Raw genomic sequence first — 115343 nt, 5'->3', positions numbered from 1 at the left:
AGCTCGAGCATCGCGATGAAGTTGACGACGACGACGGGCACGCCGCGCGACGTGTCGAACAAATCGGCGAACTCCATGAAGCGCGCGTTCTGCAGCTTGCGCAGGATGAGGCTCATGTGCTCGCGCACCGACAGCTCCTCGCGCGAGATCTTGTGATGCTGGACGAGCTTCGCGCGCTTGAGCACGTCGGCCCACGCGGCGCGCAGGTCGTCCGAGTTCACGTCGGGGAAGCGCGGCGTGATGCTCTGCTCGATGTACACCTCGGCGCGCAGGAAGTCGCGGCCGAGCTGCGGCAGCCGGTCGAGACGCTGCGCGGCGAGCTTCATCTGCTCGTATTCGAGCAGGCGCCGCACGAGCTCGGCGCGCGGGTCCTCCGCGTCCTCGCCCGTGTCCACCTTCTTCACGGGCAGCAGCATCCGCGACTTGATCTCGATCAGCATCGCCGCCATCAGCAGGTACTCGGCCGCGAGCTCCAGATTCGATTCGCGGATCTGGTCGACGTAGCCGAGATACTGCGCGGTGACTTCCGCCATCGGAATGTCGAGCACGTTGAAGTTCTGCTTGCGGATCAGGTACAGCAGCAGATCGAGCGGGCCTTCGAACGTTTCGAGAAAGACTTCGAGCGCGTCCGGCGGAATGTACAGATCCTGCGGCAGCTTGAAGAGCGGCTCGCCGTACAGGCGCGCGAACGCCGCGACGCCGTCGACCGTGTCGGGCGTCGAATCGGCGCCGGCGGGCGCGGCGATCGCGTCTTCGGGCTGCGCGCTGGCGCTGGCCTCGTCGGCGGCGCTCACGGCGTCAGAAGTTCTGATAGTAGACGTACGAAGTCTGGCGCACGCGCGATTGCCGCTGCGCGTCGCGCTCCTCGAGGTCGATCGGCTGCTTGTCCCACAGCAGCGAACGGCCCTTGCGCTGTTCTTCTTCGAGCGTCGGCTTCTGCTGCTTCAACTGATTCAGGAATTGCGTGATGTCGGACTGGTACGGCATGGCTTGGCTTTCCGTTCTGAGCCGGGCGCGGCGCGCCCGCGGGTTCGATCGACGAGATTTTACCGCAACGCCGGGAACAGCCGGCGGTAAAGCGGCGTCGAATGCGCGGGCGCCATGCGTCGGCGTGGTCGAACGCGCGTTCTGCGCGCATCGCACTGTGTTCAAATGACGGCTTTGGTCCGACGAAATTCTTACAGCGGAGGTCTTGTTTGGCAGGGCGGGCACCACGACAGCATGCATCCACGCGCGCCGCGCGCGGCGCGCCGAGCCGCTCGCCCGGATGGCGCGCATTTGCGCGGCGCGGCCTGCGCGCGTTGCTCGCCGGCTGCGCGGCCGCGCTTGCCGCGCCTGCGTTCGCGAAGTACGCGGTCGAGATCGACGCGCCGCGCGCGGTCAGGAGCCTCCTCAAGCAGCATCTCGACATCGCCCGCTTCGCGAAGCGCGAAGACCTGAGCGAGGACCAGTTCGACTTCCTCGTGACAGCGACGCCGCAGCAGGTGCGCGAGCTCGCCGCGACGGCCGGCTACTTCTCGCCCGTCGTGCGTACCGACGTGCGCACGACGGGCGGCGAGCGCCGCGTGACGGTGTCGGTCGATCCGGGCGCGCAGACGGTGGTGTCAGCGGTCGATCTGAAATTCGACGGCCCGGTCGAGAGCGAGGACCCGAAGCAGGAGACCGCGACGCGCCTCGCGTTCTCGCTGAAGCCGGGCGACGCGTTCACGCAGTCCGGCTGGGACGACGCGAAGAACGCGGCGCTCAGGCAACTGCAGTCGCGCCGTTATCTCGGCGCGAAGATCACCGCGTCGGAGGCGCGTATCGATCCGCGCACGCGCGAGGCGACGCTCGCGGTGACGTTCGCCAGCGGGCCGACGTTTACGATCGGCGAGCTTAACGTGTCCGGCACGCGCCGCTATCCGGAGAAGATCGTGCGCAACGTGAATCCGCTGTCGCCGGGCGAGATCTACGACGCGAAGCGCATCGCCGAGCTGCAGCGCCAGTTGCAGAACACGCCGTATTACGCGAGCGTCGCGATCGACGTGTCCGACGACGCCGCGCGCCCGCTCGACACGCCCGTGCACGTGAAGGTCAGCGAATACCAGTACAACAGCGTGCGCGGCGGGATCGGCTACGCGACCGACACGGGGCCGCACATCCAGGGCTCGTACACGTATCTCGACACGTTCGGCGCCGCGTGGCCGCTGTCGGTGTCGGGGCGGGTCGACCAGATCCAGCAGTACGGGCAGGTGCAGCTGTCGATGCCGCCCGGCTCGCGCGCGTGGACCAACAGCATCCTCGCGTCGTACACGAACACGAACGTGTCGGACACGCGGATCTACAGCGCGCGCGTGGGCGCGCAGCGCACGCGCAACGCCCAGTTCATCGATTATTCGTATTCGCTGATGCTCTATCAGGACCGGCTCGACCAGAACGGCGCCGGCCCGACCACGAGCCGCGCGCTCGTGCCGCAATGGGCGTGGACGCGCCGCAACGTCGACGATCCGCTGTTCCCGCGCTCGGGCAACCTGATCCACGCGGAAGCCAGCTTCGCGGTGAAGGGCGTGCTGACCGACCAGACGTTCATCCGCGGCTACGCGCGCGGCCAGCAGTACGTGCCGATCGGCAAGCGCGACCTGTTCGTGTTTCGCGCGGAGCTGGGCGGCGTGTTCACGAGCGGCAGCTCCTCGGGCGTGCCGGCGTCGCTGCTGTTCCGCGCGGGCGGCTCGAACTCGGTGCGCGGCTACGGCTATCAGAGCATCGGCAACTCGGTCGACGGCTCGGTGCTGCCGACCAAATACCTCGTGTCGGGCACGGCCGAATACCAGCACTGGTTCAATCGCGACTGGGGCGCGGCGACCTTCTTCGACATCGGCACCGCGACCGACGCGTGGGGCGAGAAGGTGTTCTATCCGGGCGCTGGGCTCGGCGTGCGCTGGCGCAGCCCGGTCGGCCCGGTCAATTTCGATCTCGCTTACGGCTTGAAGAACAAGAGCGTGCGTCCGTATCTGACGCTCGGCATCGCATTCTGATTTTTTTCATTTGGCATGACGAAGGACGTATCCGAACCGACTCCTCCCAACGCACCGGACGGCGGCGCGCCCGGCGGCGGGCGCGCGCCCGAGCCGAAGCGGCGGCGCTCGCCCGGCCGGCGCGCGCTCGCCGCGCTCGGATGGGCGGCGCTCGTCGCCGTCGTGCTCGTCGTCGCGACGGCGGGCGCGCTCTTCGCCGCCGCGACGACCGAGCGCGGCACGCAGCTCGCGTGGCAAGCGGCGGTCAAGCTGCTCGGCGGGCGGCTCGCGGGCACGCTCGAAGGCGGCACGCTCGCGGCCGGCGTGCGGCTCGAACAACTCGCGTGGACGAGCCCCGACGGCTCGGGCACCGAAGTAAGGATCGATCGCGTCGCCGGACGCTGGGCGCTCGCGCGCGCGCCGTGGCGCTTCACGATCGCGTCGCTGCGCGCGGGCACGATCGACGTGCGCGTCGCGCCGTCGCCGCCTTCGCCGACGGTGATGCCGAAGGATCTGCAACTGCCGCTGCAACTCGCGATCGACGATCTGCGCTTCGACAAGCTGCTGATCCGCGAAGCCGGCTCCACGACCGAGCTCGACAGCCTCATCTTCCGCGGCGCGAGCGACGGCCGACATCACGACGCGACGCTCGAGCGGCTCGACACGCCGTTCGGCTCGCTCACCGCGAACGCGCGGCTCGACGGCGTGCGGCCGTTCGCGATCGAAGGCGGCGCGACCTATGCGGGCAAGTTCTCGGGCGAGCCGGTCGACGCGCGCGCGCGCGTGTCGGGTTCGCTCGAGGCGCTCGTCGCGGATCTCGACGCATCGGGGATGAAGCTCGCGGGCCGCGCGCACGTCGAGGCCGCGCCGTTTTCGGACGTGCCGCTCACGCGCGCGTCGATCGTGTTCGATCACGTGAATCCGCGCGCGCTGTCGCCGGGCGCGCCCGTCGCGGATCTCGCGGTGCGCGCGCAGCTCGAGCCCGCGACGCCCGATGCGAACACGCCGAAGGCGTTCGTCGTCGCGGGCCCGGTGTCGATCGTCAACGCGAAGCCCGGCGCGCTCGCCGACGAGTTGCTGCCGCTCGTCGACGCGCACGCGAATGTGCGGCTCGACGCGCACGCACAGCGCATCGACGCGCTCGCCGTGCGCACGATCCGCGACGGCAGCGTGACGGGCGGCGGCGCGCTCGCGAACGGCCGCGGCAAGTTCGACCTGAAGGTCGCGAATCTCGATCTGAACGCGTTCGTCGCCGCGCTGCGGCCGACGCGGCTCGCGGGCCCCGTCGGCGTCGCGCTCGAGCCGGGCGTGCAGACGATCGACTTCGACCTCGCCGACGCGAAGCTCGCGCTCGGCGCGAAGGCGAAGATCAAGCTCGATGCGAAGCAGACGACGATCGCCGACGCGCGCGTGACGGCGGGCAAGGGGCGCGTCGAGCTCGCGGGCGTGCTCGAGCACGACGCGCGCTCGACGTACGACCTGAAGGCGAGGCTCGTCGATTTCGATCCGCTCGCGCTGGCGGCGGCCGGCGCGAAGGCGGGCGGCGGCAAAGGCGCGCAGACCGCAAAGGGCGCGCAAGCCGCGAAGGGCGGCGGCGCGAAGATCGCGCAGGCCGCGGGCCCGCGTGCGGGCACGGCGCGCGTGAACGGCACGCTCGCCGCGACGGGCGCGCTCGCGCCCGGCTTCTCGACGAAGGCGCAGTTCAAGCTCGGCGACAGCGTCTACGACGGCCTGCCGATGACGGGCGAGGGCACCGTGCAGATGGCGGGCGCGCGGATACTGCCGAGCAACGCGAATCTTTCGATCGCGGGCAACCAGGTCGATTTGCGCGGCAGCTTCGGCGCGCCCGGCGACCGATTGCGCTTCAACGTCGACGCGCCGCAGCTCGAGCGCCTCGGCTTCGGCCTCGCGGGCCTCGTGCGCGCGAACGGCGAGCTGACGGGCTCGTTCGCGCATCCGAATGTCGTCGCCGACTACACGGCGACGGGCGTCGTGTTCGGCGCGAACCGGATCGGTTCCGCGCAAGGCCGCGCGGACATTCGCGACGGCGCGAAAGGCGCGCTCGTGTTCACCGCCGACGCGAACGACATCGCGCTCGGCTCGATCAGCCTGAAGACGCTGTCCGCGCATCTGAACGGCACGCGCGCGAAGCATGCGTTCGACGCGACCGCGGTCGGTATCGCCGAAGGCCGCGTGATCAATCTCGCCGTCGCGGCGAACGGCGGCGTCGTCGAAACGCGCGACGGGATGCGCTGGGACGGCACCGTCACGCGGCTGTCGAATCGCGGCACGCCGTCGATCTCGCTCGATTCGCCGCTCGCGATCTCGGCGGGCGCGCAGCGCTTGACGCTGAGCGCGGCGAAGCTGTCCGTCGAAGGCGCGACGCTCGATCTGAAATCGTTCGCGCTCGAGCGCGGCCGGCTGCGCACGGCGGGCGCGATCACGAACCTGTCGGTGGCACGCGCGCTCGAGATTCGCGCGGAGCTCACGGGCAAGCGTTCGCCGCTGCGTACCGACCTGATCCTCGATGGCGACTGGGACGTGACGCTCGGCGACACCGCCGCGGGCTACGCGCAGATCCGGCGCCGAAGCGGCGACGTGACGATCGAGACTGGGCGCGGCGTCGCGTCGCTCGGCATCGGCGATCTGTCGGCGCGCGCGACGTTCGTGCCGGGCAACCGGCTGAGCGCCACCGCTCACGCGAAGGCGAGCCGCATCGGCACGCTCGACGCGAACGTCACAGTGCCGTTCGCGTTGCGCGACGGCGTGTTCGGCATTGCCGAGGACGGACCGCTCACGGGCCGCGTCGACGCGGACGTGCCGGCGCTGCAATCGACGGGCGGCCTGTTCGGCCCGAGCTATCTGCTCGACGGCCGCGCCGCGCTGAAGCTGACCGTCGCGGGCACGCCCGCGAAGCCGAAGCTCTCGGGCGCGCTGACGGGCGACAACCTGTCGGCGACGCTCGTCGACCAGGGCGTGCAGTTGAAGGGCGGAATCGTGCGCGTGAAGCTGACCGAGAACCTCGTCGAGTTCCAGCAGGTCGAGTTCCACGGCGGCGACGGCACGCTGCGCGCGATCGGCCGCGTGCGGCTCGACGGCAGCGAGCCGGACCTGACGGCGAGCATCGTCGCCGACAGGCTCGAGATTTTCGCCGCGCCGGACCGTAAGCTGTCGCTGTCGGGCAAGGCGGTCGTCGAGAACGACGCGCCGCGCGGCGGCATCGCGATCAACGGCAAGTTCGCCGTCGATCGCGCGCTGTTCGATTTGCCGGAAGAGGCGGCGCCGCATCTGTCGGACGACGTCGTGATCGTGCGCCCGGGCAGCCTCGAGCGCGGCGAGACGAAGACGGGCACCGCGATCGCGAAGCCCGCGCCCGCGACCGAGAAGCCCGCGCCGTCGCTCGCGCCGCGCGCGAACATCGACATCGGGCTCGGCCGCGACTTCCGCTTCAAGGGCCACGGCGCGGATTTGCGGCTCGCCGGCACGGTGACGGTGATGAGCGCGCCCGGCGTGCCGCTGCGCGCGGTCGGCAACGTGCGCGTGACGGAAGGCTCGACCTACACGTCGTTCGGCCGCAGGCTCGCGATCGAGAACGGCTTCTTCACGTTCAACGGGCCGGTGTCGAATCCGGGCATCAACATTCTCGCGATGCGCCGCAATCAGGAAGTCGAGGCGGGCGTGCAGGTGACAGGCACCGTGCAGTCGCCGAGCGTGAGGCTCGTGTCCGAGCCGAACGTGAACGACAACGAGAAGCTGTCGTGGCTCCTGTTCGGCCACGGCACCGATCAGGGCAACAACCTCGGCCAGCAGAACGCGATGACGACGGCGCTCGCGCTTCTCGGCAGCGCGACCGGCAAGCGCGTCGCGCAGACGGTCGGGCTCGACGAAGTGTCGGTCGGCCGCAGCGACGTGGGCTTGACCGATCCGCAGGTCGTGCTCGTGTCGAAGGCGATCAACGAGCGCTTCGTGCTCGGCTACGAGCAGGGGCTGCAGTCGGCGAGCAACGCGTTCAAGGCGACGATCAACCTGACGCGGTTCTGGGCGATATCCGCGTATGGCGGCACGTTCCAGGGCGTCGACCTCAACTACACGCGGCGCTTCGATCGCTGGTGGTGACGCGTGCGGCGCGGCGTTCGTCGCGCCGCCGGCGGCGTGCGATGCCGCCCCGTTGCACGACGGGCGCGATGCGTGCGCCGCTTCATGCATCGCTTGCGCGGCGCGCGCCGCCGCGTAAGCGCCCGCTTGACATTCATCGAGGAAATTAATCTTCGCATCGTTGTGTCGGCGCGTGAGGCACGCGCGACTGCGCGCGCTCGATTCGAATGCGGCGCTGGCGCAGCGTGCCGCACGGGATGTTCTATCGCGACGACAAGAGCGGGCCGCTCGCCGCCGCCGCGTACAGCCGGATGGTGATCGGCTGGACCCAGGGCGAGCAGTACACGTCGCGCGAGTTGTCGGCGATGCTGGCGGACGCGGGCTTCACGTCGATCGAGACGATTCCGGGCTTCGGATATTTGAGCTTCGTCACGAGCGTGAAGGCGAGGCACGGCAGGGGATGCCCGACGTGTGAGGCGTGACGCATGAAGCGTGAAGCGCGGCGCGCGACGTAGCCGGTGAGGCGTGAGGTGTGAGGCGTTCGGCGCTCAGCGCCGCACATGGACGTGGCGCGAAACGCGAGCGTCGAACCGCGAACGTCGAACCGCAAAACGCAAAACGCAAAACGCAAAACGCAAAACGCAAAACGCAAAACGCAAAACGCGATGCGCGATGCGCGATGCGCGATGCGCGATGCGCGATGCGCGATGCGCGATGCGCGATGCGCGATGCGCGATGCGCGATGCGCGATGCGCGATGCGCGATGCGCGATGCGCGATGCGCGATGCGCGATGCATGCGACTGCGCCATGCCGCGTACGTTCCCGCAGAAACGCGGAGGGCCGCGAAAGCGGCCCTCCGGATCTATCGCGTCGATGCGCTCGCTTACCTCACGCGCATGCCGGGCTTCGCGCCGCTATGCGGCTCGAGAATGTAGAGGCCCGGTTCGGCCTTCTCGTCGGCCGCCGACGCGGCGAGCACCATTCCCTCCGACACGCCGAACTTCATCTTGCGCGGCGCGAGGTTCGCGACCATCACCGTCAGCTTGCCGACGAGCTGCTCCGGCTGGTACGCGGATTTGATGCCGGAGAACACGTTGCGGGTCTTCTCCTCGCCGACGTCGAGCGTGAGCTGCAGCAGCTTGTCCGAGCCTTCGACGGCCTGGCACGCGACGATCTTCGCGATGCGCAGATCGATCTTCGCGAAATCGTCGATCGCGATGATCGGCGATGCATCGTCGTCGGCGGGCGCCGCCGCGTTCGTCGCGTTCGCGGCCTTCGCGCTTTTCGCATTCTTCGCGACGTTGCCGCCGCCGTTCGCCGCGCCCGCGTCGGCCGCGGCGGTGCCTTGCAGCGAGCCGCGGTTCGCGGCGAGAAGCGCGTCGATCTGCTTTGGATCGACGCGAGTCATCAGGTGCTGATACGCGCGGATCGGCTGCTCGGACGACAGCGGCCGGTTCGCGTCGGCCCACACGAGCGGCGCGATGCCGAAGAACGCTTCGACGCCTTGCGCGACGCGCGGCAGCACGGGCTTGAGCGCAAGCGACAGCAGGCGGAACGCCTCGAGGCTCACGCTGCACGTTTCGTGCAGCGCGACCGCGTTCGCCGGGTCCTTCGCGAGTTCCCACGGCTTCGCGGTGTCGACGTAGCCGTTGACCGCATCCGCGAGTTCCATCGTCTGGCGCAGCGCGCGGCCGTACTCGCGCGCCTCGTAGTGCGCGGCGATCTGCGGCACGGCGTCGCGCAGCGTCGCGAGAAGCGGATGGTTCATCGCGCTGTCCTGCACGCGGCCGTCGAAGCGCTTGAGCAGGAAGCCCGCCGCGCGGCTCGCGATGTTCACGTACTTGCCGACGAGGTCGCTGTTCACGCGCGCCTGGAAGTCCTCGAGGTTCAGGTCGAGGTCTTCCATCGTCGCGTTCAGCTTCGCGGCGAAGTAGTAGCGCAGCCATTCGGGGTTCAGGCCCGTGTCGATGTAGCTTTGCGCGGTGATGAACGTGCCGCGCGATTTCGACATCTTCGCGCCGTCCACGGTCAGGAAGCCGTGCGCGAACACGTTGGTCGGCGTGCGGTGGCCCGAGAACTCGAGCATCGCGGGCCAGAACAGCGTGTGGAAGTACAGGATGTCCTTGCCGATGAAGTGATACTGCTCGGTCGTCGAATCCTTCTTGATCCACGCGTCGAAATCGATGCCGCGCTGCTCGCACAGGTTCTTGAAGCTCGCGTAGTAGCCGACGGGCGCGTCGAGCCACACGTAGAAATACTTGCCGGGCGCGCCGGGGATCTCGAAGCCGAAGTACGGCGCGTCGCGCGAGATGTCCCAATCGGCGAGCTTCGCTTCGCCCGCGTCGCCGAGCCATTCGCGCATCTTGTTGGTCGCCTCGGGCTGCGCGAGGCCGCTCACCCATTCGCGCAGGAAAGCCTCGCAGCGCGGATCGGACAGGCGGAAGAAGTAGTGCGTCGACGTCTTGCGCACGGGCGTCGCGCCGGACACGACCGAGTACGGATTGACGAGATCCGTCGGCTGGTAGGTCGTGCCGCACACCTCGCAGCTGTCGCCGTACTGGTCCTTCGCGTGGCACTTCGGGCACTCGCCCTTGATGAAGCGGTCCGGCAGGAACATTTCCTTGACGGGGTCGTATGCCTGCTCGATCTCGCGCTCGGCGATGAAGCCCGCCTCCTTCAGCGCGAGATAGATCTTCTCGCTCAGCACGCGGTTCTCGTCCGAATCGGTCGTGTAGAAGTTGTCGAACGACACCCCGAAGCTGTCGAAGTCGCGCTTGTGCTCGCGCCACACGCGCTCGATCAGCTGCTTCGGCGTCACGCCCTCCTGCTCGGCGCGCAGCATGACGGGCGTGCCGTGCGTGTCGTCCGCGCCGATGTAGTAGATCTCGTGGCCGTGCATTCGCATCGTCCGCACCCAGATGTCGGTCTGGATGTACTCGACCAGGTGGCCGATGTGAATCTGCCCGTTCGCATAGGGCAGCGCGGACGTGGCGAGGATCTGGCGCCGGCTTTGCGGCGCGCCTGCCTGCACGGAGTTGAGGTCGGATGCGGACATAGGGTCTCTGAAGGGACTGCTTGGGGAAAATCGTAGGGAAGCTGCGATTCTAGCAGGGCGGCCGCTTGGCCGAAGTGCGGGCCGGCCGCGCGCAGCTGCGCACTTCCGGCCGGGTCGCGGCGCGGCGCTCGCCGGCGCGTTCGTCACGCGTCACGAATCGTAATATTCGGCGAATTGAAAGCCGCGCGTAAAGCGGCTATGTTTGCGTCGGCTGGCAACGCGGCGGGGCGGTCGGATGTTGCGGCGCAGCGCGGTTGCGTGCGGGCAAAAAAAACCGGGGCGGACTTTGCCCCGGAGCAACAACGACAAGAGGAGAATGGTGACGCGCCGGCAGCACCAGTCACGTACCGTAAAGACAGACTACGCAGCTCGGAAGAAGTTCGAAAAATTTTTCGAGTTGTTACGAGCTGCCTCGAAAGCCTTGTCCGGCGGGGCTCGGCGCGCCATTCTCCGGCGGTCGAAATTACTGCGCCGCTTGCGGAGCGCGCAGGTAGATCTCGACGCGGCGGTTCTGCGCGCGGCCGGCTTCCGTCGCGTTGTCGGCGATCGGGTTCGACGCGCCCATGCCTTGCGCCGACAGGCGGCCGCCCGCGACGCCGCGCTGCGACAGCGCGTTCACGACGCTTTGCGCGCGATTCTGCGACAGTGTCTGGTTGTGCGCGGCCGACCCCGTGCTGTCGGTGTAGCCGACGACCGACGCGGTGATCTGCGGGTTCTGGTTCAGCGTCGACGAGAGGTCGTTCAGGAGCGGCGTGAACGCCGGCGTGATCGCATACTGGTCGGTCGCGAACGTGACCGAGCTCGGCACGTTCAGCTTGAGCGAGCCGTCCGGCTGTTCGGTGACCTGCGTGCCCGTCTGTTGCGCGGACGGCGCGAGCTTGTTCTTGATCGCTTGCCAGTTGTAGCCCGTCACGCCGCCGACGAGCGCGCCGACGCCGGCGCCGATCGCGGCGCCCTTGCCGCCGCCCGCCAGCGCGCCGATGCCCGCGCCGAGCGCGGCGCCGGTACCGGTGCCGACAGCCGTGTTGGTGCCTTGCGGGGTTGCACAACCCGCCAGCAGGGCGCCGGCGAGAGCGAAAACGGACAAGCGCGTCGCGATTTTGGTATTCATCTTGGTTTCCTCTCTTGAGTGACTCGACAAGAACAAAAAAGAACCGCTCTTTCGGCGGGGGTTGCCCGCGCGCCGGCTGTGCGGGCGCGAGCGCATCGATCAGTCCTGCTCCGGGCGGCCGGGCCTGCCGCGATTGCGGACAAGCCCCGTTCGCCAGGATGGCTGTTAGGACCAAGCGCGCCCCAGCCTCTACAATATAGGCGGTGTGGCCCCGATGTGGCCCCGAAGCGCGCCGCCCGCGAAGATTGCTCCGCAAGTCGGCTTTCCGCAATGGCGTGCAATAAATTCTTTCACTTTTCTCGCTTTTCGCCCTGATATTTGAAGGTAGTTGACGTTTTAGGCGATTTTGAGCGACGTTCCCACGGAGTTTCGATGAGTATCGACAGGGCGCTCGTCGACGCCGCACTCGCGGCAGTCGTCGACCCGAACACCGGCCGCCCGTACGCGGCGCACCGCGGCATCCGCAACGTGACGATCGACGGCGACACCGTTTCGGCCGACGTCGTGCTCGGCTATCCGGCCAAGAGCCAGTTCGACGACGCGCGCGCGCGGGTCGCCGCGGCGTTGTCCGCCGTGGCGGGCGTGCGCGACGCGCGCGTCGCCGTGTCGCAGGAAATCGCCGCGCATGCGGTGCAGCGCGGCGTGCAACTGTTGCCGAACGTGAAGAACATCGTCGCGGTGGCGTCCGGCAAGGGCGGCGTCGGCAAGAGCACGACGGCCGTGAACCTTGCGCTCGCGCTCGCGGCGGAAGGCGCGTCGGTCGGCATCCTCGACGCCGACATCTACGGTCCGTCGCTGCCGACGATGCTCGGCATTCACGAGCGGCCGGAGTCGCCCGACAACAAATCGATGAATCCGCTCGTCGGCCACGGGCTGCAGGCGAACTCGATCGGCTTTCTGGTCGGCGAGGACAATCCGATGGTGTGGCGCGGCCCGATGGCGACGTCGGCGCTCGAGCAACTGCTGCGCCAGACCAACTGGCGCGATCTCGACTATCTGATCGTCGACATGCCGCCCGGCACGGGCGACATCCAGCTCACGCTCGCGCAGCGCGTGCCGGTGACGGGCGCCGTGATCGTCACGACGCCGCAGGACATCGCGCTCCTCGACGCGAAGAAGGGCCTCAAGATGTTCGAGAAGGTGAACATCCCGATCCTCGGCATCGTCGAGAACATGAGCATCCACGTGTGCTCGAACTGCGGGCACGAGGAGCACGTGTTCGGCGCGGGCGGCGCCGAGCGGATGGCGCGGGAGTACGGCGTGACCGTGCTCGGCAGCCTGCCGCTCGACATCCGCATCCGCGAGCAGGCGGACAGCGGCGCGCCGACCGTCGTCGCGGACCCGCAAGGCAAGCTCGCCGAGCGCTACCGCGCGATCGCGCGGGGCGTCGCGATCGCGATCGCCGAGCGCGCGCGGGACATGTCGTCGAAGTTTCCGACGATCGTTGTACAAAATACGTAAAATCCCGGCAGGGCCGCGTCCGACGGTGTCGGCGGCGTGGCGAGTCACGGTATCATGACGACTTTCCCGAAGGTCCCCTTTACCGGCCCGGCGGGCGCTCGTCCGAGCGTTCCGCCCGGCATGAGGATCGCATGAAACGACGACTCGACGGCGTGCCAGGGTGGCTCGCGCTCAATGCGCCGCTTGTCCTGGCCGCCATCGGCCTTTTGGCCGGCTGCACCACTTTTGCATCGCAACACGAAAAGCGCGCCGACGCGCTGCTCCAGCCGACGGTCGGCAGCCAGGCGCGCGGCACCGTGACGCTCGCCGAGCGGCCCGACGGCGTGCAGGTCACGTACAACTTCGCGGGCTTGCCGCCCAACACCGATCACGCGCTGCAAATCCACGAGCGCGGCGACTGCAACGCCGCCGACGGCTCGAGCGCGGGCGCCGTGTTCGCGCCCGCGGCGGACCGCCTGCGCGCGGGCGCGCGCGTCGGCGGCGATCTCGGCAACATCCACGCGGATGCGAACGGCGTCGCGGCGGGCTTCATCGTCGCGCCGGACGTCGCGCTCGACGGCGTGCGCTCGGTGCTCGGCCGCTCGGTGCTCGTCCACCGCGATCCGGGCGACCCGGCGTTCCCGCAGCACGGCGCGGGGCCCGCGCTCGCGTGCGGCGTCGTGCGGCAATGACGCGAGTCGGTCCGTTCGCGATCGCGTAAAATGTGCGCCTTTCACGGCCGCCGGAACGTCCGGCGGCATTCATCCAGACACGCAGCGTTTTCCGGCGCCTTTTTATGAGCATCAAGTCCGACAAGTGGATTCGGCGCATGGCCGAAGAGCACAAGATGATCGAGCCGTTCGTGCCCGATCAGGTTCGCGCCGCCGAGGACGGCCGCAGGATCGTCAGCTACGGCACGTCGAGCTACGGCTATGACATCCGCTGCGCGGACGAATTCAAGATCTTCACGAACATCAATTCGACGATCGTCGATCCGAAGAACTTCGACGAAGGCTCGTTCGTCGATTTCAAGGGCGACGTGTGCATCATTCCGCCGAACTCGTTCGCGCTCGCGCGCACCGTCGAGTACTTCCGCATTCCGCGCACCGTGCTGACCGTCTGCCTCGGCAAGTCGACGTACGCGCGCTGCGGGATCATCGTCAACGTGACGCCGTTCGAGCCCGAATGGGAAGGCTACGTGACGCTCGAATTCTCGAACACGACGCCGCTGCCCGCGAAGATCTACGCGAACGAGGGCGTCGCGCAGGTGCTCTTCTTCGAGAGCGACGAAGTCTGCGACGTGTCGTACGCCGACCGCGGCGGCAAGTATCAGGGACAGCGCGGTGTCACGCTGCCGAAAACCTGATCTGCTTGCATATCGATCTGACCTATCGCCAGTCCGGGTGACCGCTGCGCCAGGGCCTGTTCATGCCCGCGCGCCGCGGTCGTTCTTTTTGGAGAATCGCCCATGAAGTTTCGTTTTCCCGTCGTCATCATCGACGAAGATTTTCGCTCCGAGAACATCTCGGGCTCCGGCATCCGGGCGCTGGCGGAGGCGATCGAGAAAGAAGGCGTCGAAGTGCTCGGCCTCACGAGCTACGGTGACCTGACGTCGTTCGCTCAGCAGTCGAGCCGCGCGTCGTGCTTCATCCTGTCGATCGACGACGACGAGCTGATGCTCGGTGAAATCGGCGCGGACGGCGAGCTGCCCGAGCTCGCGACGGCGATCATCGAGCTGCGCGCGTTCGTGACCGAGGTGCGCCGCCGCAACGCGGACATCCCGATCTTCCTGTACGGCGAGACGCGCACGTCGCGCCATTTGCCGAACGACATCCTGCGCGAGCTGCACGGCTTCATCCACATGTTCGAGGACACGCCGGAGTTCGTCGCGCGCCACATCATCCGCGAGGCGAAGGTCTATCTCGATTCGCTCTCGCCGCCGTTCTTCAAGGAGCTCGTCAAGTACGCCGACGAGGGCTCGTACTCGTGGCACTGCCCCGGCCACTCGGGCGGCGTCGCGTTCCTGAAGAACCCGCTCGGCCAGATGTTCCACCAGTTCTTCGGCGAAAACATGCTGCGCGCGGACGTCTGCAACGCGGTCGACGAGCTCGGCCAGCTGCTCGACCACACGGGCCCCGTGGCCGCGTCCGAGCGCAACGCCGCGCGGATCTTCAGCGCCGATCACCTGTTCTTCGTGACGAACGGCACGTCGACGTCGAACAAGATCGTCTGGCACGCGACCGTCGCTCCAGGCGACATCGTGCTCGTCGACCGCAACTGCCACAAGTCGATCCTGCACGCGATCACGATGACGCATGCGATCCCCGTGTTCCTCACGCCGACGCGCAATCACTTCGGCATCATCGGGCCGATTCCGCGCGACGAGTTCAAGCCGGAGAACATCCGCAAGAAGATCGAGGCGAACCCGTTCGCGCGCGAGGCGCTCGCGAAGAACCCGAACGCGAAGCCCCGAATCCTGACGATCACGCAGAGCACGTACGACGGCGTGGTCTACAACGTCGAGCAGATCAAGGATCTGCTCGGCGACCTCGTCGACACGCTGCACTTCGACGAGGCGTGGCTGCCGCACGCGGAGTTCCACCCGTTCTACCAGGACATGCATGCGATCGGCGCGGGCCGGCCGCGCACGGGCGCGCTCGTGTTCGCGACGCACTCGACGCACAAGCTGCTCGCGGGCATTTCGCAGGCGTCGCAGATCGTCGTGCAGGATTCGGAGAACCGCACGTTCGACAAGCACCGCTTCAACGAGGCGTACCTGATGCACACGTCGACGAGCCCGCAGTACGCGATCATCGCGTCGTGCGACGTCGCGGCCGCGATGATGGAGCCGCCGGGCGGCACCGCGCTCGTCGAGGAATCGATCGCCGAGGCGATCGACTTCCGCCGCGCGATGCGCAAGGTCGACGCCGAGTACGGCGCCGACTGGTTCTTCAGCGTGTGGGGCCCGGACAACCTGTCGGACGAGGGGATCGGCTCGCGCGCCGACTGGCTGCTGAAGCCGAACGATCGCTGGCACGGCTTCGGCCCGCTCGCGGAAGGCTTCAACATGCTCGATCCGATCAAGGCGACGATCATCACGCCGGGGCTCGACGTCGACGGCGAATTCGGCGAGACGGGCATTCCGGCCGCGATCGTCACGAAGTATCTGGCCGAGCACGGGATCATCGTCGAGAAGACGGGCCTGTACTCGTTCTTCATCATGTTCACGATCGGCATCACGAAGGGCCGCTGGAACTCGATGGTGACCGAGCTGCAGCAGTTCAAGGACGATTACGACAACAACCAGCCGCTCTGGCGCGTGCTGCCCGAGTTCGTCGCGCAGTATCCGCTTTACGAGCGCGTCGGCCTGCGCGATCTCTGCACGCAGATTCACGACGTGTACCGCGCGAACGACATCGCGCGCCTCACGACCGAGATGTACCTGTCGGACATGGAGCCGGCGATGAAGCCGTCCGACGCGTTCGCGAAGCTCGCGCACCGCGAGATCGACCGCGTGCCGCTCGACGAGCTCGAAGGGCGCGTGACGAGCATCCTGCTGACGCCGTATCCGCCGGGCATTCCGCTGTTGATTCCGGGCGAGCGCTTCAACAAGACGATCGTCAACTACCTGCGGTTCGCGCGCGATTTCAACGAGCGCTTCCCGGGCTTTCACACCGACATCCACGGTCTCGTCGCGGAAGAGATGAACGGGCGCATCGAGTACTACGTCGACTGCGTGCGCGATTGACGATGACGGCAGTCCGCAAGACGCTCGCGCGCCTGGCCGCCGCCGCGCTCGCCGGATGGCTCGCGGCGGGCGCGGCGCACGCGGAAGTCGCGGCGGCCGATCCGATCGACGTCGCGATGCGGCAGTGTCTCGCGCGGCGCGACCGCTCGTCGACGGCGGGCCAGATCCAGTGCATGGACGAGGCGCGTCAGCGGTGGCTCGGCGAAGTCGACGCCGCGTACCAGCGGCTGCAGAAGGCGGCGCCCGCCGACGCGCGGCGCGGCTGGCAGGAGAGCCAGCGCCGCTGGCTCGCGTGGCGCAAGGACGAGGCGCATCTGGTGCGCGCGGTCTACGAGACGACGCAGGGGACGATGTACGCGATGGCGAGCGCCGACATGCGGCTGCAGCCGGTGCGCGACCGCGCGCTCGCGCTGCGCGGCGCCGCCGACCGCTACGCGCAGCCGGGCGGCGACAAGGGCGCCGTGCACCGCGTGCGGCCTTGCATGCGCGATGCGGCTTGCGAGCATGCGCTCTTCGACATGAACCGCTATTACGCGAAATTGCAGGCGCGGATGCCTGCGGCCTCGCTGCCGACGCTCGTCGCCGCGCAGCGCGAGTGGGCCGCGTTTCGCGACGCGACGACGCCGCTTATCAGCGAGGACGGGCGCGTGGATCTGATCGGCGCGCGCGTCGCGACGCTCAAGCGGTTCTCGGAGACGGTCAACAATCGCTGAGCGCTCAGCGCACCGCGGCCGGGGTTCGTCTCCCGTTTCTTTGGCGCGCGCCGGTGAGGCCGCCCGCCGCCATCCTCGTGTCGATCTTGCGTGTCCGCTGCGCGGCGGCGCCGCGTCCGCTCACGCGTGCGCGGCGCGCGGCCCGAACCACGCGGGCACGAGCGCGACCGCGTCGTCGAGCGAATCGAGCACGCGCAGGCTCAGCGCGACGATCTCGGGCGTCGGCGCCTTCAGGTCCGGCACGGTGACGACAGACGCGCCCGCGCGCGTTGCGGCGAGCGCGCCGAAATCGCTGTCCTCGAACGCGACGCACGCGTGCGCGGGCAGGTTCAGCCGTTCGGCCGCGAGCCGGTAGACGGCCGGATCGGGCTTGCCGCGCTCCACTTCGTCGCCGCCCGCGATCGCGGCGAAGCGCTCCAGCACGCCGACCGCGTGAAGCCGCGTGCGAATCACGTCGCGCGTGGACGACGACGCGACCGCGCACGGCACGCCGGCGTCGGCGAGCGTCGTCAGGAGCGCGTGCGCGCCCGCCTTCAGCGGAAACTTCGGATGAGGCTGCGGTGCGGCGAGCTGCGTGCGCACCTGCGCGGACACCGAGCGGAACGCGTCGTCGCCGAGCAGGCCGGCGAGGATCGTCTGGCCTTCGCGGAACGAGCGGCCGACGATCTGCAGATAGTCGGCGGACGACAGCGCGACGCCGTGCGCGCGCGAGACGTCGATCCACGTACTCATGATGGTCCGCTCGGAATCGACGAGCAGGCCGTCCATATCGAAGATTGCCGCTGAGAACATGGGTTGTCGTCCGTGTATCGAGGCGTGGGCCGCGGGCTGCGCACCGTCGCGCGTTCGGGCGGCGTCGCCAGCGTGGTCGCCGAGCGCGCGGGCAGCCGAAAGCGGTGCGCGCCGTCGCGGCGATCGCCGCGTGTCGCTTGCCGCGCCCGGTTTCGCGTTAGCCGTGTGCCCGTCGATCGCGACGAGCCGCCGGCGCATATCGGCGCGGCCGGGCGCGCATCGCTTTGTGGGCTGCCCGGCGTTTCGCCCGGCAAATAAAAAAGACGGACACCATTCGGTGTCCGCCACGTGCATGCGAGCTTACTTGCCGAGCGCCGCGCGCGCCGCCTTCGCCGCCGCGCGCACCTGGTCCGGCGCGGTGCCGCCCGGATGGTTGCGGCTCGCGACCGAGCCTTCGAGCGTCAGATAGTCGAACACGTCGTCGCCGATCAGGTGCGCGACGTTCGGCAGCTCCTGCTTCATTTCGTCGAGCGAGAGGTCCGCGAGATCGATGCCGCGCGCGTCGCAGACCTTCACCGCATGCGCGACCGCCTCGTGCGCGTCGCGGAACGGCAGCCCGCGCTTGACCAGATAGTCGGCGAGATCCGTCGCGGTCGAGAAGCCCTGCAGCGCCGCCGAGCGCATCGCGTCCGGCTTCACCGTGATGCCCGCCGCCATCTCCGCGAAGATCCGCAGCGTGTCGGCCACCGTGTCGACCGTGTCGAAGAGGGGCTCTTTGTCTTCCTGGTTGTCCTTGTTGTACGCGAGCGGCTGGCCTTTCATCAGCGTGAGCAGCGCCATCAGGTGGCCGTTCACGCGGCCCGTCTTGCCGCGCGCGAGTTCGGGCACGTCCGGGTTCTTCTTCTGCGGCATGATCGAGCTGCCCGTGCAGAAGCGATCGGCGATGTCGATGAAGCCGACGCGCGGGCTCATCCACAGCACCAGCTCCTCGGAGAAGCGCGACACGTGCGTCATCACGAGCGCCGCCGCCGCCGTGAATTCGATCGCGAAGTCGCGATCGGATACGGCGTCGAGCGAGTTCGCGCAGATGCCGTCGAAGCCGAGCGACTTGGCCACCGCGTGACGGTCGATCGGATAGCTCGTGCCCGCGAGCGCGGCCGCGCCGAGCGGCAGGCGGTTCACGCGCGCGCGGCAGTCGCGCATGCGCTCCGCGTCGCGCGAGAACATCTCGACGTACGCGAGCAGGTGATGGCCGAACGTGACGGGCTGCGCAACCTGCAGGTGCGTGAAGCCCGGCAGGATCGTGTCGGCGTTCTTTTCGGCGAGGTCGATGAGCGCGCCGCGCAGGTCGTTCAGCAAGCCGCCGATGCGGTCGATCTCGCCGCGCAGCCACAGGCGGATGTCGGTCGCGACCTGGTCGTTGCGCGAGCGGCCCGTGTGCAGGCGCTTGCCGGCGTCGCCGATGAGGGCGGTCAGGCGCGCCTCGATGTTCAGGTGGACGTCCTCGAGATCGAGCTGCCATTCGAATTCGCCGCGCTCGATCTCGCCCTTGATCTGCGCCATCCCGCGCTCGATCGCGGCGAGATCGTCGGCGCTGATGATCTTCTGCGCGGCGAGCATGTTCGCGTGCGCGAGCGAGCCGGCGATGTCGACGAGCGCGAGGCGCTTGTCGAAGAAAACCGACGACGTATAGCGCTTGACGAGCTCGGACATCGGTTCCGAAAAGCGGGCCGACCAGGCCTCGCCCTTTTTGTGCAGTTGGGACGTCATGGCGATTCTTGAAAGGGGAGTGGAGCGGCGCGCGCCGCGAACGGACAACGCGGATTCTAGCATTCGCGCGGTGGGCGGCCGGTGGGGCGCGGTCGGGGCGGCGCGAGGGGGCGGAGCGCGTGCGCCGGCGGTTTCGGCGCGCGTGCGGGCGGGCTGCACGGCGGCGGGCGATACGGCGGGCCGGCGCGGGGGCGCTTGCGCGGCGGGCGCGATGGGGGCGCGATGGGTGCGCCGCTCGCGGCGGTCGCGAGCGGCGGCCGCTGTCATGGACGCGGCGTCGCCTGATAGATACGGCGGCGCAATCGGGGCGAACGGTGTGAACGTGCGAGCGACGCAAACGGCGCAAACGGCGCAAACGACGCAAACGACGCAAACGACGCAAACGACGCAAACGACGCAAACGACGCAAACGACGCAAACGACGCAAACGATGCGACCGAACGCCGGCGCCCGGCCGAGTCGGCCGACGCGCCATCGCGGATCGCGCGACGCGCCCGCGTGCGCATCGCGTCACTTCAAATCGCAGGTGAGCGGCCCGATCGTCGGCGGCGTGCCGTCGGCGGGGCGCGTGTAATCGAACGCGACCGCGCAGCGCTTGCCGCGGCCCGTTATCTCCAGATGATTGACGGCCGCGAGGCCGGTGACGAACGTGAGCCCGTCGTAGCCGACGATCGTGCTCGCGCCGCTTTCGCGATGCGTGACCGCAAGCCCGGGCGGCAGCGGCGCGCCGGACGCATCCTCGAGCACGATCGACGCCGATGGCTCGCGCGCGATCGAGAAATGCGCGAGCACGCCCGAGCGTGACTGCGGGACGACGTTGCGGATCGTGTCGGATATGCGCGCGTCGAGCGGCAGCTTCAGCGTGTCGATGCCGATCCGGTTGTTCTGATACGCGTTCAGGTCGGGGATCAGCAGATGTCCGCCGCGGTCGGTCGTGCCGATCACGCGATTCTCGTGCGTCACCGGCACGCCCGCCGATCCGTCCGTCGACACGAGCGCGAAGCCGTCGTCGATGCGCCGGGCGAGGTGCGCGTTGCCGTCCATCAGCACGACGGCGCCCGTCACGTCGAGCGCCGCGTTTTGCCGCCCCGCGATCGTCTGTGCGAGCGCCGTCACTTCGCCCGCGCGGCCGAGGTATTGCGCTTGCGCCTGGCCGTAGCGCGTGCCGCCCGCGTCGCCCGCCTGCGCACTCCAGCCGAAGCCGCCGCCGTAGTCGGGCGCGCGCATCGCGTTCACGTTGTAGACCGTCTTGCCGTTCTGCCGGCCGGCGTTCGTGTTGACGGACGTCCGGTCGCCGAGCGCGACGTTCAGGCTCAGGAACACGCCGCGCGAGTCGCGCTGATGGAAGTCCTGGAACGCGCTGATGTTGATCGACGCGAGGCTGCCGACGTTTGCCGAGTACGACACCGAGCCGATCCGCGACGCCTGCAGGCCGGGGTACTTGAGACCGATGTAGCTGATCGCGAACGTCTGCGACCGGATGAACGGCAGCGACAGCGTCACGCGATCGGTCGCGCTCGGCACCGGCGTGCCGTCGCGCGCGGCGAGGTCGCCGTAGTTGCCGAACGCGCGCAGCGTCTCGGCGTCGATCGAGAAGCGCGGGCGCACGAGCTGATAGCCGATGCCGACCTGCGTGCCGGTGAGGCGCCCGAGGCTCTGCGCGACCGACGCGCTCGCGACGCCCGCGCCGCCGAGCCGCACGAGCGTGCCGGCGCCCGCGTTGTAGAGGCCGGGCGTCGCTTCCGCATGCGCTTCGACGGTCAGGCTGTCGGTCGCGCCGTAGCGCGCGGTCGCGCTCGCGGCCGGACGGCGCGCGTAGTCGAACGAGCGCAGGCCCCACGCGCGCCGCAAAAAGCCCGCCTCGACCGAGTAGCTCGCGAGGCCCGGCGCGAGCATTCGCGTGTCGATGTAGAGCGGCAGCGACGTCGCGATCGTGCGCCCGAGCGCGTCGCGCGTGATGACGGTGGCGTTGCCCCCGCCCGTGATGCCCGGCACGCTGTTGATGACGAACGGGCCGCTCGGCACGTCGCTGCTGAACTGGCGCACGCCGTTCACGTACAGATCGACCGTCGACGGCACGACGGCCGTGCCCGCGAGCGAGGGTACCGGGAACGTCACGAGATCGGGGCGCAGCGCGAAGTTGCTGCGCCATTGCAGGCCGCCGAGGCGCAGCGAGCGCGTCCATGCGAGCGACGACGAGATCGTGTCGCCGAACTGCGTCGTCGTGAGCGAGTTCGGATCGGACCTGCTCCACGACGTGTCGTAGCGCGTGTAGCGCTGGCCGCCGTGCTGGAAATACGCGACGCCCGTGCTGCTGAACACGCCCGCCGGATCGAAGTAGCGCGCTTCGTGCCAGAGCGCGGCGCCCGCGCGGTCGGTCGTCTGCGCGTACAGGTCGTAGTTCAGCACGACGCCGCGGCCGGCGCTCGCGGGGACCGTCGGCGCGAGCGCGCGCGTGTCGAACGTGTGCGGGATGCGCAGCGAGTCGGGCGCGTCGAGGTCGATGGTTTGGCGCGCCGCGTCGTAGCGGTAGCGCAGCGAGTCGAGCGCATCGAGCGCGACGAGCGCGTTCGCCGGCTGCCGCAGCCGGGACGTCGCGATGCCGATGTCGTTCAGGTCGTCCTGGCTCGCGTAGAAGCGGCCGTCGGCGACGACGAAGTGCACGATCAGGTGCGTCGGCTGGCCGTTCAGCGAGACGGCGAGATACAGGTCGTTCGCGGTCACGGTTGCGTCCGCGCCGGGCACGGGCAGGCTCGTCGTCGGGTTGGGCGGTGCGGACAGCGCGGGGGGCGCGGCGGCCACGGCGAGCGGGGTTCGGGCGTTGGCCGAAGCGGGGGAGGCGCGCGATGCGGCCGGTGCGGGCGACGTCGCCGGAGAGGGCGATGCCGGCGATGTGGGCGACGCGAACGGCAACGGCGATCCGGCCGGCGAAGGCGACGTGGACGGCGACGGCAATGCCGATGGCGAGGATTGCAAAAACGGCAACGACGGGTGCGACGAGGACGGCGAGGATGACACAGACGACAAAGACGACACGGACGACACGGACGACACGGACGACACGGACGACACGGACGACACGGACGACACGGACGACACGGACGACACGGACGATACGGACGATACGGACGACACGGACGACGCAACCGACTCGCTCCCATTCGCCACCGCCGCGAACCCGCCCGTCGACGTCACCGCGTCAACCGTTGCGGGCGCAACGACCGCGCCGGCCGCCGCCGATGCGCCGCCCGATCCCGCGCGCACGGCGGCGCCGCTGAGCACGCGATCGACGGACGCCCCCGCGGATGTCCTCACGGAGCCCGACGCGAGCACGGCCGGACTCGCCGGCGCGGCGCGCGTTGCCGCATCCTCGGCGCCGGTTTCACCCGAAGCCGATGAGCTTTGCGCGTGCGCGCCCCGGCTCGCCGCGGCAGCGGCGAATGTCGCGGCGGCGAGTGCGATCGTCAGTCCGACGAACCGTCGATGCCGCCCAGGGTCCGTCGAGCGATGCGCGATGCGGACAGTCGGCACGTTCGAGCGAGTGGTTTGGAGGAACGGTCGAAGTGTGTCGTCAAGGCGGGCTCACGTCCGCCTCGACAGGTTGGGTGTTGATCGTCGCGCGCACCTTGCGGATGCGCGGCACGATCCGCGTCGCGTCGAGATGCAGCGGCCACTGCCGCATGCTGCCGGCGAGCGCGTAGCCGAGAAGGCCGGGGGCGATCTCGTAAGTCTTGCCGGCGTCGTCGACGAGCCGCACCGATGCGACCTGCGCATGCCGCCCGCCGTCGTTCGCCACGCGCAACAGCCAGCCCGACGCGCCGCGCACGATACGCCATGTGAGCTTCGGCGGGCCGAGCGCGGTGTCGGGCGCGACGAACACCGGAATCGAGTAGCGCAGCCGGATCGCGATGCCGTTGACGACGGGCGCGTCGCGCGTCGGCAACTCGTCGATCAGCACGCGATAGCTTTCCTCTGCGCGCGGCTTGTCGTGCGCGACGCGCACGAGCCGCACGAGCTGCTCGCTCTGCCCGCCGATCTGCAGCAGCGGCGGACTCGCGACGAGCCCCGGCGCGGGCACGAGCACGTCGTCGCCCTGCTCCTGGCTCCAGCGGAAGGTGCGCACCTGCCCGTAGATCGCCCGCGCGTCGGGGTTGCGCAGCATGACGCCCGCCGCCGGATTGTCGGCCGCCATCTCGACCGTGACGGGCGAGATCTGCAGCGTCGCGGCGCGGGCGGCCGGGACGGTGGCGGCAGCGACGGCGAGAACGGCGAGAACGGCGAGCCACCGGCGGACGAGCGACGTCACGGGCGGCTCAGAACGTGATGGTCGCGGTGATGGTCGTCTGGTAGGTGTCGGGTTGCGGCGTCGTCTGTGCGGGCACCTGGCCGTACACGGTCAGCGTCTGCGCGGTGCCGTTGCCGGTGCCGCTCACGGTGTCGGTGCCGACCGTGTTGCCCCACGGCGTCGAGTGTCCCGCGTTCTGATAGAGCTGGAAGCCGACCGTCGTGCTGGTGTTGCCGGACGCCGTGCCGGCGAGCAGGCGGCTCGAGACGCTCGAGCCGGACACGCTGCCCGGGTCGAGGCCGACGTTGTACGTCGTCGTGTTCGTGCAGGTGACGGACAGCGTCGTCTGCTGATTGACCGCCGACGCCAGCACGCCGGTCGTGCCGAACGACAGCGGGTTGGCGGAGATCGTGCAGTTGGCCTGGATCGTCAGCGAGACGTTGAAGGTGGCGGTGGCAGTCGCGGCCGATGCCGGACGAAACGACGGCGTGGCGACGAGGACAGCGGCGGCGAGGGCCGACAACAGAGGGCGTTGAAGGACATGCATCGCAATCGCTCCGTAGCTATGGTTATTTTCCCGTCACTATTCCGCCGCAGGCATCGAAATGTCAGGTGCGCCGCTCAATGAGCGCGCGATAAGCCGAAGACATGATTTTTTTGCGTTCCTAACAAGCCTAGTCGACGATTTCATTCCCGGCAACGGGAAAATGCCGGTGAATGATCAGGAGAAAAGCCTACGTAACCGGTGCAATACACTTTCAGGCAATGACGGCAAAATTCGTGAAAGCCGCATGGCCGCCGACGGCCGCCGGGTGGCGTTTTTCGGCCGGCGTGCAGTCGGCCGGATTCGGATGAACGAATCCGGATGAATTCGGAATTTCCTCGCCGCGTGTCGGCGACGGTCGAGCCACTTTATGCCGTTCGCCGAAAATCGAATGGCGCGTGCCGATGGTTATACTGAAGCCGGTCCGAATGCTTGAGATACGTCAAAAAATGGCGATGACAAAATTCAGGCAGCGCGATTTGAAACAATGGCTGCTCGCGATGCTCGTTGCGTTGCTGATGGCGGGCCCGTGGAGCGCCGCACGCGCCGAGACGTGCTCGGTCACGACGCCCGCGCCGGATTTCGGCTCGGTCGACCCGATCACGCTCGCGGCCGTCACGACCACCGCGACGATGACCGTCACCTGCACGTGGTCGGCCGCCACGCTGACGCCCAGCGTGCTCGTTTGCCTGAATCTCGGCGGCACGCCGCCGCGCTATCTGACGAACGGATCGAACCAGATGCAGTACGACCTGTATCAGGATTCGGGCCACACGCAGAGCTGGGGCTCGACGTATTACGGCACGACGCCGATCTCGCTCACGCTCGTGAAGCCTGCGCTCAGCACGACCGCGAGCTCGAACGTCACGATCTACGGGCAGATCGCGGCGAACCAGCCGACCGTGCCGACGGTCGGCAACGCGAGCACCACCTATTCGCAGACGTTCGGCGGCACGCTGACGTCGCTCAACTACAGCTTCTACACGCTGACGCCGACGCCTTGTGCGTCGCAGGCGTCGGCGGGTACGTTTGCATTCACGGTGAACGCGACCGTCGTCAACGATTGTTTCATCAACGCGACCAACGTCGCGTTCGGCTCGACGGGCGTGATCCAGAGCGCGCTGAGCGCGACGGGCACGATCAGCGCGCAATGCACGAACGGCGACGCGTTCCGGATCGCGCTGAACGGCGGCGGCAGCGGCGACGTGTCGTCGCGGGCGATGCAGCGCACGGGCGGGGGCGGCGCCGTCAACTATCAGCTGTATCTCGACGCCGCGCATTCGACGATTTGGGGCGACGGCACGTCCGGCACGTCGACGGCGACGGGAACGGGGAGCGGCCTGTCGCAGTCGCTCACCGTGTACGGCCAGGTGCCCGTGCAGACGACGCCCGCGCCCGGCACCTACAACGACACGATCACCGCGACGATCACGTTCTGACGAACCTTCGCCCGGCGTCGCGCGACGCGGCTCGCGTTCGCATGCGCGCGCGGGCCCGGGTTCCCGCCGTCACGCGTGTTCCCGAACCAGCACGACGAGCTTCAGGTCTTCGCGATGCGCGGGCTTGAGCGTCATCTGCTGATAGACGACGCGGCCTTCGCGCGGATGGTCGAACGCGCGTTCGCCGCCTTCGCGCTCGCCGACGTCCTGCGACGCCCAGTAATGCGCGAACGCGTCGCTTTCGGCGAGCAGCGAATCGATCAGCGCACGGGTGGGCGCGTCGCTCAGATGGCGAATCGTGTCGGCGCGGAATTCTCCGACGAGCCGCCGCGCGCGCGTTTCCCAATCGACGATCAGCGCGCGCGCCGCGGGCGACGTGAACGTGAAGCGCAGCAGGTTGCGCTCGCCGCGCTCGCCGTCGAGCCAGCCGGTGAAGAGCGCGGCGGCCGCGTCGTTCCACGCGAGCGCGTTCCATTGGCGGTCGAGCACGTACGCGGGCGTCGCGATGAGCTTCACGGCGGCGACGAGCGTTTCCGGCACGTCGGTCGCCGCGAACTCGGGCTCGGCCGGGTCGCGCTGCGCGGCGAGCTCGAACAGATACGCGCGCTCGGCGCGCGACAGCCGCAGCGCAACCGCGATGCGCGCGAGCGCGTCGGCCGACGCCGACACTTCGCGGCCCTGCTCGATCCACGTGTACCAGGTGGGACTCACGCCGCAGAGCTGCGCGACCTCCTCGCGGCGCAATCCCGGCGTCCTGCGCCGCGGGCCGGGCGGCAGGCCGAGCGCCTGCGGAGACAGCCGCTCGCGGTGCGCGCGGATGAATTCGCCGAGCGCGCGGGCGGGCGTTGAGTCGAGGGACGGTGGGGCGGACGGGCGGCTCATCTGGGTCGGGCGATGCGTGAGGGCGAACGGAAATACGGCGCTCCGATCGCCAGGCTGGTGGAGCGGATACCAGGATAATCGATTGTCTTGTACCGGTACAAATCGGATTCTATTGTAGCGGCTCACGGCGGCCGATGCAGTCGGCCGGCCGTCTGCGATCCCCACGCGACAAGGAGTCAGCGCATGAAGCATCACGATCAGGTCGCCGACGCGTTCGGCACGACCGCATCCGCCTATTTGACGAGCGCCGTCCATGCGACGGGCGCCGATCTCGACACGCTCGCCGCCGAGATCGCCGGGACGCCCGGCGCGCGCGTGCTGGATCTCGGCTGCGGCGCGGGCCACGCGAGCTTCGCCGCCGCGCGCGGCGGCGCGAAGGAGGTGGTCGCGTACGATCTCGCGCCGCAGATGCTCGCGACGGTCGAAGCCGCGGCGCGCGAGCGCGGCCTCTCGAACGTGCGGGTCGAGCAGGGCGCGGCGGAGCGGCTGCCGTTCGCCGACGCGTCGTTCGACTGGATCGTGAGCCGGATGAGTGCGCATCACTGGCACGACGTGCCGCGCGCGCTCGCCGACGCGCGCCGTGTGCTGAAGCCGGGCGGCCGCGTGCTGTTCGTCGACATCGCGGGCGCCGATCATCCGCTCGTCGACACGCATCTCCAGGCGGTCGAGGTGCTGCGCGACGCGTCGCACGTGCGCGATTACCGCGTCGACGAGTGGCTCGCGTCGTTCGCGCAGGCGGGTTTCGCGGCGCGGGTGCGGGCGCGCTGGCGCCTGCCGATCGCGTTCGACGGCTGGATCGCGCGGATGAGGACGCCCGACGTGCGCGCGAACGCGATCCGCGCGCTGTGGGCGGGCGCGCCCGATGAGGTGCGCGCGTACTTCGACGTGCGGCCGGACGGCTCGTTCGAGCTCGATGCGGTGATGATCGACGCGCGCTGACGCGGCGGGGCGGGGGATGGGCGGGGCGCTGGGAGATCGGGGAAGCCGGGACGGCGAGGCGTCGAAGTGTCGAAGTGTCGGAATGTCGAGGCGCCGGGCACCCTGCGCGGCGCGCGTCGATTGCTGGGAACGCGGTGCCGGGCGTTGAGATCTGAGCGTTGATAACCGATAACCGATAACCGATAACCGATAAGCGATAGGCGATAAGCGATAAGCGATAAGCGATAAGCGATAAGCGAGTGCTGGGAGCTGGCAGCCCAGACCGAGCACCGAGCGCCCAGCCCAGCCGAGCCGAGTCGAACCGAACCGGACCGAACCGGACCGAACCGAACCGAACCGAACCGAACCGAACCGAACCGAACCGAACCAAGCGTGCAACGCGATACGCAGATCGCGATACGCCGAATCCTCGGCGCGCGGAGCCGCGCGACGTCAAGCCCGAGCACGCGAGAAAGCCGCGCGGCGCGCCCCTCGCGCGGCGCCGTTCCTTCCCGGCACGTGACCGAACAGCGCCGGCCCCACACGCCGATTGCAGGGCGCCAGCCGCGCGAAAGCCGTCCGGCGAACCAACCGCCCCGAGCAAAAAAACGGCCGCGCACGTGCGCGGCCGTCACCGTTTCGACGTCGGCAAGCGAGCCTCGCGCACGACACGGCGACGCCCGCGCGCAAGGCCGCGCAGCGCTCAGCCGGTATTGCGCAGCCCGGCCGCGATCCCGTTGATCGTCAAGTGAATTCCGCGCCGCAGGCGCGCGTTCGTGTCGCCCGCGCGGTGCCGCTTGATCAGCTCGACCTGCAAGTGGTTCAGCGGATCGAGATACGGGAAGCGGTTCTTGATCGAGCGCGCGAGGAGCGGATTCGCGGCGAGCCGGGCGCCGCTGCCCGTGATCTCGGCGAGCGCGTCCGACGTGCGGTGCCATTCGGCGACGATCCGCTCGAACACGTGCTTGCGCAGCTTCTTGTCGGCGACGAGCTGCGCATAACGCGACGCGACCGCGAGATCGGTCTTCGCGAGCACCATGTCCATGTTCGACATCAGATGCGCGAAGAACGGCCAGGTCTTGTTCATCTTCTTGAGCAGCGCGACGCGCTTCGCGCGCTCGCCGGCGTCCTTCGCGCCGTCGAGATAGGCGGCCACCGCGCTGCCGAAGCCGTACCAGCCCGTCAGCAGCAGCCGGCACTGGCCCCACGAGAAGCCCCACGGAATCGCGCGCAGATCCTCGATCTTGCGGTTCTTCGGGTCCTGCAGCTTGCGCGACGCGGGCCGGCTGCCGATGTTCAGCTCGGCGATCTCGGTGATCGGCGTCGACGAGAAGAAGTAGTCGGTGAAGCCGGGCGTCTCGTAGACGAGCGCGCGGTAAGCGGCCATCGCGGCGTCCGACAGCGTCTGCATCGCCGCCTCGAACGCGGGCAACTGCTTCGGCGCGTTGCTGTGCGGCAGGAGCGTCGCCTCGAGCGTCGCGGCGACGACCGTCTCGAGATTGCGCCGGCCGATCTCCGGGTTCGCGAACTTGCTCGCGATCACTTCGCCCTGTTCGGTCAGGCGGATCTGGCCGTTCACCGTGCCGGTCGGCTGCGACAGGATCGCCTGGTAGGTCGGGCCGCCGCCCCGGCCGACCGTGCCGCCGCGCCCGTGGAAGAGGCGCAGCTTGATGCCGCGCTCGCTGAACAGATCGACGAGCGCGAGCTCCGCGCGATAGAGCTCCCAGTTCGACGTGAGGAAGCCGCCGTCCTTGTTGCTGTCCGAATAGCCGAGCATCACTTCCTGCTCGTGGCCCTGGTGCGCGAGCAGCTCGCCCAGGCCCGGCAGCGCGAAGAACTCGCGCATGATGTCGGGCGCGTTGCGCAGGTCGGCGATCGTCTCGAAGAGCGGGATCGCCATCAGGCCGTTGCGCGCGTTCGCATGCGGCGTGCCGAGCGTGCCTTCGAACAGGCCCGTCTCCTTCTGCAGCAGCAGCACTTCGACGAGGTCGCTCACCGTCTCGGTGTGCGAAATGATGTAGTTGCGCACCGCGCGCGGGCCGAACTGCGCGCGGATCGCATGCGCGCGCTCGAGCACGCCGAGCTCGCTCATCGCGAGGTCCGAATAGTCGAGATACGGCGAGCGCAGCGGCCGAGGGTCCGCCAGCGCCGCGAGCAGCACGCGCAGCTTGTCCGCTTCGGGCAGCGCCGCGTAGTCGGGCTCGACGCCGCCGCGCGCGAGCAGCTCGGCGATCACCGCTTCGTGGATGTCCGAGCTCTGCCGCAAGTCGATGCTCGCGAGATGGAAGCCGAACGCCTCGGCCGCGCGCATGAGCGGCGCGAGGCGCGGTGCCGCGAGCGATTCGCCGTGATGCACGGCGAGCGAATCGGTCAGCACGCGCAGGTCGGCGACGAATTCCTCGGCGTCCGCGTACGGCGTCGCGCGCACGGGCGCGGCGCCGCGGCCCGCGCTCCTCACGGGCACCGCGCCTTCGCCGAGCCGCACGCGCGCGCTCGCCGCGAGCCGCGTGTAGACGCCGATCAGCGCGCGGCGATACGGCTCGTCGACGCGGTGCGGCGACTGGTCGGGCGACGCGGCCGCGAGCGCCTTCAGCGCGTCGCTCGCGCCGACGAGCAGGTTCGACACGGAGAGCTCCGCGCCGAGCTTGTGCACCTGCTCGAGGTAATGCTCGAAGATCACCGCGGCCTGGCGGTTGATCGCTTCGTCGAGCGTCGCGGCGGTGACGTTCGGGTTGCCGTCGCGGTCGCCGCCGATCCAGCTGCCCATCTGGAAGAACGCCGGCACGCGCGCGGGCAGGCCGTGCTCGGCGAGCGCCTCCTCGATGTCCGCGTAGAGCGCGGGCAGCTCGTCGAGGAAGGTCGCGCGGTAGTACGACAGCGCGTTCTCGATCTCGTCGGCCACGGTCAGGCGCGCGTCGCGCAGCATCCGGGTCTGCCAGAGCGTCGTCACGCGCGCGCGCAGGAGCGCCTCGTTGTGCGCGAGCTCGCGCGTGGTGAGCGGCTGGTCGCGCTCGGCGAGCAGCCGCGCGATGTCGTGCTGCGCGTCGAGAATACTCTTGCGCTGCACTTCGGTCGGGTGCGCGGTCAGCACGGGCACGATGAGCGCGCCTTCGAAGAACCGCCGGATCGTCTTCGGCGACGCGTCGCCCGCTTGCCTGAGCTTGTCGAGCGCGTAGGCGACGGTGCCCGCCTGCGGCGCGGAGCCCGCGAGCGCGTGAATTCGGCGGCGGCGATTGTGATGGCGGTCCTCGGCGATGTTCGCGAGATGCGAGAAATAGCTGAACGCGCGCACGACGCTCACCGTCTGCTCGGGCGTGAGCTTGCGCAGCATCTTCTCGAGCGTCTGCGCGGCGGCCTTGTCGTCCTCGCGGCGGAACTTGACGGCGGTTTGGCGGATCGTTTCGACCACGTCGAACACGGCGTCGCCTTCTTGTTCGCGGACGACGTCGCCGAGCAGCCGGCCGAGATAGCGGATGTCCTCGAAGAGCGGGCGGTCCTTGTCTTCGCGCGTGCGGCCTTGCGGTTTCGCGTGCGCGGCGTTCGCCGGCGCGAGCGCTTGCGCGGCGGCGCCGTTCGGCTTGCGCGCTGTTTTCGCGGCGCGGCGGGCGGGGGTGTCGGCGGTCGCCGGGGCGTAGGAGGACGAGACAGCATTGCGGCGCGTCGCGCGCGCCGATCCGGAAGACTTCACGATTGATTTCCTTGGGAAAGCACGAGTGAACGGGAACTGCGGTCCAGCAACAGCGAGCGCGATCAAGCGGCGCGGCGCCGCGCGCTGCACGGTGCGTGACGCGCGTCGCGCGCGGCCTCGTCGGACGACGAAACCGGGCGACGCGGCGAGCGACGCGACGACTGCGGCGCCGGGCCCGCGTGCGGACGCCGGATTCCGCCTCGAACCGAACGATCGTTCGGGATCTTGACGCAGACCGTGCGGGCCGTGCGCACCGGCCGTCCGGCGGGCGGAGGCGCAAGGCGCGCGTGCTACCATAGTCCGTTCCTAATCCCGTCCTTCGATGTCCCTGCAATGAACTCCGAGACTCTTTCGGCCGAGCTGCCTGCGACGCTGACGATCGCGTCGCGCGAGAGCCGCCTCGCCATGTGGCAAGCCGAGCATGTGCGTGATGCGCTGCGCAAATTATATCCAGCTTGCGACGTGAAAATCCTCGGGATGACGACGCGCGGCGATCAAATTCTCGATCGCGCGCTCTCGAAGGTCGGCGGCAAGGGCCTCTTCGTGAAGGAACTCGAGAACGCGCTCGCCGATGGCCGCGCGGATCTCGCCGTGCATTCGCTGAAGGACGTGCCGATGGAGTTGCCCGAAGGCTTCGCGCTCGCGGCCGTGATGAGCCGCGAGGACCCGCGCGACGCGTTCGTGTCGAACGACTACGCGTCGCTTGCCGAACTGCCCGCGGGCGCCGTCGTCGGCACGTCGAGCCTGCGCCGCGAGGCGATGCTGCGCGCGCGCCATCCGCACCTCGACGTGCGGCCGCTGCGCGGCAATCTCGACACGCGGCTCGCGAAGCTCGACCGCGGCGACTACGCGGCGATCATTCTCGCCGCCGCGGGCCTGAAGCGCCTCGGCCTCGCCGCGCGCATCCGCGCATTGCTCGACGCCGAAGACAGCCTGCCCGCCGCGGGCCAGGGCGCGCTCGGCATCGAGATCGCCGCGCGCCGCGCGGACGTCGCCGCCTGGCTCGCGCCGCTGCACGACGCCGCGACCGCGCTCGCCGTCGAGGCCGAGCGCGCTGTGTCGCGCGCGCTCGGCGGCAGCTGCGAGGTGCCGCTCGCCGCGCATGCGGTGTGGCAGGGCGACGAACTGCGCCTGACGGGCAGCGTGTCGACGACGGACGGCGCCCGCGTGCTCGTCGCGCGCGCGCAGGCCCGCGCCGCGACGCCCGCCGACGCGCTCGCGCTCGGCCGCGCCGTGTCCGACGATCTCGAGCGCCAGGGCGCGCGCGCGATCGTCGACGCGCTCGTCGCGGCGAGCGCGCAAAAGGGCGGCGCGTGATGGCGGGCGCGCCGCGCGCGTTCACGGCGGTGCTCACGCGCCCCGACGGACAATCGGCGGAGCTTGCCGCGCAGCTTGCCGCGGCGGGCCTCGACGTGCTCGACTTTCCGCTCATCGACATCGCGCCGCTCGCCGACGACGCGCCGCTCGCCGACGCGTTCGCGCGGCTCGATGCATACGCGCTCGTCGTGTTCGTGTCGCCGAACGCGATCGATCACGCGCTCGCGCGGCTCGGCGCGATCTGGCCGCATCCGCTGCCGATCGGCGTGGTCGGGCCGGGCAGCGTCGCCGCGCTCGCGCGGCATGGAATCGCGGCGGGCGCGCATCGCGTGATCGCGCCGCGCGAGCCGGGCGACGGCGGCGAGCCGCACTACGATTCCGAAAGCCTCTTCGCCGAGATCGTCCGCGCGTTCGACGGCGAGGCGAAGCTCGCCGGCAAACGCGTGCTGATCGTGCGCGGCGACGGCGGCCGCGAATGGCTCGCCGAGCGGCTGCGCGAAGCGGGCGCCGAGGTCGAGCTCGTCGCCGCGTATCGGCGCGTGAGCCCGGAGCCTTCGATCGGCGCGTGGGAGCGCGTGCATGCGCTGCTGTCGGGCGCGCCGCACGCGTGGCTCGTGACGAGCTCGGAAGGCGTACGCAATTTGCGCGAGCTCGCGCACGAGCATTTGAACGAGACCGAGATCGACGCGCTGACGCACGCGCAGTTCGTCGCGCCGCATCCGCGGATCGTCGAGACCGCGCGCGCACTCGGTTTTGATAGGATTACGCTGTCCGGCGCAGGCGATGAGCGCATCGTCCGCGCGTTTCGTACGTTGGCCGATCAGGCCGATCAACCGGCGACTGCCGCTCCGATGCCTTCTCGCATGACAGACACCAACGATACCAAAGACGTCTCTTCCAAACCGGCCGCGGCCCCCGTTGCGCCGCCGAATCAACCGTTTACGCCGTTTGAAACGAAAGAGCGGCGCAGCGGCTCGAGCGCGGCGCTGTGGTTCGTGGTCGCCGTGATCGCGGCCGCGGCGGGCGTCGGCGGCTATGCGCTGAACCGTAAGGTCGATCGCCTCGACCAGCACGCGGTCGAGCGGCAGAAGGCGCTCGACGCGCAGACGGCCGAGATCCGCACGAAGACCGATCAGGCGCTCGCGAGCGTGCATCAGGCCGATTCGCAGCTGTCGCAGCTCGAAGGCAAGCTCGCCGATGCGCAGACCGCGCAGACCGCGCTGCAGCAGCAGTATCAGGACCTGTCGCGCAATCGCGACGCGTGGATGATCGAGGAAGTCGGCCAGATGCTGTCGAGCGCGAGCCAGCAGCTCCTGCTGACGGGCAACACGCAGCTCGCGCTGATCGCGCTGCAGAACGCCGATTCGCGGCTCGCGTCGTCGCAGAGCGCGCAGGCCGTCGTCGTGCGCAAGGCGATCGCGCAGGACATCGAACGGTTGAAGGCCGCGCCGTCGGCGGATCTCACCGGGCTCGCGATCAAGCTCGACGACGCGATCGGGAAGGTCGACGCGCTGCCGCTCGCGGGCGAAGCGATCGCGCCGCACGCGCAAACGACGCCAGACGTCGCCGCGAACGCCGAGCAGGCGGCCGCGGCGGCGGGCGAGCCGCGCTGGAAGGCGTGGTGGCGCGGCTTCTCGGCGGGCATCGGCGCGCAGCTGAAGTCGCTCGTCGAAGTGCGCCGCATCGACCACGCGGACGCGATGCTCGCGTCGCCCGAGGAAGGCTACTTCGTGCGCGAGAACGTGAAGCTGCGCCTGCTGAGCGCGCGGCTGTCGCTCCTCGCGCGCAACGACGGCGCGATGAAGTCCGATCTGCATGCCGCGCAGGCGGCCGTCGCGCGCTACTTCGACGGCGCGTCGAAGGACACCCGGATCGTTCAGGATCTGCTCAAGCAGGTCGACGCCGCGTCGCTGACGGTCGCGGTGCCGAACCTCAACACGAGCCTGAACGCGGTTCAACAGTTCAAGAGCCGGGGTTGACGACATGACGCTGCGTGGAATCATTTGGCTCGCCGTGCTGTTCGCGATCGCCGCGGCGCTCGCGACGGTCGGCCGCTTCGACACCGGCCAGGTGCTGATCGTCTATCCGCCGTATCGCGTCGACGTGTCGCTCAACTTCTTCGTGCTCGCGATCATCGTCGCCTTCATCGTGCTGTATGCGCTGATGCGGATCGTGCGCAACGTGTGGCGGATGCCGCAGCGCGTCGCCGCGTATCGCGCGCGGATGCGCAACGAGCGCGCGCAGGCCTCGTTGCGCGACGCGCTCGCGAACCTGTACGCGGGCCGCTTCTCGCGTGCGGAAAAGGCCGCGCGCGATGCGCTCGCGGTCGACGCGAACCAGGGCGCGGCGAGCCTCATCGCCGCCGCGGCGACGCACCGGATGCACGAGTATGCGCGTCGCGACGAATGGCTCGCGAAGGTGAGCGGGCAGGAATGGCAGGACGCGCGCCTGCTCGCGACGGCCGACATGCGTGCGGACGGCCGCGACGCCGAGGGCGCGCTCGCCGCGCTCGCCGAGATGCAGGCGTCGGGCGGCAAGCGCATCCATGCGCAGCAGATCGCGCTGCGCGCGCAGCAGCAACTGAAGAACTGGGGCGAGGTGCTGAAGATCGCGAAGGCGCTCGAAAAGCGCGAGGCGCTGCATCCGGCCGCCGCCGTGCGTCTGCGCCAGCAGGCGGCCGAGCATCTGCTGCGCGATCGCCGGCACGACGCCGACGCGCTCCTCGAAGTGTGGCAGTCGCTGTCGGCCGCCGAGCGGCAGTCGCCGCGCCTCGCGGATCTCGCGGCCGAATTGCTGATCGCGCTCGAGCGCCGCCAGGAAGCGCGGCGAATCGTCGAGGACGCGCTCGCGCACAACTGGAACGCGCGGCTGCTGCGCCGCTATCCGGACACGGCGGGCTCCGACGCGCTGCCGCTGATCCAGAAGGCGGAGGGTTGGCGCCGGGAACGCCCGGAAGACGCGGACCTGCTGTTCGCGCTCGGCCGGCTGTGCCAGCAGCAGCAACTGTGGGGCAAGGCGCAGTCGTTCCTCGAATCGGCGCTGAAGCTCGCCGACGACGAGCCGCTCAAGATCCGCACGCATCGCGCGCTTGCGCGCCTGTTCGAGCATCTCGGCGAGACCGACAAGGCCGCGCAGCATTATCGCGAAAGCGCGCTCTCGATCACGGTCGTTTGAGCGTTCGCGCCGGGGCGTCGCCCGGCGCGCGGGCGGGACGCAAAGAAGACGGCGGCCTTGGTGGCCGCCGTTTTCGTTTTTGCCGGCACGGGCGCGCCGCGCGTCGAATCAGATGTCGACGAGCGCCTTCGGCACCGACAGCGCGAGCAGGCCGCCCAGCAAGAGGAACCCGGCGAGCATGTACATCCCGGCGTCGTTCGACGTGGTCGCCTGCTTGAGCCAGCCGACGAGGTACGGGCTCAGGAAGCCGGCCAGATTGCCGACCGAATTGATGATCGCGATGCCCGCGGCCGCGGCCGTGCCGCCGAGAAACGCGGTCGGCAGGCTCCAGAAGAGGGGCAGCGTCGTCAGGATGCCCATCGTCGAGATCGTGAGGCCGAGCATCGCGAGCATCGTGTCGTGCGCCCAGACGACCGACAGCACGAGCCCGAGCGCGCCCGCCGCCGCGGGGATCGCGAGATGCCAGCGCCGCTCGCGGCGGCGGTCCGCGCTGTGCGCGATCGCGAGCATCGCGACGACGGCCGCCGCATACGGCACGGCGGACAGCAGGCCGATCGAGAACGTGTCGGTCACGCCCGTCGACTTGATCAGCGTCGGCAGCCAGAAGCCGACGCCGTAGAGCCCCATCACGAACGAGAAATAGATGAGGCCCATCAGCCACACGCGCGGGCTCGCGAACACGACGGCGAGCGGCAGGTCTTCTTTGCGCGCGTCCTCGAGCGCGATGTTGCGCGTGAGGAGGGCCTTTTCATCGTCGTCGAGCCATGCCGCCTTCGCGATCCGGTCGTCGAGCGCGAACAGCAGCAGGATGCCGACGAGCACCGACGGCACGCCCTCGAGCAGGAACAGCCACTGCCAGCCGTGCCAGCCGTTCGCGCCGTCGAACGTCTTCAGGATGTAGCCGGAGATCGGGCCGCCGACGACGCCCGACAGCGCGACGGCCGTCATGAAGAGCGTGGTCATCCTGCCGCGGCGGTGCGCCGGATACCAGTAGGTCAGATAGAGGATCACGCCGGGGAAGAAGCCTGCTTCCGCGACGCCGAGCAGGAAGCGCATCGTGTAGAACATCGCGGGCGTCGACACGAACATCGTCAGCGCGGAGATGATGCCCCACGTGACCATGATCCGCGCGATCCACACCCGCGCGCCGACCCGGTGCAGGATCACGTTGCTCGGGACCTCGAACAGAAAGTAGCCGACGAAGAAGATGCCCGCGCCGAGGCCGTAGACCGCGTCGGACAGATGCAGGTCGGACGCCATCTGCAGTTTCGCGAAGCCGACGTTCACGCGATCGAGATACGCGACCACGTAGCAGAGCAGCAGCAGCGGCGCGAGCCGCCACGAGACCTTGCGGTAGGTTGCCGCCTCGAAGGCGGACGGCGGAGTCGGCGTGAACGCCGGCGCGGTGCTGGCCATGATGTCTCCTCTGGCACGTTTGAATGGCGGCAGGCGGGGTGGAGCGCGGGCGGGCGGCGCGGCGCGTTCAGACGCAGCGGCCGCCGTCGACTTCGACGCACACGCCGGTGACGAACGCCGCGTCGTCGGATGCGAGATAGAGCGCCGCGTTCGCGATGTCCTGCGGCGTCGACAGGCGGCCGAGCGGGATCGTCGCGATGAAGCGCGCGCGGTTCTCCGGCGTGTCCGGCACGCCCATGAACTCGGCCGTGAGGCCGGTCTCGCCGAGCACCGGGTTCACGCAGTTCACGCGAATCCGGTCGGCTCCGAGCTCGACGGCGAGAGTCTTGCTCGCGGTGATCATCGCGCCCTTCGTGCTGTTGTACCAGACGAGGCCCGGGCGCGGCCGCACGCCAGCGGTCGACGCGATGTTGACGAACGCGCCGCCGCCGGCTTGGCGGAAGTACGGCACGAACGTCTGCACGCTCCAGAAGAGGCTCTTCATGTTGACCGCATACACGCGATCGAACTCGGCTTCGGTGACGTCGAGCACCGGCTTGTTGCGATGCGTGGTGCCCGCGTTGTTGACGACGACGTGCACGCCGCCGAACGCGTCGAGCGCGGCGTCGAGCAGCGCGCGCCAGTCGTCGCCGCGCGACACGTCGCCCGCGACGGCGAGCGCACGGCCGCCCGCGAGCGCGATTTCGCTCGCGACGCGCTCGGCCGCCGCCGCGTTCAGATCGTTGACGACGACGCACGCGCCCTCGCGCGCGAACGTTTTCGCGATGCCTTCGCCGAAGCCCGAGCCTGCGCCCGTGACGACGGCCGTCTTGCCGCTCAACCGCATCGATTGTCTCCTGGATCTTGTCGTGAACGTTGCGAACGTTGCGAACGCGAACGCCGCCATGACGACGGCGGGCGGTGACGCGCGCTCGCGCGCTGTGCCGTGCGGCATTGCGCGCCCGCTCAGTCGTGCTTGAGCGCGATCGTCTTCAGCACGGTGAAGCCGTACAGCGCCTCGAAGCCTTTCTCGCGGCCGTAGCCCGAGCGCCCGGTGCCGCCGAACGGCAGCTCGACGCCGCCGCCCGCGCCGTAGTTGTTGACGAACACTTGCCCCGCGCGCAGCCGGCGCGCGAGCCGCATCTGGCGCGCGCCGTCGCGTGTCCACACGCCCGCGACGAGCCCGTACGGCGTGCCGTTCGCAAGCGCGAGCGCTTCGTCCTCGTCGGCGAACTTCATCGCCGCGAGCACCGGGCCGAACACTTCCTCCTGCGCGAGCCGGTGCGTGTGCGGGACATCGCGCAGCAGCGCGGGCGCCTGGTAGAAGCCCGTTTCGGGCGCGTCCGGCACGACTTCGCCGTGCGCGGCCATCACGATGCCGTCGTGCTGCGCGTCGGACAGGAAATCCCACACGCGCTGCTGCTGTTTCGCGCTGATGAGCGGCCCGCAGTCGAGATCGGCGCGGCCGGGGCCGACCTTCAGCCCGTTGAACGCGGTGGCGAGACGCTCGACGAGCGGCTCGTAGACCGCCCTGTCGATCAGCACGCGGCTGCCGGCCGAGCAGGTCTGGCCGGCGTTCTGCACGATCGCCGATACGAGCACGGGCAGCGCGGCGTCGAGATCCGCGTCGGCGAACACGATCTGCGGCGACTTGCCGCCCAACTCGAGCGTGACGCTCGCGTGGTGCTCGGCCGCCATCTGCGCGACGAGGCGGCCCGTGTCCGGCGAGCCGGTGAACGAGATGTGATCGACGCCCGGATGGCGCGCGAGCGCCGCGCCCGCTTCGTGGCCGTAGCCCGTCACGACGTTGAGCGCACCCGCGGGAAGCCCGGCTTCGGCCGCGAGCGCCGCGACGCGCAGCACCGACAGGCACGCGTCCTCCGACGGCTTGACGACGCATGCGTTGCCCGCGGCGAGCGCCGCGCCGACGCTGCGCCCGAGGATCTGCATCGGGTAGTTCCACGGCACGATGTGGCCCGTCACGCCGTGCGGCTCACGCAGCGTGAGCACCGTGTAGCCGTCGCGGTAGGGGAGCGTCTCGCCGTGCAGCTTGTCCGCCGCGCCCGCGTAGAACTCGAAATAGCGGGCGAGCGCGTCGGCGTCCGCGCGCGCCTGCGTGAGCGGCTTGCCGGTGTCGCGCGACTCGATGAGCGCGAGCTCCTCGCGGCACGCGGCGACGAGCATCGACAGCCGGTGGAGCATGCGTCCGCGCTCGGCCGCGCTCGCCGCGCCCCACGGGCCGCCGAACGCGGCGCGGGCCGCGTGGACGGCCGCGTCGACGTCGGGCGCCGTGCCGCGCGCGAGCCGCGCGAACGGCTCGCCGTCGGACGGATCGATCACGGCGATCGTCTCGCCGCCCGCGGGCGCCGCCCATGCGCCCGCGATGAAATGCTTCGCCTCTTCCATGCTCGCTCCCGGCTGCTCGGGCCGTGTCTGATCGTTGGCCGATTATCGGCCGAACGCGACGCAAGCGCCATCGGGCGATTGGCTATAATGCGCTTTCCATCGGAGGCGCCCGCGAGGCCGCCATCCGTCCCGATTCCCATCCGAACTTCAGAGAACGCTCATGAGCTTCAGCAACGTCCCGGCCGGCAAGGATCTGCCGCAAGACTTCAACGTGATCATCGAGATCCCGGCGCAAAGCGAGCCGGTCAAGTACGAAGCCGACAAGGAACTCGGCCTCCTCGTCGTCGACCGCTTCATCGGCACCGGCATGCGCTATCCGGTGAACTACGGCTTCATTCCGCAGACGCTGTCGGGCGACGGCGATCCCGTCGACGTGCTCGTCATCACGCCGTTTCCGCTGCTCGCGGGCTCGGTCGTCCGCGCGCGCGCGCTCGGCATGCTGAAGATGACCGACGAATCGGGCGTCGACGCGAAGCTCGTCGCGGTGCCACACGACAAGGTCTGCCCGATGACGGCGAACCTGAAGTCGATCGACGACGTGCCCGCGTACCTGAAGGATCAGATCAAGCACTTCTTCGAGCAGTACAAGGCGCTCGAGAAGGGCAAGTGGGTGAAGGTCGAGGGCTGGGACGGCATCGACGCGGCGCACAAGGAAATCACCGAAGGCGTCGCGAACTTCAAGAAGTAAGCGGCGCGACGGCGCTCGCCGCGGCGCCGTCCGGTTGCGCGAAACCGCGCGTGTCTCGTCAAGAGGCCGCGCGGTTTTGTTTGGTGCGCGTCCGCTGCGGGGCCGCCGCGCGGGCGGAACGCGCGCGCGCAGGCTCCGCTCTCCTTCCCGAAGTCGTCGGGGCCCCGGAAGACCCGGTCGCCGTCTGTTTCGATATTTTCGCCGCGTTTGGGGCCTTCTTCGGCTTCTTCGGCTTCGCGGCGCGATCCGCGGTAGCCGTGCCGCCCGTCGTCATCGCCGCGCCGATTGCGGTTGCGGCTTCGGCCGTCGCCGTTTCGGCGATGCCGGCTGCCGGCGCGGGTGTCGCGCAATCGCCGTCCGCGCGGCGTGTCGCGCCGGCGTCAGGGGCCTGCAGCACCGACGCGAGCGAGAGCGAGCCTCCCGCTAGCGCGCGCTTTTGCGTCGGCGTCAGCCGTTTGACCCAATATTCGGCGCGCGACGCGCTCGAGCGATCGGCGAGCTCGAACGACGCGAGCACGGCCCTCGGCTTGCGCGCGCGCGTGTAGCGTGCGCCCTTGCCTTGCGCGTGCTGCGAGAAACGTGCGGCGACGTCGGTCGTGATGCCGGTGTAGACGCTGCCGTCAGCGCATTCGATCAGATACAGATACCAGGACATGAAGGGCGGCGTGATGCGAAGCCGCCAGTGTCGCAGAAATTGCGCGGCGCGAGCGCGCGATTCGCCCGTCGGTTCATCCGGCGGCCGCCCCCGGTCGCGCGGCTAGCGGTGCGCGACCGCGTGGCCGGGCCGCGTGCGCGTCGCGGGCGCTTCCTGGATGCGCCGGAAGATCGCCGCGGACACGAGCGTCACCACGCCGACGCAAACGAAGCTCAGCTTGAAGCCGAGCAGCGACGAGCCGGTCTGCTCGCCGAACAGGCTCGTGAGCCCGCTGCCCACCGACGCGCCGAGCCCCATCGACAGCATCTGCACCATCGAATACAGGCTGTTGCCGCTCGCCGCGTCGCGGTGCGGCAGGCCTTTCAGCGTCACGCTGTTCATTGCCGCGATCTGAATCGAGTTGATCGCGCCGAAGATCGCAATCAGCGCCATTTCGGCGACGAGCGGCGTGTCGGGGCCGATCGCCGCGAACAGCGCGATCACGGCGCCGACGATCAGCGTGTTGACGAACAGAAACGTGCGATAGCCGTAGCGGCGAACGAGCGGCGCGATCCACGGCTTCGCGATCACGCCCGCGATGGCGGCCGGCACGAGCATGAGCCCCGAGCGCAACGGAGAATAGCCGAATTCGAGCTGCATCATCAGCGGCAGCAGGAAGGGCGTCGCGCCGATGCCGATCCGCGAGACCAGGTTGCCGGCGAGGCCGACAGCGAAGTTCGGTTCGCGAAAGAGTTCGAGCCGGAAGAGCGGATTCGCGCGCCGGCGCGCATGGGCGACGTACATGATCGCCGCGGCCGCGGCGATCGTGGTCACGCCGAGGGTCCAGTCCGTGTAGCCGCCGTCGGACAACGCGTCGATCGCGAGCGAGCCGGCGATCATCGCGCTCGACAGCAGCGTGTAGCCCGTGTAATCGAACGGCGGAGGATCGATCGGCTCGTCGCGCGGCATGTAGCGGTGGACGGCGACGAGGCCGACCGCGCAGATCGGCAGGTTGACGAGGAACACCCAGTACCACGACATCGACTGCGTGAGCCAGCCGCCGAGCGTTGGGCCGAGGATCGGCCCGATCTGGCCGAAGATCGACACGAACGCGAGCGCGGCCACGTATTCGTCGCCGGGCACACCGCGCAGTACCGCGAGCCGGCCGATCGGCAGCAGCATCGAGCCGCCGATGCCTTGCAGCACGCGGGCGACGACGAGCTGCGTCGCGCTCGTCGCGGCCGCGCAGCAGAGCGAGCCGAGCGCGAACACGACAATCGCGACGAAGAACACGCGACGCGTGCCAAAGCGATCCGCGAGCCAGCCGGACGCGGGCGTGAGGGTGGCCATCGTCAGTGTGTAGGCGGTGACGACGCCGTGCATCGAGAGCGCGTCCTGGCCGAGCGCGTGGGCGATCGACGGCAGCGCCGTGTTGACGATGGTCGTGTCGACGGACTGCATGAAGAACGCGGTGGCGACGATCCATAGCAGCGTCGTTCGGGAAGAGGTGTTGGGCATGAGCGCGGACCGATGAGTTGGGTGCGTCGCGCCTGGCGCGCGCGACGCAAGCCCCGCCGCCTCGGGCGGCGCGCAGCGCTTGCCCGAGATCGTCGGGGGCGTTGGTTAGTGGGCGCGCGTGTCGAGGCGCGTGGCGGGCGGCAGGCCGGCGGCCGGAGCGGCGCCCGCCGCGCGGGCCGCTCGGCGAGCGCCGAGGGGCGGGAAGCCCGATGGCTTGCGCCGCCGCGCTGGTTTCGCAGACGCCATTTCAAACGGCGTTTCGGGACTGATATAGGGCGATAAGAATGGCCGGCGCGTGCCGTTTAGAATCGGCAGATGGAATGACATCATTTAATACTCCTAATTGATAATCCGCATGAAGATTCTCAACCAAAAGATCAAAATGTCTCCCCATCCTCTCCGACCGCGTCAGGCGGTGCGCCGAAGGGTGAAGCTAGCGGGTGGCCTTGGAATATGAGTGTTTTTATCGATTTTCAGAATATCGAATCCGAAAATCAGAAACAGGGACGAAAGCGAATGAAATCCGCCTCTCTCTATTTCGGTGCGCATTAAGCGCACCGAAAGTCTAGGGGTTTTTGTGTGAATAGTGCAACCGAATAATCTTTCAATTTCCGATTTGGAACGAATGATAATCAAATATCTCGCATAACCTGTTGAGGGAAATGAATGGCGATGCCGTTTGGGAGGCCGGCGCGCCGCGCTCGCGCGACTGCCGGCCGCGGGACGAGGCGCACGCCGCGGGCATCGCGTCGTGGTCAGCGTTCGCCGTCCCTGAACGGATTGTGCTCGCGCAACTCGTCGACGTAGGCGTGAATCTGGTTCGCCTCCTGCGAGAGGAAGCGGCCCACCGCGTCGGCGAACGCCGGATGCGCGAGCCAGTGCGCGGAGCGCGTGACGGTCGGCATGAAGCCGCGCGCGAGCTTGTGCTCGCCTTGCGCGCCGCCTTCGAACGTGTCGAGCCGCTCGTCGATGCAGAATTCGAGCAACTGGTAGTACGCGGTTTCGAAATGCAGGCACGGCACGTGTTCGAGCGCGCCCCAGTAGCGGCCGTACAGCGTGCCGCCGCCCGACGCGTCGCGCTGGTACACGGCGAGCGCGCTCGCGATCGGCCGGCCGTCGCGCTCGGCGATCACGAGCAGCAGGTTCTCCGGCATCGTCGCGCCGATCTCGCGGAAGAAATCGAGAGTCAGATACGGGCTCGAGAAGTGCTCGCGGTACGTCTGGCGGTAGCAGCGCGCGAAGAAACGCCAATCCGCGTCGGTCGCGTCCTCGCCGCGCACGCGCCGGAACGTGACGCCCGCTTGCGCGACCTTGCGGCGTTCCGCGCGGATGTTCTTGCGCTTCTTCTGCTCGAGCGTGCCGAGGAACGCGTCGAAATCGCGGTAGCCGTCGTTGAGCCAATGGAACTGCACGCCTTCGCGCAGCATCATCCCCATGTCGGCGAGCGTGCGCGCCTCGTCTTCGGTCGGAAACAGCACGTGCAGCGAAGACACCTCGCTCTGCTCGGCGAGCGCGACGAGCGTCGCGGCGAGCCGACGGCGCGCGTCGTCGTCGACGGCGAGGAGCCGGCTGCCCTGCACGGGCGTGAACGGCACCGCGCACAGCAGCTTCGGGTAATACGGCAGCTCGTTGCGCTGGTATGCGTCGGCCCACGCCCAGTCGAACACGTATTCGCCATACGAATGGCGCTTCGCGTAGACGGGCGCGGCCGCGACGAGCGCGCCCGTCGCGGCGTCCGCGAGCGTGACGAAGCGCGGCGTCCAGCCGGTGTCGTCGACCGCGCAGCCCGCGCGGTGCAGCGCGCTCAGGAAGGCGTGTTTCAGAAAGGGCGTCGGGCGCGGCGCGCGCGCGACGAGCGCGTCCCACTCCGCGGCGCTTGCGTCGAGCGGAGACGACAGGATGCCCATGCGATAATCGCAGCGTTCGTGTTTCAACGATCCGAATCCGTTTCTTTAGTGGCCGGTTGTACCTGTCAGTACCCGTTCGTACCCGTTTGCACCGTCGGCCAGGCGCGCTGTCGCGCCGGCCGGCCGTGCGTTTGATCAAAGCTGTTCGCGCCGCGGCCCGAGGAGGCCGCGCTGATCCCGTGATGAAGACGACCCGTATCGCACTTGCCCAACTCAACGTCACCGTCGGCGATTTCGCCGGCAACGTCGCCAAGATCGTCGCCGCCGCACGCGCCGCGCACGACGCCGGCGCGCAGCTTCTGATCGCGCCGGAACTCGCGCTGTCGGGCTATCCGCCCGAGGATCTGCTGCTGCGTCCCGCGTTTTACGCGGCGTCCGACGCGGCGCTCGCCGCGCTCGCCGCGCAACTCGCGCCGCTCACGGGGCTCGCGGTGCTCGTCGGCCATCCGCTGCGCGGGACCGGCGCGGGCGCGCCAAGCGCCGATGGTAATGCAAACCGCGCGATCGAGCGCGGCGTCGCGCCCGTCGACACGTACAACGCGGCGTCGCTCATCGTCGGCGGCGAGGTCGTCGGCACGTACCGGAAGCAGGATCTGCCGAACACCGAGGTATTCGACGAGAAGCGCTACTTCGCGACCGACGCCGCGCCGTACGTGTTCGAGCTGAACGGTGTGAAGTTCGGCGTCGTGATCTGCGAGGACGTGTGGCACGCGTCGGCCGCGCAGCTCGCCAAGGCCGCGGGCGCGCAGGTGCTGATCGTGCCGAACGGCTCGCCGTATCACATGAACAAGGAGGCGGTGCGCATCGACATCCTGCGCGCGCGGATTCGCGAGACGGGCCTGCCGATGGTCTACGTGAACCTCGTCGGCGGCCAGGACGAGCTCGTGTTCGACGGCGGCTCGTTCGTGCTCGACGGCGCGGGCGAGCTCGTCGCGAAGATGCCGCAGTTCGAGGAAGGCCACGCGATCGTCGAATTCGACGGCGCCCGGCCGCTGCCCGCGCGCATCGCGCCGGCGCTCTCGGTCGAGGCGCAGGTGTATCGCGCGCTCGTGCTCGGCGTGCGCGACTACATCGGCAAGAACGGTTTTCCGGGCGCGATCATCGGGCTGTCGGGCGGCGTCGATTCGGCGCTCGTGCTCGCGGTCGCGGTCGACGCGCTCGGCGCCGGGCGCGTGCGCGCGGTGATGATGCCGTCGCGCTACACGGCCGACATCTCGACGACCGACGCGGCGGACATGGCCAGGCGCGTCGGCGTGCGCTACGACGAGATCGCCATCGCGCCGATGTTCGACGCGTTCCGCGCGTCGCTCGCCGCCGAATTCGCGGGCCGCGCGGAAGATGCGACCGAGGAGAACATCCAGGCGCGCATTCGCGGCACGCTGCTGATGGCGCTGTCGAACAAGTTCGGCTCGATCGTGCTGACGACGGGCAACAAGAGCGAGATGGCGGTCGGCTACTGCACGCTGTACGGCGACATGGCGGGCGGCTTCGCGGTGATCAAGGACATCGCGAAGACGCTCGTCTACCGGCTCTGCCACTACCGCAACGCGGCGGCCGAGTACGGCAAGCCCGACATCATTCCCGAGCGGATCTTGACGCGCGCGCCGTCCGCGGAGCTGCGCGAGAATCAGACCGACCAGGACAGCCTGCCGCCGTACGACGTGCTCGACGCGATCATGCGGATGTACATGGAAGAGGACCGGCCGCTCGCGGACATCGTCGCGGCGGGCTATTCGGAGGCGGACGTGAAGCGCGTCACGCGGCTCATCAAGATCAACGAGTACAAGCGCCGCCAGGCGCCTGTCGGCATTCGCGTCACGCATCGCGCGTTCGGGCGCGACTGGCGCTATCCGATCACGTCGCGCTTCACCGAGAGCATCGACTGACGCGGCGCGCGGCGTAGAATCGGCGGACGACTTTCATTCATTCGACGCAAGGGGCACATCATGAAACGCATCACCGCCATCATCAAGCCGTTCAAGCTGGACGAAGTGCGCGAGGCGCTCGCCGAAGTCGGCCTGACCGGGCTCACCGTGACGGAAGTGAAGGGCTTCGGCCGCCAGAAGGGGCACACGGAGCTCTATCGCGGCGCCGAGTACGTGGTCGACTTCCTGCCGAAGATGAAGATCGAAGTGGTCGTCGCGAACAATCTCGTCGATCAGGTGATCGACGCGGTGATCGGCGCGGCGCGCACCGGCAAGATCGGCGACGGCAAGATCTTCGTGTCGGACGTCGAGCGCGTGATCCGGATTCGCACGGGCGAGGAGAACGAAGCGGCCGTTTGACGCCCCGGATGCGCGCGGCCGCCGGTGCGGCGGGGCCGGGCGGCTTCGGCCGCGCGAGGTCGCCGCCGAGGAGTTCGCCCGCGCATCGCCCGCAGCGCCCACAGCGCCCATAACGCTTGCAACGCGCGCACGGTGTTCGACGCCGCGCCGCGCGGATATCGGCCGGCGCGCCGATCGCGCAACATACGCCGCGCAGCGCGCCATGCGCTTTCATGCGTATCCGCGCACGCGACACAAATAAAAAAAACGGTGCGACACCCCAAGGTATCGCACCGGTACGCGCCTCTCGCAGCAGCGTGAAAAGACTATCGGTTCGAATGATCCAGCGCGTGTGCTTAGAACAGGTGCTGGATGCCGGCGTACACGCCCGTCTGGTTGCCGCCGAACTTCGGGTTGCCCGTGGAGATGTCGGTGCCGGCCGGGTTCGCGTTCAGGCCGAAGTTCGCGGTCTTGCTGTTGCGCACCGTCGCGACCTGCACGTCGAGCAGCGTGCGCTTGGACAGGTTGTACGAGCCGCCGACCGTGTAGATGTTCGCGTTGCCGCCGCCGTGGTTCGCGTTCACGTGATAGACGGCCGCGATCAGCGCGGCGGCGGGCGTTGCCTGCCACGTCACGCCGCCCCAGACTTGCTGCGTCGTCGTGATGCCGTTGTTCACGGCCGGGCCGCCGTCCGCGTGCGATGCCTGGTACGCCGCCTGCAGCTTGAACTGGCCGAGGAACACGTTCACGCCGGCGAAGTATTCGCGCGAGTAGTTGAACACGTCGTCGAGCTTGCCGTTGGCCGGATCGCGCGCTTCGTCATAGAGGCCGCGGATCTGGAAGAGCGACGTCGTGTAGGTCAGTTGCAGGCCCGCGCTGCGGCCCTGGCTCGTCGAGCCGTTGCCGTTCCAGTTCGTCGCGTTCGACAACGCGTATTGGCCGTAGACGTCGAAGCCGTAGAGCTTCGGCGATTGATACGAAATGTTGTTGCTGGTCTTGTTCCAGTTGCGGCCGCGCACGAGCGACGCCGTCGACCACGACGACTGCCCGAACGGGTCGAAGTCCCACACGCCGTTCGCGATCGCGAGCTCGCGGCCGAGCAGCAGGGTACCGTATGCGTCGTTGGAGATGCCGATCGTCGCCCAGCGATTCCAGAGGCTGCCGCCGCCCGGGCCGTTGCCGTTCATCGTGTCGAAGCTGCCTTCGAGCTGGAACACGATCTTGTTGCCGCCGCCGATGTCCTCGGAGCCCTTCAAGCCCCACAGGCTCGTGCCCCAGTCGCCGCTTTCCGCGCGCCAGCGGCTCGTGCTGCCGCCGTTCGCGCTCGGCAGGCCGTTCATGTATTCGATGCCGGCGTCCAGACGGCCGTACAGCGTCACGCTGCTTTGAGCGTGAGCCGCCACTCCGGCAGTCGCCAGTACTGCCGCGAGCATAGCTTTCTTCATCATCTCCTCCATACCCTGTCAAAAAGTCAACCCAGAACTGCGCAACCTGTCCGGCTTTGCGTGCCGGACAAAATGGGGTAACCAGAGAGACCGCGTGCAGGCCGGGTGGGCGACGCACTTGAGCGAAGCGAACGGGAGTGCCGTTTTGCGGGCCCGTGCGGCCGATTGGCCTTGCCGGGGTCTCCTGTCGTCATGAAGTCAAACTACATTTCATGACTTTCGTTTTGCTACTTTGGTTACTAATTTAGCAAAAATACACTTTTGTGGCGACGAAAATCGTTGTTTGACTAGCACGTGTCGCCAAATCGCCATATATGTGTGCGCGGCCCCGCCGGACGACTTTCGTCAACGCGGCCGAATCCCTTGCCCGTCAAGGCACGCACGGAATCCGGGGGCATGGGTCAAGGATTGCCACTATTGACGCTGGAAATTCGTGCGGTTAAAAGCGCCGGCGCCGATTGCGTCAGGAATCCGTAATGAAAACGCGGCTGGCGGACCGGGCGCGCGGCCGCCGTTTCGCCGTTTCGCCGTTTGCGACGCGGCGCACGGCGGAGCCGGCGTCAGCGTGCGCGAGCGGTCGATGCGCCCGCGATCCGTTTCTACGAGGGAATCGGCGCGAGCGCGCAGAGCGAGTGGGTGCGTTACCGGCTCGCGGGCGACGCGCTGCGCGCGTTCGCGAGCGAAGCGCCCGCGGATGCCGCGAAAGAGTTCGAGCCGGATGCGGCGTGACGAGACGGTGGCGCGGGCGGGGCGTGCGCCGCACGGCGCGCCTGCTCGGCGGCTTACTTGAGGCTGCCCGACAGGAACTGCCTCAGGCGCTCGCTCTTCGTGTTGCCGAACACGTCGGCGGGCGCGCCTTCTTCCTCGACCCGCCCCTGGTGCAGGAACATCACGTGGTTCGACACGTTGCGCGCGAAGCCCATCTCGTGCGTGACGACGATCATCGTGCGCCCTTCCTCCGCGAGCTTTTGCATCACCTTGAGCACTTCGCCGACGAGCTCCGGGTCGAGCGCCGACGTCGGCTCATCGAACAGCATCACGTCCGGATGCATCGCGAGCGCGCGCGCAATTGCGACGCGCTGCTGCTGACCGCCCGACAGATGTGACGGATACTGCTTTTCCACGCGCGGCGCGAGGCCCACTTTCTCCAGATATTCGCGCGCGCGCTCCTCGGCCTCGCGCTTCGGAATGCCGAGCACGTGCACCGGCGCCTCCATCACGTTCTCGAGCACGTTCATGTGCGCCCACAGGTTGAAGTGCTGGAACACCATCGCGAGCTTCGTGCGCACGCGCTGCAGTTGCTTCGAATCGGCCGCCTTGAGCGCGCCCGTCTTGTCCTGCGCGGTGCGCACCTCCTCGCCGTCGACGAAGATGCGGCCGGCATTGGGCTGCTCGAGGAAGTTGATGCAGCGAAGCATCGTGCTCTTGCCCGAACCGGACGAACCGATCACGCTGATCACGTCGCCCGCGTTCGCGCGCAGCGAGACGCCCTTCAAAACTTCGTTGTTGCCGTAGCGCTTGTGGAGATCGTCGACGAAGAGCTTGTGCATCTGGGTGTTTATCTGAGGCATGTCCGGGCGAAACTCATTTGCCTTGCGGGCGCAGGTATGCGAGCCAGCGACGCTCGGCGCGGCGGAACAGCCACACGAGCGTAAACGAGATCGCGAGGTAGAGAAGGGCGGCGATGCCGAATGCGTGGAACGACATGTAGGTCGCCGAATTGACGTCGCGCGCGATCTTCAGGATGTCGGGCACGGTCGCCGTGAACGCGACCGTCGTCGCGTGCAGCATCAGGATCACTTCGTTGCTGTAGAGCGGCAGCGCGCGGCGCAGCGCCGACGGCAGCACGATCCGCCGATACAGCGTGAACGTCGACATCCCGTACGCGCGCGCCGCCTCGATCTCGCCGTACGAGGTCGACTTGATCGCGCCCGCGAAGATCTCGGTCGTGTACGCGCAGGTGTTCAGCGTGAATGCGAGCAGCGTGCAGTTCATGCCGTCGCGGAAGAACGCGTCGAGCATCGGCGTGCCGCGCACGGCCTGCAGGCTGTAGAGGCCCGTGTAGCAGAGCAGCAGCTGCACGTAGAGCGGCGTGCCGCGAAACACGTACGTATAGAGCCACACGGCGCCGGAAAGCCACTTCTTCCTCGACACGCGCGCGACCGCGAGCGGCACGGACAGGCAGAAGCCGATTCCGATCGACACGACGAGCAGCCACAGCGTGATCGCAAGGCCGGTGAAGCGATACCCGTCGGTATACAGGTAATTGCGCCAGTATTCTTGGATCAGTTCGATCATAGGTCAGCCTTGCGTACGCCCGTCGAATAGTGCTTCTCGAGCCACATCAGCACGAAGTTCGAGATCGTCGTGATCGCGAGGTAGATCGCGCCCGCGAGCAACGTGAAGAAGAAGAAACGCAGCGTGCCCTTGCCCGCGTCCTGCGACGCCTTCACGACGTCGGCGAGGCCGATGATCGACACGAGCGCCGTCGACTTCACGAGCACCTGCCAGTTGTTGCCGATGCCGGGCAGCGCGAAGCGCATCATCTGCGGGAACATGATTCGCGTGAACACCTGCCAGTTCGTCATTCCGTACGCGCTGCCCGCCTCGAGCTGGCCGCGCGGCACCGCGAGGAACGCGCCGCGGAACGTCTCGGTGAAGTACGCGCCGTAGATGAAGCCGAGCACGAGCACGCCGGCCGCGAACGGATCGATGTCGATTTGATCCCAGTTCATCAGATCGGTGAACTGATTCAGCCAGATCTGCAGGCTGTAGAAGAGCAGCAGCATCAGCACGAGGTCCGGCACGCCGCGGATGAGCGTCGTGTAGAGCGTGCCGATTCCGCTCGACAGGCGGTTCTTCGACAGTTTCGCCGCCGCGCCGACGAGGCCGAGCAGGAACGACAGCGCGAGCGACAGCACCGCGAGCTTGACGGTTTGCCAGGTGCCGGAGAGGATCAGCGGGCCGTAGCCTTGAAGAAACATATGAAGTCCTTGACGGTGCGTCGTGCGCGCCGCGAAAGACGCGGCTCGCGTGTTGCGCGAGACGCCCCGTGCGTGTCATCGCCGTTCCGCTTTCGCGGATCGCGCCGTCGCGCCCGCGATCGGCGGGGCGGCGGCGCTTCACGGCGCGTGGTGTCGACCGCTGGTGCTGCGCGGGCCGCGCGCCGGTCGCTCGGCGCGGCCCGCTCGGCGCTCATTTCGCCGAATAGATGCTGTACGGGAAGTACTTGTGCGACAGCTTGTCGTACGTGCCGTCCTTGTGCATCGACGCGAGCGCGCGGTTGATCGCGTCCTTCAGGTCCGCATCCTCCTTGCGCAGGCCCATCGCGGTGCCGTCGCCGAGCGTCTTCGGGTCCTTCGCGGCCGCGCCCGCCCACGCGAAGCCCTTGCCGCGCGGCGTGCGCAGGAAGCCGTAGTCGGCCTGCAGCTCGTCTTGCAGCGTCGCGTCGAGGCGGCCGGAGCCGAGATCGGCGTACACCTGATCCTGGTTCTGGTACGACACGATGGTCACGCCCTTCGGCTCCCAGTGCGTCTTGGCGAACGTCTCCTCGGTCGAGCCCTGCTCGACGCCGACGCGCTTGCCCTTCAGCGATTCGACGCTCGGCTGAAGCGGCGAGCCCGCCTTCGCGATCATTCGCGCGGGCGCGTCGTACAGCTTGTCGGAGAAATCGATCTGTTCGCGGCGCTTGTCGGTGACGGTCAGCGACGACACGATCACGTCGAACTTCTTCGCCTTCAGCGCGGGGATGATTCCGTCGAGATCCTGCGGCGTCCACACGCACTTCGCATTGATCCGCTTGCAGACTTCCTTCGCGAGATCGACGTCGAATCCGACGATCTCGCCGCTCGGCGCGGTCGATTCGAACGGCGGATAGCTGGCGTCGACGCCGATCCGCACGGTCTTCCATTCCTTCGCGAAGGCGCCGCCCGCCGCGAGGGCGAGGGCCGCGCACAAGGCGAGCTTCTTCATGTCGTTCCTCTTCCTGACTTCCCCGGCCGCGCGGCCGGACGCGTCCGGGCATGCGCGCGCCGGGCGTATTCTAAGGCGGCCAAAATTCGCGTTCGTCGACCTCGGCGCGCCTCGAAAGGGGGCGCAGCGCCGTCGACGGCGGCCAAAAGCGCGGTATTTTACCCGAACGCCGGCCGCGGCCTAGAACAAACGATGCGCGCGTTTCGCCGGGCGCGCGTTTCGCCCGGCCGCACGCGAGCGCGAAGGGCGGCGCGCCGTTTTTCGCGCGCGGACACCGGTTCGCCCTCGTGCGCGGCGGCGCGCCGGGAATCGCTCGGACGATTGCATGGATCGCCGCAACGATCCGGTGCAACCGTGCAGGATTGTTGCATGCGCGTGCGACCCCTACATTCGAGGCTGTCGACATTTCTCAATGGGAGGCGTCATGTTTCAGATCCGCCGCGCGGGCGATCGCGGCCACGCCAATCATGGCTGGCTCGATAGCCATCACAGCTTTTCGTTCGCCGACTATCGCGATCCCGAGCACGTGCACTTCGGCGCGCTGCGCGTGCTGAACGACGACCGCATCGCGCCGACGCGCGGCTTCGGCATGCATCCGCATCGTGACATGGAGATCGTCACGTACGTGCTCGACGGCGCGCTCGCGCACCGCGACAGCATGGGCAACGGCTCGATCATCCGCGCGGGCGACGTGCAGCGGATGAGCGCGGGCACGGGGATCGTGCACAGCGAATACAACGCGTCGCGGGAGGCGCCGCTGCATCTGCTGCAGATCTGGCTGCTGCCGACCGAGCGGGGCGGCCGGCCCGGCTATCAGGAGGTGCGCTTCGCCGACGCGGACAAGCGCGGCCGGCTGCGGCTCGTCGCGTCGCCGGACGGGCGCGACGGATCGGTGTCGATGCGCGCGGACGCGTCGATCTATGCGGGCCTGATCGACGGCGACGAGCGCGCCGAGTTCGCGGTGCCGGGCGGGCGGCGCGTGTATGTGCACGTCGCGCGCGGCGGCGTGACGGTGAACGGCAACGCGCTCGAGGCGGGCGACGGTGCGCGCATCGCCGACGTCGAGGCCGTCGTGTTCGAGCGCGGCGAGCGCGCGGAGGTGCTGCTGTTCGATCTCGCGTGATGCGGCCGGCGGCGGACGATGCGCCTGCCGGATGCGGGCGGGGCGGCGGATGTCGAAGGTCGAAAGTCGAAAGTCGAAAGTCGAAAGTCGGACACTGACACGGACACGAAGCCGAAAAGGTCGAGGAGCGAAGTCGCTCGGCATGGAAAGGCGCGACGCGCTGGAGGCCGAAGTGCGAAGCGGTTGACGCGCCTTGCGCCGAAGCGCGAGGAAGCCGGAACGCGGCGAGGGTGGCGCGGCAAGAGGGCGGGCCGCGCCGATGTGAAAACGCCGCGAGCGGGCGAGAGCCGGTCGCGGCGTTCGTATCGGCGGCGGCCCGCGGCGAGGGCAATTCGGCCGGGCTGATGCGGCCGACGACACGAGACCGCGCGACGAGACCGTGCGCAGGACGCGCGCCGAACGACGGGACAACGGGCGAAGTCGATCGGGCGCGCAGCGGTTTCGCGAAGCCGGGGCCGCACCCAGGGGCGGCGGATCATGCGGGGCTGACTTGGCGGATCGGGCGCGCCGGACGCGACGTTGCGGCGCATCGCATGCGCCGATCGACCTCCGGCTCGGCTCGGGCGGCGGGCGCGGCCCGAGACGAGAAGTGACGCAATGTCGCGCACCGCTCCGCGCCATACCGCTCCGCGACGCACCGCACCGCACCGCATCGCACCGCCGCACCGCATGACGCGCCTCCGCGCGACGGCGGCTACCCGATCGCGTCGCCGGACGCGTCCGCGCCGCCCGTCTTCACTGCTGCGGCTGCTGCGGCGCGGGCGCCGATGCGCCCTTCGCCGCGCGGCGCTGCTCCCAGCGCTCCTTCATCTTCGCGCGCCGCTCGTCCATCTTCGCGAAATGCTGCTTGATCGCCGTGCTGACGGTCGCCTTCTGCTGGTCGTTCAGGCCGTTGTAGAACGCGAGCCACGCGGACGCCGTTTGCTCGCGCAACTGCGCGTTCTGCTGCTCGGCCTGCTGGCGCGCCGCGTGCAGCGCGTTCAGGTCGAGGATCGGCTGGCTCTGCTGGGCCTGGAACTGCTGGCGCAGCGCGTCGTGGCTCTTGCGCATCGCCTCGCGGTTCTGTTTCGCCGTGTTGACGGCGGCCTGCCATTGCTGCTCCTGCGCGGCGCTCAGGTTCAGCTTGTCGTGGATGCGCTTCATCATCATGAACGGGCCGCCGTCCATGTGATGATGCTCGCCCGGACCGCCCGGCGGCGGCATGTCGGGCGGCGCGGCGTGCGAGACGGCGCTGAACGACAGGGCGAGCACGGCGGCGGCGATGGCCAGGCGGGAAGTCTTCTTATACATTGAGCAACTCCTGTATTGAAAAGTCCGGTGCTGCGGCCGGCTCGGCGGTGGGGCGGTCGCGCCTCGCCGTCTGTCGGCGTATCCGGTAAGGCGCAGCGTATCCAAGCGCCGCCGCCGCCGTGTTACGTGCGCCGCGGCCGCGATTACCGCGCATTACACTTTGCTTGCGCGGTAATCCGCAGTAACCCTTTCAGGGATTTGTTTCGCTCAGCCCCGACAACCCGCACGGTAAACTTCACGCCATGACTACTCAGATCCTCATCGTCGACGACGACCAAGAATTGCGCGACCTGCTGCGCGACTACCTCGTGCGGCAAGGCATCGAGGTGTCGGTGCTGCACGACGCCGCTTCGCTCGAAAAGCGCCTCGAACGCGAGCGCCCCGATCTCATCGTGCTCGACCTGATGATGCCGGGCGTCGACGGCCTGACCGCGCTGCGCCAGCTGCGCGCGGCGGGCGACGACATTCCCGTGATCATGCTGACCGCGCGCGCGGACGACGTCGACCGCATCGTCGGCCTCGAGCTCGGCGCGGACGATTACCTCGGCAAGCCGTTCAACCCGCGCGAGCTGCTCGCGCGCGCACAGGCGGTGCTGCGCCGCCGCCGCGCGACGCCGTCGGCGGCCGCGCCCGAGCAGCGCGAGCCGTACGCGTTCGGCCGCTTCGTGCTCGATTTCCAGGCGCGCACGCTGTCGGTGGACGGCAAGCCGGCGACGTTGTCGAGCAGCGAATTCGCGCTGCTGAAGATTTTCGTCAATCATGCGCTGCGCACGCTCACCCGCGAGCGCCTGCTCGAGCTGCTGCACGGCCCCGAATACGACGGCACCGACCGCGGGATCGACGTGCAGGTGTGGCGTCTGCGCCGGATTCTCGAAACGGACCCGTCGACGCCGCGTTTCATCCAGACGGTGCGCGGACGCGGCTACGTGTTCGTGCCGAACGGCGAGGCTCATGCGCAAACCCATTGATTCGCTGTTCGGGCGGCTTGCGCTCCTCGTCGTCTGCGTGCTGCTGCTGTCGCATTTCGCGTGGTATTTCGCGATCCGGCTCGAGCGCAATCAGTTTCAGACGCGCTACGCGGTCGAGGAGGCGGCGTTCCTCGTCGACGCGGTGCGCCAGCACGCGGAGCGCTCGCCCGACCAGCCGCTGCCGTCGCGCGTGCGGCTCGTCGCGCCGGGCAGCGGCGACGTGCCGGACGCGAAGCAGGATCTGCCGCCGCCGCTCAGGCGCTTCGCCGACGATCTGCGCGACCGCTTGCCGTCCGGCACGCAGGTGCGCATCGGCAAGCCGGGCCATCCGCCCGTGCTGTGGGTGAAGCAGCCGACCGACCGCGACTGGATCGTCGTGCCGGTGCAACCGCTGCGGCCGTCGCGCTCGCTCGACCGGATGGTGATCTGGCTCGTGATGATCTTCTCGGCCGCGGTGATGGCGGCGCTCTTCGCCGCGTGGCAGCTGCAGCAGCCGCTCAGCTCGCTCGCGCGCGCGGTCGCGCGCTTCGGCCGCGGGATGGCGGTGCCGCCGCTGCCCGAGCGGGGGCCTCGCGAGTTGCGCCAGCTCACGCACGGCTTCAACCAGATGGTTCAGCAGGTGTCGCGCGCGGAGAACGATCGCGCGGTGATGCTCGCCGGCGTCGCGCACGATCTGCGCACGCCGCTCGCGCGGATGCGGCTGCGCGCCGAGATGATGGACGACGCGCGGCTGCGCGACGGCGTCGTGCGCGACGTCGACTCGATGACGCACATCGTCGATCAGTTCCTCGTGTTCGCGCACGGCGACGCCGACCGCAGCGAGCCCGTGTCGGTCGATCAGGCGTGCGCGCGGATCGCGCGCACGTACCGCGCGGTGTCGCCGAACGCGCCCACCGTGCGCACCGAGCTCGCGGCGGGGTCGGGCTTCCGCCTGCCGACGGCGACGCTCGACCGGGTGCTGTCGAACCTGCTCGACAACGCGCACGCGTACGGCGCGCCGCCCGTCGTGATCGCGACCGCGCGCACCGCGGCGGGTTACACGCTGACGGTCAGCGACCACGGCAAGGGCATCGCGCCGCGCGATCTGGCGGACGCGACGCGCCCGTTCGTGCGGCTCGATCCGGCGCGCGGCGGCAACGGCCACAGCGGCCTCGGGCTCGCGATCGTCGAGCGGCTCGTGCAGCGCACGGGCGGCGCATGCGAGATCGGGAACCGGGAAGAAGGGGGCTTGCGGGTGGCGATGTCGTTTCCGTTCGACGTCGTGCCGAAGGTCGAACCGCAGGCGGAGGCGTCCTGACGCGCCGCCGCGCGGGAGCCGCGGCGCCCGGCGCGATCGCGCCGGACGGCCGCGGGCGGCCGGTCACTCGCCGAAGAGCGTGCTGAGCGTCTCGGCGGCGTTGCTGTCGATCGTGTTGTAGGTGACGCTCGTCGCCTCGAAGATGTAGAGCGTCGTGTACTTGCCGACACGCTCGAGGATGTCCTCCTGCAGCGTCTCGGGCACGATGTTCATGTTCAGATACCAGGCCGTCGACGACAGCCGCGTCTGGAACGAGCCATATTCCTGCATCAGTTGATCGAACGCATCGGCGTCCTGGTCCCGGCACACGATAACCAGATTTCCTGCCATTCACTCCTCCTGATTGACCATCGGTCCCGCTTGGGGCTAATACCGATCATACCCGCTTCGGCGTGTCCGTTCGTCGACGAAAGCCTCGCTTGGTGGGCGCACGCGTCGCGCGGGCGCTCGGGCGGGTTCACGGCAGGGCCGGATCGCGGCATAATTCGACGTTGCGGCGCAGCAGCGGCCAGCCGGCGCACCGCCACCCCTCGCAGATTCGCCCGCCGCCCGCCCGTTCCGGGCCCGATGCGCTCGCGGCCGGGCGGGGTTTCCACAGTTCGTCGTCCGGAAGGTTGTGCCTGAAATACAGGATGTAGTAGTGTCGTGCCGTCGCGTGCGGGCGGGTGCCGCGTCGCGAATGGAAACGGCGGGAAATCGGCGTGTCGGGGTGCCGTGCGGCCGTTTCTGCAGTTAAAACGAATTACCGTGTACGTGCGCCTTGCCATGAGTCACATTCGCTTTCTGGCTTTATTTTTCGATTCGCACGGCTTTGCCGGGGAGGGCGCCTGATGGATCTCGGATTCTTCAATCCGAATCGGACCGCCAACGCATCCGCGTGGCGCGTCCTGCCGAACCGCTGGGACTTCGTCGCGTTCCCGCTCATCATCTGCGTGATCGCGATGGCCGCGATCGGTTTTCACGAGACGCTTGCGCCGTTCGCGACGCTCAATACGCAGAAGATCTCGCTCGATCCCTCGAACCTGCCCGAGTACGCGATGCGCACGACGCTGCGCATGCTGGCGGCGATGATGGCGTCGCTCGTCTTCACGCTCGTCTACGGCACGCTTGCCGCGAAGAGCCGCCGGGCCGGCATGGTGCTCATTCCGATCCTCGACATCCTGCAGTCGGTGCCGGTGCTGGGCTACATCTCGTTTACGGTGACCTTCTTCATCGCGCTGTTTCCGGGCCGGGTGCTCGGCGCCGAGCTCGCCGCGATCTTCGCGATCTTCACGAGCCAGGCGTGGAACATGACGTTCAGCTTCTATCAGTCGCTGCGCACGGTGCCGCGCGATCTCGACGAAGTGTCGCGCGGCTTCCACCTGACGTCGTGGCAGCGCTTCTGGAAGCTCGAAGTGCCGTTCTCGATGCCGGGCCTCATCTGGAACATGATGATGTCGATGTCGGGCGGCTGGTTCTTCGTCGTCGCGTCCGAGGCGATCACCGTCGGCAACAACACGATCACGCTGCCGGGCATCGGCGCTTATCTCGCGCAGGCGATCGCCGACAAGAACCTCGGGGCGGTCGGCTGGGTGATTCTCGCGATGACGGTCGTGATCATCGCGTACGATCAGTTGCTGTTCCGGCCGCTCGTCGCATGGGCGGACAAGTTCCGGATGGAGACGACGAGCTCGGGCAACGCGCCGGAGTCGTGGTTCCTCGACCTCGTGCGCCGCACGCGCCTCATTCATCAGCTGCTCGTGCCGGCCGGCTGGTTCCTGGCGAAGACCGCGCGGCTGTCGTTTCGCCTGCCGTCTTTCGACGCCGTGCGTTTCGCGACGCCCAAGATCGACAAGCAGGCGTCGCGCGCCGCGGACTTCGGCTGGGCGATCCTCGTGCTCGCGGGCACCGCGTACGTGGTGTGGCGCGTCGTCGCCTACGTGCAGACGGGCGTGTCGCTCGCCGAAGTCGGCCACGTGTTCGTGCTGGGTTTCATCACGCTGCTGCGGGTGTTGCTGCTCATCGTGATCGCATCGCTGGTCTGGGTGCCGATCGGCGTGTGGATCGGCCTGCGGCCCGCGATCGCCGAGAAGGTGCAGCCGCTCGCGCAGTTTCTCGCGGCGTTCCCGGCGAACCTGCTGTTCCCGGTGTTCGTGATCGTGATCGTGCGTTTCCACCTGAACGCGGACATCTGGCTGTCGCCGCTCATCGTGCTCGGCACCCAGTGGTATATCCTGTTCAACGTGATCGCGGGCGCGACCGCCTATCCGAACGACTACCGCGAAGCGGCCACCAATTTCCGCATCCGCGGCTGGCAATGGTGGCGGCAGGCGATCCTGCCCGGCATCTTCCCGTACTACGTGACGGGCGCGATCACCGCGTCGGGCGGCGCGTGGAACGCGAGCATCGTGTCGGAGCTCGTCCAGTGGGGCGACACCAAGATCCAGGCGCACGGCCTCGGCGCGTACATCGCGCAGACGACGGCCGCGGGCGACTATCCGAAGATCATCATGGGCATCGCCGTGATGTCCCTGTTCGTCACCCTGTTCAACCGCCTGTTGTGGCGTCCGCTGTACGCGTACGCCGAAGCGAAGCTGCGTCTCGATTGAGACTGATGTCAGCCGATTGAGACCGACCGAGAGCGAAACGCGATGCAAAACCCGAATGCTGTAAATGCACCCGTCCGGACGCCGCCCGCGCCGCCGCGGGGCAGCGAAGAAATCCTGCGCGTCGAGAACGTGAGCCGCGGCTTCAACAAGACGCAGGGCGAGCTGCTCGTGCTCGACGGCGCGAACCTGTCGCTGCGCGAAGGCGAGATCGTCGGGTTGCTCGGCCGCTCGGGCTCCGGCAAATCGACGCTGCTGCGCATCATCGCCGGGCTGATCGAGCCGACGGGCGGCGATGTCACCTATCTCGGCAAGCCGCTCAACGGCCCGGCCGAGGGCGTCGCGATGGTGTTCCAGACGTTTGCGCTGTTTCCGTGGCTCACGGTGCTGCAGAACGTGGAGGCGGGCCTCGAGGCGCTCGGCGTCGGCGCGCGCGAGCGGCGCGAGCGCGCGCTCGCCGCGATCGACCTGATCGGTCTCGACGGCTTCGAGAACGCGTATCCGCGCGAGCTGTCGGGCGGCATGCGCCAGCGCGTCGGCTTCGCGCGCGCGCTCGTCGTCGATCCGACGCTGCTGCTGATGGACGAGCCGTTCTCGGCGCTCGACGTGCTGACGGCCGAGACGCTGCGCACCGACCTGCTCGATCTGTGGACGCAGGGCCGCATGCCGATCAAGTCGGTGCTGATCGTCACGCACAACATCGAGGAAGCGGTGTTCATGTGCGACCGGATTCTCGTGCTGTCGTCGAATCCGGGCCGCGTGATCGCCGAGATCAAGGTGCCGTTCAAGCATCCGCGCAACCGGCTCGACCCCGCGTTCCGCCGGCTCGTCGACGACATCTACGCGAAGATGACTGCGCGCCAGGTCGGCGAAGCGACGAAGAAGGGGCTCGAGCTCGGCAGCTGGCTGCCGCAGGTGTCGACGAACCTGATGGCGGGCCTCATCGAGACGCTCGCCGCGCCGCCGTATCACGGCCGCGCGGACATGCCGGAAATCGCGCGCACGCTGCATCTCGAGGTCGACGATCTGTTCCCGATCGCCGAAGTGCTGCAGTACCTCGGCTTCGCCGACGTGCGCGAGGGCGACGTGTTCCTGACGCCGCCGGGGCGCGTGTTCGCCGAGTTCGGCACGCAGGAGCGCAAGATGATGTTCGCCGAGCATTTGCTGCGCCACGTGCCGCTCGCCGCGCGGATCAAGAAGGTGCTGAACGAGCGCCCGGGGCACCGCGCGCCGCGCGTGCGCTTCGAGCAGGAGCTCGAGGATTTCCTGTCCGACGGCGCGGCCGAGGAGACGCTCGACGCGGTGATCGACTGGGGCCGGTACGGCGAGATCTTCTCGTACAACGATCAGACCGAGATCTTCAGTCTCGAGGACGTCGAGTCCTGAGCGGCGGCGGGCCGCTTGCGGCCCGTGCGGGACGAGCGGCGGCGCGGACGGGAGAGCCGCTTGCGCTTGCCGCGGCTGCTTGATGCGTTGCCGCCTTGTGCGTCGGCACCTCATGCGTTGCCGCCGGGATGCGCTGCGCACGGGCGCAAGCGCGTTGGCTTCGTTTGCGTGCCGCCGTTGCGCCTCGTGCTTTCCGCGGAAGAGGGCGAGGCGCGCATCGCTGGCGCCGTCTCGCCGCCGAATTCGCGCGGCCCTGTCGTGGCGTAAGGCTGGCGAGTAAGGCCGGCGTGGAGCGCGGCCGGGCTTATCAGGCAGCCGCAACCGGCTCGCGGCGTCCGCGTCGCATCACTGCAGATTGCCCCAGCGCTCGACGGCCGGCTCCGCCGACGCCCATTGCCAGCCGTGCGCATCCTGGCACGCGTTCGCCAGATACCAGTCGGCGCGCGCGCCGTCCTTCACCGAAAACGCGAATTCCTTGCAGAGCGCGAGCGGCGTCTGGAACGCGCGCGTCACGCGCACTTCGCCTTCGCCGTTCTCGAGCGGCACCTTGTTCTTCACTTGCCACGCGCGCGTCTCGCCGACGGCGAGTCCGCCCGCCGCCTGCGCGATCGCATCCTGCTGATTCTTGTGCAACTGCTTCATCGTGCGGTTGACGGCCTCGTCGGTCGCCGCCTGCACCGCGATGCCGACGCCGATGCCGACAGCCGGATTCGCGGTGACGAGGCCCGTCGCCGCGCCCGCGAGCGCGCCGCTCGCCGCGCCCACCGAGCCGCAGCCGGAGAGGCCGAGCGCGGCCGCGGCGAACGCGAGCGCCGCCGCGAGCGGCAGCGCCGCGCGCGCGCTCACGCTCATTGCAGCGCTCCCCAGCGGCCGGTCGCGGGCTCAGCGGACGCCCATTTCCACGTCGGGCCGTCCCGGCAGATCGTCGCGACATAGAAGCCCGATTGCGCGGGCTCGCTCTGCTTCGCATCGGTGTCGACCGAGAACACGATTTCCTTGCAGTCGAGCGGCCCGACGCTGATGAGCCGGCTCACAGTCACGCGGCCGTGCTCGTCGTCTTCGATCGGAAACGAGTGATGCGTCGACCAGGGCGCGACGCCGCCGACGTCGAGCGGCCCGGCGGCGGTGGCGATCTGCGCCTGCGAGTAGCGATGCGCGACGCGTTGCGTGTACTGGACGCCCGCTCGCGCGCCGGCGACGGCGCCAAGGCCGATACCGGTCGCGACGGCGGCGTTGTTGGTGACTTTTGACGCGATGGCCGCCCCGGCGATACCGGCGCCCGCCGTCGCGCCTTCGCTATAGAGCGAGTTGCAGCCTGAGAGCAGCGTCGAGAAGGCGGCTGCGCCGAGCGTGGCCGAGGCGACCCAGCGGCGCGCCGGCCGTGCGATGCGATGGTTCATCCCTGAATGCGGTCCTGTCTTCGTGCGCCGCGCGTTTCGCGTAGCGACCGTAGAGCGCCATTGTTCTGCAATTGTCCAACGAGAAATGCAAACAATTGACAAACGTTTGCCGCGCACGCCGAGCGCGCGCGAGCGGCAACATTGTGGTGCAAAGCGTCGGAGAGGGGTCGAATCGTTACAAATTGAATGTAATTGTTACCGTGAACCCTGCGCGACGATCCTAAACTAAAGGGCTATGGACTGTTTCACCGACGGCCTTGCGCCGCTCCGATCATGAGACACCCTGCCATGCGCCGCTCCAAGCGCCCCGAGCATCGCGGGCGCGACGCCGGCACCGGCCCGTCGCGGCCGGTCAACGCCACGACCACTCCCGCGCCAGCCGGCTCCGCGCCGCACACGCCTTCGGACGGCGATCACAACCAAGGCGGCACGCGCCCGGAAGGGCTCGACTATCAGCGCGATCTCGGCTCGGAGCAGGACGCATGAGAACGTCCTTGTTACACATGCTTGCATTTTTAACGCTTGAAACGTCGCGAGGTGGCATGCGACTTGCCTGATTCGGCGGGAAGGCTGTAACCCGTTCGCCGGGCAATCTGACTACAGGAGGGTAAGCCGTAATGAGCAGATTGATCGTGGTATCGAATCGCGTGGCGGCCGGCCAGGATGCGCGTCCGACCGCGGGCGGGCTGGCGGTCGGCGTGCTCGACGCGCTGAAGGAGACGGGCGGCGTCTGGTTCGGCTGGAACGGCGAGATCGCCGGCGCGCCCGAGGCGCCCGTGATCGAGCGGGACGGCAACGTGACCTACGCGACCGTCGGCCTCACCCGCCGCGACTACGACCAGTACTACCGCGGCTTCTCGAACGCCACGCTCTGGCCCGTGTTCCACTATCGCGGGGATCTCGCGCGCTTCGATCGCCAGGAATACGCGGGCTATCTGCGCGTGAACTGCGCGCTCGCGAAGCATCTGCGCGAGCTCGTGCAGCCCGACGACATCATCTGGGTGCACGACTACCACCTGCTGCCGTTCGCGCATTGCCTGCGCGAGCTCGGCGTGAAGAATCCGATCGGCTTCTTTCTGCACATTCCGTTCCCGTCGTCCGAGGTCCTGCGCACCGTCCCGCCGCACGAAGAGCTGATGAAGTTCATGTGCGCGTACGACGTCGTCGGCTTGCAGACGGAAAACGACAAGCAGGCGTTCGTCGACTACATCGAACGGCGCGGGCTCGGCACGTCGAGCGAGGACGGGATACTGCACGCGCACGGCCGCGTCGTGAAGGTCGCCGCGTATCCGATCGGCATCTATCCGGACGCGATCGGCAAGGCGGCCGTCGAATACGGCTCGCGCAAGGCGGTGAAGGCGCTGCGCGACACGATGGGCGAGCGCAAGCTCGTGATCAGCGTCGATCGTCTCGACTACTCGAAGGGCCTCGTCGAGCGCTTCCAGGCGTTCGAGCGGATGCTCGCGAACGCGCCCGGCTGGCAGGGGCGCGTGTCGCTCGTGCAGATCGCGCCGCCGACCCGCTCCGACGTGCAGACCTATCAGCGCATCCGGCAGACGCTCGAAGGCGAGGCGGGGCGCATCAACGGCCGCTTCGCGCAGCTCGACTGGACGCCGATCCAGTACCTGAACCGCAAGTACGAGCGCAATCTGCTGATGGCGCTGTTCCGGCTGTCGCAGGTCGGCTACGTGACGCCGCTGCGCGACGGGATGAATCTCGTCGCGAAGGAGTACGTCGCGTCGCAGGATTCGAACGATCCGGGCGTGCTCGTGCTGTCCGAATTCGCGGGCGCCGCGGCCGAGCTGCCGGGCGCGTTGCTCGTGAACCCGTTCGACCTGTCGCAGATGGCGGAGTCGCTCGAGCGCGCGCTCGCGATGCCGCTCGAGGAGCGGCAGGCGCGCCACGCGGAGAACATCGAGCGGCTGCGCGGCAACGATCTGTCGGTGTGGCGCGATTCGTTCCTCGCGGATCTGCGCAGCGTCGCGACGGCCGCGTCGGTCACGCAGCGCGCGGGGCGGCGCGTCGCGAATGCTTGACGCGGGCGCCGACGCGCGCGCGGGCGAACCGGGCACCGACGCTGATGCCGATGCCGATGCCGATGCCGATGCCGCGGTCGCGCGTTTTTTCGTGATCACGGGCGGGCCGGGCTCGGGCAAGAGCACGCTGATCGATGCGCTCGAAGCGCGCGGCTGCGCGCGCTCGCACGAAGCCGGGCGCGGCGTGATCCAGGATCAGACGGCGATCGGCGGACATGCGCTGCCGTGGCGCGATCGCGCCGCGTTCGCCGAATTGATGCTCGGTTGGGAAATGCGCTCGCATCATCTCGCGCGTCGCGCGCGCGGGCCGGTGTTCTTCGATCGCGGCGTGCCCGACGTGATCGGCTATCTGACGCTGTCCGCGCTGCCCGTTCCCGCGCATCTCGCCGCGGCCGCCGAGCGGTTTCGCTATTGCCGCGACGTGTTCATCGCGCCGCCGTGGCCGGAGATCTATGTGCAGGATGCCGAACGCAAGCAGGATTACGCGCAGGCGGTGCGCACTTACGACACGATGGTCGACACCTACGCGGCGTGCGGGTATCGGCTGATCGAACTGCCGCGCGCGAGCGTCGACGAGCGTTGCCGCTTCGTTCTCGATTTCGTCGCGGCGGCGGCGTGACCGCCGCCGCGATTCTTGCCTCTTCTTTCCGGCATCAACGGGCGAGCGCGCCGATCGACGCCGCATCGGCACGCTCGCCCGCCTCGCCCTCGCTTCGGTTTCCTTCCTGATTGCCGCCGTCGTTCGGGTATTTCACTGAATGCGGCCGCGCCGCTCACGCGTGGCGGTGCGTCGGTTGCTGCGCGCCGTTGAACGGCTCGGGCGTGCGGGTCGGATCGAAGTCCGCCCAGCGGCCCGACTGCCAGCGCCCGGTCGCGCGCTCGATGTCGCTGCCGCCCGCATCGGCGAGCACGCGCGCGGCGTCGGCTTGGGAGTCGGCCGTCACGTGTACGGCGACGAGCATTCCGGACGAGCGCATCTCGTGATGGATCGCCTCGTGCGCGAGCTCGCGCGCATGCGCGCGCGTGAAGTCCTCCTTGTGCATCATCCGGCCGAGCCATCCGCCGAGATACGCGCCCACGCCCGCCGCACAGATCGCGACGACGAGCGATGGCGTGAAGAGCGAGAACAGCGCGACGCCGAAGATCGCGCCTGCGACGGCGCCGATCGTCGTGCTGTGTCTCGCGTGCTGCAGCGCGCCGACGGGAGGCGGCGCGGCCGGGTGTTCCGCGTGGGACAGGTATTCGGATGACGGTCGCGCGTGCTGGCCGCGCGGATTGACGAAGAACAGACTGACATCCTCGGCGACGAAGCCGCTTTCGAGAAGCCGCTTGGCGGCGGTCTCGGCGGCGCGCTGCGTCGTGAAGCGTGCTGCGACGATCAATGACATGGCGCCCTCCTGACGGTTGCGTGAAGACCAACCGAAGCCCGTCGCCGGAACGGCGGACGCGCTCGATTCGCGGCGCGGGCATGTATTGGACAGGCGGCGAGGTAAGGAGTGCGGGCCGAGGCGGGGCGTGCGTGCGGAATCGGGCGACGACGGCCGGAGGGCGGGCGGAGATTTAGCGGGGTAGGAACGTGGAGCCGTCGCGCGGGTGTCGTTGGCGGCAGGGCGGTGGGCGCTTCGCGCGGCGGTCATGGGGCGGTCATGAGCCGGTCATGAGGGGCGGATCGTCCGAACGGCCGAGTCGACGAGGCCGCGCCGCGCTGCGAAAGTGGCGGGACGTTGAGGGCCGGATGCGCGGCGATGGATCGCGGGAGAGCGCGGGATGAACAGGCGATGCGGGCGGATGGCGCTTCGGCGCGGAGGCGGCGAAACCGGCCGGGAAACGGCGTGCGGCGGGCCGCGCATCCAACACGGGGCCGACGGCCGCGGCGAGCGGCTTTGCGTTACCCCGCGGCGGCGGCCGTGTCGCGTTTCGCCCTGATTCTCATCAGGCTGACGGCGGCGGCGACGGCGGCGAACGCGGTCGCTGCATAGAGCGCGATCGTCGGCCCATGCTGCGGCGCGACGCCGAAGATCAGCGCGACGAGCGCGGCGCCGAGCGTCTGCCCGGTGAGCCGCGCGGTGCCGAGCATCCCGCTTGCGCCGCCCGCGCGTTCGCGCGGCGCGGACGACAGGATCGCGCGGTTGTTCGGCGACTGGAAGAGCCCGAAGCCCGCGCCGCAGAGCGCCATCCGCCAGACGATGTCGACGGGCGCCGGATGCGCGCCGATCGTTGCGAGCGCGAGGAGGCCGGATGCGAAGAGCGCGAGGCCGATGCCGCCCAGCGCGCCCGCCGAATAGCGGTCGGACAGCACGCCCGCGAGCGGCGCGGCGACCACGATGACGAGCGGCCACGGCGTCATGTAGAGCCCGGTCTGCACCTGCGAAAAGCCGAGCGTGTTCTGCAGCCAGAACGGCAGCGCGACGAACGCGAGCATCTGCGACGTGAACGACGCGACCGACGTGCCGATCGACAGCGCGAAGATCGGGATGCGCAGCAGATCGACGGGCAAAAGCGGCGCGGGCTGCGACAACTGGCGCCTGACGAAGAAGTAGCCGATGACGACGGCCGCGAGTGCGGTGGCCGCGACGTTCGCGCGATTCTCGCCGTGACCGAGCCCGTCGACGGAGACGATCAGCAGCCCGAACACGCACGCGTTCATCGCCGCGCCGATGAAGTCGTACGGCGCGTCGCGGCCCGGATTCACGGGCAGCGCGCGCAGGCTGCCGTACACGGCGGCGATGCCGATCGGCACGTTGATCGCGAAGAGCCACGGCCAGGGCGCGACGGCGAGCACCGCGGACGCGACGGTCGGCCCGACCGCCGACGACAGCGCGACGACCATGGCATTGATCGCGACGCCGCGCCCGAGCTGCGACGACGGATAGATCATCCGCACGAGCGCGGTATTCACGCTCATGATGCCGGCGGCGCCGAAGCCCTGGATCACGCGCAGCGTCGCGAGCGCGGGCAGCGTGCTCGACAGCGCGCAGCCGAGCGATGCCGCGGTGAAGAGCGCGAGCCCCGCGATGTAGACGCGCCGGTAGCCGATCCGGTCGCCGAGCGACGCGAGCGGCAGCAGCGAAATCGTGACGGCGAGCTGGTACGCGTTGACGATCCAGATCGATGCGGCGTCGGAGGCGCGCAGATCGCGGGCGATCGTCGGCAGCGCGACGTTCGCGATCGCGCCGTCGAGCACGGCGAGCGTGATGCCTAGCGCGACGCAGACGATCGCCCAGTAGCGTTGCGGGAGCGGCAGTCCGGAGTCGGCGTTCATGGCGGAAGCGATGGCGAGGCGAGGGAGCGGCGATTCGTTGCGGATGCAACCGCCGGCATGCGCGAGCGGCGCGCGGCCGGTGGCGAAGGGCCGGGGGCGAGGCGCCCGGCCCGGACGGCGGCTCACTTCAGTTCGTAGAGACCGGTGTAAGTCGCCGAATCGACTTCGTTCAGATGGATCATGAAGCGGGCGACCGCGTTGGTCGTGTCCTTCGTGACGGGCAAGGTATCGACCTTCAGCGCGTGCAGCCGGAAGACGTAGCGGTGCGGCTTGTCGCCGCGCGGCGGCGCGGCGCCGCCGAAGCCTTCGTCGCCGTAGTCGTTGCGCACCTGGACGGCGCCTGCGGGCAGCGAAGCGCCGCCCGCGCCGCCCGCGCCTTGCGGCAGGTTCGTTGCGTCGACGGGGATGTTGACGACGGTCCAGTGCCAGAAGCCGCTGCCCGTCGGCGCGTCGGGATCGTAGACGGTGAGCGCGAGGCTCTTCGCATCGGCGGGCACGCCTTCCCAGTGAAGCGCGGGCGACCGGTTGCCGCCATCTACGCCGAAGCCTTCGTGGTGGTATTCCTGTGCCTTCGGCATGAAGCCGTTGGCCGGAAATTCGTCAGTCCAAAGCCGGAAATCAGCCATGGGGGCCTCCTTGTGAAGTTCGACAGAATGACGCTCGCGGCGCGGCAACGCATGCTCGCAAGCGTCGGCATGAGCCGATCGAGTGTATCACCGGCGCCCGAATCGTGAAGTCGGGCGGCGTGCGGGAGTGAAGGCGCGCGGCGACGCCTATCGTGCGTGGCGCGACGGTATGCGCAAGCGGTGCGGAAGCGCTTGCGGCACGAGTTGCTCGAAGCCGCGCGGGTAGGGACGCGGCTGCTCGGGATCGGGCAATCGGGCGATGGGGCGATGGGGTGGCGGAGCGCTCGAAAGCGCTGCGGCAGGGCATGATGCTCGTCGTCCGTCGCAGTAGGACGCCCGATCGATTGATCGGCCAATCGATGCATTCTGCCGGACGGGCTTGCTTCACGACGCACCGAACTCGCCCGCCGCCCGCCAACCGCCAACCGCCAACCGCCCGAAGCGGCTCGCCCGCTGCCCGCGTGCTGTCGTCACGCCTCGAAATCGAGCCCGCCGAGCAGCACGAGCACTTCGGCCTGCGTGCGCGAGCCGAAGTCGATGCCGCGCGCGTTTTCCCAGGCCGGCAGCTTGAGTTTCAACGCCGCGAGATAGCGCTCGAAGCGCGCGGCGCCGTGGCGCCATCAGGCGCTCGATCTCGTCGGTGTCCCACGTGAGCACGATGTCGAGCGGATGAGCGTAGCCGCGCACGTGCTCGGCGTGCGGCGAGACGATCCGCACCTGCGTCGGATGGCCGTGACCGCCGTAGCCGACGACCTCGGTGTTCGCCCGTCGGTCGAGCAAGTCGCCGATTGCGCGCGCGATGCGCGGTGCGAACTCGGTATCGAATCGGCGAGCGGTGTGGGGGTTCATCGAGGGCGTCTCCTTTGTGCCAAAAATCGTAGCACGGCCCAGGCGGCGCGCGCGGATGTGACACGCGTAATTGCGCGTTACCACTTGCTGCATCTATTACGGCCGGCGGCGCCCACAATGGGCCTCGTCATGCACCACGTTTGGCGGAGTCCATCATGAAGAAGATCGCGGCAGTTCTGGTGACGGCGGGTAGTCTCGCGCTCGCGGGGCCGGCCGGCGCGCACGATCGCGGCGGCGACATCGTCGGCGCGCTGATCGGCGGCGCGGTGCTGGGCGCGATCGTCACGTCCGCGCTGAATCCCGCGCCGGCCGTCGCGTACTCGGCGCCCGTCTATCAGGCCCCGGCCTATCAGCCGGCGCAGTATCAACCCGCGCCGGCTTACGGCGCGCCGCCCGCGGGCTATTGCTACGATCAGTATCGACGCGCTTACGTCGATTGCGGCGCGCAAGCATACGATGGCGGCGGTTACGGCGCGTATGGCTACGCGCAGCCGCGGCCTGCCGGTTGGTGATGTGAGCGTCCCGCTTGAGCGGCGCGCCGATGCGCGGGCCGCCGCGCACGATCGGGCGGGCTTCGGTTCGATGCGGCGCGCATCGGATCACGCCGAAACCGCCGAAACCGAAACCGCCGAAACGATGGGGCGGAGGAGCGTGTGGCCGTCGGATGATCGTAGGGCTCTGAAGACGACGGCAGTCGGCCGGCGGGTCGCCGAACAGAAGCGCGTCAAATGGACGTACGCCGCCAAATGCCGCGTCCGGGCGTTCCGCGAGACGCGCGCGATAGGTGACGCAGCGGCGGGTGACGCAGCGGCGCTGCGCTAGACGGGCGGCCGCGGCCGCTCGCCCATTGACGGGCCGCGCGACAGCGTCACCGACGCCCCGAGCATCCCTCACGCGAACCGAACGGCGGCGCCATGAGCGCACGTGAGCGCGCCCGTCGCGATCAACCGGACCATGGCCAGCCCGGTCGCGCTGCTTCCTTTCTCGATACAACTCGTTGCAAATCCACGGTTGGCGTCAGTGCCTTCCGCCACGGCCACCGCCGTGGCCGCCGCCGCCCGGCCAATCGTTGCCCCCGCGGACATTGCGCCCGCCAGCCGGGCCACGACCGCCTTGCCAGCCATTGCCGCGACCGCCGCGCCACTGGTCGCCGCCTCGCCAGCGGTCGTCGCCGCGCCAATGGTCGCGGTCCCGCCATCCGCCGCCGCCCCAGATGTTCACCGTTCCGTACACGGGCGCGTAGCCTGGCACGTACGCGTAGTCGCCCGGATAATACGGTTGCGCGTAGCCATAGCCGTAACCGTTGTCCGGCACGGCGACGCAACCGGCAAGGAGCGCAGCGGCCCCGAGCGAAGCGACGAGTTTCAGCATGACTTTCTCCCTTCTCCCTGTTTTCACTGCCGTTTGCATTGTGATTCGCTCGAACTCGCTTGGTGCGAAGCGAATTGTGTCTGCACATTACAATCACGTAAGCAGTCGCAGTGCGGAAGCCGGCTGTGCGCCGCGCTTCCGTTCAATTCAATCACTCATCAGGAGCACCGTATGAAATCAGCCTCTCGCTTGGCCGCCTGGGCGGCGTGCGCCGCATTCGTCGGCTTCTCCGGCGTCGCGGCGGCGGCGAGCGCCGCGACGCCCGCCGCGGGCGTCGATCCCGCGTCCGCGCCCACGCCGTCCGCGGAAGACATCAAGATGTTCCCGGCCGCCCAGGCGGGGCAGAAGCGCGAGGTGATCGTGCTGCCGGCCGAAAAGCTGGAGGACGACATTCGCGTCGAACTGGTGATCGGCAAGAAGATCAAGGTCGATTGCAACCAGCACTGGTTCGGCGGCGAACTCAAGCACGAGACGGTCAAGGGTTGGGGCTATCCGTATTACGTGCTCGCCGACGTGAAGGGGCCGGCCGGCACGTTGATGGCGTGCCCGGGCCAGGAAGCGCAGGAGGCGTTCGTGCCCGTGCGCGGCGGCGGCTACCTGTTGCGCTACAACAGCCGTCTGCCGATCGTCGTGTACGTGCCGAACGAGTTCGAGGTTCGATACCGGTTGTGGTACGGCTCGAACGAAGTGGCGCGCGCGGTCGAGAAGTAAGCCGCGCCGTGTCCGTCGATCCGGAGCCGCGGCGGCGGCCGCACGCGATGCGTGCGGCGCGCGGACCGCGGCGCCCCGGCGCGCGCAAGCGAAGGCATCACGGCATCGAGCACGTGAGCCAGTTGCGGATTTTCCGCGCGTCCGCAAGATGGTCGCTCGGCCCCGGCGCGCCGAGCAGCACGATGTCGACCGGGCGTCCGCGCACCGCGTAGCGGAGCACGACGCAATGGCCGGCTTCGTTGATGAAGCCCGTCTTCTGCAGCACGATGCTCGAATCGCCGGCGCGCACGAGCGCATCCGAATTCACGTACTGGAGCTGGCCGCGGCCGGGGAAGACCGTCTTCGACGTATCGGTCGAGAACGTCTTGATGCGCGGATAGCGGTTCGCCGCGGCGACGAGCCGCGACAAATCGCGCGCCGTCGACACGTTGCGCGGCGACAGCCCGGTCGCGTTGACGAAGTGCGTACGCTTCATGCCGAGCGTGCGCGCCTTGCGGTTCATCGCGGCGACGAACGCGGGCCGTCCGCCTGGATAGTCGCGCGACAGCGCCGCCGCCGCGCGGTTTTCCGACGACATCAGCGCGATGTGCAGCATGTCGCGGCGCGACAGCACCGAGCCGACTTTCAGCCGCGATCCCGTGAATTTCTCGTAGTCGCGGTCCTGCGCGCTCACGCGCAGCGGCCGCGACATCGGCGCGCGCGTGTCGAGCGCGACCATCGACGTCATCAGTTTCGTGATCGACGCAATCGGCACGACACGGTTCGCGTTCTTCTCGATCAGCACCGCGCCCGTCCGTTCGTCGACGACGTAGGCTGCGCGCGAACGTAACAGGCTGCGTGACGCGGCCGTGTAGCCGCAGCTCGCGAGCAGCTTCGGCTTCTCGGCCGCGACGACGGCGCGGTGCGGCGCGCGCTGGCGCTTGCGCGTCGGCTGATGCGCAAGCGCGGTCGAACGCGCGCGATGCCCGGTCTTGCGGTGGAGCGCCATGCGCTTTTGCTTCGCATGCGGATGACGATGCCGCGCGCGGGCGGCGCGCTTGACGTGCTTCACCGGCTTCGCATGAGCGCTGCGCGCGACGCGACAGGCGCTGCCGTGCGCGGCCGACGTGCGAGCGCAGGCCTTTCCCGCCGCATGGGCGGGCGACGCGAGCGCGACGCACAGAACAGACGTGAACCAGACGACGCAGACGGCGGACATCAGACGGACGAGAAAGTGACGGGTGCGCGGACGATGCGGCGTGGAGGGCATGGCGATCGGGAGCGGAGTGGGAGTCGGGCGAACGTGTCGCGCGATAGGACAGCGGAGCGGCCGGGAAATTCGCGGCGTCGGCGATTTCGATGGCTGCGGCGGAGTTTGACGGAAGGCGCCGCGCGAGCGGCGGCGAAGGATGGAGAGCGCGAGGCGACGCCTGCGCGTGCGGGCGCGCGTCACTCCCAGATGCCGCGCACGGCGACCGCGACGATCACCGGCACCGAGAAGACGAGCGGAATTGCGAAATACGGCGCTTCGCGGTCGACGAGCCACGTGTAGATCACCCATGCCGCGCCGAGGCCGAACGTGACCAGGCCGATCAGCGCGGCGAAGATGTTCAGCACGAGGTTCGACGGGCGTCTGCGTTGCTGGGTGGCGGGATCGGGCGGAGTGGTTTTCATCGCGATTCGGAAGGCTTCGTGGCGGCCGCGCGCAGGCGGCTCGCGGCGGTCGGGCGGTGGCCGACGCGCCCGCATGGTGCGCAGGGCGACGCTCGGTCGCCCTCGTCGGCTTTGCGCGCGGCCTCCGGAGGAGCGTCGGATCGACGGCAATCATCGCAGCAAAGCGCGCGGCCTTGCAAGGCACGCATCGCGCGCGCCAGCCGGCAGCGCGGATGTCGATGGCGGTTCGAACGGAGCGCGACATGGATTCGGCCGCGATGAACGCGCGCTTCGATGTCGAGGCGCCAGCGGATTCGCCGACATTCGGGGGGCAGAGGATCTGATGCGCCGCAGGTCGACGCCGACATGAAGCGATGCGAGTCCATCGCGCCGACGATGCCGAATCGCGGCACGAACATCTGCTTGTTCAAGCTCGCCTCGATTGGCGCGTCGAGCGTTTCCTTCCGCTGTCCCACCCGGAATTCGGGCCGCCGGATGCGCGCCGGCAGCGCGGCAGCGCTTTCCGTTTGGCTCGCGCCGTTGCCGCTCGCTCGATGTCGTTCATTCGGGCAATCGCTTTGATTGCTCGAACGCCGAGCCCCGCGAATCGAGCGGCGACGGACATTGCACAAGAGCATGTGAACGGCAAGGCATTCAATCGAAGTCGAGGCGGGCGCCGGTCGCGACACGATGCGGGCATTTATTGCGCGTTTTCGCGCCGAAGCCGAACGGTTGCTCGCCTGCTCGCCGCGCGGCGGAACTTGCCGACCGGGCTTGCGTCTCATTCGAAACGAATTTTCCCGGGGGCATTCATGATCATTCGACATTATCGTTCGACCGCTCGCCGCGCGGCGCTCGCCGTCCTGGTTGCCGGCATCGCGGGTGCGGCGGCGGCCGCCGACGAGCCGGCGCAGACGCCGACTTTTTCCGAGGCCATCGCGCAGAGCGCGCATCGCGCCGAGTGGCAGCGGATGATCGCCAGCGAGAAGCGAGTGCCGGAATGGCTCGCAAGCGACAACCGGGTCAGCTCGCCGTACCGGCGCGAGCAGGTCGAGGGCGCGTCGTATCTGGTGGGCTGGATGTGCAAGCCGCACGATTGCGCGGCCAATCAGTTCTACGGCGTGATCGACGAGGATTCTCATCGGGTGTGGGGGATGCTGGTGACGCTGCCGGAGACGCCGGGCGCATACGACGCGCCGAGCAAGTACGCGAGCTTCCGCTGGTTCGGCATGCCGGACGAACGGATGAAGGCGTATCTGCAGGATCAATTGAAGCAGGACCCGAACTGGAAGTGATGCGGAACGCGCGGCCCCGGACGGATGAATGGTCGAACGGGGCCGCAGATGATCGCCGATCGGAGTGCGCGCGGTCTGGTTGCGGAGGGGGCGTGCTTTTCGCCTGAGCCGATCAATCCGTTTGGCGGCGATGCGTGACGGGCGAGGGGCGCCTTGCGGATCTGGCCGCGCGATGACCGAGCGTTATGGAGTGGTCTGTAGCCCCGACAGCGTCCGGTCATGATCCCTTACTGGAAGACCGCGCGAGAGCGCCGGAGGATTTGCTTCGCCGTCTCGCGTATCCCGCGTGCCTCGGCTTCGCGAACGATGCTCAGCATGTGCGGCGAATCGATCTCCGCGATCGGGCGAGCGCCGATCTTCCGAAACACGTCGACCTCAAGCGAATTCAGCACCTTCTCCGCGTAGCCGTCGCTCCAGCCCGGACGCTGGGAGCCGTACCACTCGCGCGCTACTGCCTCGAATGAGTTTGCCGCCGCGATTTCGGCGGCCCGTTTTGCGTCCTTCTTCGCTTCGCCCGGATCGATGCCGGCCGCGATCTGTTCGCGGGCCTCGTCGCACTTCTTCCGTGCCGTCGCGAGCGTGACGGCCGGATAGGCGCCTAGGGTGAGCGTTTTCTGTTTGCCGAGGAAGCGCTAGGACAAACGCCGGTACTTCGCGCCGTTCGGTTGGACGAGCAAGAACATTCCGTTGCCGTCCGTGAGTTTGTACGGGGCCGCGCTGGCCTTCGCGTTCCGTACCTGCACGGCGTGAGCGGCATTGTTGGTATCTCTGTTGTTGGTATCGGCTGATACCAGCAAAAAATACCAACACTTTCTCCGGCTGTCGCGGAGCAACCTTGGGTAACGATGGGAGCTAGAAGGCCGCCAGACGGGCCCGAGCGGGGGATTTCTTGTGAATCTTGGGGATGGCTGGGAGCATGACTGGTCCCCCGACAGAATTCATATCTCACGCCTGCATAGGCTCCTCGGGCGGCGATGTTCCGGATATACCAACAAAAATACCAACAAGCGCATCGGTGCAGGCTCGATCAGTCGCAAGGGGCGCTGTGCGTAACCTTGTCGTGCCGCTGGAAGCAAAAATATCTGGAGATTTGGAGATAAACACTCGTTTCGGCTTGTGGGCCTTGTCTGGCAAGGCTGCGGCTATCTCCAAGTCTATCTCCAAAACACACATTTTCTTGGAGACAACGTTGGAGACAGGCGGGCTCGTGTGGAGCGTTTGCTTACTCGTTTACAAGTTTCCCTGCGGTCTGGAACGCCACGCGCAAAGAGTGCCCCCGCGCCGCCACCTTCCCGGCCGTGGTCCATATTTCGGGACCCCGGTCTGTCATCCCCCTACGATCTGACCATGGTCGCCCATACTGAGATTCACCTACTGCCGATGTACAATCGGCCGACCCAATGGACAGCCGGTACCCACAAATCATGGTGAAAATTGCACTGCCGGTTCACGAGTTGGAGTTTTTGAAACTCTCTACCAATCACCTTGAGTTTGCGCGGAAGCTATCAACTCTCGGTTGGCCGACTCCTGACCTTGCGCTGTACGCCCAGCATGTCTGCACCGCTTGGTTTCAACTCGGCGAAGAGCACTTGGCGGAGGCCAAGAAAATTCTCGCGGTCGGATGCCCTAGGGCTTGCTTCTCGCGTGCATATTACGCCGCTTACAACGCATCAAAGGGCGTTCGATACATGGTTCAGGGCTTCGTGAGCCTCAAAGGTGACGACCATAGCAAGGCGTCATCGGATTTGCCCGGTGATTTTCCAGATGTTGGCTCCTGGGCAAGTCGAGTTGGGAAACTGTACGAGCATCGATTGCGGGCTGATTATGACAATTGGGGCACGACAGCGTCAGAGCACACCATGAAACCCGATGAGGCTATAGCAGAAGCCGAAGCATTTATCCACGCAGCACGACATTATCTGAACGCCAAATGCGGTATGACACTATGACCAACGAAATGAATGACGATCGTAGCGCCGAAGAGGCAATTGACGCATTTGAGCGTGAAATCGGGGTTACTGGCGTCCCCAATTGCCGGGTATTGGTGGGGAACCGAGAATTCTTGAAATTCGCTGTGGGGCGTGAGGCGCCGCTTTATACCTATGCGCTTTATGAAAGCCAAAAGAGACTGCCCGATAGCAATCCCTTTAAGGGTGCGATGGCGCTTGCTCCAGAAAAGGCGAGCAGCTTCCCTGCATCCACCGAAGCTAGCGCGTTACTGACTTTGCTAACTCGGTCGACACGAGAAGTATCACAAGGAGAGCCTATTGGTGGCTACTCTGTCCCGTATGTGCCGTTTCAAAAGCGAGAAGATCACCAATTGGCCCAGCCGGCATCACATATCGTCCGAGGTCGACGGGGTGTCGGAAAATCAACACTAATAAGAAGGGCTGCAGAACTTCTCTCGGAGACGCCATCTATTGTTGCTATTCTCGACATGCAGACCTACTCCACGTTAAGTGGCGAGGATTTGATTCGAGAAGTGCTTTACGATATGTGCACCTCGATGGCGTCTGCGGCACAAGAGGTCGGCTTTCGGACGCATGTAGCGATCGACGCACAACCGCTTATGTCGATCGCGGAAAATATCTCTTCGGGAGCGACATCGGTAGATCGAGCCCCCGTCGCTATAAAGCGCGTACTTTCGCATCTGACGAAGGCGGCGAAGGGTAATGCTTTCCTTTTCCTCGACGACTTTCATCTTATAGACCATGAATGCCAACCACGCTTGTTGCACACGCTAAATGCGTCGTTGAAGGGCGCAAATGGTTGGTTAAAGGTCGCAGGTCTCAGTTCCCTCCTGAATGTATATTCTCCAAGCGACAGGAAGGGGCTGCAAGTTCCTGGTGATGCCCAATATGTGTCGTTGGATTTGACGCTGGAGAATCCCGAGGCTGCTCAGGCACACCTGCGAGCAATCCTTGAAGGATTTCTAAATGCCGTCGGTTATGGTCTTGGCAGTTCAGTGATACCGGAAGCTGCGTTTCGTCGATTGGCATGGGCTAATGCTGGCGTACCCCGAGATTTTCTGCAAATGTTTGGGCGCTCGTTGGAACATGCGAGTCGTAATCGACATGTGACGGTTACTCTGTCCGATGTTAATATCGCGATCGGAGAGTTCGGTCAGCAAAAAATGGACGATTTGCAGAGGGATGCGCGCAACGAAGCGGGCGTGCTTCGAAACGCATTGTCGAGATTGGAATCGCTGTGTTTGGATGATAATAAGATCAATGCGTTTCTTGTTCGAAGCGATGATTCTAATGAGCGGGTTATCGTTCAAGTGCTTAGTGATCTACGCATGGTGCATTTGATACACCAATCGATCACGCCCGGTAAAGCTGGGGAGCGATTTGAGGCTTTTATTTTGGATTATTCCATTTTTACTGGTTTTCGACGTCGGCCCAACGTTAAAGAGATGATCCCTAAGGAGCTTCAGTTCAAGGCGTCTGAACTGCGCGCATTGCCGAAAGTGCCGGATGGTTTTTTCGCTGCCGATCTTGAAGGGTAGGGGCGTAGAAGTTTGCCGGATGAGCAAGCGGTCGCTTTGCAATCGGGGCCGCTCATGACCCAAGAAGTCGGATCGGATGGGCGTGAGAGGCGGGCGGAACTTCGAGCGCCACGGCCGACGTACCTTGGATGCGGCCGTGGCGCTATAGTTGCTCGTGGCGCGGTCGGTTTCCAATGCTTCTGTCGACCCGGGATGGCGGTCGCCGATCCCGGACCACGTTGCCGATCCGAGTGTCCTTATGGGTGGAAAAGCAGATCGTGAGACCTGCGAATAGTTACTTTGATCAATTAAGCCCTACACCATGTCGCGTACCCGCATGATCGTCTGACGGCTTGTGCCGTACTGCTTCGCGAGGCTGGCGACGCTTGCACCTTGGCTCAATTGTTGTCTTACCTCGCCCTGCTGTTTTTTGGACAGAGCGGCCGGACGCCCCATCGCTTTCCCTTCCGCCCTCGCCCGCGCGATACCGGCCTGCGTTCGCTCGATCAACAAGTCACGCTCAAATTCGGCAACGGCATTCAATACTTGCATTGTCATTCGACCGGCAGCGCTTGTCAGGTCAACACCGCCGAGCGCAAGGCAATGAATCCGAATGCCGCGTGCCGCCAAAGTCTCAACGGTTGCGCGCACGTCCATCGCGTTCCGACCGAGCCGGTCGAGCTTCGTCACAATCAAAACGTCGCCTTCTTCTAGCCGGTTGAGCAAATCCGCAAACCCAGGCCGCTGTTCCGCGCTAACGCTGCCTGAGATGCTTTCCGTTATGACGCGGCGCTTATCGACATTGAAGCCAGCCACCTCGATCTCACGGAGTTGATTAACTGCCGTCTGATCGGTCGTGCTGACGCGTGCGTATGCAAATGTTCTGGACATAGTGCGCTTTGGCATGTTCGAAATGGGTGTACGAATCATAACCCATGTACGAAAATATCAAAGTCTTACTTTTGAACACCCGGACACACTGATGTCCGAAAGGGAACGGTTTCGGACATGAACATTTAATTTGAGGCCGATGGCCGTCCGGTCGGTTGCAGGGAGGCCGGCGAGAAGGCGTTCCTATTCGAACGACGACGGCCCACGTCGGCCGTTTGCCGGCGTTTTGGCTTCACTGGCCATCGTGAAGTGTGGTGTAGCCAATTCCATAGCGATGCGGATGGCGGTTAGCTTGGCGGACGCTAACGCGTGGCTGATGCCGTTGAACCATCTCCACGATTCGGTCGGACTCAGCGCATCGACATCCAATTGTGACGCGCAGTAAGCGCCTCACGGCGACCGTCGTAGACGAGGGCGAGAAGCGACATCAAAGTGGTGCCCATCATTTTCGATTTGATGGACATCACCGTGACAGAGCCGGAAGCCAAGCCCGGGAGCCGCAAGGGGCGCCCAAACTATGATCGCGAGTTTCGACGCCGTCTTGCGGCCGCGGCATGCGAGCCGGGTGCTTCGGTCGCAAAGCTGGCGCGCGAGAATGGCATCAATGCAAACATGCTGTTCACGTGGCGGCGTCGCTATCGCGAGCAATTGCTGGCCCAAACGACGTCGCTGATTCCGGTGGCGGTGGTCGATGAAACGCCGGCGCAGCGCGTGACCATGCCCTCGGAAGCTCGGGCAGTGGGCAACCGCACTACTCGAGCCGGGACAATCGAGATTCGATTCGGTGAGGTGGTCGTCAAGGTGGACGGCATTGTGGACGCCGACACGCTACGTGTTGTACTGGGGAGCATGCAATCGTGATCTCTCTTCCCACGGGTACCCGAGTCTGGCTGGTGGCCGGCGTCACCGACATGCGCTGCGGATTCCAAGGGCTGGCGGCGAAGGTGCACACGGCGCTCGAGGACAATGCGCTCAGCGGCAACGTGTTCATCTTCCGGGGCCGGCGCGGCGATCTCGTGAAGCTCATGTGGGCAACCGAGGACGGGCTCTGGCTTCTTGCGAAACGGCTTGAGCGTGGTCGTTTCGTCTGGCCGCAGGCCGATGGCGGCAAGGTTCATCTGACGGCAGCGCAATTGTCCATGTTGCTCGAAGGCATCGATTGGCGGCAACCGCGTCGCACCGCTGCACTGTCGATGTTGTAAACCGAGCAGAAGGCTCGTAAACTGCGCCGCATGTCGAACGGCGCCGAACTTCCTGACGATGTTGAAACGCTGCGAGCATTGCTGCTCGAGGCTCGTGCTCAGCTTGCCGAGCGCGATCTGGAGATCGAGCAACTCAAGGCTCAGCTCGACAAGCTTAGGCGCATGCAATTCGGACGCAAGTCCGAGCAGTTGGACCGCGAGGTTGCACGGCTAGAAACAGCGCTCGAGGACCTGACGGGCGAGCGTGGCGTCGCCGATGTGCGGCGCGCCCGCCAATCAAGCGCAAGCACGCCTGTGAGCGACGCATCGCCGAAAGAAGCGCTGCCGCCGCATCTGCCACGCGAAGAACGTGTACTGGAGGCTGACGCAACGTGTCCGAAGTGCGGCAGCGCAATGCAGCCGCTCGGAGAAGACGTGTCCGAGCAGCTCGCCCGCGTCGCGGCGGTGTTCAAGGTGATTCGTACGATCCGGCGCAAGACGGTTTGCCCGTGCGGCCACCACTTCTCGCAGCCGGCGATGCCCGGCCTGCCGATTACGCGCAGCATCGCCCATCCGAGCCTGCTGGCCGACATCCTCGTCTCGAAGTACGCCGACCACGCCCCGTTGTACCGCCAGTCGCAGATAGCCGCGCGCGACGGCGTGAAGCTCGACCCGGCCAGCATGGGCCGCTGGGTCGGCCAGTGCGAGGCCCTTTGCGATGCGCTGACCGAGGCACTGCGCCGCTACACGGTGGCGCCGTCGAAGCTGCACGCGGATGACACGCCTATCCCGGTACTCGAGCCGGGCAAGAAGAAGACGAAGACGGGGCGCCTGTGGGTGTATGTGCGCGATGACACTCGTTCGGGCTCGACCGAACCGGCCGCAGTGTGGTTTGCTTACTCGCCGGACCGCAAAGGCATTCATCCCCAGACCCACCTGGACGGATTCAAGGGTATCTTGCAAGCCGACGCCTACAGCGGCTTCAACGAACTGTACGAGAGCGGCAAGATTCGCGAGGCGGCATGCTGGGACCACGCGAGACGGTACATATACGACGTGCATGCCCGAACGCCTGCCGAGGCGACCCGGGAGGTGCTCGAGCTGATCGGTGCACTTTACGCGATCGAGGCCGACATCCGCGGCAAACCCGCCGCGCAGCGGCTGCGCGTGCGCCAGGAGAAAAGCATCCCGCTGCTCGCGGCCATCAAGACGTGGATGACGGACAAACTCGCGACGCTGTCGAAGAAATCCGAATTGGCCAAAGCGATCCATTACTCGCTTAATCAGTGGGATGCCCTCGTGCTGTACTGCGAAGAGGGCCGTGCCGAGATCAGCAACGCCCTGGCCGAAAACGCGTTGCGCTGTGTGAGTCTGGGTCGAAAGAACTTCTTGTTCGCCGGCTCCGACAGTGGGGGGAAACGGGCCGCGGCGATGTACAGCCTGATCGGCACGTGCAAGCTGAACGGGATCAACCCGCGCGCTTACCTCGAATACGTGCTGACCCATATCGCTGATCACCCCATTAACCGCATCGACGAATTACTACCCTGGAACGTGGCAAAAAAGCTGCCAGGGAAGTCTTGCCCACCTGCCTCCACGGGCTGATTGCCAGCGGGCCAACATGAGCGCTCGATAACCAATCATGCCTCACGTGCGCGCCGGATTGCGGACGGCCTTCGCGAGGCGCTTACGACGCGCACTAGTGCCGTTTCCGCGATCCGGACCAACCCGTTAATCGCAGTTGGCATGCCTTGGACAGGGGCGCGCTGGTCTTTCGCGACGATGCGAAACTCGTGTTCGTAGTTCCACACGTCCGACTTGGTGAGGAGCGCTTTGACCATTGCATCGTTTCCGTACTCAGGCAGAGTGCTCGTCGGCAGGGTCCGGCGGTATGAGATCTTGAAAGCGCCTATGAAAGGTTCCATACGCACATCGAACTGGAGGCACACGCCGGTATGGTCCTCTGCATAATGTGACCACATCAGCAGGTTGTCATCATTCGGTGTCAGACAGTAGACACGATATTCGGAGGCAATTTGCTCGGCCAATGCACGCGAGCACTGCGTCACCATCGCTTTCAGCAGCCCCGGTCTCGTTCGCATTTCCTCTTCATCGCCGCGTTGCCGAGGGTTCGCGTGCGCCAAGAACCACGCGATGTGTTCCTCTCGTACGGAAGTCGTGTCGAGCGCATCAAGATCAAACCAAGGCTTGCAGTCCCATGGGTCGTTAAATCGCGATGGGGACGGCAGATAGATCACCCGGTCGCGCAGGGTTTGCTCCAAGTATCCCGGCCAGTCACCCGAAAAGCGCTGGTAGTGGTGTAAATACCGGACACCGTTCTGTGCTGCTGTCGTAACTGGCATGTTCAAGCTCGACAAGTGACGTATGGCTAGTTTAACCATGCGCCGGACACTCCGGGGATGACCAGTGGGTAAGTGAAAATACCTGCTCGCCAAGCTAGGAAAGTTCCAGTGATGTCAGTCTCCGACATTACGTGACTGCGCGGGTACCAGAAGTGTTTCAGTGATTCGCTACCTCCGATTGGGGCGCTGTCGCGCTTACGGACGTATGGCAGGTTTCTAGTCTGGGCCAGTTGTTTTCTCGTCAACCCTTGCACGGTGGCCTGCGGTCGAAGATGGCCGACCTCGAACTCGAAACACGGAACAATTGGCGTAGTAAGTCGTGAGAAAATTGGGTCCGTCGAGCCTAGGGCGGCCACCCGAAAACCGGACACCTTCACCGGCTGGCTCGGCGTTCTTCGTGAAGGCCGCACAGAAGGGTGCGCTATTGCTACGTACAAAGACACCTAGTCCATTTCTCACGCACAAACCACGCGCCGGTTTTCGTTCACGGCGTTCAAGGCAATGCGTCAGAAGAAGCATTCTCTCTTCCGCCGCCGCAGACGCAAAACACCGAGCGTCCCAGCCTTTTGCTGCGGAGGATGGTGAAAGTCCATTCGGGCAGATGCAAGACATCATTCCACGTGACGTGCCGGTTGGTGAGGCGATGGCCTTGCTGGCCGGCCTGCTGGTCAAGTGCGTTGACGAGGATGATCTGCGCACCGCGCAAGAGCTGATGAAGCACGAACTGTTCAACAGTCGCACATTGGAAGGTGTCGTGCTCTACGCGCGACGTAAAACTGAATCCGCGCTGCTGGAACGAATCAACGCGCTGCATGAGCAGATTGCCGAGCGTGCGGAAGAACACGAAATGTCACGTGCACATTTGGCGCTGCTCGAAGCCGAACAGCGAGAACGGCAGGAGCAAGCAAAGCTGGAAAGGCAAAAGGCCATCAAACCGGCTCAGGCGGCGCGGCTCTCGAAAGCGAAGAATACGAAGATCATCGAAGAGTTCAGTCGTCGTCGGCGTAACGGTGAAGACTTTCAGGGACGCAACGTTTGTTCGGACATTGCGGCACGCTTCGGCGTCACGGCGGATCACGTACGAAAGTTGAAAAGGGCGTGGCTCGCCGGGTGAACCGGTAAAACGCGATTGAGGTAACGACAGTCTCGTTTTACGTGACCGAAACGCGATTGTCGATACGTCGATCGCGTTTCGTGCTTCAGGCTTCCGGCCTGTGTCGATGGTGGCACAGCTATGCTTAGGGAGCACGAATGTCCGCAAAAAACACAGTCGCAACACCTGCCCCGGTTGGACTGCCGCTTGATGGTTTTTCGCGTTGGGGCGATCTCCGCCCTTTCATTCCCTTGTCCCGCGAAACCGTCCGCCAGCGTGAGTTGGAAGGGCGCTTTCCGCGTGCGAGTCGTCTGACGCAGCGCTGCACGGTCTGGTCGAATCGCGAGCTTCATCGCTGGATGGCCGATCCGTTGAACTATCGCGCTGTCGACGCGGCGAACCAGACGGCGGAGGGCGCGTAATGACGGTCAACTTGACGAAGGCGCGCGAGCGCATGTCGACGCAGCCGTCCATTTATACGCGCCGCGCGTGGCTCGACGCTTGCGTGGCGTTCGAAGATGCGCACGTGACGTGCAGCAATCCCGATCCGCTTCGCATGGTCGCGTTCTTGGAGCGCGTGTCGACCACCCTCTGGGCGTCGGATACGCTGATCGAAAACGGGCTGAGCGCATGACGATCGCGCGCATCCAAAGTCACTTTGCCATGACGCGGTGCGGCCGGCTGCGGCCGGGCCGCTTCGTCGTTGCATCGGAGCCGCCGCTCGACGCATTTGCGCCGCGTGCCTGCGCGCGGTATCCTATGGTCGTCGCTGAGACAGCAGCGACCCGGATTGGCGTCCGGAATCTGAAAACGGCGGACGACCGCCATTTGGCGGTATTTTTTCGTCCGCGCGTCAACGCACGCCTTCAACGGTCGGGCCTTGGCGGGGGTGCCCTCGGGCACGCCGGTTTCCGTTTTCGCCGGTACGCCAACCCTGTCATGTGCCCGGCCACCCCAATTGGCGTTGGGAGCCGGGTTCGTTACCACGAAAACGGAGGTCGCACCCAATGCGCAAGTGCACACACGCCCATACCAGGCGAAACGTTCCCCTTATCCATTCGATCATTCGCGCCGCGCTGCGCGAAGCAGCCACTGCCGACACGTACCAAACCGCGCTCGATGCGACCGGCGCGGCACTCGTCGCCATCGCGGCGCTCGTGCGCGCGGAGGTGCGGCATGGCTGACGCGTTGTCGATCCACATGAACGACGGCCGCCGCATCGAATTCGCCGGCACGCTCGCGTTGTCCCACTTCGTCGCGAGCCGTGCCATGCACCTCGAATCGCTGCTGCTGGCGTTCGCCGACGACGGCTTCACGACGTTTCAAGACATGAGCGCGGGCGCGCGCGTCAACCTGCTTTGGCTGGTGCAGGGCATGGCGAGCGAACTGCGCGAACTGGCCTTTGCGATGACCGATGTCGGAGGTGCGCAATGAGCCAGTACGTCCGAACCGCCGTGATTGACGGATTCGACAACGCGCCGCCGCTCGACACGGGCGCATCGATCGAACTGCAATTCGCCGTTGACCTCGGCGCGGTCTGCGCCGATGCATGGCTTGAGCTGAAAGGCGAAGTGCGTCTGCACGACTACGCCGCCTTTCAGGTCGACGCCTTCGTGCGCGGGCTGAATGCCAGCATGCACGACGACGGCGAAGTCGATACGCATCGCGTCACGGTCAGCGGCCACGCGTTCGTGGCGGGCCTGATGGGGCGCGTGCAACAGCACCTGTTCGCGGCGCTCGGCGTCACGCGCCATCCGCGCACGACGCACTGAGGCGACCATGATGCTCGGCCGCTAAGCGGCCGTCGGCATCATTCAATTCTTCGCGCGCCGGGCAAACGGCTTGCCGATACGGACTACTAATCGGAAAGTCGGCCCGCGCGCGTCCAATGGGAATCTATGAGTAACGCACCCATGTCCGAATTCGAGCGGGCAAGTGTCGCGCTCGGCTATGTTCCGGCCGACGATCGCGACACGTGGCGTCAGGCCGGCATGGCGCTCAAGGCCGAGTTTGGCGAAGAGGGTTTCCCCCTCTGGAACGAATGGGGCCAAGGCGCGCAGAGCTACAACGCGAAAGACGCCCGCGATGTGTGGAAGTCGTTCAAGGGCGGCAAGATCACCATCAACACACTGTTCCACCTTGCCAAGCAAGGCGGTTTCGATCCTCGCGCGCATCGCGCCAAGCCGGTCGATCCAGAACAGCGCGAACGGCAGCACGCTGAGCGCGCCGCCCGCGAGGCGGCCGAGCTGGCTGCGTTGACCGAGAAGCAGCAAGCCGCGTCGGCGCTCGCCCAATCGATCTGGTCGGCGGCTGAGCCTGCGCCGGCCGATCATCCTTACCTCGTTCGCAAACGCATCCCGGCCGACGCGCTGCGCGTCTATCGCGGCAACCTGAGCATCGGCACGGCCGCGTGCGACGGCGCACTCGTCATTCCGGCACGGGACGCGGACGGCAAGCTGCGGACGCTCGAATTCATCCTGATCGACGGGCAGAAACGCTACCTGCCGAACGGCCGCAAGGTGGGCTGTTTCTCGCTGATCGGCGGCGCGGTGTCGTCGGTCCTGCTGGTCGGCGAGGGCTACGCGACCTGCGCGACGCTCGCAGCGGCAACGGGCTACCCGACCACCGTCGCGTTCGACGCCGGCAACTTGCACGCTGTCGCGACGGCGCTGCGTGCTCGCTATCCCGACGCGCGCATCGTCGTGTGCGCCGACGATGACCACGCGACGAACGGCAATCCGGGCGTCACGAAGGCACGCGCGGCGGCCGACGCGGTAGGCGGCGTGGTGGCCGTTCCCGACTTCGGCCCGAACCGTCCGGCGGCCGGTACGGACTTCAACGACTTGGCCGCCCACCTCGGCCCGGATGCGGTAGCCGCTGCCGTGCGCGCGGCGTTCGCTCCGGCCGGCTCGTCGGACGCCGACAAGGGCAAGGCTAGGTCGCCAGTCGCGAAGCCCGCCAAGCGCCCGAAAACGGCCCGCGCGCAGGATGGCACGTGGCGGTTCGAGGTCGACGACGAAGGCGTCTGGTATCACGGCTTCAACAATCAGGGCGATCCGCTGCCGCCGCACTGGATCAGCACGCGCATCGACGTAATCGCCGAGACGCGTAACGAGATGAGCAGCGAATGGGGCTACCTGCTGGAATTCACCGACCGCGACGGTATCCTCAAGCGATGGGCGGTGCCGGCCGGCCTGTTCGCGGGCGATGGGACCGAGCTGCGGCGCATGCTGCTCGACATGGGCGTCAAGCTCGGCGTCACGCAGACCGCACGCACGCAGATCGCAAACTACATCCAGATGGCGCGGCCGGACGAGCGCGTGCGCTGCGTGCCGCGCGTCGGCTGGCATCACGGCGCGTTCGTGCTGCCCGATCGCGTGATCGGCACGGGCAAGGAGGCGCTGATCTATCAGGCCGATACGCCGATCCAGAGCCAGTTCAAGGAACGCGGCACGCTCGACGACTGGCGGCGCGACGTCGCGGCCTACTGCGTCGGCAACAGCCGACTGCTGTTCTGTGTCGCGACCGCCTTCGCTGGTCCGCTACTGCACTTCTCCGGGCTCCAGTCGGGCGGCTTTCACCTGCTCGGCACAACCTCCAAGGGCAAGTCGACGGGCGGCGTTATCGCCGCGTCCGTGTTCGGCTCGCCGGACTACGTGCGGAGCTGGAACGCAACCGACAACGCGCTCGAAGCGGTCGCCACGCAGCACAGCGATGCACTGCTGATTCTCGATGAAATCGGGCAGGTCGAGCCGCGCTTGGTCGGCGATGTGATTTACATGCTCGCGAACGAGTCGGGCAAGGCGCGCGCGTCGCGCAACGGTTCGGCCAAGCCGGTGCTGACGTGGCGGCTGCTGTTCCTATCGAACGGCGAAAAGAGCGTGTCCGCGTTGATGGCCGAGGCGAACAAGCCGATGAAAGGCGGTATCGAGGTGCGCTTGCCGGCCATCCCGGCCGAGGTAGGCGACATGGGCGTGGTGGAAGCGCTGCACGGCTTCCCGACGCCGGCCGCGTTGATCGAGCATCTCGAGCGGCACGCAGGCAAACACTACGGCACGGCCGGGCCGGCGTTCATCGAGTTCGCATCCGCGCAGGCCGATGAGTTGGCCGAACATCTGCGCACGCGCGTCGACGAGCTGGTGACGGAGTGGGTGCCGGACGGCGCGCATTCGCAGGTCGCGCGCGTCGCGAAACGGTTCTGTCTCGTCGCGGTGGCGGGCGAGCAGGCGACCGCGCACGGCCTAACCGGCTGGCCGGAGGGCGCGTCGGTCGAGGCGGCGCGTCGTTGCTTCGAGGGCTGGATGGAGCTGCGTGGCGGCGCGGGCAATTCGGACGAGGCGGAAGCGGTGCGTCAAGTACTGCATTTCCTTGTCACGCACGGCGACAATCGATTCGTGTGGATGAACCGCGCGCAGGACGACCACCGGCCGAACGTGCCGCATCGGGCGGGCTTCAAGCAGCACGTGAAGCGCAACGAGCGCCGCACGGCGATCGTGTCCGATCGCGAGTATTACGCCGAGTTCGGCGGCAGGATGAGTGCCGACGACGCCGAGCATGTCGAGACGGAATATCTGATCGAGGCGGCCGTGTTCCGCAAGGACGTGTGCGCCGGCTTCGATCACAAGATGGTCGCCAAGGTGTTGATGAGGCGCGGCGTGCTGATGCCGCGCAGCGACGGCTATCCGTATCGACAGGAGTACATCCCCGGCCACGGGAAATTCATGGTGTATCGCGTTCGCCCGTCCATCTTCACGCTCGAACTGTGAACCGCGCCGCCGCCGTGCGGGAGGGCGGCGGCGGGCATTCCTTTGCGCGCGATTTCGTGCCTGCATCAAAGCCGCTTTGAAGATCACGCACCAGACGGAACCGGTCGGCGCGTGCTCGGCGAATCTTGCTGGATTCGTAACGATCCGGGTCCGTTTATCTCCAGTATCTCCAGCGTTCTCCAACCCTGTTTGGAGATAGCCAAAGCCTTATGTCACAAGGCTTTGCGGCCGATTCGAGCGTTTATCTCCAAATCTCCAACGTGTTTTGCACTGAGCGGCTTTGTGTCGGACCCGCGAGACAAGCGCAAACGTAGACCGGGCGCGGCTCTCCGGGAACTGGCGGCCATCGAAAACGCGTTCCCGCAAGGAAAGTCCGCGACGCACTCGCCCCGACATTATTGCGTTCACCGCAAAGGCTCGCCGGTCGGGAACGCGGGGGACCCCATGGCATAGACGATATGCGGGGGCTCACACCCGCGCCCTTTCTCTACTGGTGGCCAACACTAGGGGGACACATTCATACCGGGACGAAACGGGGGGCTGCGGTGCCGGTTTGGTTGGGGAAGTGCGGTGGGGCGCATGTGAAAAAGGGACGCACTAATCAAGTCCAGTGCTCCGAATTCCTGCCGTCCGGAAGCAGCCCCGATTCTGCGATTGAGCACGCCGACAATTTCATGGGGGTACAAATATCCCTTGCATCTCTGATTTCTTGGGGGTACATTTATTGTCATGGACATTACCTACGACCCAAATAAGAGCGAAAGGAACATTGTCGAGCGTGGACTTTCGTTTGAGCTGGCGCGTGAATTTGAGATGGCGGGCGCGCTGATCGTGGAAGATGTTCGGATGATGTACCCGGAACGCCGCTTTCAGGCGCTCGGCCGCATCGGCGATCGCCTTCATATGCTGGTGTTCACGCCGCGCGACGGCATGGTTCACGTCATCAGCCTGCGCAAGGCTAACTCCCGCGAGGTGAAAAGATATGAGCAAGCGAAAAGTACGTAATCCAGTTGACGAGAATCCGGAGTGGACCGACGCCGACTTCGCGCGTGCGCGTCCGGCCGAGGAGGTGTTGACTGAACTGTTCGGCAAGGATGTTGCAGCCAAACTGACGAAACCGCGTGGTCGACCGAAGTCGGCCAATCCCAAGACCCCGCTTAAGCTGCGGATCGATCCTGACATCGTGAGCGCCTACAAAGCGCAGGGCGAAGGATGGCAAACGCGCATGAACGATGCGCTACGGGACTACGCGAAGTCACACGGCATGATGTGATTGGGCGGCGGTTGCCCGTGCATCCGCACGCTCAATCGATTCGCGCTCGCAGCGCGTCCCTATGAGCCGACAGACGGGACGCGCTCGCACTTTGTCGGTAGGTGGGGCTTACCGCGCCGCTGCGATCGGGATGATCTCTGCTCCTGCTTTGAGACGGTCGAGATGGTCACCCCATGCCTGCATCATTCGCCTGCGCTCGGGCAGGTATTCAGCGTGAACGTAGGCGGCCGTTACTTGGTTGCGCTCGGCATGCGCCATCTGTCGCTCAACAACGTCCCGGATGAATCCAAGCTCGCGTAGGGCCGTGGCCGCCAATCCGCGAAAGCCGTGCCCCGTCATCCGGGATTTATAGCCCATGCGATACAGCGCGTAGAGCATGGTGTTGTTCGAGATGTGGCTGCGGCCTTGCACGCTGTAAAACACAAAGCGATGGTGGCCGTTGATCGCGCGTAGCTCGGCGAGCACGTCGAGCGCCTGACGCGATAGAGGCACGATATGCGGGTCACGCATCTTCATGCGTTCCGCTGGTACGCGCCATTCTGCGGCGTCTTCGTTAAACTCCGGCCATTCCGCACGAATCATTTCCGCCGTGCGTACGAAGGAGAGTGCCATGAAGCGGAGCGCAAGCCGGGTGACTAGGTCGCCTTGGTAGGCGTCAATGTCGCGCATGAGCTGCGGTATCTCGGTCGCCTTGACGCGGGCCATGTGCTGGACGCCCGGCCCTTTCTTCAATACCGTCTGCGCGTCGATATCCGCTGCCGGGTTCCTCGTGCATCGCCCGGTCATGATTCCGTACTGGAACACCGCCCGCGAGCGTTGAAGAATACGCTTCGCCGTCTCCCGTACCCCTCGCGCTTCTACCGCGCGCACGATAGCGAGCATCTGCGGGGCGTCAATCTCGGTGATGGGACGCGCGCCGATCTTCGGAAAGGCGTCGACCTCAAGCGAGTGCATCACCTTCTCGGCGTAGCCATCCGTCCATCCCGCGCGTTGGGAGTCGTACCACTCGCGGGCCACCGCCTCGAATGAATTGGTGGCGGCGATCTCTGCGGTCCGCTTGGCTTCCTTTTTTGCTTCTCCCGGATCGATCCCGGCGGCGAGCTGCTCGCGCGCCTCGTCGCGCTTCTTGCGCGCCGCCGCCAGCGTGACGGCCGGGTACACGCCAAGGGCCAGCGTTTTCTGCTTGCCAAGGAAGCGGTAGAACATGCGCCAGTACTTTCCGCCGTTCGGGTGGACGAACAAGTACATCCCCTCGCCGTCGGTGAGCTTGTACGGAGTGGTCCCGGCCTTCGCGTTTCGGACCTGCACATCAGTAAGCGGCATCTGCTGGTATCTCGATTGCTGGTATCTGGAGATGCCAGCAAAAATACCAGCAGATTCGCTGGCTGTCACTGGGCAACCTTGGGCAACGTTAGAGGCTGGGAGGCCCGCCAGACGGTGACTCTGGGGGTATTTCTTGCGAAGCTTGGGGAAGGTTTGGGGCTTGGCTGGCCCCCCCGACAGGAATCGAACCTGTATCTAGCGCTTAGGAGGCGCTTGTTCTATCCATTGAACTACGGGGAGCGGATAGTTTGAGCGGATGGACCGGCGCTTTGTGAGTCAGGCGCCTAGCCTTGTTCCGCTTGCCTTTCCAGGATTGTGCCTGCTCGCGGATGACGCGAAATGACGGGCGGTGAAGCACGGCTCAATACCCTCGCTGCTACAACACAATCGCTACAAATCGACCTTGTAGCTCCGTGCGTTACCGCCGCATTGCGATAGTGCACGGACGGGGGCATGCATGCTTCGATCCTGAAGATCGGCGATCGCTGGCGGGCCCAAGTCCTCAGCCCTCAGGACCGTCAGCGAGGGTAGACAAGTATACCAAAGACTTTTCGAACAAAGGAGGCCGCGAGGCTTGGGCGCGATATCGAGTCCGGGATCGCTTTCGTTTGCCTCATGCGCCGAGCATCGCGCGACCAACTCTCGATCGTTTGCCGTTGATCGGGCCGGGAACGCAATGCTGCGACGCCCCGGGGCCTGATGAGATCGTCGAGATATTCGGGCGGTTCGCTGAGCATCCGCAGCGGAAGCAGGCCGCGCCCGACGTCATTCGCGTCGCAACGAACGGCGCGTTTCATCGCGGAGAACGGTTCCGTTTGACCGTGGTCTCGATCGACCCCGGTGGGTTGGCGAGCGTGCGCTTGCTTGACTGCGCGACGCGAGGTGTCCGCGCATTCGATTCGAACGCCTCGCCGTCATAGGCGAGGCGTTTGTCGAAATCGTCTCCGCGCCATCCGCCGGCGACAGCGTCGAACGCTTTGTGCTTGACGCCGCCAAGCGCCAACCGCATGCGCCGCGAGCAGCGACCAGCGAGCAAAGGCGTCGGAGCCGGCGGCCTTTCAACTCGGAGCCGACCGTGTTTGCCCACCTACATGCGATCGAGCGACAAAGCGCAAACATTCTTGTCGGGCGGGCAGTATTCGGCGAGCCGGCTCCGCGCGCTGTCGTAGTCCTTTTGCTGCTCGGGCGTCAAATTTCCTAGCCCGATTCTTTCATAGGCCTGCGTCAAGCCGAAATAGGCCCAGCTGTTGCCTCTGAAACTCGTGTACGCGTTGTGTTCCGGGTCGTCGTCGCCGAGCGACGCGTGGAGCGTCTTGATCGCCTTGTCGTATTGGCCTAGGCCGATCTGGAGCGCGGCCAGGGTTTGCCCGACCGGAACCATCCAGTAAGGCGGCTCGTCGTAGTTCATCTTGTCCTGCTGCTTGACGGAGCGTTCGAGAATGCGCACCCCGCGTTGCGCGTCGTCTTTCATCTGGTCGATCCGCGCGCGCGCGACCGATTGCATGATCTGTGCCGTCTGGCTGTTCATCACTTCGTCGGGCCGCTTTTTCCTGAAGGCGATCACGTCCTTTACAAGTTTCGCGTACGCACGTTGCGCGCCGCGAACATCGTGTTTGCGGACGTATGCAAGCGCTCGTGCGTAATTCCAGGAAACGCTTGCAAAGCGCCAGTCCTTTTCTGTCCCGTGCGGCGGCGGCTGCCGGATGATCTCGTCCGGCGACATGAAATACGGCAGCGATTGGTAATAGACGCCGCGATAACGGTCGGTCCGGAACGTAATGCCTTCGCCTTCCGATTCCCGCAGGCGATCAGCCGCCCAGCTCATGTTCTCGACGTTGCCGGCCATGATCGCCGAAGCAAGCGCGAAATGGATATTGTGCCGGTAGTAGCCCCAGCGATAACGGTCGCCGTCCGGATGATCGATGCCGCCCGCGAGCTTGGCATCGACTTTCTTGAAGTAGCCTTCGTCGCTCAACGTTGCGTCCCGATTCGCTTCGAACGATTGCCGGTGCGCGCCGGTGCGGTAATAGATGTGCGAGGGCATGTGGACCAAGTGGCCGGCATCGGGCGCGAGTTTGGCCAGCTTGTCCGCATAAGGCGTCACGTCGTTCGGCTCGGTCGATCCCTCGCGAATATGGATGTACCAATGGACGAGTCCCATGTGATCGGAATGGTCCTTCAGCCCGCCTTCGATCGCCTCGACTGCCTGGGGAATGTCACGGTAAGTGGCGTTCCCCTGACGGTCCCAGTATTCCCAAGGCTTGAGGTTCATCACGGCATCCGCGTACAGGGTTTGGATGTCGGGATCGTCCGGGTAGCGATGGGCGAGCGCGGTCATCGCCTCGGCGTAGTCTCGGTTGCGCCGGTTCTGGCGCTCGAGTTCGTCGGGTAGTTGCGCGTGAGCTTCATAGCGTGGCAGCAATGCGTCGACGAGCGAGCGTTCCTTCGGATCGGCATCACGTATGCGAAGTGCGTCCTTGAGATTCTGTTGCGCGATCTGGCGATCCGCTTCCGGCTGATCGAGCTGGTTGATGTTCACGCCCAGCGACATCGCGATCCCCCATCGGCACATGACGCAGTCGGGGTCTCGCTTGAGCGCGGCCTTGAACGCGCGGTACGCTTCGCGAAAGTTGAACGCGCAGTAGAAGCGCAAGCCTTGATCGAAGAATGCTTGCGTTTGCGGGTTTTCCGTCTTGATTTTTTTCGTCAGTGTCCCGAGGCGGAAATCCGTCGGCGGCTCGGGATCGTCGGCCGCGATTTTCGAAAGCGAGAACGATGTGCTGCTGCCGGGCGGCGCGCTCATCATGTGCTCGCTTTCCATGTGCGGCATGCGGTGCTCAGCCGTGGCATGCGCGTCGTCATTGGGTGCGGACATCGCGCAAGGCGCGCTCAGCGAAGCCACAAGGCCGATCGTTCCATACAGGCAAGCTTGCCTGAGCCGGTTCCGAAGGTTGCCGTCGCCGTAAGAACGCGAATGATTTTCGGTTGTTCCCATTGCATGCTCTCCCGGAAATTGAACGCCTCGCGCTGCCGTGCTGGCGAACCACTGTGCCGCGAGCCGATCTCAATGCCTCATTCGCGCGACATGCGCGCTCGCGGCGCGGACGTTGATCCGAGGCGGCGTGCCCGGACCGGTTGCGGCTGCCGTGCGAAGTCGACGGCCCGAACGGCGCGTTCTGCGCGGTGCGGCTGCCCGTAGCGCGCGGCGCGGGCCGCGATCACACCATGCGGGCGCGGCTCGCGCCCGCGGCACGAGCTGCCTGCGATGCAGCGCGCCGATCTCGACGAGGCTGAGCGCGCGAGCCGTTGGGCGCGCGTCGAACGCGCCCCGTGCATTGTCGAAGCCGATCACCGACGATGCGATCGCTCATCGCTCATCGCTCATCGCTCATCGCGCGTCACCGCTGCGGCACACACCATCCGAGCGCGAATCGAGCGTTCATCCCCGCTCGTTATTCCCCAACGGTCACTTTTCCGGTTATCGCGTCCACGAACACGAATTTCCTCGCCTGGCGGAGCCCCGAACCGAAAATATAGAGGGGGTTTCCTCGTTTGGGGCCGAGCGGATTGCGCAGCGTGACCGTATCGTATGCGCCTGTTTGCCCCGCTGCCTTCTTCGCGCGATCGGCCTCGTCCAGATCCAGCTTGACGGGCCATTCGATCACCACGTCTCCGACCCAGGGCGCTGGATAAAGCACGGGGGAACCGAATTCGTCGTAGCTTGTGGATTCGATGATGACCGTGTTGTTCTCGTCTTGAAACACGACTCGCAGTTTGTCGATTTGCTTAGGGTCAGTGGTCGGGCCGCCTGAGGCCACACCATCCACTTCATAGAGCTTGGCGTGCGGATACTGCTTGGTCACTTTGTTGATTGCGATAGTCACCCTTCCTTTGAAACCTAGAACAGTTGTCGACATGGTGGTTTTCTCCACTGAGCGGTAGGCTTCCTCAATATCGAGGGGCGTCGCGTGTCTTCAGGTCACGCCCAGCGTATTTAAGGTATCCGACGGCCGAAGTTCAACCTGGAAAATGTAGTGGGATTGCCGCAGGTTTGCCGGGCATCGCCGTTTCCGCGAGGGCGGCCTTGCGCGCGTGGCCGGGCGGAATCCGTTCCGCCGCGCGATGGCGGGAGCGCATTTGTTTCACGCGACCCAGGCGATCGACCAACGAGGCTTCGCCATCGTCGGCAAGCTGCGTGGTTCATTGTTGCGGGTTGGCGCACTGACAGGCGCTGCGATGACAGACGTGCAACACGCTCTGAGAACGTGGAAGACGCGCTTCCGCGCGAAATGGAGCCATTCGTGGTCGAGCTCGGTGAGAGTTTCACGTTCGCCGCGCGTCGGAAGCGGCGGCGGCACGGCGATGGCGCTCAAGTGGATGGCTACCTTCCTGCAACGTGACCCAGCCGAATGCGGCCATGACGGTCAGCAGGCCGAGCAGGAACGCGAGCGATAGAAATCTGCCGAGATTGCAGGCCGCTTCTCCCGTCGAGCTGGCGGGTGCTTGCCTGGATGATTCCGCCTGTGCCACGTTTTCTCCTCCCATGGTCGTCCGTATTGATTCGCTGCGTGTGCATCCGACGGGATTGTACGTTCCAAAATGGAACTTATAGGGCAGAGGAATGCTTTCAAACATCGCCGGGAACGCGTGATCCCGGCGAAGCGCGCTAGGACAGGGCGCGTGAAAGCGGGAGCGCCCGTTTCGAACAGCGCATCGGCCGAAAAAAACGCAGTCTTACGCGAATTCTTTCAACGCCGATGAACGTGCAGGAGGATGGGATGGGGCGCACGGCCGCCTTGTCCGGCGACCATTTCGGCGCGTGAACGGCCGCCCCCGAAGCGCATGAGTCTGGTTGCTTGCGACGACCTGCGTTGGGGCCGGCCTGGTGAGGCAGGGGAGATGGGCCGCTGCGGCAGCGCGGAACAGGCATCGAGCCCCCGCCTTAGCGCCCCGCCGGCCGGATCGCCGGGCTCAGAACTCCACGACGACGAAATCTTCCTTGCCGACGTCGCACAGCGGGCAGCGCCAGCCGTCCGGAATGTCGGCGAAGCGGGTGCCGGCCGCGATGCCTTCGTCCGGCAAGCCGTCCGCTTCGTTATAGACCCAGCCGCAAATCAGGCAGACCCAGCTCTTGTATTCGACCACTTCGCTCATGTTGCACTCTTGAAGAACCATTGCATTCGACGTCGTCCGATCGCGCGAACGCGGCGCGTCGGGCGGCGAAAGGCGCAATGGTACCGGATTTGCCGCGAACGCCTGTCGGAGCGCGGCGCGGGGCGGGCGCGTCCGCGGCCTGCCCGCGGGCGTCGCGAGCCGGTGCGCCGGGCGTGCGCCGCCGGTCGGCCGGGCGTCCCGGAGCGGCGCCGAGCCCGCGGCGCGGCGGCCGCTCGCGGTGTATCCTTCGATGGCCTTTCAACCCCAAAGGAGAGAGCGATGCTCTACAACAAATGGCTGGCCGGCGCGTTCACCGCGGCCGCGCTCTTCGCGTCCGCCTCGGCGCACGCGGAAGCGAGGGTGTACTTCGTCGAGCCGACCGACGGTGCGTCCGTCTCGAACCCCGTTCACGTGAAATTCGGCCTCGAGGGCGATGTGGCGCTTCGGCCCGCGGGCGACATGACGCCCAACACCGGCCATCATCATCTGCTGATCGACGGCAAGCCCATTCCGAAGGGCGACGTGATCCCCGTCAGCGAGCGTTCGCTGCATTACGGCAAGGCTCAGACCGAAACCGACGTGAAGCTGCCGCCCGGCCGCCATACGCTGACGCTGCAGTTCGGCGACGGCGCGCACCGCTCGTACGGCCCGGAGCTGAGCCAGACGATCACGATCAACGTCCAGTAGGCCCATTCGGGCAGTCCGGCACGCGAGGGCCGCCGCGCCAGGCCCTCGCCGCCGCCGGGCGCCGCCTCGCGCGGCCCGTCGCACTAGGCCGTCGTGCCATCTCGGCGTCGCGCGCCGCCCCCGGTACAATGAGCGCTTCCGATTTTTCTCCGCCGTCCTCCCCATGTCGCTTTATTCCATCACCGGCGCGCAACTCGCGTTCGGCCACGTCGCGCTGCTCGATCACGCGGATTTCTCGCTCGAAGCCGGCGAGCGCGTCGGGCTCATCGGCCGCAACGGCGCCGGCAAGTCGTCGCTGCTCAAGATCGTCGCCGACCTCGCGAAGCCCGACGACGGGCTCGTCACGCGCCAGCAGAGCCTCGTGACGGTCTACGTGCCGCAGGAGCCGGAATTCGAGGCCGGGCAGACGGTGTTCGACGCGGTCGCATCGGGCCTCGCCGGAACGCGCGCGCTGCTCGCCGAGTACGACGAGATCGCGCACCGGCTCGCGGACACGCCCGAAGGCGCGGAGCACGACGCGCTGCTCGCGCGGATGAACGCGCTGCAGTCGTCGCTCGATGCGACGGACGCGTGGAGCTGGCGCACGCGGGTCGCGACGACGCTCGCGCAAATCGGCCTCGACGGCGACACGCAGGTCGACGCGCTGTCGGGCGGCATGCAGAAGCGCGCGGCGCTTGCGCGCGCGCTCGTCGTGCAGCCGGACGTGCTGCTCCTCGACGAACCGACCAACCACCTCGATTTCGACGGCATCCGCTGGCTCGAGGAACTGCTCGTCGCGCAGCGCGCGGGCCTGCTTTTCATCACGCACGACCGCGCGTTCCTCGATCGCGTGGCGACGCGCATCGTCGAGCTCGATCGCGGCCGCCTGCTGTCGTATCCGGGCAACTTCTCCGCGTACCAGGTCCGCAAGGCGCAGCAGCTCGAAGTGGAGCGGGTGGAGAACGAGAAGTTCGACAAGCTGCTCGCGCAGGAAGAGGTGTGGATCAGGAAAGGCGTCGAGGCGCGGCGCACGCGAAGCGTCGGCCGCATCGCGCGGCTCGAGCAGATGCGCAGCGAGCGCGCGGAGCGCCGCAACACGCAGGGCAACGTGAGGCTCGACGTCGCGCAGGGCGAGAAGTCGGGCAAGATCGTCGCGGAGCTGACCGACGTGACGAAGCGCTACGGCGAGCGCGCGGTCGTCGACCGCTTTTCGAGCACGCTGATGCGCGGCGACAAGATCGGCTTCGTCGGCCCGAACGGCGCGGGCAAGACGACGCTGCTCAAGCTGATCCTCGGCGAAATCAAGCCCGACGAAGGCACGGTGCGCACCGGCACGAACCTGCAGGTCGCGTACTTCGACCAGATGCGCGCGCAGCTCGATCCGGAAAAGAGCCTCGCCGACACGATCAGCCCGGGCAGCGAATGGGTCGAGATCGGCGGCGTGCGCAAGCACGTGATGAGCTATCTCGGCGATTTCCTGTTCGCGCCCGAGCGCGCGCGCTCGCCCGTCAAGTCGCTGTCGGGCGGCGAGCGCAACCGTCTGCTGCTCGCGCGCCTGTTCGCGCGGCCGGCGAACGTGCTCGTGCTCGACGAGCCGACCAACGATCTCGACATCCCGACGCTCGAGCTGCTCGAGGAACTGCTGACCGACTACGACGGCACGGTGCTGCTCGTCAGCCACGACCGCGCGTTTCTCGACAACGTCGTCACGTCGGTGATCGCGTCGGAGGGCAACGGCCAGTGGCGCGAATACGTCGGCGGCTTCACCGACTGGCAGATCCAGCGCGAGCGCGCGCAGCGGATCGCCGATGACGACGCGGGCAAGCGCGCGGCGAAGGAGCCCGCGGCCGCGAAGGACGACGCGCCGAAGAGCGCGGCGGGCCGCAACGCGCAGCGCACGGTCAAGCTGTCGTTCAACGAGCAGCGCGAGCTCGACGCGCTGCCGGAGCGGATCGCCGCGCTCGAGGCCGAGCAGAAGGCGGTCGGCGCGCAGCTCGAGGACGGCTCGATCTTCTCGAAGGACCCGCAGGAGGGCGCGCGCCTGACCGAGCGCTTCGCGGCGCTCGACGACGAGCTTCTCGCGGCGCTCGAGCGCTGGGAGGCGCTCGAAGCGAAACGTAAGCCTTCATGAGTTCGCCGTTTGCGGAACCAGTAAAATACGCCGCGTTCCGGACGGGGCCCGCGCGGCGCACGCGCGCGGCGCGCCGCCCGCTTTCGAAGCAATCCGAGCACGCCATTGTTTCGACTCGAATTTTTATCGAATTCAACGTTTTGTCCACGACGTTATCCACACGAGTTGGGGATAACGTCAAGGTGAATGACGAACCTGAGCTTCTATGTCTACGAAAAAGCCCGCAGCGGCGTATAGCGAAGCATCGATCAAGGTGCTGAAGGGCCTCGAGCCCGTCAAGCAGCGGCCCGGCATGTACACGCGCACCGAGAATCCGCTGCACATCATCCAGGAAGTGATCGACAACGCGTCCGACGAGGCGTTGGGCGGTTACGGCAAGCAGATCACGGTCACGCTGCATCCCGACCAGTCGGTGTCCGTCGAGGACGACGGGCGCGGCATCCCGTTCGGGCTGCATCCGGAAGAGAAGGTGCCCGTCGTCGAAATCGTGTTCACGCGGCTGCACGCCGGCGGCAAGTTCGACAAGGCGAAGGGCGGCGCGTACACGTTCTCGGGCGGCCTGCACGGCGTCGGCGTGTCGGTGACGAACGCGCTCGCGACGCGGCTCGACGTGACGGTCTGGCGCGACGGCAAAGTCGCGCAGCTCGGCTTCGCCGACGGCGACGTCGTCAAGCCGCTCGCGACGCAAGGCGCGGGCCGCGGCGAGAAGAAATCCGGCACGCGCGTGACCGTGTGGCCGAATCCGAAGTATTTCGATTCGCCGAACCTGCCGACGGGCGAGCTGCAGCGGCTGCTGCGCTCGAAGGCGGTGCTCCTGCCGGGCGTCGAGGTCGTGCTCGTCAACGAGAAGACGGGCGAGCGGCAGAGCTGGAAATACGAAGACGGCCTGCGCGGTTATCTGCTCGACGAGATGAACGGCAGCGAGCTGCTGATTCCGCTGTTCGAAGGCGAGCGCTTCGCCGATTCGCGCTCGGGCGACGACACGTTCGCCGAGGGCGAGGGCGCGTCGTGGGTGGTCGCATGGAGCGAGGAAGGCTCGCTCGTGCGCGAGTCGTACGTGAACCTGATTCCGACGCCCGCGGGCGGCACGCACGAATCCGGCCTGCGCGACGGCCTCTATCAGGCGGTGAAGAGCTTCGTCGAGCTGCACAACCTGCAGCCGAAGGGCGTGAAGCTGCTCGCGGAAGACGTGTTCGCGCGCGTGTCGTTCGTGCTGTCGGCGAAGGTGCTCGATCCGCAGTTCCAAGGGCAGATCAAGGAGCGCCTGAACAGCCGCGACGCGGTGAAGCTCGTATCGTCGTTCACGCGCCCGGCGCTCGAGCTGTGGCTCAACCAGCACGTCGAGCACGGCAAGAAGCTGGCCGAGCTCGTGATCAGGCAGGCGCAGGCGCGCACGCGCGCGGGCCAGAAGGTCGAGAAGAAGAAGAGCTCCGGCGTCGCGGTGCTGCCCGGCAAGCTGACCGATTGCGAGACCGAGGACATCGCGCGCAACGAAATTTTCCTCGTCGAGGGCGATTCGGCGGGCGGTTCCGCGAAGATGGGCCGCGACAAGGAATACCAGGCGATCCTGCCGCTGCGCGGCAAGGTGCTCAACACATGGGAGACCGAGCGCGACCGCCTGTTCGCGAACAACGAGGTGCACGACATTTCGGTGGCGATCGGCGTCGATCCGCACGGCCCGGACGACAGCGTCGACCTGTCGAACTTGCGTTACGGCAAGATCTGCATCCTGTCGGACGCGGACGTCGATGGCGCGCACATCCAGGTGCTGCTGCTCACGCTGTTCTTCAAGCACTTCCCGCAACTGATCGAGCGCCGCCACGTGTTCGTCGCGCGGCCGCCGCTGTTTCGCGTCGACGCGCCCGCGCGCGGCAAGAAGCCCGCGCAGAAGCTCTACGCGCTCGACGAAGGCGAGCTCGAGGCGATTCTCGACAAGCTGCGCAAGGACGGCGTGCGCGAATCGCAATGGACGATCAGCCGCTTCAAGGGCTTGGGCGAGATGAGCGCCGAGCAGCTGTGGGACACGACGATGAATCCCGACACGCGCCGCTTGATGCCGATCGCGCTCGGCGACCTCGACTTCGAGTCGACCGTCGCGCAGATGACGATGCTGATGGGCAAGGGCGAGGCCGCCGCGCGCCGCAACTGGCTCGAGGAAAAGGGCAACGAAGTCGAAGCGGATATCTGAGCGCGGCCGGGCGCGCGCCCGGCTTCGCACGCATCGCATAAACGGACACGAAATCTAGATGGACGACAACACTCCCGATCTTTTCGCCGAGCCGGCCGCGCCCGAGGGCGATTTCCTGACGCTCGGCCGCTACGCGGAGCGCCAGTATCTCGACTACGCGGTGAGCGTCGTGAAGGGGCGCGCGCTGCCTGACGTGAGCGACGGCCAGAAGCCCGTGCAGCGCCGCATTCTTTACGCGATGAACGAGATGGGCCTCGGCGACAACGCGAAGCCGGTGAAGTCCGCGCGCGTCGTCGGCGACGTGCTCGGCAAGTACCACCCGCACGGCGACCAGTCCGCGTACGACGCGCTCGTGCGTCTCGCGCAGGATTTCTCGATGCGCTATCCGCTCATCGACGGCCAGGGCAACTTCGGCTCGCGCGACGGCGACGGCGCGGCGGCGATGCGCTACACCGAAGCGCGCCTCACGCCGATCGCGAAGCTCCTTCTCGACGAGATCGACGAGGGCACGGTCGACTTCATGCCGAACTACGACGGCTCGTTCGACGAGCCGAAGCTCTTGCCGGGCCGGCTGCCGTTCGTGCTGCTGAACGGCGCGTCGGGGATCGCCGTCGGCCTCGCCACCGAGATTCCGTCGCACAACCTGCGCGAAGTCGCGGCGGCCGCGGTCGCGCTGATCCGCCATCCCGCGCTGCCGCACGCGGAGCTGATGCAACTCGTGCCGGGGCCGGACTTTCCGGGCGGCGGCCAGATCATCTCGAGCGACGCGGAGATCTCCGCCGCGTACGAAATCGGCCGCGGCAGCCTGAAGGTGCGCGCGCGCTGGAAGATCGAGGATCTCGCGCGCGGCCAGTGGCAACTCGTCGTCACCGAATTGCCGCCGAGCACGTCGGGCCAGAAGGTGCTCGAGGAGATCGAGGAGCTGACGAACCCGAAGCTCAAGGCGGGCAAGAAGACGCTCACGCAGGAGCAGATCAACACGAAGAAGGCGATGCTCGACCTGCTCGACGCGGTGCGCGACGAGTCGGGCAAGGACGCGCCCGTGCGGCTCGTGTTCGAGCCGAAGACGCGCACGATCGACCAGACCGAATTCGTCAATTCGCTGCTCGCGCACACGAGCCTCGAATCGAACGCGACGCTCAATCTCGTGATGATCGGCGAGGACGGACGGCCCGCGCAAAAGGGGCTCGCGTCGATTCTTGGCGAATGGGTGCGGTTCCGCCAGGCCACCGTCACGCGGCGCTGCCGCCACCGGCTCGGCAAGGTGAACGACCGGATTCACATCCTCGAGGGGCGGATGATCGTCTTTTTGAACATCGACGAGGTGATCCGCATCATCCGCGAATCGGACGAGCCGAAGGCCGCGCTCATCAGCGCGTTCGGCCTCACCGAGCGGCAGGCCGAGGACATTCTCGAAATCCGTCTGCGCCAGTTGGCGCGGCTCGAGAAGATCAAGATCGAGAAGGAGCTCGAGGAGCTGCGCGCCGAGAAGGCGAAGCTCGAAGAGCTGCTCGCGAACGAAAGCGCGATGAAGCGGCTGATGATCAAGGAGATCGAGGCCGACGCGAAGCAGTACGGCGACGAGCGCCGCACGCTGATCCAGCAGGAGAAGCGCGCGACGTTCGAGGCGAAGGTGGTCGACGAGCCGGTGACGGTCGTCGTGTCGCAAAAGGGCTGGGTGCGCGCGCTGAAGGGCCATGGGCTCGACCCGGCGAGCTTCTCGTTCAAGGCGAGCGACGGCCTGTACGCGGCGTTCCAGTGCCGCACGCCCGACACGCTGATCGCGTGGGGCAGCACGGGGCGCGTGTATTCGGTGCCGGTCCAGGTGCTGCCGGGCGGGCGCGGCGACGGCGTGCCCGTCACGTCGCTGATCGAGCTCGAATCGGGCTCGCATCTGCTCCATTATTTCGCGGCGCCCGCCGAGCAGCCGTTGCTGCTCGCGTCGAGCAACGGCTTCGGCTTCATCGCGAAGGTCGGCGACATGGTGAGCCGCGTGAAGGCGGGCAAGTCGTTCATGACCATCGACGAAGGCGCGGCGCCGCTCGCGCCGATGCCGGTGCTGCCGGATGCGTCGCAGGTCGCGTGCCTGTCGAGCGGCGGGCGTCTGCTCGTGTTCGGCATGGACGAGATGAAGACGCTCGGCGGCGGCGGACGCGGCGTGATCCTGATGGCGCTCGATCCGAAGGAGACGCTCGTGCAGGCGCTCGCGATCGATGCGGCGGGCGTCGTGCTGACGGGCACGGGCCGCGGCGGCAAGGCGCAGGAAGAGGCGCTGACGGCGCGCGCGCTCGAGCCGCACGTCGGCAAGCGGGCCCGCAAGGGGCGCGCGCCGGACACGAAGCTGAAGGTGAGCGGATTGCGCCCGGTGCTCGGCTGACGGGGCGCGGCGCGGGAGCGTGCGGCGGGGCCGCGTGCCCGCATCGAGTTGCGGGCGCGGGGCCCGGCCGGATCGTCGGGTTTCGGCTTCGGAACGTTTCGGCGCCGTCGGGCGGCTTCGGGCTGCTTCGACGTCGGCGCAGTGCCGCGCGGCCGTGACGTCGGCCGCTGCGATGTCGACCGTCGCCGGAAATCGGCCGCTGTCGCGGGCATTCGGAATAGTTTGGTTGCTGGCGATTCGATCTTCGTTCGTCGTTCGTCGCATCGCGATCGACGGCCAGGTTTGTGGTTCAGGGCAGTAACGAGTACGCTGCTGCGAACGGCGAACGGCGAACGGCGAACGGCGAACGGCGAACGGCGAACGGCGAACGGCGAACGGCGAACGGCGAACGGCGAACGGCGAACGGCGAACGGCGAACGGCGAACGGCGACCGCCGACCGCCGACCGCCGACCGCCGACCCTCTTCGTTCGTTATCCTTTGCGTACGATGTCGGCCATGGCGATCCGCGCGGCGGCGCACGTGTCGCGGCGTATCCGCAGCGCGTCAAGCGAATCGCACGCATCGTCGCAACGTCGACGAACCCGCAATCGACAAACGAAACGAACGAAACGCCGAAACGCCGAAACGCCGAAACGCCGAAGCGCCGTTCGACTAGAGCGGCGCACCCAAAAGCCGCAACCCGCGTGCATTGCGCTGAACCGTCGCGCGCCGCGGCTGTCGAATGCGCTCATCGTGTCGCGCGCCGTGCATCCGCGCGGCGCATCGGCCATCTGAAAACCGGAAAGAAAAGGTCCCCCTCATGTCTCACGCCATCGCCGTCGCTCTGTTTCTCCATCTGCTCGCGGTCGCGGTGTGGGTCGGCGGCATGGTGTTTGCGAACTTCTGTTTGCGTCCCGCGTTGTCCGATCTGTCGCCGCAACTGCGCCTGCCGCTCGTCGAAGCGGTATTCGGCCGCTTCTTCAACTGGGTCGCGGGCTCGGTGATCGTGATCCTGCTCACGGGCGGCTTCCTGCTCACGCAGTTCGGCGGCGCGCACGCGACGTGGCCGCTGCATGCGATGGCGGGGCTCGGCGTGGTGATGATGCTGATCTTCGGCCACATCCGCTTCGCGCTGTTCCCGCGCATCCGCCGCGCGGTGCAGGCGCAGAACTGGCCGGACGGCGCGCGCGCGGTGAATGCGGTGCGTCTCCTCGTGATCGTCAACCTCGTGCTCGGCGTCGTGACGATCGCCGCCGCGGTGCTGTCGCGCGGCTTCTGACTTTCGGCGTCCCCAGCCTTCGACGCGCACGCACGCGGGGCGTTTGTTTCGCCGATGCGCGCGTCACGGCGCGAGCATCGTCTCCAGCAGCCATGAGCCGGCTGGTCCGAGCGGCCGGCCGCGCGACCACACGGCATCCACCGGCACGCGCCGCGGCCAGCCGCGCGCATTGAGCTCGACGAGCTGTTCGCGCGCGAAGTGTTCGACCATCCAGCGCGGCAACTCCGCCCAGCCGAAGCCCGCCACCGCCATTTCCAGCAACAGCAGATAGCTCGGCGCCGACCAGCAGCGCCGCCCCGCGACGAGCCCCGTTTCGATCCGCTCGCCGTGCGGCGCCACGTAGGTATTGAGGCGCAGCTCGCGTGCGTCGTGCAGCGCGGCGAGCGGTACTTCGGCGTCGCCGTACGCGGCGAACGGATGCTGCCGGCCGACGTAGAGCCCGATCTCCGAGCGCTCGGCGACCGTCGCCGCGCCGATGTCGGGCGGGTAGGTGCTGCGCGCCGCCATCAGACCGAGCTGCGCGCGGCCTTGCTGGATCAGGTCGAGCACGTCGTCGTGCTCGGCGATCTGACATTCGAACTCGAGCGTCGGAAAGCGGCGGTCGAGTGCCGCAAGCGTCTGCTCGTATCGGCTCGACTGATAGGTGTCCGACATGACGAGCGTGAGGCGCGCCTCCTCGCCGCCCGCAAGACGCGCGGCGACCTGATCGATCGCCTCGCTCGCCTCGAGCACGCGCTGCACTTCGGGCAACAGCGCGCGGGCCGCGTCGGTCAGCGTCGGCTGGCGCGTCGAGCGGTCGAACAGCGTGACGCCGAGGTCGATCTCGAGGTTCGCGATCGCTTCGCTGATCGTCGACTGCCGCTTGCCGAGCTTGCGCGCGGCGGCCGAAAACGAACCGAGGTTGGCGGCCTCGGCGAACGCGAGTAGCGCTTCGGGGGAGTGGCGCATCGCGCATGCTCCTTTGATGTATCGGAAAAACCGATCATATCAAATTGGATGATTACGGTTAATCCGATGAAAATAGCGCCATCTCATTCACCGATGGAGCTTTTCATGCAAATGCAAATGACCAGGCACGTGCCGACGAAGACGCTGGCCGAGCGCGTCGTGCACGCGCTCGCGTTCGAAGTGACCGCGATCGCGATCTGCGCGCCGGTCGTCAGCTGGGTGCTCGGCCTGTCGCTCGTGCACGTCGGGGTGTTGACGGCGGCGGTATCCGTGATCGCGATGGTGTGGAACGTCGTGTTCAACGCGCTCTTCGAGCGGATCGAGCGCCGCTATCGTCTCGCGCGGACGTTCGCGGTGCGCGCGATGCATGCGATCGCGTTCGAACTCGGCCTCGTCGCGATGGCGCTGCCGCTCGCCGCATGGTGGCTCGGGATCAGCCTGCTCGAGGCGCTCTTGCTCGATTTCGGCATCCTGCTGTTCTTCCTGCCGTTCACGTTCCTGTTCAACCTCGGCTACGACCGTCTGCGTGCGCGCTGGATCGCGCAAAGGGCGGTGGCGTGGCGATGAACGGAATCCGATTCTTCTTCGATGGTCCCTTTCGAAAGCCGGCGCGACGCCGGCTTTTTCTTTTTGTGCAAGCGCGTCGCGGCGCGCTTCGTCGTAGGTGCCCGAGCGCGCGGCGCGGCTTGTCGCGGCGGCGCTCGCGATGAGCCTTTCCGTGCGCGAGCCGGCCGACTTCGGTGTTGCGCCGATCGCGGCCGTGCACGACATGAACTAGCTGCGCTTTCTCGACGCTGCGCATCGCGGGTGGAACACGATGCGGGAGGACTGGGGCGACGCAGCGATGTCGGAGGTGTTCGAGCGCGAACCGAACGCGCTGTGCCGCGCGGCGTGTTCGCGCGGGCGGGCCGCTATTTCGCCGACGGCAGTTGCCCCGTCGGCGCGGACACGTGGCGCGCGACGCATCGCCAAAGGCCGCGAAGCGGGAGGCGGGCGGCAGCGAAGCACAACGCAGCGAACGAAGGGGGAGACAAGTACGGCGCGACGCGAAACGCGACCGTGAAGCGAATCGACGACTCGAATCAGCAACTCAAATCAACAACGCGAAACCACGAGAAACAATAGATCGCGGACAACCCCGGGCCGCATTCACCCATGCGCCGCGAGAATCAGCCAGCCGCCGCACGCGGCCGCGACCGCGCCGTATAGCGCATAGACGGGCACCTTGAATCGCGCGAGGCACAGCCAGGCGATCACGCCCGTCGCCCAATACACCGGCTCGACGGGCGTCTTCGCGACGAGCCGCACGGCCGCGATCGCGAGGAACGCGGTGGTGGCCGCGCGCAGCACGCGCATGCCGCTCGCGAAGCGCGGATGCAGCTTCAGGCGCTCGACGTGCCGCCGCGCGAAGATGACGAGGCAGCCGGACGGCACGAACAGCGCGACCGTCGACAGCAGCGCGCCGCGCCAGCCGTCCTCGAGATAGCCGAGAAACGGCACGACGTTCAGGAGCGGCCCGGGCGACACCGGCGACAGCGTGAACGCGAGCATGAAGTCCTGCTCGGTGATGCCCGTCGCGCGCGAGACGAACAGCGATTTCAGCACGGGCAGCGCGGAGAAGCCGCCGCCGAAGAGCGTCATGCCGGCGCCCGCGAGGCGCGGCCAGAATAGCGACGATTCGTATTCGATCGGCAGCGGCAGCGCGAACAGCGCGATCAGGACCGCCAGCGATACGAGGAGCCGCCATTCGCGCGCGGGCAGCGCGAGCCGCAGCGTCTCGCTGCTGCGGTGCCCGCCCGCGAGCCAGCCGACGGCGAACGCGGCGGTCAGGATCGCGACGAACGTGGCCGGGCTGTGCGCGAGCGCGAGGAGCACCGTCGCGAGCGCGGCGATCACGCGCTCGAGCGGCGCGTGCACCAGCGCGCGGATCTGCCTGAACCAGGTGAGCCCGATCAGCGCGGCGAGCACCATGCCGAAGTGATGCAGCAGCACGGGCGACGCGAGCGTGCGCACGAACGGCGTCTGGTAGAAGATCGCGAAGACCGTCATCGCCGCGAAGAACGGCAGCACGCTCGCGATGCCGGCGATCCACGCGCCGGCGTGGCCGCGCAGCGCGTGCCCGACCTGAACCGCGACGTTGCAGCCGACGGGGCCGGGCATCATCCATGCGAGCGCGACGAGATCGGCGAACGAAAGCGGATCGATACGCCGCTCATGGTTGACGTAATGCTGCTCGAGCTGAGCTATCATCGCAAGACCGCCCCACGACACGGCGGAAACGCCTGTCACGGTCTTGAACAATGCCCATAGCGATTCTCGCTCGCCGCAACACGCGGCCTCCACGCTTGCGATTGTCATGCTGATGTCCAAGTGCGGTCGTGGACGCACCCGCGGCCACATGTGCGTCGCACGTTCCATTGTGCACTCGGAAAACCGGTAGTTGTATGAGCGAAAACGAGTACGCACCGGGCGCGCGGCGCAAACGAGGGTGCGGTGTTTAGTCGCCGCCCGTCGATTGTTTAGCGGTGCTCGCGATATCCCGGCGCAGCGGGGAAGCGCTGTCGCCGCCGCATACGCCGAAGCGTGCGAGAAGGGCCGGAATGCCGTCGGCGGGCACCGGCCGGGAGAACAGGAAGCCTTGCGCCTCGATCCGGCCGAGCGCGGTGAGCCAGGCGATCTGCTCCTCGGTTTCCGTTCCCTCGACGACGACCGTGAGGCCGAGCGAGCGTGCGAGGTGCACGATCGACGACACCATCACGCAGACGCTGCGGTCGGCCGGGATCGCCTGGATGAACGAGCGGTCGACCTTCAGCGTGTCGACCGAGAAGCGGTGCAGGTACGACAGCGACGAATAGCCGGTGCCGAAATCGTCGAGCGCGACGCGGATGCCGAGCTTCTTCAGCGCGACGATCTTCTCCGACACGAGCTCAGGGTATTCCATCATCGCGGTCTCGGTGATCTCGAGCTCGAGGCGGCGCGCCTCGATCCCGGTCTCGACGAGCGCGCGCGAGATCGTCTCGATCAGGTCGCCGCGCCAGAACTGCACGGGCGAGATGTTGACGGCGAGCGTGAGCTTGTCGTGGCCTTCGTTGCGCCAGCGCGCAAGCTGCTCGCACGCGGTGCGGATCACGAAATCGCCGATCGGCACGATGAGTCCGGTCGATTCGGCGATCGAAATGAATTCGTTCGCGGAGATCACGCCGTGTTCCGGATGGTCCCAGCGCACGAGCGCCTCGAAGCCGGTGATGCAGCGGTACGTGAGGTCGATCTTCGGCTGGTACGCGAGGAACAACTGCCCGTCCGCCAGCGCGACGCGCAACTGCTGTTCCCAGCGCATCAGGTGATCCGCGCGATGCGACAGATGCGGCGCGTAGAACTGATAGCAGTTCTTGCCCGCGTCCTTCGCGCTGTACATCGCGAGGTCCGCCTTTTTCAGCAGGTCGATCTCGCTTTCGTTCTCCACCGAATGCAGCGCGATGCCGATGCTCGCGTGCAGCACGAACGAGCTGCCGCGCACGTCGAACGGCTCGGCGAACATCCGCACGATCGCCTCCGCGAGGCGCTCGGCGCGCCGCTCGACGTCGTCGCCCTTCACGACGACGACGAACTCGTCGCCGCCGATGCGCGCGAGCGCGCCTTCGTTCACGACCGCGTCGGACAGGCGCGCGGCCGTCATCTGCAGCACGATGTCGCCGGCGTTGTGGCCGAGCGTGTCGTTGACGGTCTTGAAGTTGTCGAGATCGATGAAGAGAATCGCGAGCCGCGACAGGTTCGACGGCAGCGCGACGTCGTTGCGCAGGCTGCGCAGCGTCGCGTAGCGGTTCGCGAGGCCGGTGAGCAGATCGAATTCGGCGAGCTGGGTCATCTCGCGCTCGCGCCCGAGCAGCTTGCCGATCAGGCCCGTCGCGACGCCGAAGAACGCGAGCATCGCGAGCGTGATGAAGCTCGTCATCAGCAGATAGACGTTGCGCGTGTGGTGGTAGTCGGCGAGCTCGTCCGCCTGCGACAGGCCGACCATCACGCCGAGCGGGTAGCCGTCGAGATGGCGGTACGACACGATGCGCACGATGCTGTCGATCGGATCGACGTAGGTGCCCGACGCGCGCTCGGACACCGGATACACGCCCGACGCGGAGAACGTGCCGGGCACCTTCTGCGCGGAGCCCGTGCTGCGCGCGAGCACGGCGCCCGTGTCGGAGATCACGGCGATCACGCCGTCCTTGCCGAGCGTCGCGTTGTTGTAGAAGTCGTTCGTGAAGTAGGTCGGGTCCTCGGACACGACGACGACCCCGGCGAACGAGCCGTCCGGATGGTTCAGGCGCCGCGTCATCTGCAGCGTCCAGTGCCGGGACACGCGGCCGAGCACCGGCTTGCTGATGTACAGATCGTCGTCGTTGCGGTGCGCGTGCACCTTGAAGTGCTCGCGGTCGGACAGGTCGATCGGCTTCGGATGCGGGTCGGCCGTGTTCGCGGTCAGCCGGCCGCGCGCGTCGAGGAGCGACACCTGGATCAGCGTGTCGCTCGGCACGACGCCTTTCTCGACGGTGCTCGCGAGATTGAAGTGCGCGGGCGACTTCTCGAACTCGTACTTGACGAAGCGGGTGATCTGGTCGACCTGATGGATCGCCTTGACCGTGTGCTGCTCGAGCGCGGTCGACAGGATCGCGGCCGACGCCGCGGCCTCGCGGTACGCGCTTTCCTTCTCGACGGACAGACGCGCGATGATGGCTACCCACAGCAGCGCGAGCGCGAGCGTGCCGAGGAGCGGGATCGCGAACAACGCGCGGCGGCGGCGCGACTTGCGTGTCGCGCGCACCGGCCGCGCGGCGCGGGCGGCGTGTGACCGGGACGAACTCATCGGACGAAACGTGTCCTTGCGCGCATGGGCGATCCGACAGGATAACCGAGTAAACGGGCCGATAAAGAAGACAATAGACGAGGCCCGATATTACTGAATGGTCAGTCTTTAATTTAGCGCGGCCAGGATATCGCTAACCGGGTGAGGAGGGGATCGGTCCCGCGCGCGGCCCGCGTTCACCCGGCCGCGCGGCGGGCGCGGCCGGGTGAACGCGCGGCCTACCGCAGCCGGATGCGGCCGTCGACGAGCGTGACCGCGGCGCCGCCGATCCAGATCTTGCCCGCGTCGTCGTCGTAATCGACCGCGATGCGGCCGTCGCGGCCGAGCGCGGTGCCCTGGCGCGCGGTGTAGCTGCGCCCCGGGCGGCGCCCGGCCTGCGCGAGGAGGCCCGCGATCGCAGCGTTCGCGCTGCCCGTCACGGGGTCTTCGCCTGCGGCGAACGCGTCGCCCGTCATCAGGCAGCGGACTTCGAACGTCGCCGGGCCGTCGGCCGGATGCGGGCCGTATGCGGCGAGGCCGCCCGCGCCGAGCGCGGCGGCGATCGGCGCGAGCGCCTCGCGGTCGGGGGCGAGCGCGAGGCAGTCGGCCGCCGACGCGAGCCGCACGACGAGCCACGGCGCGCCGTTGTCGACCGCCTGCGGCGGCGCGCCGAAATCGATCGCGCCCGTGCGCAGCGCGGCCGTGAGCGCCGGCCAGTCGCGCTCGGGCAGCGGCGTCACGCGCGCGGGCGGCGCGGCGAACGCCCAGCCGCCGTCGCGCCGCGCGAGCTCGACGAGCCCCGCGCCGCATTGCTGGACGAGCCGCCCGGGCGTCTTCGGCTGCCCGCCCGCGTCGAGAAACGCGTGCGCGGCGCCGAGCGTCGGGTGGCCCGCGAACGGCAACTCGCCGCCCGGCGTGAAGATCCGCACGCGGTAGTCGGCGGCGGGATCGGTCGGCGCGACGAGGAACGCGGTCTCGGACAGGTTCGTCCAGCGCGTGATCTCGAGCATGTCGGCGTCGCAGAGCGCGTGCGCGTCGAATACGACGGCGAGCGGATTGCCCTTGAACGGCACCGACGTGAACACGTCGACCTGCTTGAAGCGCACCGTCACGGTGCCGGCAGCGGCGGCCATCGCGTTACGCGACTTCGGCGATCAGCTCGATCTCGACGCACGCGCCGAGCGGGATCTGCGCGACGCCGAACGCCGAGCGCGCATGCTTGCCCGCGTCGCCGAACACTTCGGCGATCAGCTCCGACGCGCCGTTCGTCACGATGTGCTGCTCGGTGAACTCGAGCGTCGAGTTGACGAGGCTCATCACCTTGACGATGCGCTTGACCTTGTTCAAGTCGCCGGTGTGCGCGTGCAGCGTCGCGAGCAGGTCGATCGCGACCGCGCGAGCGGCTTGCTTGCCTTGCTCCGTCGTCACGTCGTGGCCGAGCTTGCCGGCCCACACCTTGCCGTCCTTCTTCGCGATGTGGCCGGACAGATAGACGGTGTCGCCGGATTGCGCGCTCATCACGTAGGCGGCGGCGGGCGCACCCGCGACCGGCAGCTCGATGCCGAGATCCTTCAGTTTGTCGTAGACGTTTGCCATCTGATTCCTATCCTCGTGAGTCAATCGTGAAATCGTGAATGTGTGAACGAACGAGAAGCGTCACAGGCGCTCGCGCAGCAGCTTGCCGAGCCGCGCGATGCCTTCCTCGATCTGCTCCGGCGGCACCGTGACGAACGACAGCCGCAGCGTGTTCTTCTGCGCGTCGCTCGCGAAGAACGGCGCGCCCGGCACGAACGCGACGTTGTTCGCCACCGCCGCCTCGAGGAGCTGCATGCTGTCGATCTGCGCGGGCAGCGTCACCCAGATGAACATGCCGCCCTCCGGGCGGTTCCAGCTCACGCCTTGCGGCATGTGCCGGGCGAGCGACGCGAGCATCGCTTCGCATTGCGCGGCGTAGAGCTTGCGGATCGTCGGGATGTGCTCGTCGAGGAAGCCGTCGCGGATCACCTCGTACGCGATGCGTTGCGTGAGCGACGGCGTGTGCAGGTCCGTTGCCTGCTTCGCCTGCACGAGCTTGAAGTGCAGCTCCTCGGGCGCAATGATATAGCCGATCCGAAGGCCGGGTGCGAGCACCTTCGAGAACGTGCCGAGGTGGACGACGTGATCGGGCGCCATCGACAGCATCGTCGGCAGCGGTTCGCCCGCATAGTTGAGCGCGCCGTACGGATCGTCCTCGAGCACCGGGAACGGGCTCGTCTGCGCGAACGCGGCGAGCGCGCGGCGGCGCTCGACGGGCAAGCGGCGGCCGGTCGGATTCTGGAAATTCGGTTGCGCGTATAACAGGCGCGCGTCCTTCGTGAGCTCGGGCGTGAGCCCGTCGGGCACGAGGCCCGCGTCGTCGGTCGGCACCTGCACGTAGGTCGGCTCGAAGAGCGAGAACGACTGCAGCGCGCCGAGGTAGGTCGGCGTCTCGACGAGCACGCGGCTCGCCGGATCGATCAGCGCCTTGCCGAGCAGATCGAGCGCCTGCTGCGAGCCCGTCGTGACAAGCACCTGCGTCGCGCGCACGCGATAGCGCTCGGCGATCCACTCGCGCAGCGGCAGGAAGCCTTCCGTCGCGCTGTATTGCAGCGCGGCGGCGGGCGAGTCGCGCAGCACGCGGTCGGCGGCTTCGCGCATGCGCTCGGCGGGGAAGGTCGCGGGCGACGGCAGGCCGCCCGCGAACGAGATCACCTCGGGGCGCTCGGTCACTTTCAGGATCTCGCGGATCGCCGAGCTCGTGAGCTTGCGTGCGCGTTCGGACAGGGCCCAGTGGGGCGGCTTGAGATCGCTCGGATTCATGGTCTCCTCGGTCGGTATCGTGGGTCGTGAATGAAAGGGGCGATTATCGCTCGTCAAATCAGGCCGCGCGAGCGGGCTGCGGCGCGGTGCTCACGGCGGCGCGGCGGCCGAGCACGACGGTCGCGATCACGGCGGCGGCGAACAGCCAGGTCGACGAGGAAACGGTTTCGCCGAAGCAGAGCGCCGAGAACGCGATCGTGAAGAAGATCTGCAGGAGCTGCACCTGGCCCACGCGCGCGGTGCCGCCCATCGCGAGGCCCGCGTACCAAGCGAAGAAGCCGACGAACTGCGAGAACAGCGTCACATAGCCGAACGCGAGCCACACGCGCGGCGACACCGGGCCCGGGTGCGCCGCGTGGTGCGCCCACGCGAGCCAGCCGACGGGCGGCACGAGCAACGGCGCGGACACGACGAGCGCCCAGCAGATCACCTGCCATCCGCCGATCTCGCGCGCGAGGCGCGCGCCTTCCGCGTAGCCGAGCGCGCCGAGGCCGACCGCGACGAGCATCAGCAGGTCGCCCCGCTGCAGCGCGCCGCCGCCGTCGCGCAGCGCGTACGCGACGACGAGCGCGCTGCCCACGACGGCGCTCGCCCAGAACGCTTTCGACGGCCGCTCGCGCGACAGCCACGCCGCATACAACGCGACGAGAAGCGGCTGCAGACCGTTGACGACCGCGCCGTGCGAGGCGGGCACGGTCTTCATCGCCCATGCGGAAAACACCGGGTACGCGACGATCACGCCCGCCGACACGACGGCGAGGCTCTTGAACTGCGCGCGGCTCGGCACGCGCTCGCGGCGCAGCCACAGCAGCAGCCCGGCCGGCACCGCGGCGGCGAGCGCGCGGCCGAGGCCGTTCAGGAGCGGATGGAGCTCGGTGACGACGATGCGCGTCATCGGCAGCGTCAGGCTGAAGATCATCACGCCGATCAGGCCGAGCAGCATGCCGCGTGTTTCGCGCGAATTCATGAGGGGGCTCCGTGGTCGCGAGTGGTTGTCATGGGCGGTTGTCGTGAGCGGGAAGCGGGGCGGGCGCACGCGTGAGCGCAGCGTGCCCGCCGGCGTGTCGAATTCGGCCGCGAGCGCGGGCGCATCGCCCGTCTCGACGCCGATCAGGTGCGCCGTGCCCGGCCGGAAGTCGGAACCGGTTTTTCGGGCGCGCGTGCGTCACCGCGTCGCATCGCCGTCGAAAAAACTGTAATCGCAGGGGCCGGCACAGTAACGGTACAATCGCCGCGATACTCTTCGGTACAGTTGGAGGCCCGCGATGTCCACCGTCCCGCTCGCGCAGATTCCCGCGCCGCACGATACCGCGACGCTCACGCTCGTCGACCAGCTCGTGCAGTGGGCGCGCCGCCGGATCGACGAGCGCGTGTTCCGGCCCGGCATGCGGATGCCGTCGATCCGCAAGCTCGCGATCGACAAGAGCGTGTCACGCTTCACGGTCGTCGAAGCCTACGAGCGGCTCGTCGCGCAGGGCTATCTCGATTCGCGGCGCGGCTCCGGCTTCTACGTGCGCGAGCGCGCGCCGGGGCCGCCGCCCGTTGCGGCGGGCGGCGGGCGGGCGCAGCCCGTGCACAACACGATCGACGTCGTCTGGCTGCTGCGCAACATGCTGCATACGGTCAGCCCGGAAAAGGGGCCGGGGCTCGGCTACCTGCCGAGCCGCTGGCTCGACGGCGAGCTGATCACGAGCGCGTTGCGCGCGCTCGGCCGGCAGTCCGGCGCGCAGATGCTCGGCTTCGGCAGCGCTCAGGGCTTCCTGCCGCTGCGCCAGCAGCTGCAGACGCGCCTGGCCGAAATCGAGATCGGCGCGACGCCCGAGCAGCTCGTGCTCGTGTCCGGCATCACGCAGGCGATCGACCTCATCGCGCGCCACTGCGTGCGGCCGGGGGACGCGGTGATCGTCGGCGATCCGGCCTGGTTCCAGATGTTCGGCCGCTTCGCGTCGCAGGGCGCGCAGCTCGTCGGGATGCCGTACGCGCCGGACGGCCCCGATCTCGACGCGCTCGAGAATCTCGTGCAGATGTGGCGCCCGAAGATGCTCGTGATCAACTCGGTGCTGCACAACCCGACGGGCACGTCGCTGTCGGCCGCGCAGGCGTTCCGGATACTGAAGCTCGCGGAGGCGTACGATTTTCTCGTCGTCGAGGACGACGTCTACGGCGATCTGTGCCCGCCGAGCTATCCGGCGACGCGCATGGCGAGCCTCGATCAGCTAAAGCGCGTGATCTTCCTCGGCAGCTATTCGAAGACGCTCGCGGCGAACCTGCGGGTCGGCTACATTGCATGCGCGCCGGAGCTCGCGAAGGCGCTGACCGACCAGAAGATGCTCGTCGGAATGACGACGCCCGAGCTCAACGAGCGCGTGCTGTACAAGGTGCTGACGGAAGGGCACTACCGGCGCCACGTCGAGCGGCTGCGCGCGCGGCTCGACGGCGTGCGCGACAAGACCGCGCGGATGCTCGAGCGCAGCGGGATGCGGCTCTTTGCGATGCCGGCGGCGGGGATGTTCCTGTGGGCCGACACGAGCGTCGATTCGGACGCGCTCGCCGCGGCCGCGCACGAGGAGGGCTTCCTGCTCACGCCTGGGAGCCTGTTCTCG

Annotated in this window: 96 protein-coding genes, 1 tRNA gene and 5 pseudogenes (2 of these 102 running past the window's edge); 51 read left to right on the top strand and 51 right to left on the bottom strand. The window is 67.3% G+C overall.

All coding sequences use genetic code 11. The features are described 5' to 3' along the window. Both WT60_RS15220 and WT60_RS15215 read right to left on the bottom strand, forming a co-directional pair. Positions 1–794 carry the 5' portion of a ScpA family protein gene (locus WT60_RS15220; RefSeq protein WP_038745165.1) on the bottom strand. 82 nt of this gene lie to the left of the window's left edge, so the window shows 794 of its 876 coding nt (coding positions 1–794); its start codon is at positions 792–794; its stop codon lies beyond the left edge, outside the window. Between the two features lie 4 nt (positions 795–798). Next, complete coding sequence (locus WT60_RS15215) at positions 799–987, bottom strand: DUF3460 family protein (RefSeq protein ID WP_038745162.1); 189 nt, start codon at positions 985–987, stop codon at positions 799–801. Positions 988–1196: 209 nt separating this feature from the next. On the opposite strand from WT60_RS15215, the gene WT60_RS15210 reads away from it, so the two are divergent. The 3 genes and pseudogenes from WT60_RS15210 to WT60_RS15200 form a co-directional block, all read left to right on the top strand. After that, positions 1197–3014: an autotransporter assembly complex family protein gene (locus WT60_RS15210; protein WP_038745159.1), complete on the top strand. Its 1818-nt coding sequence runs from the start codon at positions 1197–1199 to the stop codon at positions 3012–3014. Between the two features lie 15 nt (positions 3015–3029). Beyond that, positions 3030–7109 (top strand): translocation/assembly module TamB domain-containing protein, encoded by a 4080-nt coding sequence (locus WT60_RS15205; protein WP_060356695.1) that lies wholly within the window; start codon positions 3030–3032, stop codon positions 7107–7109. 218 nt (positions 7110–7327) lie between these two features. Then, positions 7328–7570, top strand: a pseudogene (locus tag WT60_RS15200) (hypothetical protein); the annotation flags it as partial. A 402-nt stretch (positions 7571–7972) separates the two neighbouring features. Here the strand turns inward: WT60_RS15200 and metG are convergent. Continuing rightward, positions 7973–10144, bottom strand: coding sequence for a methionine--tRNA ligase (metG, locus tag WT60_RS15190; protein ID WP_060356694.1), 2172 nt, complete (start codon positions 10142–10144; stop codon positions 7973–7975). Positions 10145–10607: 463 nt separating this feature from the next. Then, positions 10608–11255 carry an OmpA family protein gene (locus WT60_RS15180; RefSeq protein WP_038751797.1) on the bottom strand — a complete coding sequence of 216 codons (648 nt, stop codon included), beginning with the start codon at positions 11253–11255 and terminating at the stop codon, positions 10608–10610. Positions 11256–11627: 372 nt separating this feature from the next. On the opposite strand from WT60_RS15180, the gene apbC reads away from it, so the two are divergent. From apbC to WT60_RS15150, 5 genes are all read left to right on the top strand, one after another. Beyond that, complete coding sequence (apbC, locus tag WT60_RS15170; RefSeq protein ID WP_059643660.1) at positions 11628–12716, top strand: iron-sulfur cluster carrier protein ApbC; 1089 nt, start codon at positions 11628–11630, stop codon at positions 12714–12716. 131 nt (positions 12717–12847) lie between these two features. Further along, positions 12848–13387 (top strand): superoxide dismutase [Cu-Zn], encoded by a 540-nt coding sequence (gene sodC / locus WT60_RS15165; RefSeq protein ID WP_038751791.1) that lies wholly within the window; start codon positions 12848–12850, stop codon positions 13385–13387. 104 nt (positions 13388–13491) lie between these two features. Then, positions 13492–14061, top strand: coding sequence for a dCTP deaminase (gene dcd / locus WT60_RS15160; protein WP_009892477.1), 570 nt, complete (start codon positions 13492–13494; stop codon positions 14059–14061). Between the two features lie 102 nt (positions 14062–14163). Beyond that, positions 14164–16443 carry an arginine/lysine/ornithine decarboxylase gene (locus WT60_RS15155; RefSeq protein WP_038751788.1) on the top strand — a complete coding sequence of 760 codons (2280 nt, stop codon included), beginning with the start codon at positions 14164–14166 and terminating at the stop codon, positions 16441–16443. A gap of 2 nt (positions 16444–16445) precedes the next feature. Beyond that, positions 16446–17156: a lysozyme inhibitor LprI family protein gene (locus WT60_RS15150; protein ID WP_038751786.1), complete on the top strand. Its 711-nt coding sequence runs from the start codon at positions 16446–16448 to the stop codon at positions 17154–17156. Positions 17157–17276: 120 nt separating this feature from the next. On the opposite strand, the gene WT60_RS15145 is transcribed toward WT60_RS15150, so the two are convergent. The 5 genes from WT60_RS15145 to WT60_RS15110 all read right to left on the bottom strand — a co-directional run bounded on the left by WT60_RS15145 (position 17277) and on the right by WT60_RS15110 (position 24490). Continuing rightward, positions 17277–17948, bottom strand: coding sequence for an HAD family phosphatase (locus WT60_RS15145; RefSeq protein WP_060356693.1), 672 nt, complete (start codon positions 17946–17948; stop codon positions 17277–17279). A 300-nt stretch (positions 17949–18248) separates the two neighbouring features. Beyond that, a complete protein-coding gene (gene argH / locus WT60_RS15135; RefSeq protein ID WP_059574753.1) occupies positions 18249–19658 on the bottom strand; it encodes an argininosuccinate lyase in 1410 nt (469 codons plus the stop codon). A 510-nt stretch (positions 19659–20168) separates the two neighbouring features. Then, on the bottom strand, positions 20169–23189 hold the full coding sequence (locus WT60_RS15125; RefSeq protein ID WP_145986801.1) for a fimbria/pilus outer membrane usher protein: 3021 nt from the start codon (positions 23187–23189) through the stop codon (positions 20169–20171). 40 nt (positions 23190–23229) lie between these two features. Continuing rightward, positions 23230–23964 (bottom strand): fimbria/pilus periplasmic chaperone, encoded by a 735-nt coding sequence (locus tag WT60_RS15115; protein WP_059643668.1) that lies wholly within the window; start codon positions 23962–23964, stop codon positions 23230–23232. Positions 23965–23971: 7 nt separating this feature from the next. Next, on the bottom strand, positions 23972–24490 hold the full coding sequence (locus tag WT60_RS15110) for a spore coat U domain-containing protein (protein ID WP_038751765.1): 519 nt from the start codon (positions 24488–24490) through the stop codon (positions 23972–23974). 58 nt (positions 24491–24548) lie between these two features. Here WT60_RS15110 and WT60_RS33720 point away from each other — a divergent pair, with 58 nt between their 5' ends. Together WT60_RS33720 and WT60_RS15105 are read left to right on the top strand one after the other, a co-directional pair. Then, entirely contained in the window at positions 24549–24812 is a 264-nt protein-coding gene (locus WT60_RS33720) for a hypothetical protein (RefSeq protein ID WP_145986800.1), read from the top strand. Positions 24813–24915: 103 nt separating this feature from the next. Further along, entirely contained in the window at positions 24916–25926 is a 1011-nt protein-coding gene (locus WT60_RS15105; protein ID WP_038751808.1) for a spore coat U domain-containing protein, read from the top strand. A 69-nt stretch (positions 25927–25995) separates the two neighbouring features. Here the strand turns inward: WT60_RS15105 and WT60_RS15100 are convergent, their stop codons facing one another. Next, positions 25996–26808 (bottom strand): helix-turn-helix transcriptional regulator, encoded by an 813-nt coding sequence (locus WT60_RS15100; protein ID WP_059643671.1) that lies wholly within the window; start codon positions 26806–26808, stop codon positions 25996–25998. 183 nt (positions 26809–26991) lie between these two features. Between WT60_RS15100 and WT60_RS15095 the strand changes: the two genes are divergently transcribed. Further along, positions 26992–27747, top strand: coding sequence for a class I SAM-dependent methyltransferase (locus WT60_RS15095; protein ID WP_060356690.1), 756 nt, complete (start codon positions 26992–26994; stop codon positions 27745–27747). Between the two features lie 682 nt (positions 27748–28429). On the opposite strand, the gene ppc is transcribed toward WT60_RS15095, so the two are convergent. Next, positions 28430–31414: a phosphoenolpyruvate carboxylase gene (gene ppc, locus WT60_RS15085; RefSeq protein ID WP_038751757.1), complete on the bottom strand. Its 2985-nt coding sequence runs from the start codon at positions 31412–31414 to the stop codon at positions 28430–28432. 333 nt (positions 31415–31747) lie between these two features. Here ppc and hemC point away from each other — a divergent pair, with 333 nt between their 5' ends. From hemC to WT60_RS15065, 3 genes are read left to right on the top strand one after another with little or no spacing between them, the layout of a single operon-like run. After that, positions 31748–32731 (top strand): hydroxymethylbilane synthase, encoded by a 984-nt coding sequence (gene hemC, locus WT60_RS15075; RefSeq protein WP_038751752.1) that lies wholly within the window; start codon positions 31748–31750, stop codon positions 32729–32731. After that, a complete protein-coding gene (gene hemDX / locus WT60_RS15070) occupies positions 32731–34710 on the top strand; it encodes a fused uroporphyrinogen-III synthase HemD/membrane protein HemX (protein WP_060356689.1) in 1980 nt (659 codons plus the stop codon). The genes hemC and hemDX overlap by 1 nt, the downstream gene beginning before the upstream one ends. Before the next feature lie 4 nt (positions 34711–34714). Beyond that, positions 34715–35905 (top strand): heme biosynthesis protein HemY, encoded by a 1191-nt coding sequence (locus tag WT60_RS15065; RefSeq protein ID WP_038751746.1) that lies wholly within the window; start codon positions 34715–34717, stop codon positions 35903–35905. A gap of 108 nt (positions 35906–36013) precedes the next feature. Here WT60_RS15065 and WT60_RS15060 read toward each other — a convergent pair whose 3' ends face one another. The 3 genes from WT60_RS15060 to WT60_RS15050 form a co-directional block, all read right to left on the bottom strand. After that, the gene (locus WT60_RS15060) at positions 36014–37321 is read right to left on the bottom strand and encodes an MFS transporter (RefSeq protein WP_060356688.1); all 1308 of its coding nucleotides are present in this window, start codon (positions 37319–37321) and stop codon (positions 36014–36016) included. Positions 37322–37388: 67 nt separating this feature from the next. Continuing rightward, positions 37389–38147 carry an SDR family oxidoreductase gene (locus WT60_RS15055; protein ID WP_060356719.1) on the bottom strand — a complete coding sequence of 253 codons (759 nt, stop codon included), beginning with the start codon at positions 38145–38147 and terminating at the stop codon, positions 37389–37391. A 119-nt stretch (positions 38148–38266) separates the two neighbouring features. Next, on the bottom strand, positions 38267–39706 hold the full coding sequence (locus WT60_RS15050; RefSeq protein ID WP_059671662.1) for an aldehyde dehydrogenase family protein: 1440 nt from the start codon (positions 39704–39706) through the stop codon (positions 38267–38269). Positions 39707–39866: 160 nt separating this feature from the next. Between WT60_RS15050 and ppa the strand changes: the two genes are divergently transcribed. Further along, positions 39867–40394, top strand: a complete 528-nt coding sequence (gene ppa / locus WT60_RS15045; protein ID WP_038751738.1) for an inorganic diphosphatase — start codon at positions 39867–39869, stop codon at positions 40392–40394. Between the two features lie 58 nt (positions 40395–40452). Here ppa and WT60_RS15040 read toward each other — a convergent pair whose 3' ends face one another. From WT60_RS15040 to WT60_RS15030, 3 genes are all read right to left on the bottom strand, one after another. Beyond that, positions 40453–41049 carry a GIY-YIG nuclease family protein gene (locus tag WT60_RS15040; RefSeq protein ID WP_060356687.1) on the bottom strand — a complete coding sequence of 199 codons (597 nt, stop codon included), beginning with the start codon at positions 41047–41049 and terminating at the stop codon, positions 40453–40455. A gap of 102 nt (positions 41050–41151) precedes the next feature. Next, positions 41152–42546, bottom strand: a complete 1395-nt coding sequence (locus tag WT60_RS15035) for a DHA2 family efflux MFS transporter permease subunit (RefSeq protein WP_059671661.1) — start codon at positions 42544–42546, stop codon at positions 41152–41154. Positions 42547–43301: 755 nt separating this feature from the next. Beyond that, positions 43302–44480, bottom strand: coding sequence for a GNAT family N-acetyltransferase (locus WT60_RS15030; protein ID WP_038751730.1), 1179 nt, complete (start codon positions 44478–44480; stop codon positions 43302–43304). A gap of 155 nt (positions 44481–44635) precedes the next feature. Here WT60_RS15030 and WT60_RS15025 point away from each other — a divergent pair, with 155 nt between their 5' ends. Then, entirely contained in the window at positions 44636–46339 is a 1704-nt protein-coding gene (locus WT60_RS15025; RefSeq protein WP_038751727.1) for an NAD+ synthase, read from the top strand. Positions 46340–46399: 60 nt separating this feature from the next. Further along, the gene (locus WT60_RS15020) at positions 46400–46738 is read left to right on the top strand and encodes a P-II family nitrogen regulator (RefSeq protein ID WP_004193987.1); all 339 of its coding nucleotides are present in this window, start codon (positions 46400–46402) and stop codon (positions 46736–46738) included. 335 nt (positions 46739–47073) lie between these two features. Here the strand turns inward: WT60_RS15020 and WT60_RS15015 are convergent, their stop codons facing one another. From WT60_RS15015 to WT60_RS14990, 5 genes are all read right to left on the bottom strand, one after another. Further along, positions 47074–48162 (bottom strand): porin, encoded by a 1089-nt coding sequence (locus tag WT60_RS15015; protein WP_059574840.1) that lies wholly within the window; start codon positions 48160–48162, stop codon positions 47074–47076. A 782-nt stretch (positions 48163–48944) separates the two neighbouring features. Next, positions 48945–49712, bottom strand: a complete 768-nt coding sequence (locus WT60_RS15005; protein WP_082759499.1) for an ABC transporter ATP-binding protein — start codon at positions 49710–49712, stop codon at positions 48945–48947. A 34-nt stretch (positions 49713–49746) separates the two neighbouring features. Further along, complete coding sequence (locus WT60_RS15000; RefSeq protein ID WP_038753552.1) at positions 49747–50460, bottom strand: ABC transporter permease; 714 nt, start codon at positions 50458–50460, stop codon at positions 49747–49749. Beyond that, positions 50457–51146, bottom strand: a complete 690-nt coding sequence (gene hisQ / locus WT60_RS14995; protein ID WP_060356685.1) for a histidine ABC transporter permease HisQ — start codon at positions 51144–51146, stop codon at positions 50457–50459. Before hisQ ends, WT60_RS15000 begins: the two co-directional genes overlap by 4 nt. Positions 51147–51357: 211 nt before the next feature. Further along, complete coding sequence (locus tag WT60_RS14990; protein ID WP_060356684.1) at positions 51358–52134, bottom strand: ABC transporter substrate-binding protein; 777 nt, start codon at positions 52132–52134, stop codon at positions 51358–51360. A gap of 424 nt (positions 52135–52558) precedes the next feature. Between WT60_RS14990 and WT60_RS14980 the strand changes: the two genes are divergently transcribed. After that, positions 52559–53257, top strand: a complete 699-nt coding sequence (locus WT60_RS14980; RefSeq protein ID WP_038753558.1) for a pirin family protein — start codon at positions 52559–52561, stop codon at positions 53255–53257. Positions 53258–53992: 735 nt separating this feature from the next. Here WT60_RS14980 and WT60_RS14975 read toward each other — a convergent pair. Beyond that, a complete protein-coding gene (locus WT60_RS14975; protein WP_060356683.1) occupies positions 53993–54547 on the bottom strand; it encodes a periplasmic heavy metal sensor in 555 nt (184 codons plus the stop codon). Between the two features lie 242 nt (positions 54548–54789). Between WT60_RS14975 and WT60_RS14970 the strand changes: the two genes are divergently transcribed. Beyond that, positions 54790–55515, top strand: a complete 726-nt coding sequence (locus tag WT60_RS14970) for a response regulator (RefSeq protein ID WP_010102282.1) — start codon at positions 54790–54792, stop codon at positions 55513–55515. Further along, positions 55499–56812: an ATP-binding protein gene (locus WT60_RS14965; RefSeq protein WP_059574727.1), complete on the top strand. Its 1314-nt coding sequence runs from the start codon at positions 55499–55501 to the stop codon at positions 56810–56812. Before WT60_RS14970 ends, WT60_RS14965 begins: the two co-directional genes overlap by 17 nt. A 63-nt stretch (positions 56813–56875) precedes the next feature. Here WT60_RS14965 and WT60_RS14960 read toward each other — a convergent pair whose 3' ends face one another. Further along, a complete protein-coding gene (locus tag WT60_RS14960; protein WP_004198606.1) occupies positions 56876–57142 on the bottom strand; it encodes a hypothetical protein in 267 nt (88 codons plus the stop codon). Positions 57143–57642: 500 nt separating this feature from the next. Here WT60_RS14960 and WT60_RS14950 point away from each other — a divergent pair, with 500 nt between their 5' ends. Together WT60_RS14950 and WT60_RS14945 are read left to right on the top strand one after the other, a co-directional pair. Further along, positions 57643–59400, top strand: a complete 1758-nt coding sequence (locus tag WT60_RS14950) for an ABC transporter permease subunit (RefSeq protein ID WP_059643698.1) — start codon at positions 57643–57645, stop codon at positions 59398–59400. A 42-nt stretch (positions 59401–59442) separates the two neighbouring features. Further along, positions 59443–60783: a nitrate/sulfonate/bicarbonate ABC transporter ATP-binding protein gene (locus WT60_RS14945; RefSeq protein ID WP_059643701.1), complete on the top strand. Its 1341-nt coding sequence runs from the start codon at positions 59443–59445 to the stop codon at positions 60781–60783. 345 nt (positions 60784–61128) lie between these two features. Here the strand turns inward: WT60_RS14945 and WT60_RS14940 are convergent, their stop codons facing one another. Together WT60_RS14940 and WT60_RS14935 are read right to left on the bottom strand one after the other, a co-directional pair. Continuing rightward, positions 61129–61635: a hypothetical protein gene (locus WT60_RS14940; protein ID WP_038753574.1), complete on the bottom strand. Its 507-nt coding sequence runs from the start codon at positions 61633–61635 to the stop codon at positions 61129–61131. Further along, positions 61632–62183 carry a hypothetical protein gene (locus tag WT60_RS14935; protein ID WP_038753578.1) on the bottom strand — a complete coding sequence of 184 codons (552 nt, stop codon included), beginning with the start codon at positions 62181–62183 and terminating at the stop codon, positions 61632–61634. The genes WT60_RS14940 and WT60_RS14935 overlap by 4 nt, the downstream gene beginning before the upstream one ends. Positions 62184–62471: 288 nt before the next feature. Here WT60_RS14935 and WT60_RS14925 point away from each other — a divergent pair, with 288 nt between their 5' ends. The 3 genes from WT60_RS14925 to WT60_RS14915 all read left to right on the top strand — a co-directional run bounded on the left by WT60_RS14925 (position 62472) and on the right by WT60_RS14915 (position 64838). Then, complete coding sequence (locus WT60_RS14925) at positions 62472–62669, top strand: hypothetical protein (protein ID WP_038753581.1); 198 nt, start codon at positions 62472–62474, stop codon at positions 62667–62669. Between the two features lie 131 nt (positions 62670–62800). Beyond that, on the top strand, positions 62801–64219 hold the full coding sequence (otsA, locus tag WT60_RS14920) for an alpha,alpha-trehalose-phosphate synthase (UDP-forming) (protein ID WP_038753583.1): 1419 nt from the start codon (positions 62801–62803) through the stop codon (positions 64217–64219). After that, complete coding sequence (locus tag WT60_RS14915; protein WP_059671656.1) at positions 64212–64838, top strand: AAA family ATPase; 627 nt, start codon at positions 64212–64214, stop codon at positions 64836–64838. Before otsA ends, WT60_RS14915 begins: the two co-directional genes overlap by 8 nt. A 154-nt stretch (positions 64839–64992) precedes the next feature. Here WT60_RS14915 and WT60_RS14910 read toward each other — a convergent pair whose 3' ends face one another. From WT60_RS14910 to WT60_RS14890, 4 genes and pseudogenes are all read right to left on the bottom strand, one after another. Beyond that, on the bottom strand, positions 64993–65607 hold the full coding sequence (locus WT60_RS14910; RefSeq protein WP_038753589.1) for a glycine zipper domain-containing protein: 615 nt from the start codon (positions 65605–65607) through the stop codon (positions 64993–64995). Positions 65608–66107: 500 nt separating this feature from the next. Continuing rightward, entirely contained in the window at positions 66108–67481 is a 1374-nt protein-coding gene (locus WT60_RS14905; RefSeq protein WP_038753592.1) for an MFS transporter, read from the bottom strand. Between the two features lie 122 nt (positions 67482–67603). Continuing rightward, positions 67604–68107: a YbhB/YbcL family Raf kinase inhibitor-like protein gene (locus WT60_RS14900; RefSeq protein WP_038753594.1), complete on the bottom strand. Its 504-nt coding sequence runs from the start codon at positions 68105–68107 to the stop codon at positions 67604–67606. Positions 68108–68577: 470 nt separating this feature from the next. Beyond that, a pseudogene (locus tag WT60_RS14890) lies at positions 68578–68956 on the bottom strand (DUF5594 family protein). 155 nt (positions 68957–69111) lie between these two features. On the opposite strand from WT60_RS14890, the gene WT60_RS14885 reads away from it, so the two are divergent. Continuing rightward, positions 69112–69468 (top strand): hypothetical protein, encoded by a 357-nt coding sequence (locus tag WT60_RS14885; protein WP_038753600.1) that lies wholly within the window; start codon positions 69112–69114, stop codon positions 69466–69468. Further along, positions 69434–69778: a hypothetical protein gene (locus WT60_RS14880; RefSeq protein WP_145986799.1), complete on the top strand. Its 345-nt coding sequence runs from the start codon at positions 69434–69436 to the stop codon at positions 69776–69778. The genes WT60_RS14885 and WT60_RS14880 overlap by 35 nt, the downstream gene beginning before the upstream one ends. Before the next feature lie 195 nt (positions 69779–69973). On the opposite strand, the gene WT60_RS14875 is transcribed toward WT60_RS14880, so the two are convergent. Beyond that, the gene (locus WT60_RS14875; RefSeq protein WP_059574721.1) at positions 69974–70327 is read right to left on the bottom strand and encodes a hypothetical protein; all 354 of its coding nucleotides are present in this window, start codon (positions 70325–70327) and stop codon (positions 69974–69976) included. A gap of 171 nt (positions 70328–70498) precedes the next feature. Between WT60_RS14875 and eco the strand changes: the two genes are divergently transcribed. Continuing rightward, positions 70499–71038: a serine protease inhibitor ecotin gene (gene eco / locus WT60_RS14870; protein ID WP_038753609.1), complete on the top strand. Its 540-nt coding sequence runs from the start codon at positions 70499–70501 to the stop codon at positions 71036–71038. Between the two features lie 97 nt (positions 71039–71135). Here eco and WT60_RS14865 read toward each other — a convergent pair whose 3' ends face one another. The 3 genes from WT60_RS14865 to WT60_RS14855 all read right to left on the bottom strand — a co-directional run bounded on the left by WT60_RS14865 (position 71136) and on the right by WT60_RS14855 (position 73455). Further along, the gene (locus WT60_RS14865) at positions 71136–72287 is read right to left on the bottom strand and encodes a serine hydrolase (protein ID WP_038753612.1); all 1152 of its coding nucleotides are present in this window, start codon (positions 72285–72287) and stop codon (positions 71136–71138) included. Positions 72288–72466: 179 nt separating this feature from the next. After that, positions 72467–72691, bottom strand: a complete 225-nt coding sequence (locus WT60_RS14860; protein ID WP_038753614.1) for a hypothetical protein — start codon at positions 72689–72691, stop codon at positions 72467–72469. After that, on the bottom strand, positions 72688–73455 hold the full coding sequence (locus tag WT60_RS14855) for a hypothetical protein (RefSeq protein WP_145986798.1): 768 nt from the start codon (positions 73453–73455) through the stop codon (positions 72688–72690). The genes WT60_RS14860 and WT60_RS14855 overlap by 4 nt, the downstream gene beginning before the upstream one ends. A gap of 27 nt (positions 73456–73482) precedes the next feature. Here WT60_RS14855 and WT60_RS14850 point away from each other — a divergent pair, with 27 nt between their 5' ends. Beyond that, positions 73483–73965: an inhibitor of vertebrate lysozyme family protein gene (locus WT60_RS14850; RefSeq protein ID WP_038753620.1), complete on the top strand. Its 483-nt coding sequence runs from the start codon at positions 73483–73485 to the stop codon at positions 73963–73965. A 230-nt stretch (positions 73966–74195) separates the two neighbouring features. Here WT60_RS14850 and WT60_RS35695 read toward each other — a convergent pair. Then, positions 74196–74708 (bottom strand): annotated as a pseudogene (locus WT60_RS35695) (integrase arm-type DNA-binding domain-containing protein); the annotation flags it as partial. Between the two features lie 681 nt (positions 74709–75389). On the opposite strand from WT60_RS35695, the gene WT60_RS33715 reads away from it, so the two are divergent. Together WT60_RS33715 and WT60_RS33710 are read left to right on the top strand one after the other, a co-directional pair. Continuing rightward, positions 75390–75914, top strand: a complete 525-nt coding sequence (locus WT60_RS33715; RefSeq protein WP_145986797.1) for a hypothetical protein — start codon at positions 75390–75392, stop codon at positions 75912–75914. Beyond that, on the top strand, positions 75911–77473 hold the full coding sequence (locus WT60_RS33710; RefSeq protein WP_145986796.1) for an ATP-binding protein: 1563 nt from the start codon (positions 75911–75913) through the stop codon (positions 77471–77473). Before WT60_RS33715 ends, WT60_RS33710 begins: the two co-directional genes overlap by 4 nt. 294 nt (positions 77474–77767) lie before the next feature. On the opposite strand, the gene WT60_RS14840 is transcribed toward WT60_RS33710, so the two are convergent. Continuing rightward, the gene (locus tag WT60_RS14840; RefSeq protein WP_060356682.1) at positions 77768–78343 is read right to left on the bottom strand and encodes a recombinase family protein; all 576 of its coding nucleotides are present in this window, start codon (positions 78341–78343) and stop codon (positions 77768–77770) included. Between the two features lie 432 nt (positions 78344–78775). Between WT60_RS14840 and WT60_RS14835 the strand changes: the two genes are divergently transcribed. The 3 genes from WT60_RS14835 to WT60_RS14825 are packed head-to-tail and all read left to right on the top strand — an operon-like array spanning position 78776 to position 81129. Beyond that, complete coding sequence (locus WT60_RS14835; protein ID WP_231752061.1) at positions 78776–79204, top strand: transposase; 429 nt, start codon at positions 78776–78778, stop codon at positions 79202–79204. A 32-nt stretch (positions 79205–79236) separates the two neighbouring features. After that, positions 79237–79545: an IS66 family insertion sequence element accessory protein TnpB gene (tnpB, locus tag WT60_RS14830; protein ID WP_348982041.1), complete on the top strand. Its 309-nt coding sequence runs from the start codon at positions 79237–79239 to the stop codon at positions 79543–79545. Between the two features lie 30 nt (positions 79546–79575). Further along, a complete protein-coding gene (locus tag WT60_RS14825) occupies positions 79576–81129 on the top strand; it encodes an IS66 family transposase (RefSeq protein ID WP_059584212.1) in 1554 nt (517 codons plus the stop codon). A gap of 35 nt (positions 81130–81164) precedes the next feature. Here the strand turns inward: WT60_RS14825 and WT60_RS14820 are convergent, their stop codons facing one another. After that, on the bottom strand, positions 81165–81887 hold the full coding sequence (locus WT60_RS14820; RefSeq protein WP_186448541.1) for a DUF2971 domain-containing protein: 723 nt from the start codon (positions 81885–81887) through the stop codon (positions 81165–81167). A 601-nt stretch (positions 81888–82488) separates the two neighbouring features. Here WT60_RS14820 and WT60_RS14815 point away from each other — a divergent pair. From WT60_RS14815 to WT60_RS14765, 9 genes and pseudogenes are all read left to right on the top strand, one after another. Then, positions 82489–83001, top strand: a complete 513-nt coding sequence (locus WT60_RS14815) for a hypothetical protein (RefSeq protein ID WP_038719164.1) — start codon at positions 82489–82491, stop codon at positions 82999–83001. 137 nt (positions 83002–83138) lie between these two features. Then, entirely contained in the window at positions 83139–83402 is a 264-nt protein-coding gene (locus WT60_RS34515; protein ID WP_162840133.1) for an AlpA family phage regulatory protein, read from the top strand. Then, positions 83402–83587: pseudogene (locus WT60_RS14805) on the top strand (hypothetical protein); the annotation flags it as partial. The gene WT60_RS34515 and the pseudogene WT60_RS14805, both read left to right, overlap by 1 nt. Positions 83588–83987: 400 nt before the next feature. Beyond that, entirely contained in the window at positions 83988–84164 is a 177-nt protein-coding gene (locus WT60_RS34510) for a hypothetical protein (RefSeq protein WP_006024957.1), read from the top strand. Further along, a complete protein-coding gene (locus tag WT60_RS14790) occupies positions 84157–84414 on the top strand; it encodes a hypothetical protein (RefSeq protein WP_004547464.1) in 258 nt (85 codons plus the stop codon). Before WT60_RS34510 ends, WT60_RS14790 begins: the two co-directional genes overlap by 8 nt. Then, positions 84411–84752, top strand: coding sequence for a hypothetical protein (locus tag WT60_RS14785; RefSeq protein ID WP_060355466.1), 342 nt, complete (start codon positions 84411–84413; stop codon positions 84750–84752). Before WT60_RS14790 ends, WT60_RS14785 begins: the two co-directional genes overlap by 4 nt. 141 nt (positions 84753–84893) lie before the next feature. Next, the gene (locus tag WT60_RS14780; RefSeq protein ID WP_060355465.1) at positions 84894–87746 is read left to right on the top strand and encodes a DUF927 domain-containing protein; all 2853 of its coding nucleotides are present in this window, start codon (positions 84894–84896) and stop codon (positions 87744–87746) included. 729 nt (positions 87747–88475) lie between these two features. Next, complete coding sequence (locus WT60_RS14770; protein ID WP_038754856.1) at positions 88476–88751, top strand: BrnT family toxin; 276 nt, start codon at positions 88476–88478, stop codon at positions 88749–88751. Further along, a complete protein-coding gene (locus WT60_RS14765) occupies positions 88729–89019 on the top strand; it encodes a BrnA antitoxin family protein (protein ID WP_038754853.1) in 291 nt (96 codons plus the stop codon). The genes WT60_RS14770 and WT60_RS14765 overlap by 23 nt, the downstream gene beginning before the upstream one ends. Positions 89020–89127: 108 nt before the next feature. Here WT60_RS14765 and WT60_RS14760 read toward each other — a convergent pair whose 3' ends face one another. From WT60_RS14760 to WT60_RS14725, 7 genes are all read right to left on the bottom strand, one after another. Further along, a complete protein-coding gene (locus WT60_RS14760) occupies positions 89128–90342 on the bottom strand; it encodes an integrase arm-type DNA-binding domain-containing protein (RefSeq protein WP_043298391.1) in 1215 nt (404 codons plus the stop codon). A gap of 165 nt (positions 90343–90507) precedes the next feature. Beyond that, a tRNA-Arg gene (locus tag WT60_RS14755) sits at positions 90508–90582 on the bottom strand. A gap of 553 nt (positions 90583–91135) precedes the next feature. After that, positions 91136–91351 (bottom strand): hypothetical protein, encoded by a 216-nt coding sequence (locus tag WT60_RS34505; protein ID WP_156432578.1) that lies wholly within the window; start codon positions 91349–91351, stop codon positions 91136–91138. 78 nt (positions 91352–91429) lie between these two features. Then, a complete protein-coding gene (locus tag WT60_RS14745; RefSeq protein ID WP_236860827.1) occupies positions 91430–93337 on the bottom strand; it encodes a tetratricopeptide repeat protein in 1908 nt (635 codons plus the stop codon). A gap of 457 nt (positions 93338–93794) precedes the next feature. Next, positions 93795–94274, bottom strand: a complete 480-nt coding sequence (locus tag WT60_RS14740) for a hypothetical protein (protein WP_226377150.1) — start codon at positions 94272–94274, stop codon at positions 93795–93797. Positions 94275–94665: 391 nt separating this feature from the next. Beyond that, positions 94666–94977: a hypothetical protein gene (locus WT60_RS14730; RefSeq protein WP_145986795.1), complete on the bottom strand. Its 312-nt coding sequence runs from the start codon at positions 94975–94977 to the stop codon at positions 94666–94668. Between the two features lie 336 nt (positions 94978–95313). Continuing rightward, positions 95314–95496: a rubredoxin gene (locus WT60_RS14725; protein ID WP_038748749.1), complete on the bottom strand. Its 183-nt coding sequence runs from the start codon at positions 95494–95496 to the stop codon at positions 95314–95316. A gap of 279 nt (positions 95497–95775) precedes the next feature. Here WT60_RS14725 and WT60_RS14720 point away from each other — a divergent pair, with 279 nt between their 5' ends. From WT60_RS14720 to WT60_RS14690, 5 genes are all read left to right on the top strand, one after another. Further along, the gene (locus tag WT60_RS14720; protein ID WP_038748730.1) at positions 95776–96183 is read left to right on the top strand and encodes a DUF4399 domain-containing protein; all 408 of its coding nucleotides are present in this window, start codon (positions 95776–95778) and stop codon (positions 96181–96183) included. Positions 96184–96346: 163 nt separating this feature from the next. Further along, entirely contained in the window at positions 96347–98293 is a 1947-nt protein-coding gene (locus WT60_RS14710; RefSeq protein WP_038748728.1) for an ATP-binding cassette domain-containing protein, read from the top strand. A 205-nt stretch (positions 98294–98498) separates the two neighbouring features. Then, positions 98499–100481: a DNA topoisomerase IV subunit B gene (gene parE, locus WT60_RS14705; RefSeq protein ID WP_038748726.1), complete on the top strand. Its 1983-nt coding sequence runs from the start codon at positions 98499–98501 to the stop codon at positions 100479–100481. A gap of 58 nt (positions 100482–100539) precedes the next feature. Then, positions 100540–102858, top strand: coding sequence for a DNA topoisomerase IV subunit A (parC, locus tag WT60_RS14700; RefSeq protein ID WP_038748725.1), 2319 nt, complete (start codon positions 100540–100542; stop codon positions 102856–102858). A gap of 800 nt (positions 102859–103658) precedes the next feature. Beyond that, on the top strand, positions 103659–104117 hold the full coding sequence (locus tag WT60_RS14690; RefSeq protein WP_038748723.1) for a CopD family protein: 459 nt from the start codon (positions 103659–103661) through the stop codon (positions 104115–104117). Between the two features lie 63 nt (positions 104118–104180). Here the strand turns inward: WT60_RS14690 and WT60_RS14685 are convergent, their stop codons facing one another. After that, on the bottom strand, positions 104181–105065 hold the full coding sequence (locus WT60_RS14685; RefSeq protein WP_038748721.1) for a LysR family transcriptional regulator: 885 nt from the start codon (positions 105063–105065) through the stop codon (positions 104181–104183). Positions 105066–105170: 105 nt separating this feature from the next. Here WT60_RS14685 and WT60_RS14680 point away from each other — a divergent pair, with 105 nt between their 5' ends. Beyond that, positions 105171–105632, top strand: a complete 462-nt coding sequence (locus WT60_RS14680; RefSeq protein WP_038748747.1) for a multidrug/biocide efflux PACE transporter — start codon at positions 105171–105173, stop codon at positions 105630–105632. Positions 105633–105729: 97 nt separating this feature from the next. Further along, positions 105730–106031, top strand: a pseudogene (locus WT60_RS35190) (histone deacetylase family protein); the annotation flags it as partial. Between the two features lie 183 nt (positions 106032–106214). Here WT60_RS35190 and WT60_RS14670 read toward each other — a convergent pair. From WT60_RS14670 to WT60_RS14645, 6 genes are all read right to left on the bottom strand, one after another. Further along, positions 106215–107423 (bottom strand): chromate transporter, encoded by a 1209-nt coding sequence (locus tag WT60_RS14670; RefSeq protein WP_059574706.1) that lies wholly within the window; start codon positions 107421–107423, stop codon positions 106215–106217. 139 nt (positions 107424–107562) lie between these two features. Next, the gene (locus tag WT60_RS14665; RefSeq protein WP_059574704.1) at positions 107563–109923 is read right to left on the bottom strand and encodes an EAL domain-containing protein; all 2361 of its coding nucleotides are present in this window, start codon (positions 109921–109923) and stop codon (positions 107563–107565) included. A 218-nt stretch (positions 109924–110141) separates the two neighbouring features. After that, complete coding sequence (locus WT60_RS14660) at positions 110142–111035, bottom strand: PhzF family phenazine biosynthesis protein (RefSeq protein ID WP_060355461.1); 894 nt, start codon at positions 111033–111035, stop codon at positions 110142–110144. Positions 111036–111039: 4 nt separating this feature from the next. Continuing rightward, positions 111040–111498: a RidA family protein gene (locus WT60_RS14655; protein ID WP_038748714.1), complete on the bottom strand. Its 459-nt coding sequence runs from the start codon at positions 111496–111498 to the stop codon at positions 111040–111042. A gap of 60 nt (positions 111499–111558) precedes the next feature. Then, the gene (locus WT60_RS14650) at positions 111559–112740 is read right to left on the bottom strand and encodes a PLP-dependent aminotransferase family protein (RefSeq protein ID WP_038748712.1); all 1182 of its coding nucleotides are present in this window, start codon (positions 112738–112740) and stop codon (positions 111559–111561) included. 58 nt (positions 112741–112798) lie between these two features. Continuing rightward, positions 112799–113707, bottom strand: a complete 909-nt coding sequence (locus tag WT60_RS14645) for a DMT family transporter (protein ID WP_059670793.1) — start codon at positions 113705–113707, stop codon at positions 112799–112801. 298 nt (positions 113708–114005) lie between these two features. On the opposite strand from WT60_RS14645, the gene WT60_RS14640 reads away from it, so the two are divergent. Further along, positions 114006–115343, top strand: partial view of a PLP-dependent aminotransferase family protein gene (locus WT60_RS14640; protein ID WP_060355459.1) — the 5' portion only. It continues 114 nt past the right edge of the window; the window shows 1338 of its 1452 coding nt (coding positions 1–1338); the start codon lies at positions 114006–114008; the stop codon falls past the right edge of the window.

This window comes from Burkholderia sp. MSMB617WGS (genome assembly GCF_001532025.2).
GTDB lineage: Bacteria > Pseudomonadota > Gammaproteobacteria > Burkholderiales > Burkholderiaceae > Burkholderia > Burkholderia savannae.
Note: the sequence above shows the minus strand (reverse complement) of the source record. Positions and strands in the feature narration are given on the sequence as shown.

Coding starts and splice junctions, on each gene's coding strand:
- WT60_RS15215 (WP_038745162.1), bottom strand. CDS start 987: ATGCCGTACCAGTCCGACATCACGCAATTCCTGAATCAGTTGAAGCAG.
- WT60_RS15205 (WP_060356695.1), top strand. CDS start 3,030: ATGACGAAGGACGTATCCGAACCGACTCCTCCCAACGCACCGGACGGC.
- metG (WP_060356694.1), bottom strand. CDS start 10,144: ATGTCCGCATCCGACCTCAACTCCGTGCAGGCAGGCGCGCCGCAAAGC.
- WT60_RS15180 (WP_038751797.1), bottom strand. CDS start 11,255: ATGAATACCAAAATCGCGACGCGCTTGTCCGTTTTCGCTCTCGCCGGC.
- apbC (WP_059643660.1), top strand. CDS start 11,628: ATGAGTATCGACAGGGCGCTCGTCGACGCCGCACTCGCGGCAGTCGTC.
- sodC (WP_038751791.1), top strand. CDS start 12,848: ATGAAACGACGACTCGACGGCGTGCCAGGGTGGCTCGCGCTCAATGCG.
- dcd (WP_009892477.1), top strand. CDS start 13,492: ATGAGCATCAAGTCCGACAAGTGGATTCGGCGCATGGCCGAAGAGCAC.
- WT60_RS15155 (WP_038751788.1), top strand. CDS start 14,164: ATGAAGTTTCGTTTTCCCGTCGTCATCATCGACGAAGATTTTCGCTCC.
- WT60_RS15150 (WP_038751786.1), top strand. CDS start 16,446: ATGACGGCAGTCCGCAAGACGCTCGCGCGCCTGGCCGCCGCCGCGCTC.
- WT60_RS15145 (WP_060356693.1), bottom strand. CDS start 17,948: ATGTTCTCAGCGGCAATCTTCGATATGGACGGCCTGCTCGTCGATTCC.
- argH (WP_059574753.1), bottom strand. CDS start 19,658: ATGACGTCCCAACTGCACAAAAAGGGCGAGGCCTGGTCGGCCCGCTTT.
- WT60_RS15110 (WP_038751765.1), bottom strand. CDS start 24,490: ATGCATGTCCTTCAACGCCCTCTGTTGTCGGCCCTCGCCGCCGCTGTC.
- WT60_RS33720 (WP_145986800.1), top strand. CDS start 24,549: ATGTCAGGTGCGCCGCTCAATGAGCGCGCGATAAGCCGAAGACATGAT.
- WT60_RS15105 (WP_038751808.1), top strand. CDS start 24,916: ATGCTTGAGATACGTCAAAAAATGGCGATGACAAAATTCAGGCAGCGC.
- WT60_RS15100 (WP_059643671.1), bottom strand. CDS start 26,808: ATGAGCCGCCCGTCCGCCCCACCGTCCCTCGACTCAACGCCCGCCCGC.
- WT60_RS15095 (WP_060356690.1), top strand. CDS start 26,992: ATGAAGCATCACGATCAGGTCGCCGACGCGTTCGGCACGACCGCATCC.
- hemC (WP_038751752.1), top strand. CDS start 31,748: ATGAACTCCGAGACTCTTTCGGCCGAGCTGCCTGCGACGCTGACGATC.
- hemDX (WP_060356689.1), top strand. CDS start 32,731: ATGGCGGGCGCGCCGCGCGCGTTCACGGCGGTGCTCACGCGCCCCGAC.
- WT60_RS15065 (WP_038751746.1), top strand. CDS start 34,715: ATGACGCTGCGTGGAATCATTTGGCTCGCCGTGCTGTTCGCGATCGCC.
- WT60_RS15060 (WP_060356688.1), bottom strand. CDS start 37,321: ATGGCCAGCACCGCGCCGGCGTTCACGCCGACTCCGCCGTCCGCCTTC.
- WT60_RS15055 (WP_060356719.1), bottom strand. CDS start 38,147: ATGCGGTTGAGCGGCAAGACGGCCGTCGTCACGGGCGCAGGCTCGGGC.
- WT60_RS15050 (WP_059671662.1), bottom strand. CDS start 39,706: ATGGAAGAGGCGAAGCATTTCATCGCGGGCGCATGGGCGGCGCCCGCG.
- ppa (WP_038751738.1), top strand. CDS start 39,867: ATGAGCTTCAGCAACGTCCCGGCCGGCAAGGATCTGCCGCAAGACTTC.
- WT60_RS15040 (WP_060356687.1), bottom strand. CDS start 41,049: ATGTCCTGGTATCTGTATCTGATCGAATGCGCTGACGGCAGCGTCTAC.
- WT60_RS15035 (WP_059671661.1), bottom strand. CDS start 42,546: ATGCCCAACACCTCTTCCCGAACGACGCTGCTATGGATCGTCGCCACC.
- WT60_RS15025 (WP_038751727.1), top strand. CDS start 44,636: ATGAAGACGACCCGTATCGCACTTGCCCAACTCAACGTCACCGTCGGC.
- WT60_RS15020 (WP_004193987.1), top strand. CDS start 46,400: ATGAAACGCATCACCGCCATCATCAAGCCGTTCAAGCTGGACGAAGTG.
- WT60_RS15015 (WP_059574840.1), bottom strand. CDS start 48,162: ATGAAGAAAGCTATGCTCGCGGCAGTACTGGCGACTGCCGGAGTGGCG.
- WT60_RS15005 (WP_082759499.1), bottom strand. CDS start 49,712: ATGCACAAGCTCTTCGTCGACGATCTCCACAAGCGCTACGGCAACAAC.
- WT60_RS15000 (WP_038753552.1), bottom strand. CDS start 50,460: ATGATCGAACTGATCCAAGAATACTGGCGCAATTACCTGTATACCGAC.
- hisQ (WP_060356685.1), bottom strand. CDS start 51,146: ATGTTTCTTCAAGGCTACGGCCCGCTGATCCTCTCCGGCACCTGGCAA.
- WT60_RS14990 (WP_060356684.1), bottom strand. CDS start 52,134: ATGAAGAAGCTCGCCTTGTGCGCGGCCCTCGCCCTCGCGGCGGGCGGC.
- WT60_RS14980 (WP_038753558.1), top strand. CDS start 52,559: ATGTTTCAGATCCGCCGCGCGGGCGATCGCGGCCACGCCAATCATGGC.
- WT60_RS14975 (WP_060356683.1), bottom strand. CDS start 54,547: ATGTATAAGAAGACTTCCCGCCTGGCCATCGCCGCCGCCGTGCTCGCC.
- WT60_RS14970 (WP_010102282.1), top strand. CDS start 54,790: ATGACTACTCAGATCCTCATCGTCGACGACGACCAAGAATTGCGCGAC.
- WT60_RS14965 (WP_059574727.1), top strand. CDS start 55,499: ATGCGCAAACCCATTGATTCGCTGTTCGGGCGGCTTGCGCTCCTCGTC.
- WT60_RS14960 (WP_004198606.1), bottom strand. CDS start 57,142: ATGGCAGGAAATCTGGTTATCGTGTGCCGGGACCAGGACGCCGATGCG.
- WT60_RS14950 (WP_059643698.1), top strand. CDS start 57,643: ATGGATCTCGGATTCTTCAATCCGAATCGGACCGCCAACGCATCCGCG.
- WT60_RS14945 (WP_059643701.1), top strand. CDS start 59,443: ATGCAAAACCCGAATGCTGTAAATGCACCCGTCCGGACGCCGCCCGCG.
- WT60_RS14940 (WP_038753574.1), bottom strand. CDS start 61,635: ATGAGCGTGAGCGCGCGCGCGGCGCTGCCGCTCGCGGCGGCGCTCGCG.
- WT60_RS14935 (WP_038753578.1), bottom strand. CDS start 62,183: ATGAACCATCGCATCGCACGGCCGGCGCGCCGCTGGGTCGCCTCGGCC.
- WT60_RS14925 (WP_038753581.1), top strand. CDS start 62,472: ATGCGCCGCTCCAAGCGCCCCGAGCATCGCGGGCGCGACGCCGGCACC.
- otsA (WP_038753583.1), top strand. CDS start 62,801: ATGAGCAGATTGATCGTGGTATCGAATCGCGTGGCGGCCGGCCAGGAT.
- WT60_RS14915 (WP_059671656.1), top strand. CDS start 64,212: ATGCTTGACGCGGGCGCCGACGCGCGCGCGGGCGAACCGGGCACCGAC.
- WT60_RS14910 (WP_038753589.1), bottom strand. CDS start 65,607: ATGTCATTGATCGTCGCAGCACGCTTCACGACGCAGCGCGCCGCCGAG.
- WT60_RS14905 (WP_038753592.1), bottom strand. CDS start 67,481: ATGAACGCCGACTCCGGACTGCCGCTCCCGCAACGCTACTGGGCGATC.
- WT60_RS14900 (WP_038753594.1), bottom strand. CDS start 68,107: ATGGCTGATTTCCGGCTTTGGACTGACGAATTTCCGGCCAACGGCTTC.
- WT60_RS14885 (WP_038753600.1), top strand. CDS start 69,112: ATGAAGAAGATCGCGGCAGTTCTGGTGACGGCGGGTAGTCTCGCGCTC.
- WT60_RS14880 (WP_145986799.1), top strand. CDS start 69,434: ATGGCTACGCGCAGCCGCGGCCTGCCGGTTGGTGATGTGAGCGTCCCG.
- WT60_RS14875 (WP_059574721.1), bottom strand. CDS start 70,327: ATGCTGAAACTCGTCGCTTCGCTCGGGGCCGCTGCGCTCCTTGCCGGT.
- eco (WP_038753609.1), top strand. CDS start 70,499: ATGAAATCAGCCTCTCGCTTGGCCGCCTGGGCGGCGTGCGCCGCATTC.
- WT60_RS14865 (WP_038753612.1), bottom strand. CDS start 72,287: ATGCCCTCCACGCCGCATCGTCCGCGCACCCGTCACTTTCTCGTCCGT.
- WT60_RS14860 (WP_038753614.1), bottom strand. CDS start 72,691: ATGAAAACCACTCCGCCCGATCCCGCCACCCAGCAACGCAGACGCCCG.
- WT60_RS14855 (WP_145986798.1), bottom strand. CDS start 73,455: ATGAGACGCAAGCCCGGTCGGCAAGTTCCGCCGCGCGGCGAGCAGGCG.
- WT60_RS14850 (WP_038753620.1), top strand. CDS start 73,483: ATGATCATTCGACATTATCGTTCGACCGCTCGCCGCGCGGCGCTCGCC.
- WT60_RS33715 (WP_145986797.1), top strand. CDS start 75,390: ATGGTGAAAATTGCACTGCCGGTTCACGAGTTGGAGTTTTTGAAACTC.
- WT60_RS33710 (WP_145986796.1), top strand. CDS start 75,911: ATGACCAACGAAATGAATGACGATCGTAGCGCCGAAGAGGCAATTGAC.
- WT60_RS14840 (WP_060356682.1), bottom strand. CDS start 78,343: ATGTCCAGAACATTTGCATACGCACGCGTCAGCACGACCGATCAGACG.
- WT60_RS14825 (WP_059584212.1), top strand. CDS start 79,576: ATGTCGAACGGCGCCGAACTTCCTGACGATGTTGAAACGCTGCGAGCA.
- WT60_RS14820 (WP_186448541.1), bottom strand. CDS start 81,887: ATGCCAGTTACGACAGCAGCACAGAACGGTGTCCGGTATTTACACCAC.
- WT60_RS14815 (WP_038719164.1), top strand. CDS start 82,489: ATGCAAGACATCATTCCACGTGACGTGCCGGTTGGTGAGGCGATGGCC.
- WT60_RS34515 (WP_162840133.1), top strand. CDS start 83,139: ATGTCCGCAAAAAACACAGTCGCAACACCTGCCCCGGTTGGACTGCCG.
- WT60_RS34510 (WP_006024957.1), top strand. CDS start 83,988: ATGCGCAAGTGCACACACGCCCATACCAGGCGAAACGTTCCCCTTATC.
- WT60_RS14790 (WP_004547464.1), top strand. CDS start 84,157: ATGGCTGACGCGTTGTCGATCCACATGAACGACGGCCGCCGCATCGAA.
- WT60_RS14785 (WP_060355466.1), top strand. CDS start 84,411: ATGAGCCAGTACGTCCGAACCGCCGTGATTGACGGATTCGACAACGCG.
- WT60_RS14780 (WP_060355465.1), top strand. CDS start 84,894: ATGTCCGAATTCGAGCGGGCAAGTGTCGCGCTCGGCTATGTTCCGGCC.
- WT60_RS14770 (WP_038754856.1), top strand. CDS start 88,476: ATGGACATTACCTACGACCCAAATAAGAGCGAAAGGAACATTGTCGAG.
- WT60_RS14765 (WP_038754853.1), top strand. CDS start 88,729: ATGAGCAAGCGAAAAGTACGTAATCCAGTTGACGAGAATCCGGAGTGG.
- WT60_RS14760 (WP_043298391.1), bottom strand. CDS start 90,342: ATGCCGCTTACTGATGTGCAGGTCCGAAACGCGAAGGCCGGGACCACT.
- WT60_RS34505 (WP_156432578.1), bottom strand. CDS start 91,351: ATGCGGTTGGCGCTTGGCGGCGTCAAGCACAAAGCGTTCGACGCTGTC.
- WT60_RS14745 (WP_236860827.1), bottom strand. CDS start 93,337: ATGGGAACAACCGAAAATCATTCGCGTTCTTACGGCGACGGCAACCTT.
- WT60_RS14730 (WP_145986795.1), bottom strand. CDS start 94,977: ATGTTTGAAAGCATTCCTCTGCCCTATAAGTTCCATTTTGGAACGTAC.
- WT60_RS14725 (WP_038748749.1), bottom strand. CDS start 95,496: ATGAGCGAAGTGGTCGAATACAAGAGCTGGGTCTGCCTGATTTGCGGC.
- WT60_RS14720 (WP_038748730.1), top strand. CDS start 95,776: ATGCTCTACAACAAATGGCTGGCCGGCGCGTTCACCGCGGCCGCGCTC.
- WT60_RS14710 (WP_038748728.1), top strand. CDS start 96,347: ATGTCGCTTTATTCCATCACCGGCGCGCAACTCGCGTTCGGCCACGTC.
- parE (WP_038748726.1), top strand. CDS start 98,499: ATGTCTACGAAAAAGCCCGCAGCGGCGTATAGCGAAGCATCGATCAAG.
- parC (WP_038748725.1), top strand. CDS start 100,540: ATGGACGACAACACTCCCGATCTTTTCGCCGAGCCGGCCGCGCCCGAG.
- WT60_RS14690 (WP_038748723.1), top strand. CDS start 103,659: ATGTCTCACGCCATCGCCGTCGCTCTGTTTCTCCATCTGCTCGCGGTC.
- WT60_RS14685 (WP_038748721.1), bottom strand. CDS start 105,065: ATGCGCCACTCCCCCGAAGCGCTACTCGCGTTCGCCGAGGCCGCCAAC.
- WT60_RS14680 (WP_038748747.1), top strand. CDS start 105,171: ATGCAAATGCAAATGACCAGGCACGTGCCGACGAAGACGCTGGCCGAG.
- WT60_RS14670 (WP_059574706.1), bottom strand. CDS start 107,423: ATGACAATCGCAAGCGTGGAGGCCGCGTGTTGCGGCGAGCGAGAATCG.
- WT60_RS14665 (WP_059574704.1), bottom strand. CDS start 109,923: ATGAGTTCGTCCCGGTCACACGCCGCCCGCGCCGCGCGGCCGGTGCGC.
- WT60_RS14660 (WP_060355461.1), bottom strand. CDS start 111,035: ATGGCCGCCGCTGCCGGCACCGTGACGGTGCGCTTCAAGCAGGTCGAC.
- WT60_RS14655 (WP_038748714.1), bottom strand. CDS start 111,498: ATGGCAAACGTCTACGACAAACTGAAGGATCTCGGCATCGAGCTGCCG.
- WT60_RS14650 (WP_038748712.1), bottom strand. CDS start 112,740: ATGAATCCGAGCGATCTCAAGCCGCCCCACTGGGCCCTGTCCGAACGC.
- WT60_RS14645 (WP_059670793.1), bottom strand. CDS start 113,707: ATGAATTCGCGCGAAACACGCGGCATGCTGCTCGGCCTGATCGGCGTG.